General features: G+C 50.5%; 106 protein-coding genes, 5 tRNA genes and 1 pseudogene (2 of these 112 cut by a window edge). 62 read left to right on the forward strand and 50 right to left on the reverse strand.

Annotation, left to right across the window (positions count from 1 at the left end; all coding sequences use genetic code 11):
• From BUB30_RS31585 to BUB30_RS31595, 3 genes are all read right to left on the reverse strand, one after another.
• On the reverse strand, positions 1–3 hold the start of the coding sequence (locus BUB30_RS31585) for an FtsX-like permease family protein (protein ID WP_073142588.1). Its footprint begins 2,403 nt before the window's first position; the window shows 3 of its 2,406 coding nt (coding positions 1–3); it begins with the start codon at positions 1–3; its stop codon lies beyond the left edge, outside the window.
• Positions 4–314: 311 nt separating this feature from the next.
• Entirely contained in the window at positions 315–1,421 is a 1,107-nt protein-coding gene (locus BUB30_RS31590) for an AAA family ATPase (RefSeq protein WP_073142590.1), read from the reverse strand.
• 12 nt (positions 1,422–1,433) lie between these two features.
• Positions 1,434–2,126: an RNA ligase family protein gene (locus BUB30_RS31595; protein ID WP_073142591.1), complete on the reverse strand. Its 693-nt coding sequence runs from the start codon at positions 2,124–2,126 to the stop codon at positions 1,434–1,436.
• A gap of 545 nt (positions 2,127–2,671) precedes the next feature.
• Between BUB30_RS31595 and BUB30_RS31600 the strand changes: the two genes are divergently transcribed.
• Positions 2,672–5,266 carry an ABC transporter permease gene (locus BUB30_RS31600; protein ID WP_221408832.1) on the forward strand — a complete coding sequence of 865 codons (2,595 nt, stop codon included), beginning with the start codon at positions 2,672–2,674 and terminating at the stop codon, positions 5,264–5,266.
• Positions 5,267–5,314: 48 nt separating this feature from the next.
• Here the strand turns inward: BUB30_RS31600 and BUB30_RS31605 are convergent, their stop codons facing one another.
• The gene (locus tag BUB30_RS31605) at positions 5,315–6,574 is read right to left on the reverse strand and encodes a flavin monoamine oxidase family protein (RefSeq protein ID WP_073142593.1); all 1,260 of its coding nucleotides are present in this window, start codon (positions 6,572–6,574) and stop codon (positions 5,315–5,317) included.
• 136 nt (positions 6,575–6,710) lie between these two features.
• Between BUB30_RS31605 and BUB30_RS31610 the strand changes: the two genes are divergently transcribed.
• Both BUB30_RS31610 and BUB30_RS31615 read left to right on the forward strand, forming a co-directional pair.
• Positions 6,711–7,136: a hypothetical protein gene (locus BUB30_RS31610; protein ID WP_073142595.1), complete on the forward strand. Its 426-nt coding sequence runs from the start codon at positions 6,711–6,713 to the stop codon at positions 7,134–7,136.
• Between the two features lie 12 nt (positions 7,137–7,148).
• A complete protein-coding gene (locus BUB30_RS31615) occupies positions 7,149–7,724 on the forward strand; it encodes an NADAR family protein (protein WP_073142596.1) in 576 nt (191 codons plus the stop codon).
• Position 7,725: 1 nt separating this feature from the next.
• On the opposite strand, the gene BUB30_RS31620 is transcribed toward BUB30_RS31615, so the two are convergent.
• Genes BUB30_RS31620 through BUB30_RS31630 form a run of 3 tightly spaced genes read right to left on the reverse strand, consistent with a single transcriptional unit; the run spans position 7,726 to position 10,720 of the window.
• A complete protein-coding gene (locus tag BUB30_RS31620; RefSeq protein WP_073142598.1) occupies positions 7,726–8,694 on the reverse strand; it encodes a hypothetical protein in 969 nt (322 codons plus the stop codon).
• 13 nt (positions 8,695–8,707) lie between these two features.
• Complete coding sequence (locus BUB30_RS31625; protein ID WP_221408833.1) at positions 8,708–9,526, reverse strand: fatty acid desaturase family protein; 819 nt, start codon at positions 9,524–9,526, stop codon at positions 8,708–8,710.
• 33 nt (positions 9,527–9,559) lie between these two features.
• Positions 9,560–10,720 (reverse strand): MFS transporter, encoded by a 1,161-nt coding sequence (locus BUB30_RS31630; protein ID WP_073143436.1) that lies wholly within the window; start codon positions 10,718–10,720, stop codon positions 9,560–9,562.
• A gap of 218 nt (positions 10,721–10,938) precedes the next feature.
• On the opposite strand from BUB30_RS31630, the gene BUB30_RS31640 reads away from it, so the two are divergent.
• From BUB30_RS31640 to BUB30_RS31650, 3 genes are all read left to right on the forward strand, one after another.
• The gene (locus BUB30_RS31640; RefSeq protein ID WP_073142603.1) at positions 10,939–12,060 is read left to right on the forward strand and encodes an AraC family transcriptional regulator; all 1,122 of its coding nucleotides are present in this window, start codon (positions 10,939–10,941) and stop codon (positions 12,058–12,060) included.
• A gap of 68 nt (positions 12,061–12,128) precedes the next feature.
• Positions 12,129–12,833, forward strand: coding sequence for an ABC transporter ATP-binding protein (locus tag BUB30_RS31645; protein WP_073142605.1), 705 nt, complete (start codon positions 12,129–12,131; stop codon positions 12,831–12,833).
• Positions 12,834–12,843: 10 nt separating this feature from the next.
• The gene (locus BUB30_RS31650; protein ID WP_073142607.1) at positions 12,844–15,243 is read left to right on the forward strand and encodes an ABC transporter permease; all 2,400 of its coding nucleotides are present in this window, start codon (positions 12,844–12,846) and stop codon (positions 15,241–15,243) included.
• A gap of 211 nt (positions 15,244–15,454) precedes the next feature.
• Here the strand turns inward: BUB30_RS31650 and BUB30_RS31655 are convergent, their stop codons facing one another.
• Genes BUB30_RS31655 through BUB30_RS31675 form a run of 5 tightly spaced genes read right to left on the reverse strand, consistent with a single transcriptional unit; the run spans position 15,455 to position 17,804 of the window.
• Positions 15,455–15,913 carry a luciferase domain-containing protein gene (locus tag BUB30_RS31655; protein WP_073142608.1) on the reverse strand — a complete coding sequence of 153 codons (459 nt, stop codon included), beginning with the start codon at positions 15,911–15,913 and terminating at the stop codon, positions 15,455–15,457.
• Position 15,914: 1 nt separating this feature from the next.
• Positions 15,915–16,298 (reverse strand): DoxX family protein, encoded by a 384-nt coding sequence (locus BUB30_RS31660; RefSeq protein ID WP_073142610.1) that lies wholly within the window; start codon positions 16,296–16,298, stop codon positions 15,915–15,917.
• A gap of 11 nt (positions 16,299–16,309) precedes the next feature.
• The gene (locus BUB30_RS31665; protein WP_073142614.1) at positions 16,310–16,660 is read right to left on the reverse strand and encodes a c-type cytochrome; all 351 of its coding nucleotides are present in this window, start codon (positions 16,658–16,660) and stop codon (positions 16,310–16,312) included.
• Positions 16,661–16,676: 16 nt separating this feature from the next.
• Positions 16,677–17,153: a hypothetical protein gene (locus BUB30_RS31670; RefSeq protein ID WP_073142615.1), complete on the reverse strand. Its 477-nt coding sequence runs from the start codon at positions 17,151–17,153 to the stop codon at positions 16,677–16,679.
• A 12-nt stretch (positions 17,154–17,165) separates the two neighbouring features.
• Entirely contained in the window at positions 17,166–17,804 is a 639-nt protein-coding gene (locus BUB30_RS31675) for an NAD(P)-dependent oxidoreductase (protein ID WP_073142620.1), read from the reverse strand.
• Between the two features lie 120 nt (positions 17,805–17,924).
• On the opposite strand from BUB30_RS31675, the gene BUB30_RS31680 reads away from it, so the two are divergent.
• A complete protein-coding gene (locus BUB30_RS31680) occupies positions 17,925–18,593 on the forward strand; it encodes a MarR family winged helix-turn-helix transcriptional regulator (RefSeq protein ID WP_073142622.1) in 669 nt (222 codons plus the stop codon).
• A gap of 28 nt (positions 18,594–18,621) precedes the next feature.
• Here BUB30_RS31680 and BUB30_RS31685 read toward each other — a convergent pair whose 3' ends face one another.
• From BUB30_RS31685 to BUB30_RS31695, 3 genes are all read right to left on the reverse strand, one after another.
• On the reverse strand, positions 18,622–21,576 hold the full coding sequence (locus tag BUB30_RS31685; protein WP_073142624.1) for a DUF6493 family protein: 2,955 nt from the start codon (positions 21,574–21,576) through the stop codon (positions 18,622–18,624).
• 10 nt (positions 21,577–21,586) lie between these two features.
• The gene (locus tag BUB30_RS31690; RefSeq protein WP_073142626.1) at positions 21,587–22,927 is read right to left on the reverse strand and encodes an SWIM zinc finger family protein; all 1,341 of its coding nucleotides are present in this window, start codon (positions 22,925–22,927) and stop codon (positions 21,587–21,589) included.
• A gap of 96 nt (positions 22,928–23,023) precedes the next feature.
• The gene (locus tag BUB30_RS31695; protein ID WP_073142628.1) at positions 23,024–23,611 is read right to left on the reverse strand and encodes a TetR/AcrR family transcriptional regulator; all 588 of its coding nucleotides are present in this window, start codon (positions 23,609–23,611) and stop codon (positions 23,024–23,026) included.
• Between the two features lie 145 nt (positions 23,612–23,756).
• Between BUB30_RS31695 and BUB30_RS31700 the strand changes: the two genes are divergently transcribed.
• From BUB30_RS31700 to BUB30_RS31710, 3 genes are all read left to right on the forward strand, one after another.
• Positions 23,757–24,575 (forward strand): SDR family oxidoreductase, encoded by an 819-nt coding sequence (locus tag BUB30_RS31700; protein ID WP_073143438.1) that lies wholly within the window; start codon positions 23,757–23,759, stop codon positions 24,573–24,575.
• A 188-nt stretch (positions 24,576–24,763) separates the two neighbouring features.
• Positions 24,764–25,951 (forward strand): hypothetical protein, encoded by a 1,188-nt coding sequence (locus BUB30_RS31705; protein ID WP_143165165.1) that lies wholly within the window; start codon positions 24,764–24,766, stop codon positions 25,949–25,951.
• A gap of 50 nt (positions 25,952–26,001) precedes the next feature.
• Positions 26,002–27,297 carry a PDZ domain-containing protein gene (locus BUB30_RS31710; protein WP_073142632.1) on the forward strand — a complete coding sequence of 432 codons (1,296 nt, stop codon included), beginning with the start codon at positions 26,002–26,004 and terminating at the stop codon, positions 27,295–27,297.
• Here BUB30_RS31710 and BUB30_RS34720 read toward each other — a convergent pair.
• On the reverse strand, positions 27,294–27,851 hold the full coding sequence (locus BUB30_RS34720; protein ID WP_084138510.1) for a HigA family addiction module antitoxin: 558 nt from the start codon (positions 27,849–27,851) through the stop codon (positions 27,294–27,296). The genes BUB30_RS31710 and BUB30_RS34720 overlap by 4 nt on opposite strands.
• 5 nt (positions 27,852–27,856) lie before the next feature.
• A complete protein-coding gene (locus BUB30_RS31725; RefSeq protein ID WP_143165166.1) occupies positions 27,857–28,129 on the reverse strand; it encodes a hypothetical protein in 273 nt (90 codons plus the stop codon).
• A 287-nt stretch (positions 28,130–28,416) separates the two neighbouring features.
• Between BUB30_RS31725 and BUB30_RS31730 the strand changes: the two genes are divergently transcribed.
• The 7 genes from BUB30_RS31730 to BUB30_RS35370 all read left to right on the forward strand — a co-directional run bounded on the left by BUB30_RS31730 (position 28,417) and on the right by BUB30_RS35370 (position 31,069).
• Positions 28,417–28,489: transfer RNA gene (locus tag BUB30_RS31730), tRNA-Asn, on the forward strand.
• A gap of 280 nt (positions 28,490–28,769) precedes the next feature.
• The gene (locus BUB30_RS31735; protein WP_221408834.1) at positions 28,770–29,408 is read left to right on the forward strand and encodes an RNA ligase family protein; all 639 of its coding nucleotides are present in this window, start codon (positions 28,770–28,772) and stop codon (positions 29,406–29,408) included.
• Positions 29,409–29,694: 286 nt separating this feature from the next.
• Entirely contained in the window at positions 29,695–30,045 is a 351-nt protein-coding gene (locus BUB30_RS31740) for a DUF4180 domain-containing protein (RefSeq protein ID WP_073142636.1), read from the forward strand.
• Positions 30,046–30,265: 220 nt separating this feature from the next.
• Positions 30,266–30,340 (forward strand) — tRNA-Pro (locus BUB30_RS31745).
• A 103-nt stretch (positions 30,341–30,443) separates the two neighbouring features.
• Positions 30,444–30,527 (forward strand) — tRNA-Tyr (locus tag BUB30_RS35365).
• Between the two features lie 213 nt (positions 30,528–30,740).
• Positions 30,741–30,813, forward strand: a tRNA-Arg gene (locus BUB30_RS31750).
• Between the two features lie 173 nt (positions 30,814–30,986).
• Positions 30,987–31,069 (forward strand) — tRNA-Ser (locus BUB30_RS35370).
• Between the two features lie 87 nt (positions 31,070–31,156).
• Here the strand turns inward: BUB30_RS35370 and BUB30_RS31755 are convergent.
• The 3 genes and pseudogenes from BUB30_RS31755 to BUB30_RS31760 all read right to left on the reverse strand — a co-directional run bounded on the left by BUB30_RS31755 (position 31,157) and on the right by BUB30_RS31760 (position 34,107).
• A complete protein-coding gene (locus tag BUB30_RS31755) occupies positions 31,157–33,538 on the reverse strand; it encodes an ABC transporter permease (protein WP_073143443.1) in 2,382 nt (793 codons plus the stop codon).
• Positions 33,539–33,580: 42 nt separating this feature from the next.
• Positions 33,581–33,769 (reverse strand): annotated as a pseudogene (locus BUB30_RS36050) (permease prefix domain 2-containing transporter); the annotation flags it as partial.
• A 5-nt stretch (positions 33,770–33,774) separates the two neighbouring features.
• Complete coding sequence (locus BUB30_RS31760) at positions 33,775–34,107, reverse strand: PadR family transcriptional regulator (protein ID WP_073142638.1); 333 nt, start codon at positions 34,105–34,107, stop codon at positions 33,775–33,777.
• Between the two features lie 213 nt (positions 34,108–34,320).
• Here BUB30_RS31760 and BUB30_RS31765 point away from each other — a divergent pair, with 213 nt between their 5' ends.
• Genes BUB30_RS31765 through BUB30_RS31775 form a run of 3 tightly spaced genes read left to right on the forward strand, consistent with a single transcriptional unit; the run spans position 34,321 to position 36,739 of the window.
• Positions 34,321–35,073 (forward strand): hypothetical protein, encoded by a 753-nt coding sequence (locus BUB30_RS31765; RefSeq protein ID WP_143165167.1) that lies wholly within the window; start codon positions 34,321–34,323, stop codon positions 35,071–35,073.
• Between the two features lie 36 nt (positions 35,074–35,109).
• The gene (locus BUB30_RS31770) at positions 35,110–35,463 is read left to right on the forward strand and encodes a YciI family protein (RefSeq protein WP_073142642.1); all 354 of its coding nucleotides are present in this window, start codon (positions 35,110–35,112) and stop codon (positions 35,461–35,463) included.
• Positions 35,464–35,500: 37 nt separating this feature from the next.
• Positions 35,501–36,739, forward strand: a complete 1,239-nt coding sequence (locus BUB30_RS31775; RefSeq protein ID WP_073142643.1) for an RNA polymerase sigma factor — start codon at positions 35,501–35,503, stop codon at positions 36,737–36,739.
• A gap of 31 nt (positions 36,740–36,770) precedes the next feature.
• Here the strand turns inward: BUB30_RS31775 and BUB30_RS31780 are convergent, their stop codons facing one another.
• From BUB30_RS31780 to BUB30_RS31790, 3 genes are all read right to left on the reverse strand, one after another.
• Complete coding sequence (locus tag BUB30_RS31780; RefSeq protein ID WP_073142645.1) at positions 36,771–37,832, reverse strand: DNA polymerase beta superfamily protein; 1,062 nt, start codon at positions 37,830–37,832, stop codon at positions 36,771–36,773.
• Positions 37,829–38,575, reverse strand: coding sequence for a nucleotidyltransferase domain-containing protein (locus tag BUB30_RS31785; protein WP_073142647.1), 747 nt, complete (start codon positions 38,573–38,575; stop codon positions 37,829–37,831). The genes BUB30_RS31780 and BUB30_RS31785 overlap by 4 nt, the downstream gene beginning before the upstream one ends.
• 143 nt (positions 38,576–38,718) lie before the next feature.
• Positions 38,719–39,291 carry a pentapeptide repeat-containing protein gene (locus BUB30_RS31790; RefSeq protein WP_073142648.1) on the reverse strand — a complete coding sequence of 191 codons (573 nt, stop codon included), beginning with the start codon at positions 39,289–39,291 and terminating at the stop codon, positions 38,719–38,721.
• 761 nt (positions 39,292–40,052) lie between these two features.
• Between BUB30_RS31790 and BUB30_RS31795 the strand changes: the two genes are divergently transcribed.
• Genes BUB30_RS31795 through BUB30_RS31815 form a run of 5 tightly spaced genes read left to right on the forward strand, consistent with a single transcriptional unit; the run spans position 40,053 to position 45,065 of the window.
• The gene (locus tag BUB30_RS31795; RefSeq protein ID WP_143165168.1) at positions 40,053–40,700 is read left to right on the forward strand and encodes a DUF4047 domain-containing protein; all 648 of its coding nucleotides are present in this window, start codon (positions 40,053–40,055) and stop codon (positions 40,698–40,700) included.
• 3 nt (positions 40,701–40,703) lie between these two features.
• Positions 40,704–41,666, forward strand: coding sequence for a PspA/IM30 family protein (locus BUB30_RS31800; RefSeq protein ID WP_073142652.1), 963 nt, complete (start codon positions 40,704–40,706; stop codon positions 41,664–41,666).
• A 41-nt stretch (positions 41,667–41,707) separates the two neighbouring features.
• A complete protein-coding gene (locus BUB30_RS31805; protein WP_073142654.1) occupies positions 41,708–43,477 on the forward strand; it encodes an OmpA family protein in 1,770 nt (589 codons plus the stop codon).
• An 11-nt stretch (positions 43,478–43,488) separates the two neighbouring features.
• Positions 43,489–44,277, forward strand: coding sequence for an ABC transporter permease (locus tag BUB30_RS31810; protein WP_178377247.1), 789 nt, complete (start codon positions 43,489–43,491; stop codon positions 44,275–44,277).
• The gene (locus BUB30_RS31815; RefSeq protein ID WP_073142657.1) at positions 44,274–45,065 is read left to right on the forward strand and encodes an ABC transporter ATP-binding protein; all 792 of its coding nucleotides are present in this window, start codon (positions 44,274–44,276) and stop codon (positions 45,063–45,065) included. The genes BUB30_RS31810 and BUB30_RS31815 overlap by 4 nt, the downstream gene beginning before the upstream one ends.
• A 53-nt stretch (positions 45,066–45,118) precedes the next feature.
• Here BUB30_RS31815 and BUB30_RS31820 read toward each other — a convergent pair whose 3' ends face one another.
• Complete coding sequence (locus BUB30_RS31820) at positions 45,119–45,904, reverse strand: C1 family peptidase (protein WP_073142659.1); 786 nt, start codon at positions 45,902–45,904, stop codon at positions 45,119–45,121.
• A gap of 418 nt (positions 45,905–46,322) precedes the next feature.
• On the opposite strand from BUB30_RS31820, the gene BUB30_RS31825 reads away from it, so the two are divergent.
• The 4 genes from BUB30_RS31825 (at position 46,323) to BUB30_RS31840 (ending at position 49,460) form a co-directional block, all read left to right on the forward strand.
• Positions 46,323–47,240, forward strand: a complete 918-nt coding sequence (locus BUB30_RS31825; protein WP_073142661.1) for a YihY/virulence factor BrkB family protein — start codon at positions 46,323–46,325, stop codon at positions 47,238–47,240.
• Positions 47,241–47,315: 75 nt separating this feature from the next.
• Entirely contained in the window at positions 47,316–48,293 is a 978-nt protein-coding gene (locus BUB30_RS31830; protein WP_143165169.1) for a hypothetical protein, read from the forward strand.
• A 228-nt stretch (positions 48,294–48,521) separates the two neighbouring features.
• Positions 48,522–48,992, forward strand: a complete 471-nt coding sequence (locus tag BUB30_RS31835) for a YbhB/YbcL family Raf kinase inhibitor-like protein (protein WP_073142665.1) — start codon at positions 48,522–48,524, stop codon at positions 48,990–48,992.
• Between the two features lie 24 nt (positions 48,993–49,016).
• Positions 49,017–49,460, forward strand: coding sequence for a DUF2188 domain-containing protein (locus BUB30_RS31840; protein WP_073142667.1), 444 nt, complete (start codon positions 49,017–49,019; stop codon positions 49,458–49,460).
• A gap of 57 nt (positions 49,461–49,517) precedes the next feature.
• On the opposite strand, the gene BUB30_RS31845 is transcribed toward BUB30_RS31840, so the two are convergent.
• The 5 genes from BUB30_RS31845 to BUB30_RS31865 all read right to left on the reverse strand — a co-directional run bounded on the left by BUB30_RS31845 (position 49,518) and on the right by BUB30_RS31865 (position 52,530).
• Positions 49,518–49,823, reverse strand: a complete 306-nt coding sequence (locus BUB30_RS31845; RefSeq protein ID WP_073142669.1) for an RNA polymerase alpha subunit C-terminal domain-containing protein — start codon at positions 49,821–49,823, stop codon at positions 49,518–49,520.
• A gap of 2 nt (positions 49,824–49,825) precedes the next feature.
• Positions 49,826–50,254 (reverse strand): SRPBCC family protein, encoded by a 429-nt coding sequence (locus BUB30_RS31850; RefSeq protein ID WP_073143445.1) that lies wholly within the window; start codon positions 50,252–50,254, stop codon positions 49,826–49,828.
• Between the two features lie 132 nt (positions 50,255–50,386).
• Positions 50,387–51,187, reverse strand: coding sequence for a helix-turn-helix domain-containing protein (locus BUB30_RS31855; RefSeq protein ID WP_073142671.1), 801 nt, complete (start codon positions 51,185–51,187; stop codon positions 50,387–50,389).
• Positions 51,188–51,201: 14 nt separating this feature from the next.
• Positions 51,202–52,014 (reverse strand): oxidoreductase, encoded by an 813-nt coding sequence (locus BUB30_RS31860; protein WP_073142673.1) that lies wholly within the window; start codon positions 52,012–52,014, stop codon positions 51,202–51,204.
• Between the two features lie 18 nt (positions 52,015–52,032).
• Positions 52,033–52,530 (reverse strand): hypothetical protein, encoded by a 498-nt coding sequence (locus BUB30_RS31865; protein ID WP_143165170.1) that lies wholly within the window; start codon positions 52,528–52,530, stop codon positions 52,033–52,035.
• Positions 52,531–53,119: 589 nt separating this feature from the next.
• Here BUB30_RS31865 and fusA point away from each other — a divergent pair.
• The 7 genes from fusA to BUB30_RS31905 all read left to right on the forward strand — a co-directional run bounded on the left by fusA (position 53,120) and on the right by BUB30_RS31905 (position 59,041).
• The gene (fusA, locus tag BUB30_RS31870) at positions 53,120–55,198 is read left to right on the forward strand and encodes an elongation factor G (protein WP_073142677.1); all 2,079 of its coding nucleotides are present in this window, start codon (positions 53,120–53,122) and stop codon (positions 55,196–55,198) included.
• A gap of 235 nt (positions 55,199–55,433) precedes the next feature.
• Positions 55,434–55,748, forward strand: a complete 315-nt coding sequence (locus tag BUB30_RS31875; protein ID WP_073142678.1) for an antibiotic biosynthesis monooxygenase family protein — start codon at positions 55,434–55,436, stop codon at positions 55,746–55,748.
• Between the two features lie 212 nt (positions 55,749–55,960).
• Entirely contained in the window at positions 55,961–56,299 is a 339-nt protein-coding gene (locus BUB30_RS31880; RefSeq protein WP_073142680.1) for an ArsR/SmtB family transcription factor, read from the forward strand.
• A 60-nt stretch (positions 56,300–56,359) separates the two neighbouring features.
• Positions 56,360–57,271: an SRPBCC family protein gene (locus tag BUB30_RS35730; protein WP_084138512.1), complete on the forward strand. Its 912-nt coding sequence runs from the start codon at positions 56,360–56,362 to the stop codon at positions 57,269–57,271.
• A 48-nt stretch (positions 57,272–57,319) separates the two neighbouring features.
• A complete protein-coding gene (locus BUB30_RS31895) occupies positions 57,320–57,556 on the forward strand; it encodes a hypothetical protein (protein WP_221408836.1) in 237 nt (78 codons plus the stop codon).
• Between the two features lie 173 nt (positions 57,557–57,729).
• Entirely contained in the window at positions 57,730–58,284 is a 555-nt protein-coding gene (locus tag BUB30_RS31900; RefSeq protein WP_143165171.1) for a hypothetical protein, read from the forward strand.
• Between the two features lie 16 nt (positions 58,285–58,300).
• Positions 58,301–59,041 (forward strand): CPBP family intramembrane glutamic endopeptidase, encoded by a 741-nt coding sequence (locus BUB30_RS31905; RefSeq protein ID WP_073142686.1) that lies wholly within the window; start codon positions 58,301–58,303, stop codon positions 59,039–59,041.
• A gap of 21 nt (positions 59,042–59,062) precedes the next feature.
• Here BUB30_RS31905 and BUB30_RS31910 read toward each other — a convergent pair whose 3' ends face one another.
• Positions 59,063–59,458, reverse strand: a complete 396-nt coding sequence (locus BUB30_RS31910; protein WP_073142688.1) for a hypothetical protein — start codon at positions 59,456–59,458, stop codon at positions 59,063–59,065.
• Between the two features lie 368 nt (positions 59,459–59,826).
• On the opposite strand from BUB30_RS31910, the gene BUB30_RS31915 reads away from it, so the two are divergent.
• Genes BUB30_RS31915 through trxA form a run of 3 tightly spaced genes read left to right on the forward strand, consistent with a single transcriptional unit; the run spans position 59,827 to position 63,211 of the window.
• Positions 59,827–60,171, forward strand: a complete 345-nt coding sequence (locus BUB30_RS31915) for a PadR family transcriptional regulator (RefSeq protein ID WP_073142689.1) — start codon at positions 59,827–59,829, stop codon at positions 60,169–60,171.
• Complete coding sequence (locus BUB30_RS31920; RefSeq protein ID WP_084138513.1) at positions 60,168–62,852, forward strand: ABC transporter permease; 2,685 nt, start codon at positions 60,168–60,170, stop codon at positions 62,850–62,852. The genes BUB30_RS31915 and BUB30_RS31920 overlap by 4 nt, the downstream gene beginning before the upstream one ends.
• A 56-nt stretch (positions 62,853–62,908) precedes the next feature.
• Positions 62,909–63,211: a thioredoxin gene (gene trxA / locus BUB30_RS31925; RefSeq protein ID WP_073142691.1), complete on the forward strand. Its 303-nt coding sequence runs from the start codon at positions 62,909–62,911 to the stop codon at positions 63,209–63,211.
• Positions 63,212–63,217: 6 nt separating this feature from the next.
• Here the strand turns inward: trxA and nhaA are convergent, their stop codons facing one another.
• Together nhaA and BUB30_RS31935 are read right to left on the reverse strand one after the other, a co-directional pair.
• Entirely contained in the window at positions 63,218–64,396 is a 1,179-nt protein-coding gene (nhaA, locus tag BUB30_RS31930) for a Na+/H+ antiporter NhaA (protein WP_245804211.1), read from the reverse strand.
• 14 nt (positions 64,397–64,410) lie between these two features.
• Positions 64,411–65,343, reverse strand: a complete 933-nt coding sequence (locus BUB30_RS31935) for a rhomboid family intramembrane serine protease (protein ID WP_221408837.1) — start codon at positions 65,341–65,343, stop codon at positions 64,411–64,413.
• 81 nt (positions 65,344–65,424) lie between these two features.
• Here BUB30_RS31935 and BUB30_RS31940 point away from each other — a divergent pair, with 81 nt between their 5' ends.
• The 3 genes from BUB30_RS31940 to BUB30_RS31950 all read left to right on the forward strand — a co-directional run bounded on the left by BUB30_RS31940 (position 65,425) and on the right by BUB30_RS31950 (position 68,956).
• Positions 65,425–66,636, forward strand: coding sequence for a patatin-like phospholipase family protein (locus BUB30_RS31940; RefSeq protein ID WP_073142694.1), 1,212 nt, complete (start codon positions 65,425–65,427; stop codon positions 66,634–66,636).
• A gap of 128 nt (positions 66,637–66,764) precedes the next feature.
• Entirely contained in the window at positions 66,765–67,496 is a 732-nt protein-coding gene (locus BUB30_RS31945; protein ID WP_084138514.1) for an ATP-binding cassette domain-containing protein, read from the forward strand.
• The gene (locus BUB30_RS31950; protein ID WP_073142698.1) at positions 67,493–68,956 is read left to right on the forward strand and encodes a glycine betaine ABC transporter substrate-binding protein; all 1,464 of its coding nucleotides are present in this window, start codon (positions 67,493–67,495) and stop codon (positions 68,954–68,956) included. The genes BUB30_RS31945 and BUB30_RS31950 overlap by 4 nt, the downstream gene beginning before the upstream one ends.
• Positions 68,957–68,997: 41 nt before the next feature.
• On the opposite strand, the gene BUB30_RS31955 is transcribed toward BUB30_RS31950, so the two are convergent.
• From BUB30_RS31955 to BUB30_RS31995, 9 genes are all read right to left on the reverse strand, one after another.
• Positions 68,998–69,288, reverse strand: a complete 291-nt coding sequence (locus BUB30_RS31955; RefSeq protein ID WP_073142699.1) for a UBP-type zinc finger domain-containing protein — start codon at positions 69,286–69,288, stop codon at positions 68,998–69,000.
• A gap of 11 nt (positions 69,289–69,299) precedes the next feature.
• Positions 69,300–70,961 (reverse strand): response regulator, encoded by a 1,662-nt coding sequence (locus BUB30_RS31960; protein ID WP_073142701.1) that lies wholly within the window; start codon positions 70,959–70,961, stop codon positions 69,300–69,302.
• A 42-nt stretch (positions 70,962–71,003) separates the two neighbouring features.
• Entirely contained in the window at positions 71,004–72,401 is a 1,398-nt protein-coding gene (locus tag BUB30_RS31965) for an ATP-binding protein (protein ID WP_073142703.1), read from the reverse strand.
• Between the two features lie 112 nt (positions 72,402–72,513).
• Positions 72,514–73,797 carry a Gfo/Idh/MocA family protein gene (locus BUB30_RS31970; RefSeq protein WP_073143452.1) on the reverse strand — a complete coding sequence of 428 codons (1,284 nt, stop codon included), beginning with the start codon at positions 73,795–73,797 and terminating at the stop codon, positions 72,514–72,516.
• A 156-nt stretch (positions 73,798–73,953) separates the two neighbouring features.
• Positions 73,954–76,869 carry an FAD-binding and (Fe-S)-binding domain-containing protein gene (locus BUB30_RS31975; RefSeq protein WP_073142704.1) on the reverse strand — a complete coding sequence of 972 codons (2,916 nt, stop codon included), beginning with the start codon at positions 76,867–76,869 and terminating at the stop codon, positions 73,954–73,956.
• A 120-nt stretch (positions 76,870–76,989) separates the two neighbouring features.
• On the reverse strand, positions 76,990–78,405 hold the full coding sequence (locus BUB30_RS31980; protein ID WP_084138515.1) for a nicotinate phosphoribosyltransferase: 1,416 nt from the start codon (positions 78,403–78,405) through the stop codon (positions 76,990–76,992).
• Between the two features lie 7 nt (positions 78,406–78,412).
• A complete protein-coding gene (locus BUB30_RS31985) occupies positions 78,413–79,309 on the reverse strand; it encodes an NUDIX domain-containing protein (protein WP_073142708.1) in 897 nt (298 codons plus the stop codon).
• Positions 79,310–79,443: 134 nt separating this feature from the next.
• Positions 79,444–80,130 carry an NUDIX hydrolase gene (locus tag BUB30_RS31990; RefSeq protein ID WP_073142709.1) on the reverse strand — a complete coding sequence of 229 codons (687 nt, stop codon included), beginning with the start codon at positions 80,128–80,130 and terminating at the stop codon, positions 79,444–79,446.
• Between the two features lie 58 nt (positions 80,131–80,188).
• Positions 80,189–81,898: an amidohydrolase gene (locus BUB30_RS31995; RefSeq protein WP_073142711.1), complete on the reverse strand. Its 1,710-nt coding sequence runs from the start codon at positions 81,896–81,898 to the stop codon at positions 80,189–80,191.
• 878 nt (positions 81,899–82,776) lie between these two features.
• Between BUB30_RS31995 and BUB30_RS32010 the strand changes: the two genes are divergently transcribed.
• On the forward strand, positions 82,777–82,971 hold the full coding sequence (locus BUB30_RS32010) for a hypothetical protein (protein ID WP_073142716.1): 195 nt from the start codon (positions 82,777–82,779) through the stop codon (positions 82,969–82,971).
• Between the two features lie 25 nt (positions 82,972–82,996).
• Here the strand turns inward: BUB30_RS32010 and BUB30_RS32015 are convergent, their stop codons facing one another.
• The 3 genes from BUB30_RS32015 to BUB30_RS32025 all read right to left on the reverse strand — a co-directional run bounded on the left by BUB30_RS32015 (position 82,997) and on the right by BUB30_RS32025 (position 85,867).
• A complete protein-coding gene (locus tag BUB30_RS32015) occupies positions 82,997–84,559 on the reverse strand; it encodes a vWA domain-containing protein (RefSeq protein ID WP_084138516.1) in 1,563 nt (520 codons plus the stop codon).
• Positions 84,560–84,626: 67 nt separating this feature from the next.
• The gene (locus BUB30_RS32020; protein WP_073142718.1) at positions 84,627–85,490 is read right to left on the reverse strand and encodes a DUF4349 domain-containing protein; all 864 of its coding nucleotides are present in this window, start codon (positions 85,488–85,490) and stop codon (positions 84,627–84,629) included.
• Between the two features lie 197 nt (positions 85,491–85,687).
• Entirely contained in the window at positions 85,688–85,867 is a 180-nt protein-coding gene (locus tag BUB30_RS32025; RefSeq protein WP_143165172.1) for a hypothetical protein, read from the reverse strand.
• A gap of 120 nt (positions 85,868–85,987) precedes the next feature.
• Here BUB30_RS32025 and BUB30_RS32030 point away from each other — a divergent pair, with 120 nt between their 5' ends.
• The 4 genes from BUB30_RS32030 (at position 85,988) to BUB30_RS32045 (ending at position 90,165) form a co-directional block, all read left to right on the forward strand.
• Complete coding sequence (locus BUB30_RS32030; protein WP_073142722.1) at positions 85,988–86,548, forward strand: RNA polymerase sigma factor; 561 nt, start codon at positions 85,988–85,990, stop codon at positions 86,546–86,548.
• A gap of 4 nt (positions 86,549–86,552) precedes the next feature.
• Complete coding sequence (locus BUB30_RS32035) at positions 86,553–87,623, forward strand: trypsin-like peptidase domain-containing protein (protein ID WP_073142724.1); 1,071 nt, start codon at positions 86,553–86,555, stop codon at positions 87,621–87,623.
• 173 nt (positions 87,624–87,796) lie between these two features.
• Positions 87,797–88,420, forward strand: coding sequence for a hypothetical protein (locus BUB30_RS32040; protein WP_073142726.1), 624 nt, complete (start codon positions 87,797–87,799; stop codon positions 88,418–88,420).
• Between the two features lie 365 nt (positions 88,421–88,785).
• Complete coding sequence (locus BUB30_RS32045; protein ID WP_245804212.1) at positions 88,786–90,165, forward strand: RtcB family protein; 1,380 nt, start codon at positions 88,786–88,788, stop codon at positions 90,163–90,165.
• Positions 90,166–90,199: 34 nt separating this feature from the next.
• Here BUB30_RS32045 and BUB30_RS32050 read toward each other — a convergent pair whose 3' ends face one another.
• Positions 90,200–92,293 (reverse strand): PrsW family intramembrane metalloprotease, encoded by a 2,094-nt coding sequence (locus tag BUB30_RS32050; RefSeq protein WP_073142729.1) that lies wholly within the window; start codon positions 92,291–92,293, stop codon positions 90,200–90,202.
• Positions 92,294–92,587: 294 nt separating this feature from the next.
• Between BUB30_RS32050 and BUB30_RS32055 the strand changes: the two genes are divergently transcribed.
• The 8 genes from BUB30_RS32055 to BUB30_RS32090 are packed head-to-tail and all read left to right on the forward strand — an operon-like array spanning position 92,588 to position 99,466.
• Positions 92,588–92,980, forward strand: coding sequence for an S-adenosylmethionine decarboxylase family protein (locus tag BUB30_RS32055; protein WP_245804213.1), 393 nt, complete (start codon positions 92,588–92,590; stop codon positions 92,978–92,980).
• A 3-nt stretch (positions 92,981–92,983) separates the two neighbouring features.
• Complete coding sequence (locus BUB30_RS32060) at positions 92,984–93,622, forward strand: hypothetical protein (protein ID WP_073142733.1); 639 nt, start codon at positions 92,984–92,986, stop codon at positions 93,620–93,622.
• Entirely contained in the window at positions 93,609–94,865 is a 1,257-nt protein-coding gene (locus BUB30_RS32065; protein ID WP_073142735.1) for a DUF4178 domain-containing protein, read from the forward strand. Before BUB30_RS32060 ends, BUB30_RS32065 begins: the two co-directional genes overlap by 14 nt.
• 12 nt (positions 94,866–94,877) lie before the next feature.
• Positions 94,878–95,057: a hypothetical protein gene (locus BUB30_RS32070; protein ID WP_073142737.1), complete on the forward strand. Its 180-nt coding sequence runs from the start codon at positions 94,878–94,880 to the stop codon at positions 95,055–95,057.
• A 15-nt stretch (positions 95,058–95,072) separates the two neighbouring features.
• Positions 95,073–95,279, forward strand: a complete 207-nt coding sequence (locus BUB30_RS32075) for a DUF350 domain-containing protein (protein ID WP_073142739.1) — start codon at positions 95,073–95,075, stop codon at positions 95,277–95,279.
• Between the two features lie 10 nt (positions 95,280–95,289).
• Positions 95,290–96,816, forward strand: a complete 1,527-nt coding sequence (locus BUB30_RS32080; RefSeq protein WP_073142741.1) for a polyamine aminopropyltransferase — start codon at positions 95,290–95,292, stop codon at positions 96,814–96,816.
• Complete coding sequence (locus tag BUB30_RS32085) at positions 96,813–98,414, forward strand: FAD-dependent oxidoreductase (RefSeq protein WP_084138517.1); 1,602 nt, start codon at positions 96,813–96,815, stop codon at positions 98,412–98,414. Before BUB30_RS32080 ends, BUB30_RS32085 begins: the two co-directional genes overlap by 4 nt.
• Positions 98,411–99,466 (forward strand): hypothetical protein, encoded by a 1,056-nt coding sequence (locus BUB30_RS32090; RefSeq protein WP_073142743.1) that lies wholly within the window; start codon positions 98,411–98,413, stop codon positions 99,464–99,466. The genes BUB30_RS32085 and BUB30_RS32090 overlap by 4 nt, the downstream gene beginning before the upstream one ends.
• A 3-nt stretch (positions 99,467–99,469) precedes the next feature.
• Here BUB30_RS32090 and BUB30_RS32095 read toward each other — a convergent pair whose 3' ends face one another.
• Positions 99,470–101,200 (reverse strand): phytanoyl-CoA dioxygenase family protein, encoded by a 1,731-nt coding sequence (locus tag BUB30_RS32095; RefSeq protein ID WP_073142745.1) that lies wholly within the window; start codon positions 101,198–101,200, stop codon positions 99,470–99,472.
• Between the two features lie 145 nt (positions 101,201–101,345).
• Entirely contained in the window at positions 101,346–102,500 is a 1,155-nt protein-coding gene (locus BUB30_RS32100; protein WP_178377248.1) for a LamG domain-containing protein, read from the reverse strand.
• A gap of 1,134 nt (positions 102,501–103,634) precedes the next feature.
• Here BUB30_RS32100 and BUB30_RS32110 point away from each other — a divergent pair.
• The 4 genes from BUB30_RS32110 to BUB30_RS32125 all read left to right on the forward strand — a co-directional run bounded on the left by BUB30_RS32110 (position 103,635) and on the right by BUB30_RS32125 (position 107,488).
• The gene (locus tag BUB30_RS32110; RefSeq protein ID WP_073142751.1) at positions 103,635–104,735 is read left to right on the forward strand and encodes a slipin family protein; all 1,101 of its coding nucleotides are present in this window, start codon (positions 103,635–103,637) and stop codon (positions 104,733–104,735) included.
• Positions 104,736–104,868: 133 nt separating this feature from the next.
• Positions 104,869–106,275: an RtcB family protein gene (locus BUB30_RS32115; RefSeq protein WP_073142753.1), complete on the forward strand. Its 1,407-nt coding sequence runs from the start codon at positions 104,869–104,871 to the stop codon at positions 106,273–106,275.
• A gap of 247 nt (positions 106,276–106,522) precedes the next feature.
• Positions 106,523–107,089, forward strand: a complete 567-nt coding sequence (locus tag BUB30_RS32120) for a DinB family protein (RefSeq protein ID WP_073142754.1) — start codon at positions 106,523–106,525, stop codon at positions 107,087–107,089.
• Between the two features lie 6 nt (positions 107,090–107,095).
• Complete coding sequence (locus BUB30_RS32125; RefSeq protein ID WP_073142756.1) at positions 107,096–107,488, forward strand: hypothetical protein; 393 nt, start codon at positions 107,096–107,098, stop codon at positions 107,486–107,488.
• Between the two features lie 70 nt (positions 107,489–107,558).
• On the opposite strand, the gene BUB30_RS32130 is transcribed toward BUB30_RS32125, so the two are convergent.
• A complete protein-coding gene (locus BUB30_RS32130) occupies positions 107,559–107,807 on the reverse strand; it encodes a DUF3253 domain-containing protein (RefSeq protein ID WP_073142762.1) in 249 nt (82 codons plus the stop codon).
• 98 nt (positions 107,808–107,905) lie between these two features.
• Between BUB30_RS32130 and BUB30_RS32135 the strand changes: the two genes are divergently transcribed.
• On the forward strand, positions 107,906–108,286 hold the full coding sequence (locus BUB30_RS32135; RefSeq protein WP_073142764.1) for a DUF1801 domain-containing protein: 381 nt from the start codon (positions 107,906–107,908) through the stop codon (positions 108,284–108,286).
• Positions 108,283–109,308: an RluA family pseudouridine synthase gene (locus BUB30_RS32140; RefSeq protein ID WP_073142766.1), complete on the forward strand. Its 1,026-nt coding sequence runs from the start codon at positions 108,283–108,285 to the stop codon at positions 109,306–109,308. The genes BUB30_RS32135 and BUB30_RS32140 overlap by 4 nt, the downstream gene beginning before the upstream one ends.
• Positions 109,309–109,413: 105 nt before the next feature.
• Here the strand turns inward: BUB30_RS32140 and BUB30_RS32145 are convergent, their stop codons facing one another.
• On the reverse strand, positions 109,414–109,617 hold the full coding sequence (locus tag BUB30_RS32145) for a hypothetical protein (RefSeq protein WP_073142767.1): 204 nt from the start codon (positions 109,615–109,617) through the stop codon (positions 109,414–109,416).
• Between the two features lie 252 nt (positions 109,618–109,869).
• Here BUB30_RS32145 and BUB30_RS32150 point away from each other — a divergent pair, with 252 nt between their 5' ends.
• A complete protein-coding gene (locus BUB30_RS32150) occupies positions 109,870–112,899 on the forward strand; it encodes a PVC-type heme-binding CxxCH protein (protein ID WP_073142768.1) in 3,030 nt (1,009 codons plus the stop codon).
• A gap of 74 nt (positions 112,900–112,973) precedes the next feature.
• On the opposite strand, the gene BUB30_RS32155 is transcribed toward BUB30_RS32150, so the two are convergent.
• On the reverse strand, positions 112,974–115,343 hold the 3' portion of the coding sequence (locus tag BUB30_RS32155; RefSeq protein WP_073142769.1) for an AsmA family protein. 636 nt of this gene lie beyond the right edge of the window; the window shows 2,370 of its 3,006 coding nt (coding positions 637–3,006); its start codon lies beyond the right edge, outside the window — the gene reads right to left on this strand; it ends in the stop codon at positions 112,974–112,976.

Below are 115,343 nucleotides of genomic sequence, written 5' to 3' on the forward strand. Positions count from 1 at the left end.
CATGAAAGGATGACTAGGGTTGACAATGTTAGTAGTTTGACGTGGGGGAGTGGGTTTTGGTTGCAGTAATATTGCGGGTTTTTGGGATCCCGATGCCTGTTTTTTTTAAAAAAAGCCTTTTTTCGACTGTGCACTCCACCCGGTCTAACGACTTTCAAAAAGGAGGACTTTCGTTATCCTTCCGCAAAATAGTTTGCGAAAACGAAAGTCCCGCTTGATAAAAAGCAAGAAATTGACCGGTAGCCCAAGGGTAGTGGCGCAAGAACCTACGGATCGTCGAAGCAAAATCATGTTTTGCTCAAAACGGACTGCTCCTAAACAATGTATTCAACCCGGTGTGCTTCTTGCGGCAAGGGAACCTCCAGCTTGCTCAACAGACGCGAAAGAACCTGATTCGGGACCGGATACTCCCGGTTGCTGTTTTGGTTTATCCATTCTTTATACGACGTCTCGATATATACCAGCTTCACACGGGCTTTGTAGGAGACAAACAAATCGATCCACTGGCCGCGCAGTTGCCGGGTGATATTGGTCGCGTTCCAGGCAAAAGGTTCTCCTTTTCTTAAAAAGACCTTGGCTTGCTCTTTGGCTTCCTGCACCGCCCAGCCCGTGGCGGAAGGATCATCTGGTTTCAGTTTATTTTTCCGCCGGATGTCATCAAGGCTTATTACCGGCAAGCCCGGATAGTTCTTTTTCAAGTATGTATCCTTCCCCATGCCAGGAAGACCCGACAGCATGATCACTTCTCCTTTCAGATCGTCAAACGGCACATAATCAGGAGAAGAATCTTCTTTGTGGAAATAAACAAACCGTGCCAGGTCCGTCGGGAAAACCCGTGGTGCATGCCAGCATTGTTGTTCTTCGCAAAAGGCTTTGAACAATTCGATGCGGTCCAGCAAGTCTTGTTGATCCAGACATCGCCGTCCGAGCGCATCGGCTTTTGCCAGCATGGCCAGCAACGGCATGTCCAAACGAAGCGATGCCTCCAAAACAACTTTCTTTGGATTCGGTCTTTCCAGGATCCACAGCGGCAATCCATGATATCGCACCAGCGCGGCCACTTGTTCGCGAATGGCGAAAGGTGTGGGAATCGTTTTGTACAAAACTTGTCGTGCTGTGTACTCTCCTTGCCGCGCATGGCCCCGCGATGTTATGCGGCCGTCTTCTTCTGTTATGGTGGTGGAGCGCTTCTCAACATCGTGCAACAACGCTGCTGCCCACATCACTTCTTGCTGCTGCTCATCCAGCCTTTTGAATTCATCGAGCGACTGAAGGGCGTCCAGCACCATGCGGGTGTGGATAGCCACGTCGCCTTCCGCGTGGTGGAAGGGACTCTGCGGCACGTTCCGCATGTCGGCCACCCAGTCGAAAGTTTGTTCGAGCTGATCCCACGTTTTATTATTTGTTATTGACCATTTCATAATTTGTTCTTTTTAAACGGGAAACTCTCCCCTTAGTCTTGCTCTTTTCCAGTGGCGGGTCCAATGTTCATCGGTTTTCACATGGCCCTTGCGCACATATTTAAACACGTGATGGGCAAACTCGTCCACCGCGTAGGCTTTGGCATTCCTGCTCACCACACCTTCCCGTGTGCACGGCGCTTTCGAAGCGACATCATACGAATCGAAGATACTGTTCTCTGAAACCAGCGCCATGACTTCTCGCCGGAATGTAGCTTCGTCGACAGGGTGAACCACTTTCAGCTCGGGCACGGTCGGGAAATCGAACAGCGCCGCATAGAACTTCACCTCATCCCAACCCAGCCAGGTATCGCCCTGGCGGATGGCGAAGACATAGTAGTGATGGTCGAGGCTTTTATATTCCATAGAGTGAATGGCATATACGTTCTCGCCGAAGATCTCGAGATCTCCCAAATCGTTTTTTATCAGTTCCCATTGCTCGCGGATCTTTTGCGTCCACGATGATGTAGTGGGCGCGGCATGCGAGCGGGCAAACACACCGTAGCGACTGAGGCAATTGTTCTCGCCATCCAGTTTTTCGGTGTGAACCATGAGGTCGATATTTTTTACATCCTGCCAATAGTCGTGATTGATCCGGTCGTCGCTGCTCGTCCCCGGAGAAAAGGGATAGTGATACGTTCTTCCATATTTTCTTGAAATACTCATAAATGATCTAAGTTAAAATAATGATCGGTAAAGACATGGCTCCGCCCTGTTGATGCATGCGTCAGTTTAAAAGCATAAAAACAACCGTATCCTGCCAGATGGATCTGAGATACTTCTTTGTTATTCGGAAACTTTAAGGCAAAACACCATCAAGACCCCTGATGGAAGGAGCGTTTGGAGATTGGATATGGTGTCACATGACAGGCATTCTTGAAATTCCCTCGTTTTGAAGGGTTGAACATTATTTGTGATGCAAAGATAATTGCTAACGCGATAGAACGGAAAAAACGAAGAGAAGTCCCCATATAATGGCGTGAATTTATCGGCAGTTGAATTTAAATAAACCATGAGGCCTGACCAACGCTTTGTTCGGATGCGGACGAATGCCGGACGGTTTTTCATTTTGTTTACCGCCGTTACTTGTCCATCCCAGTCGTTAGGGCATCCTTTCATCCTGGCACAATTATTATTACTACATTTAGGAATTAATTATTACCGGCCGGTTCTCCCGCACCTGGCTCAACCTAACCTAGCGCAACACCGATTTGAAAACCCGCACACCACCCCGCCTCTTTCTCCGCTTCTTCCGGTGGTATTGCCACCCGGACCTGGTTAACCCCATCGAAGGCGATCTCATGGAACTCTATCACGAGCGCCTGAAAGCTTCGGGGAAGCGAACAGCGGATTTGAAATTCGTGTGGGATGTCCTGTTGCTCTTCCGCCCGGGAATTATCCGCTCCCTAAAAGAATCCGACAACACAAACAACTTCGATATGTTCAAAAACTACTTCAAGACCGCGTGGCGAAACCTCGTGAGCAGCAAATATTACAGCGCGCTCAACCTCCTGGGCCTCACCCTGGGGCTAACGGTTGGGTTGCTCATTCTCTTGTGGGTGAATGATGAGTTGCATTACGACGGCTTCCACAGCAAGGCCGACCAGATCTACCGGATCAATGTGAACCTGGAGTCGAGCGGCAACAAATTCTCGGTGTCGGTCGTGCAGCCCACGGTGGCGTTCTATGGGTTGAAGGAAATTGCGGACATCGAGCAGGCCGTGCGCATCACGCAGACCCAGGACTATTCGGTTTTCCGGTACAAGGATGTGGCGCTCAGCAAAAATGTGATGGTTTACACTGATCCCTCCTTCTTCAAAGTGTTTGACTATCCTTTGTTGGAGGGCAATGTGAAGAATCTTTTTCCCACGCCCGAGTCAGTGGTACTCTCGCAGACAACAGCAAAGCGCTTCTTTGGCGACGAGGATCCCTTGGGAAAAATTCTGCTGGCGGATAATAAAGACAACTTCGTCGTGAGCGGCGTCATGGCTGATTTTCCGGATAACTCCGGAATAAAATGCGACATCCTGTTCTCTACATCGCTGGCGGAGAAACAAAGCAAGGATCGTGGATGGCAACCGTTGGAAGAACAATGGGGCAACTATGGATGGGTCACGTTTCTTCAATTGCGCTCTGGCGCTGATCTTAAAGCGGTGGAAGCGAAGCTCACCAAGATCAACATCGATCATCAGCCCGCACTAAAGCCTGTGGACGTGGGGTTCTACACGCTCCAGTCGCTAAAAGACCTCCACCTCTACGACACCGATGGCAAACCGAGCGGCATGCAGACCGTGGAGATCTTTGCCATTGTGGCGGCATTGATCCTGCTCATCGCTTCGATCAACTACGTGAACCTTTTCACAGCCCGTGCCACACTGCGCTCGAAGGAAGTGAGCGTGCGAAAAATTATCGGCGCGTCGCGGAAACAACTCTTTAATCAGTTCCTGGTCCAGACCCTTCTGTTTTTCTTTATCGCACTGCTCTTGGCCCTGGGACTGATCTCGTTTCTCATGCCTTACTACAACATGCTTGCCGGCAAACACATGGTCCTCGATCCGTTTAGCCCGATGGTGTGGAAAGTGATTGGTGCCACCTTGCTGGTAACACTTTTGGCTTCCAGCATTTACCCGGCCATGCTGCTATCTTCTTTTCACCCGATCCATGCCTTGCGTCAAAAATTGTCGTGGGGCATTCGAAATGCGGCGTTCCGAAAAATTCTGGTGGTCTGTCAGTTTGCATTTTCGGTCGGCCTGATCATTGCCACGTTGATGATCGGCCGACAACTTAGTTTTCTGAAAGAAAAAGAATTGGGCTACGACAAATCGTTTGTGATCTCGCTGGACATGAACCACATGAAAGACCATTTCGAAGATGTGAAGACCCAATTGCTCTCCCAGGCCAGCATCACGGGTGTGACCAGCGCCACCAACAACATCACCAACGTCGGCGGCGCCACGCTCGACGTTGACTGGGACGGCAAAGATCCCAACGGCAGTTTCTTTGTCCACGACATGGGCATCGATAAAGATTTCATCTCGCTTTTCAAGATCGACATGTTCGAAGGAAAAAATTTCAGCGGCGCCGCGTCCGATTCATCTCATTTTATTTTGAACGAAACCGCCGTGCGCGAAAGTGGCATCAAAGACCCGATTGGGAAACGGTTCCGGCTGCATCGCGTCGAGGGGACCATCGTCGGCGTAGTGAAAGATTTTCATTTTGTTTCGCTGCGGCAGAAAATAGAGCCCTTTGTGTTTCACTATGAACCCGTGAGCTCGGGATTGTTTGTGAAGGCCAATGCCCGCGGGGCGAAAGAAGCGCTACTTTGCATCGAGAAGGTGTGGAACCTATACAATGAAGGATTTCCCTTTGACTATACGTTTATGGACGAGACGTATAGAAGACATTACGAATCGGAGCAACGCATCAGTACGCTTTTCAATCTCTTTACGGGGATTGCCATTGTGATCTCGTGCCTGGGATTATTGGGACTTTCTACGTACACGGCGCAGACGCGCGTGAAAGAGATTGGCATTCGGAAAGTGATGGGTGCGAGTGTGGGCAGTATTGTGGTGATGCTTTCGAAGAATTTCTTGTTGTTGATTGGGATTGCTATCGCCATTGCAACACCGGTGTCGCTGTGGCTGATGCAGGGTTGGTTGGAGAACTTTGCCTACCAGGTGAGTGTGCAGTGGTGGGTGATTGGGTTGGCTGCAGGGGCTGCTGTGTTGATTGCTTTCTTTACGGTTAGCTTTCAGTCGATAAGGGTGGCGTTGGAGAATCCGGTGAAGAGTCTTCGGTCGGAGTGAGGCTCCGGCCCTCTAAAGACTCCAAATTAGTTTGGCAAAATTGCGATCCTAATTCATATTCTCTGCTGTTTCTTTTCCGCTGGTCAGGGCCGCTTCCACGGTGCCCATGGAAGGACCTTCATACATCGCTTCGCCCGCAAAATAGAGGGTATCCTGAACAGGCTTTGTTACCAAGGCCAGGGCGTCGGTTGTTTCAACCGTCGTGTAGCCATAGGCTCCGTGCGTGTAAGGATCCTGTGTCCAATCGGCAATGTGCCAGTGACGGATTCGGGATTCTATTTCGGCGGGAGTGAGTTTGAAAATGTATTGCAGGGAAGCGATGGCTTGTGCAAACAGGTCACCCGTTCGATGATGGGCATTGAATGTGCGCGGGCCGCCAAACCAGCCGGTGAGGAGTGGCGTCTTGTCGGGAAGTTGTGTCCACCACGTGGGGATGTCGGCGTCGGAAAATAGAAAGGCGAGGTTCTTCAGGTTTCTGCTCGCGTGGTCTTCCCAAAAAGGCTCGTTGAACTCAAAGAGAAATTTAATGACTCCTCCAAAACCCATCGCCTGGAACGCCGTGCGGTGTTGAGGCAGATCGGGTGTGAAATGTATCGTTCCTTTTTGCAACACACCCAACGGAACGGTGACGATTACCTTTTCGCCTTCAATGCATCCGCCAGCATCGGTCGTCACTTTCACGTAGCCTTTGCGCCATGCTATTTCCCGAACGGGTGAGGAAAGCATGATGGTGCCACCGGCGTCTTTCACTTTTGCGGCCAGGTATTGCATCAGTGAGCTGTAGCCGTCGCGGATATGGTATTGGTGATCCTCATCCGTTTCTGACCATTCTTCTCTGAGGGCCAATGCGCTTACGCGGCGGATGTCGGCTGTGTCAAACCCTTCGGCGAAACGTTGCACGCGGTTACGCAGGTCTTGGTAGGTCGCTCCTTTGAAATGTTTGTCGAGAAAGGAGGCCATGTCGGTGTCGGTCGTCAGGGTGTTGAGGGCTTGGGTCAATTCGTCCCATTGGTCGTCCATGAGATCGCCTCGCTCCAGTTCACCTTTGCTTAGTGTGTAATGTTTGCCATTCAGCTGCATCGCCTCGCCCTTGGCCTCATGGAGTAGGCCGAGCGTGAGGGATTGGCTGCCGTGGATAAATTCGGCACCGGCTTCTACGGGGCGGGAAAATTTTCCATTCAGTTCCTGGATGCGCCCCCCGATTCGATCCCGGGCTTCTATTACGGTTACTTTATGGTTTTTCTCTGCTAGCATCCTGGCGCTCATTAATCCCGAGGCTCCGCAACCGATTATGACAATGTTTGACATCGTGATGAAATTTAGAAGTTATTCAGCTTAACAACTTGCGTATGGGATGGTTTTTTTATTGACCAGCGACACTTCACAAGTATAAAGAATTATCTTCGCCTCGAACGCCTGCTAAATTGGCGATTCAAATTATCGAATGACCGTTAAGAAAATTGTACTTCGAACGCTCCTCGGCCTTCTTATCGCTTTTTTCCTTTTCATTGGACTCTTCGTCATCCCCTATTTCGCAAACATTGTTATGCCCTGGGACAGGTCCGAGGCCATTGAAGCTGCGATAACCTGGGGAGGGCTGGCAGATCTACCTGATGCCGCGGAAGATGTTTCGGTGGGCACGGAAGGAAGCATGTTCACCAGGACATTTATCGTTCGGTTCGAGCTTGACAATGATGCGATCGATGCTTGGATAAAAAAAAGCGCCCGCATGAAGAATATGGTACCGGTCGTTGAGGCGGATGGTACTCTTTTATATGAAATTCATCCTGGTGAAGAACGCTCGATCGGAGGAACGGTTCGGGTCAATCGGTTGGATCACTGGGTTGTCATTAAGATGTCGTGGAGTTAAACATTGCAAAAAATGAATTACGATCTGAATTGGTTGAAAAATAAGTTTGACAAAGGAGAGTCACTCAAGTACATTTTCTTTTGGGGACACTCCAATAAAACCCCGGATGAAATTGGAAAATTTGTCTTCAGTCAATGGTATCCATCATCTTTTACGGTGGACGGCATCGAATACAAAACGGCCGAACATTGGATGATGGCCCGGAAAGCAAATTTATTTGGAGACGACGAAATTTCCGGGCTCATCTTAAAAGCAACAAAACCCGGAGAGGTGAAGGAGCTTGGCCGAAAGATCAGGGGATTTGATGAAGTCAAATGGAACAACGAAAAATTTGAAATTGTGAAAACCGGAAATATTCACAAGTTCAGTCAAAACAAAAGGTTGGCGGAATACTTGTTCAGCACAGCGGACCGAATCATTGTAGAAGCAAGTCCAACAGACTCCATCTGGGGAATAGGACTGGCTCAGGATTCCAAAATGATCGAAGATCCACATACCTGGAAAGGGGAGAACTTGTTGGGATTTGCCATCATGGCCGCGAGAGATTTTTTACGCGAGGAGAACATCCCGAATTTCAAAAACACTTAAGTCAGACTAAGCTTCCTTCCTGAAACTTCGGCGCCTTCATCTCAGAATACGTCAATATAAGTCCAACGATGCTCGTTGCAATTCCAAAGTAAGCGGGGAGCAAGTGCGACGTTGTGGTGTAGCCAATAAGAAAGTGAACACCAATAGCGGTAGAAAAACCAACCGCCATCGACAGCGCCAGGATCTGCCAAAGATTGATGGAAGGTGCCGATCGCCGGATAATGAAAAGGTAGAGCAACCCGATGGTGGCCAGTCCTCCTCCAAATGCCGCACGGTCATGCGCGATCAACGGTTTGAGATTGCTGTTTATTTTTTCGATGCCGCACACGGTGATGTTCATGTACTCCAGATCCTGGGGAACAAAAATGGTGGTCATCCCCACGATCATGATCGTGACCCCTGCCAGGAACATGCCCGCGGCCGAAAACAGCAAAAAGATCTTCCCCACGCCGTATGCCGACTTGAGATCCACCCGCTCTCTTGCTAAAAAGACATCACCGATCGTGCCGCCCTGCTTAATGATCGTATAGGAACGGATCATTCCAGCAATAAAAAATGGCAGCAGGAGCAACGTGGCAACACCATGCCAGGTGTCGAGGTATCCATAGCCCAGATAAGTGAGGAAGCTTCCAAAACCAATGAGACCGGAGAACAAAAACAAGTACCACGCCCAGGCTTCTTTGTTTTTAAGCGGAAATTCCGCCAGCCACATGTAGAGCAAACCTACCGCGATGATGGAGCCACCAAACGATACGCGATCGTGAAACATGAAGCGTGTCATGGTGCCGTTGTTGAAGGCTGACAATTGATTGGCATCCATTCCGAGATACGAGATGTCGTGAGGAAGAAAATGCCCGGTAATGGATTGGACAATCACAAACAATCCGGACAGCACGAGGATGAGGGCGGTAAAGACCAGCAGGAATCTGCCGTCACCTAAAAGCGCTTCCAACAACGTTCGTCTGTCCATATAAATCGATGGGTTAAAATTTAACTTCCAGCGGTTCAATCCCCTCTTTCCTGAAATAGGCATCTAACCTCTTGGCCAGCCTGGGCCAATTTTTATGCGGCACCATGGGGTAAAGATGATGCTCTAGGTGAAATAAGTGATTGAAAGCAATGGCCGAAAAAAAAGCGCCGCGAAATAATCGCGTTTGTCTTAACTCATTCGCGCCGTGTGGCGTGTGAACCAAATACGACGTCACCAAAGGAATGATCCAACTACCGGCGATCATCAAAAACATGTAAACCAAAAATAGGCTCGTATACTGAGCACTGTAGATGCAGAACGCAATGAATGCCAACACAGAAACACCTTCTGCAATGATCAGCGTGTGAAATTTCCTGCCCCTGGATTGCGAAAGGGCCCAGAAATATATTTTGAATTGAAAGACAACGCCTTCCACCAATGTCCGCCCCAGCGACATCCGCGATGCCGCACCCTCGACATCGTCCTCGTGGGGAAACCGCTTGTGGTGATAGAGATGGCTCAGTTTATAGGCATGACCACTTCTGAAACAAAGCAATTCAAGAATGGAAAGAAATGCCGCGTTCAGCGTCTTATTTAATTTAAGATTTTCATGAACGAGATCGTGCGACGTCGAGCCATACGTCGTAAAACTCAGGGCCATTGTGCTCAGCACGGCCGGTATCCAATAATTATTCGCAGCCAATAGGAAATAGAGAACGAAAAAAGCGAACGGCAGGAATAGCGTGACCCATAATTGAAAACCCGACAAGGTCATCAGGTCGAGACCGAGTTCTTTAATGGAGGGCTTGGGAGATGGGGTTAACGGTTCCAAGGCGGAATAATAGTTAATTTTTTGTTGTTGATCTCAATCTTGAACGACACTCATTTTTTCACCACGGGAATATTTAAAAAACGCTTGCGACACTGGCGCCAACATCAACCCGGCAAGGCCAAAGGTGATAAATGCGTGCTTCAGTCCAAACGCCTGTGCCAAGTAGCCAATGAGTGGCGGGCCTAAAAATGCACCCGTAATGCCATAGGTGGCAAGAATGGAAATAGCCATCCCGGGCGAATACTTTTTCGAACCTGCCGCCAACGAATAGGTTACCGGAATGACCGACGCGGTGCCAAACCCCACCAAACAAAAACCGACCATCGAGGGCCAGAACGTGGGAAACACCACCGCAAGCGCAATACCGACTACTATAAAACCTGCACTAACCATAAACATGCGATCCATCCCAATCCGCGTAACAATACCATCGGAAGCAAAACGCGACAGCGACATGAAGATCATGAAGTTGAGATAGCCGAGGGTGAAGATTTCTTCATTGACCACTTCCTTAAAAAAATTTCCACTCCAGTCGAACATGCCGCCTTCGCAGATCGATGCCAGGAAGACCAGGATGCCGAGGTAAACCATATAGGGATCGGGCTTGGCCAGGATGAGCTTGTTCCCGGATGGTGCCCGGTCGTTGTCCAGGAGAAAGCGATAGCACGTTAACGTCGCCACCAAAATAATACTCGTCACAATGAGAAGGTGCGTAGCGATAGACACATGAAAATAGAGGAGCAGCGAAGTGAACCCTACGCCGGCAATACCTCCCGTGCTCCACAAACCATGAAAAGAGCCGTTGATGTGTCGGTTGAAGATTTTCTGAAGGTGAAGGGCCTGTGTATTCACAGCGATGTTGATGATGCGCGTGCTAAAGGCCAGCAAACATAAAGAGGCAATAAGCCCCAGTTTGGTAGTGGAAAAACCCAGGCATGACAGGGCAACCGCCACCGAACAGAACGCCACCGCCAGCGGAACCCGGCTATTGTAGCGCGACACCAGCCAGCCGGAAATCGGCAACCCTATGAGCGAGCTGAAGGGCATGCACATCAAAATGGTCCCCAGCTCCGCATAATTAAAGCCAAAGAATTCCTTGATCGTGGGGATGCGCGAAGTCCAAGTGGTGAAGCAAACGCCTGAAAGAAAGAAAAAGAGGTTCAGAAAGGCCCGCTGCCTGTTTTTTAAGTCCATGCCCATGAATTCGGATAGCTATCTATCCAGGACAAAGATGAAAAGCGTTCGGGATAAATTCAGCATATTTTATATGGGATTTCTCACATGGGCACGCTCCCGATACTTTCAGCGGGCCAGACCGTTTACGATCACGTCCGGCGAAATCCCTATGGACGTCCATTCGGATCGTCAAACCCTGTTTTTCGTTAGATTTGGACAATTGAGGGACCGTCAGCTTGAAAACATTTTTTAGTCTTCTTTTCCAGGTGCTCATCTACGGAGGCATCATCCAGAGTGTGTTCATCGTGTTGCTGCTCAATAATAAAGGCGTGCGAAAGGGGCGGGCAAACATCTTCCTATCGGTTTTGTTGCTGGCGCTGGCCTTTAGCATTTCGCACATCCTGTTTGCCGGGGTGGTACTCGATCATCTTTCGGCGCGGGTCTATTCCATTGGCGACCCCACCTTCTACCTGATCGCGCCCTTGTTGTGGTTCTATGCTTGCGAGCTTACGGGGCTGCGGATTCGATTTTCGTGGACCTCGCCGTTTCACTTTGCGCCATTTTTTATCATCATATTTTTATCGCTATCGCTACACGAGCTTCCGGACGGCCACCTCAGCCAATTCCTGGCGGGGAACCATCGGTTGGTAACGATCTTCTTTTGGATAACGGTGGTTACGCAGTTTTCATGGTACCTGGCGTTGGTCAGAAAGCGATGGCTGGCCTATCAGCAGTTTATGGAACAGGAAGTCTCCAACACCGAGAACGTGAGCATTTCGTGGCTGCGTTTTTTTATGGCGGTGTTCCTCGCGATCAACCTGCTCTTTCTTTTCAGCCTGTTTGCGGCCATCCATTTCCAACCCAACGTGTGGCTTCAAAAGGCCACGGCCCTGACCTTTTCACTTTCCATTTTTGCTTTGGGATATAAGGGCATCCTGCAAAAAGAGATCTTTCAACCCGAAGGAAGAACAGACGACAAAAGCCGGACAATCATTCCTCCTGCAAAAGAGAAACCCGACCAAGCGCTCATCGATCAAGTGACAACCTACATGGAGGAACAGAAACCCTATCTCGATCCGGAATTGACCCTGACCAGCCTGGCGAAAGGTTTGAACATGACCCGGAGCCAACTCTCACAATTAATCAACGTGGGCTTCGGCGATAATTTTTATGACTTCGTCAATAAATATAGAGTGGAGCAGGTGAAGAGGCTGATGACCGATCCGCACGTAAAGAATTTCAACATGCTCGGCATTGCGCTCGAAGCAGGGTTCAAATCAAAGTCGACCTTCAACCTCATCTTCAAACGGTTCACGGGATTGACACCTACCGAATACCGGAAAAATCTTCTGGACTAAGACGTCCACCAGGATGTCTGTAGACGCTTGGGTTCTTGTGCTTCCCTATTGTTGTGTAAAAAAACAATATGAACACGGAACAGTCCAAGCCACTCATCGAATTGAGTCATGTCACAAAATCATTTCCCTCAATGTCCGGAAATTTTCAGGCGTTGAAAAATGTGAGTCTGAAAATTGGAAAAGGTCAGTTGGTGGCCGTCACCGGAAAATCGGGGAGCGGAAAATCTACGCTCCTCAACATCATTGCCGGCATCGATAAGCCCACGGAAGGCCAGGTGGCCATCAATGGCATCCGCGTAGACAAACTTTCGGAAAGTGAACTCGCCACCTGGCGGGGGAAAAACATCGGCGTCGTTTTTCAATTCTTTCAACTGCTGCCAACCCTCACGGTCATCGAGAACATTATGTTGCCGATGGATTTCTGCAACCGGTATCCCAAGAATGAAAGAAGAGAACGCGCACTGGTGTTGCTGGAACAAGTGAACATCCGGGAGCAGGCCGACAAACTTCCGTCTGCTTTGTCGGGCGGGCAGCAGCAGCGCGCGGCCATTGCGCGAGCGTTGGCCAATGATCCACCCGTCATCATCGCCGATGAACCCACCGGCAACCTGGACTCACAGACCTCGGCCGCCATCTTTGAATTGTTTGCCGCGCTGGCCCGCTCGGAAAAAACGGTGATCGTGGTCACGCACGAAAAGGATTTTGCCGACTACTTCAAAGATGTCATCGTCATCGCCGACGGTGCGATTGTCAACGAATTTGTCCCCGCCTGAAAAATTCCCTATGAAAACAAGATACATCAAAGTCATCCGCGACCTCACCTCCGACTACCCCAAGAACATCATGCTCATCGTCGCCATCGCCCTCGGCGTTTTTGGCATCGGCGCTATCCTGGGCGGCTACAGCGTCATTAAACGCGAAATGACCGACAATTACTTAAGCACCGTTCCGGCATCGGCAACCCTGGAACTCGAAAAAGAAATCTCAAAAAGCCTGGTCGACAGCGTGAAAAAAATTCCTGGCATCCAGGAAGCCGAGCGACACGCCACCGTTACAGCGCGGATGAGGGTTGGCGACAAATGGTTTCCTTTGCTGCTCTTTGTAATTGATGACTTCAAAGAAAAACGAACGAACAAACCCCATCACCTCAGCGGCGAAGCGGAACCTTCCCCCGGATCCATGCTGGTGGAACGGACAGCATTGATCGTGATGAACGCCAAAGAGGGCGATGACCTGTTGATCAAAACACCACACGGCGAACCTCAGAAAGTAAAATTGTCCGGCACAGTACACGACCCCGGTCTGGCCCCCGCATGGCAAGAGCAAGCCGGCTATGGATACATCACAATCGAAACGCTCCACGCCTTAGGAGAAACACAGGGCTTTGATCAGTTAAGGATCCTGGTCAGCGAGCAGCCTTACTCAAGAGATCATATTATGGAGACCGCACAATCGGTGGCTCGTCAAGTTGAACGCGCCGGATATCCTGTCCACGAGATCCAAGTGCCGTCGCCCGGCAAGCATCCTCACCAGAGCCAGATGAATGCCGTCATGTCGATTTTTATTGTATTCAGTTTTATGATCCTCGTGCTGGGTTCGATACTGGTGGCCACTTCGATGGCGACGCTCATGGTAAAGCAGGTGCGCCAGATCGGAGTCATGAAAACGATTGGTGCGAATTCTATTCAGGTCATGGGGTTGTACGCCCTGATGATGGTGCTGCTTTGCGTGTTGGCGTTGATGGTTGCCATTCCGCTAAGTCGGTTAGCGGCCGCTGGATTTTATCGTCAGCTTGCTGTTCTCCTCAATCTCGAGATCAATGATGACTCCATTCCATATTGGGTGGCGATAATTCAAGTAGGTTCGGGCCTCATCATTCCTCTTGTCGCGGCGGCGCTGCCGGTGATTCGTGGCAGCCGCATCAGCGTAAAAAATGCGCTGGATAATTATGGTGTCACGCAAACGTATAGCGCCAACACATCGTGGATCGTGCGTTTCTCGCAATTGAATTTCTTTAGCGAAACCTTCCGTCTGGCCATTCGAAATGTTTTCCGCCAGCGCTCGCGCCTGGTGATGACGCTTGGACTACTCGCGGCCGGCGGAGCGATGTTCATGACAGCACTCAATGTGTCGGAAGCCTGGGATTCCAATTTGAAAAGAATATACGTCCAACGCCTCTACGACCTGGAAGTACACTTGAATAATTTTACGACAACCGATTCGATCGTCAAAAAAATTGATGCCGTTCAAGGTGTTCGCGCGGTGGAAGCCTGGAGTAGTTCGCCCACATCCGTCAGCAAAGACAACGCCTTAAACATCACGAGCACCTATCCCGACAAAGGTCACGCAAGCTTCACCATGCTGGCGCTCCCCGTGCCCACGCAGTTGTTGAACCCGACGATCACCGAAGGAAAATGGCTGCACGATCCAACAGCCCACCATGTGGTGTTGAACCAGTCCGCAAGGAGTTCCCTAAAGATCGGCGACGAGGTGTCGCTCGCCATCGAAGAGAAAGTCTCCACCTGGAAAGTGATCGGTTTTGTAGAGGACGTTGGCTCACACTCCACCGCCTATGTTTCGCTGCAAACTTTTTCGGCGATCACAAACACCACCGGCCAGGCCGAGCTGTTGCGGATTTCCTACCGGGATCGGTCAAAGGAAAATGCCATGCGCAAGAACCTCGAAATAGAAAAGCTCCTCGAAAAAGAAAACATGGCCGTCAGCAAAACCATCCCGGTGTGGCTGCTGCGCAATGCGATTGCTGCTCACATGAAGGTGCTCGTCAATTCGTTGTTGGCGATGGCGCTGCTCATGGCTCTCGTCGGCACGATCGGATTGGTATCTACCGTGAGCATGAGTGTGCTGGAACGGACCCGCGAGATCGGGGTGATGCGCGCCATCGGCGCAACGCCCGCGAAGATCAGAAGCCTGATCGTGTGGGAAGGTTTGTTGATCGGCACGATCAGTATTTTCGTGGCCTTCGTTCTATCCGTCGTGTTGTCCACGTATATGGGAAGAGTGATCGGCGACATGGCGTTCAGGACACCCCTGTCGCTGACCATCTCCGCTTTTGCCTTGATGACCTGGATAGTAACCATCTTTGCAGTCGCCTATGTTGCTGTGCTGTTACCCGCAAGAAGAGCAAACCGGATCAGTACCCGCGAAGCATTGGCTTACGAATAGATAATCAACCTTTGAAATGGATTAACCCGGAACAGAATGCAACAGCATCCCTTCCGGGTTATTCTTTACAGATTATGCATCGCCCGGGATCTATGCCTGATCCTAAGCATCAGCATAAAAAGATAGAAATAGGCAATTAAAGGGATTCGATACATTTTACCATCGGCAAGATTTCTCGTCAAGCGTCCAGCACATTCTAACTACCCACGCTTCAATTCACTGGGTAGGCTAAGATCTTTTTCAGATCACCAGGAAGCTTCACCATCTCATTGTCCATATAGGTTTCCATCATCAGCACGTCATCATACGTGTGCCTCAACTTGAGGAGATATGAAAATCGCAGCAGGGAGATCGCAAAGAAAATGTCTTGTTCTTTCAGGATCGGAAACGTGATGGCCCGGTCGGGCACAAACCGGTGCTGTTGGATCCGGTCGAGTGTCAACAATTCGGACGTCAGTTCACGGCCAAACACGATGTCGAGATGTCCATTCCAATGAATGTGTCCTATTTCAGTTTCGTGAAAGAAGAACGCCTTTCCACCCATCGGATGAGGGAACGCACCCAGGCCGTGCCAGGTAGTGACCTGGTCCTCTATCCGGCCGATCAATTTTTGAATCGCCGGCCGCGTGATCCGAAAGAACAAATGATAATAGAAAGCGGGATGCATCATTTCACATGTTGATACTGAATTTGCGATGACTCACCTTGTAGTAATACAGGTAGGAAACCACGAGGGTAACAAAGAAAAATGTGTGAAACACTTCCAGCAACACACTGTCGCCGCTGGACAGGTGCGCTACCGGCGTGGAAAGTAAAACAATCGCAAAACCGAAATAAGCAAACTCCCTGATCTTATGGGGAACACCCGGCACGACGAGGGCCAACACGCCCAAAAGTTTTGCCGTGGTCAGCTCCAACCTAAACCAATTGGGCAACCCCAAATGGACAAACGCTTCTTTCATCTCCGGATTGAACGCAAAGTTGATCGCACTCCACAACATGACGGCCACGATAATGCCCGTGGAACTCCAATACATGATCTTATCCTTCTTCATATAGTCGTTATTTATTTTTTTAAAGTCATTATATACCCCGCGAGATCCCGTATTTCTGTTTCGGAAAGGCTGGTCTTAAATGCGGGCATCGCATTCCTGCCGTCAGCGATGACACGCTCAAGCGCGACGCTGTCCAGGGGAGTCAGCTGCAGATTGGCCGCTCCGGCAATTCCCGCCGTGCCGTCACTTCCGTGGCACATCGAACACTTGCTTTCGTAAAGCGCCTGGCCACCATCCGCCAATTCTTGCGCGACGACCTTGTCCGATGCGGAAGATTGTTCACGATCTCCTTCCTTCTTTGCACAGCTCCACGCAAGACACAAAGAAATCGCGACGGTTACTCCGATGATGATGCGTGACATAAGCACTCGTTCTCTTTTAATTGAACTTAAAGACACTCAACAGGAGGATGGCAAAAAACATGACCAACTGCACGGCGTGGAAGATCGACAGGTTCCGTTTTATCTTCATGATCTGCTGGGAAATGCCCGACCCTGTCTGTTGCATGATTTTCGAAAGCTTCGATCCCTGTCCTCTCCGGATCAGCAAGCCATTCAATATGGTGATCAAGACGATCGGAACTTTCACTCTCAGCCACACCTGCTCACCAAACACGCCGTGCGTAAACGCCATCATCCCCACGGCCGGGATGATGATGAGCAACATGCCCACGCCCATGAGCACAGGGAATTTGGACACGGCCTGCCATATGGCCAACCCCTTGGGCGGATCCAGTTCATACTGTCGCCAAAATTGATTGACCGCTAAATAGTCGGCCACCGTGGTGCCGATAAAAAGAATGATCCCCATGATGTGAAACAGGAGGAAAGCGTGATAAAGGGTTTGTGTTGTCATGGATGTATGATTTTAATAGGCTATGTCGATGATCGATCGAAACGTGCGCACGTCGTTGACAATGCGGAGCATGTAGTGTGCAAGGTCTGCGCGGTTGATGCTAAAGGGTTTCGCGAGATGTGTGCCAACGGCCACCCTATACTTTCCGGTAAGCGGTTTGTCTTTTAACATGGGCGGTCTGATAATAGACCAATCCACAGCACTGGCCAGCACCGTTTTCTCCATGATGCGCAAGTCGGCAAACGGTTTTTTTAAAATTCGCTGCACAACCTGTTTTGCCAGGAGCCGGATAAAAAATCCCATCTCCTTATAAGTATAGAGCGCGCTCGCCGAAAGACAAATGAGACGCGTCACGTTCGCCTGGTGCATCGCGGTCAGGATGTTCTCCATCCCTTTCGAATAAACCGTCGTCGGCTTGAAGTCCCGCCCAACGCCGAGACAGGAAACGACCGCCACTTTCCCCACCATCTCTTTTTCGAAACTGGAAAGCTGCAGCACATCCCCTTTCACAATCGTTAAGGCATCATGCCGGAGCGTGAACCCCGCCGGGTTGCGCACCACGGCGGTGACGGCAAAACCGCCTTCGAGCGCCTGGATCACCGCTTCCCTGCCTGTACCGCCCGTGGCGCCGAAAATCAAAATGCTGTCCATAATGGCTGTTTTTTATTACGTTTTCGTCGTAAAACGCCTAAATGTACAACGGTTTCGTATGTTTACAACAGGTTCGTATAAATTATTTTACATTTGCTACGAAACCGTATCAATTTTTTAATGGAGAAAACGATTGAATTGGTCAACCTGTGGGGGGCCTTTGCCACACAACACCCGGATGCCAGCATCGAAGATTTTTGCCGCCACCTCTTGATCCACAAACGGGAAAGCGAAAATAAAGGGCCGTTGCTCGGAGGCGTGGTGCCCATGCACACCGATGGGCTGCTCATGAAACTGATCGGCCGCATCCACAAGCTCCATGTTTTCTATGCCTCCGCTGCGTTCGATGGAACGCCGCTAGGCCAACTGGAAGAGTTCGGTCTCCTGGCAACGATCCAGCAACGCGGCAATCCAAAAAAATCGGAACTGATCTACAGCAACCTCCTGGAACTTTCGAGCGGGACCGACATGGTGAACCGCTTGAAGAACAAAGGCCTCATAAAAGAATTTGACGACAAAGACGACAAGCGCTCAAAACGTTTGTCGCTCACACCGCTAGGGGAGAAGACCATGTCGATCTGCATCCATCGCGTGTTGAAGCTGGCCCGGATGATGTTGTATGAAATGACGGAAGATGATAAGCAGTTGTGTATTCAGCTATTGAAGCATATCGAGATCAAGTTCTCGGGGTTGGTGCAGAAACATAAAGGCGAAACGTTCGACGACATCTACAAAGAGTTGGTGATCGAAAGTGCTGAAGCCAGTCCTTCAAAAAAATCGCAGAAGTGATCCCAGTGTAGCGAGGCGGATCATCGATTTAAAAATCTTTCATGCTAAAAATTGACGTCAACACTTTCTTCAAGCCAGGCGACGTGTTCCAGGCCTCCATATGCCGCAAAAGATCTGGAGGAACCGCCGATTTATTTACCGATATCAATTCGTAATAGTGTTCGAGCAGTTTCTTCAGATTGGTGAGCGGTTCGGCGGGGAGCTTTATGAGGATCTTTGCCACAAGACGTTCGAGGTCTTGATTGTGTTGAACAGAAATATTCATCAGGTTGGAGGCCACCAGGTCGGTAAATCGCTTTAACGGCGCAAACTCGATCGACTCGTGTTTGCCGATGATCTCACCCAACAAAGCTCCATTCACCGTTTTTGTCGTTACGCCTTTCGACCACAGTTCGGCAGCAAAGGATTGAATGGTTTTATCGGGGCTCAGCATGCAGGTGCCAATAAACAAGTGTCCCGTTTCTCCATAGGCAACGTCGAGCGGCACCAGGGCTTCCAGGGCGGCGACCACCATGCGCTGGTGAGCGGTCTCGGCATAGTTGGGGTAGGCCATGGCCACCGAGATCACTTCGGCCAGAAGGGGTTCCGGGTTGTTGGGTATCAGATATAAAAGCCTGGCGATGTCGTCGAACTCGGACAACAGGTTTGACTTCGTTATCGTCATGAATTGATATAACGTCGCGGACTCATCCTTTGAAGCAGATCGGCCAAGAAGTTTTGAAAAGAAACCTTTCAGGGTATTCATCCGCGTCTCATCCTTTTTTCTGTCGACGTCTATGCGCAACGCTTTACGTTGTTCGATTCGCGTAACGAATTTGGAAGTCCTGTAATCGTAGGTTTTGACGGTGTGGGCTTCGGTGAACGACTGCCAGGGAAATTGCCCGATAAAACAATTTTTTGGGAGGGTGATAACGAAAAAATCTCTTAGCACACCAGCAAAATCCTTGTTCACCTTCGACACACTGGCCGCCATCCAAACCTCGGGCCAGGCCTGCGGCCTCACCGGCTGTGCATCGGGCTTTAACAGAAACCGAAGAATGTTCCGTACCTCTCCACCGAGCGACTGTTCAAGCAAGGGCAAACATTCTTCGCCCTTGGAAAGATCACAACGCGAAACGGCGATTTGAAAATCGAAAGCGTCCAGGGTGCTGGCGGTTTCCTCATATTGCTTCAACCTTTCGATCAGCACCGCTGGGGAAACATAAGCCGGCGCGTGCGTGGGTGTTGACAACAGCGGCAAGGTGTTGTTGGATTGAATCCTGTCCAGGGCCAGCATCAACATCCGCTTGTGCGATTCATACACCTTGTTACCCCGTTGGGCCGACCATGTCCTCAATGGAAAAATCCGTAACCGGTAATACTTCCACTTGGCCCGGTTCGCGCGGTCTAGTTCCAAAAATTGGTTGTATAACACCGACAGCGGCTTTGCATCTGCGCCCTGGTGTTGGATGAGGTGTGTGCAATAGCCGATGAAGAACGTTGCCAGGAGATGATCGAGGTGGCCGGTAGTACTGGTTCCTCCTTCCATCACAAATTTAAGAGCCCGCTGCAAGGCCGGCTCCAGCTTTCCAATTTCGGCGCCACGGATATGACCATTCCACTTTATCAACGCGGCGGGCAACAGATCGATGTGATCGGTGGCGTTGTTGTCGAACGCCTGGCTGGCCAGGAAGATCAATTCGTCGACCGTTCCGATTTCACCGATCGAAACACGCGCTGCAACATGTGGCGCGGTATTGACAACGGTAGCGGTAGCTGCGCCTGGTGCTTCTGGGCTTGCCTGGATCATGAATGCCGCAAGAGTATTCCGGGCATCGGCCATCATCGAATCTTTGTACGCCGCTACGGCCTGTCGAATTCCGTCCGAATCGGTCCCGAATTTCTGGATCAGCTTCGACGCCTTGGTTTGAATGTCGCTTTCGCCGTGCAGGAAGGCCTGGCAGGTTGCCACACAAATTTCTTCGCGCAAGCGGGGATGCTTCTTGGCCAGTTTCTCGAGGGTCGCTAATGTTGGACTGAGAACGGTTTTTGTTTCGGATGATAACAGCAGCGGCACGGTTTCTAAAAAGGCTGCCGTGTCGAATTCATTTTCATCGGCGATCTTCTTCACGGCACTCAACGCGACAGTGATCGGCTTGCTGTGTTGTGCATTGATCGAGTTGAACAGGGGTTGTTGCAGGGCCAGCAACTCGGCCGGGGTGGCATTGAGTTTCATGAACAATTCGGCAAACCAGCCTGCCAGGTTCTTGTTGAAGTTTCGCGAGGATGCCGAAAGGGAAGCACTCAACAAACGCTGGCGGTCTATTTTACCTTCGGCCGAAAACCGACACAGACACCGTATCCATTGGCTTTCATCCGGATTCGAGTCGTCGGCAAACTTCCCGTACTTATCAACGTTGTGAACGTCGCTGTCCCGCTCAAACAGATACCAAATGTGTTCCTGGAGCGTGATGGCATGCTTGAGTAGATTTTCGGGCTTGGTGAGCATTTTACGATCATGCGTGTTGCCGAAAAGATGCTGCGGTAATGTTTTCGCCACAAGATCGGGCGAGAGTGTAATCCATCCTTTTGTAAACAGCGTCATCACCCAATCGTAGGTGATAAATCGCGGCACGAAATCCAGCGCCCCCACAGCATTGACATATTCATCAAACCACTTAGGGCGATACCAAGGCAAGATTCCGTCGAGTTGCGCGCTCGTAAGCGTCCACAGGGAAGCCGTTTTTTCAAAGTCCTTTCTCGGAAAACAAATAAATGCCGCGAGCGTAAGTATGGTCGATTGCTTTTCCGACGCTTTACGAGCGATGGTAATGCCCCCGAGCAGGGAATTTTGCTCTTTGTAGTCCAGATAATCCTTGGTGAGGGTCTTGAGGTAAACGGCAAATTCCCGTTTCGCGGCGTCGTCCAGTGATCTGAAAAACGGTATGAGTTCGGTCTCGCGTTCCTTTTCGAGAATCCGTAAGAATTGCTCCTGGTGAGTCATCCAAAAATAGTTAGCTGATCAACTTCTTTTTCACGGCCAGTATGTGCTTGCATAGCCCACGCTCGCCCTGGTGGCGACTGTACCAGGTGCAGGTGCACCGTTCGTTTTCTCCTTCCAAGATCACGAGATGTTTTACGCCGGTGCCTTCCACCCGGGCTTCGATCTTGCTGTCGCTCTTCAGCGTGATCTCTACTTTGTTCTCGGCCAGCAATTTCTCTGCGTCCTTTAAACGCGGATTCAAACTGATGATGCGGTGGAGTTTGAAAGGCAGGCGCCGGTAAAAGAAATGGTTTTCGTCAAGGTCAAAACCCAATAGCCCCATGGCCGAAAGGCGACCGGTGAGGTTGTCTACTTTCTTGAAGTCCATGCCTTCTTCGATGGCCAGCAGCGTGGGGTTGAACTCCTGGTTGGCGTAGCTGTACTTGTCAACGGCGTCAATCCAGGTGTCGGGCACATCTTCGATGAGCGATTCCAACGCTGCCCCCTCGCCCGAAAAGCCGCGCCAGAAATCGCGCGACAACGACAGGCTGAAACGCACAGCCCCAAAATACAACTGCCAGGTAGTCGACTGCATCTGCGGGTGAGCAAATACGCGCAACTCGTCGGCCAATGGCAACAACGGTTCCAGCAATCGAAGCCGATGTATGCCACCGATACAAATCGCAGCGTTTGATTTTATCGGTGAGAAGGCTGGCTTGTTGCCGCGCATAACCAGGTAGTAGTCGGCCTTGGGCTTACCGTTGGGCAGGCTTTGAAAAAGCTGGAGCGTCTGGATCTTATTGAACGAGAAATTTTTCTCGGCTTCGGCCAAAAACAATTGGACCGTGGTAAGGCCTTTTATCCATTTGGTGGGCAACGGCACTTTGCGTTCAACAACTTTTTCATTTCCCCTGGCAAGGGCCACTTCCTTTTTCCCGACAGACAACACCACATTTTCGGTTTTGCCGATACTGCTCAACGCGGCAATCATCGCTTGATTGAAATCGACATTGGTGGTACCGTTTTCCGGGAACTCTCCATCGTGCCCTCCCGGGAGCACGTCCACCCGCGCATACACGCCAGCACAATGTGAAAAACCCTCGAACCGTATCTTTTCGTTGCCCGCCGTGACGATCGGATCCTTCAACAGCTTCCATTCAAAGGGCGACAAATTAAAACTGGATTGCACCACATTCGACAACGTGATGAGACACCGCGCCGTGATGTAGGGATCTTTCAGCCTGCCCCAAAAGAAACACGGCGCATCTTTTTTCTGCACCTCGCTATACTTGGCCAAAAAAAGCTCGTCGGCAGTGGCTTCGCGAATCAGGGTTGACGGCTTGGCGTAATGGTAGGTTATGGTTTCTGACATCTTTTGGAAACGCTTACCGGTACAAAATACGGAAGTTTCTTATTCCAAAATATGATCGAACAACCGGAGGAAAAATATTTTCAGGAAGGGTTTACCTCAATCACTTTTCAGTGTCGATAGCAGGATTTTGATGATGTCATCAAATACTTTCTTATCGGCAGCGCCCCGCCCATAAGCGCTAAGTCCCCAGGAGTTGGTCAGGACGAAGCGTGCCAAGGCGCGGGGATTGTGGCTTTTGGAGATCTGTCCTTTTTCTTGTCCTCTTTTGATGGCTCGTTGATAGGCATCTTCCAGGGCTTGCCAATTTTCCTGCACCACGTCGGAAATCCCGCTGTCGTGCGGGGCCAATTCGATGCGCGAGTTCACCATGAAACATCCCTTGGGGCCGGTGGCTTGCAGGGCACTATTCTGACTCCAGATGAAGATCTCCTTAATCGCTTCAGGAATATTCTCGGCATGGTCGAGGTGGGCAATCACATCGCCCGTGATCTTTTCACGGTATCGTTTCAGCGCTTGCTTGAAGAGCGAATGCTTATCGCCAAATGTATCGTAGAGACTGGAACGGCTCAGCCCAAGGCCTTGCACCAGCTCTTCGGCTGAAATGCCATTGTAGCCTTTGCTCCAAAACAGGTTCACGGCCTTGTCCAACACCTCGTCGATCTGAAATTCTTTTGTGCGCGCCATGCTTTACTCTTTGATATATCGGATACAAAAGTACAATTCCGGAACATTTATTCCAAAAAATGATCGGCAAATTTGGAACACTCATTCCGTTTTCAATACCTTTACGGAATAAATGTTCCAGAAAGGACAAAAACGCCAAAAAAACATGAATAAAACGATTTTTATTACCGGCACGAGCTCCGGCTTAGGCAAACGCACCGCCCTGCATTTCGCTAAACTGGGATGGAATGTAGCCGCCACCCTGCGCACCCCCGAAAAGGAAACTGAATTGACGCAGCACAAAAACATCAAGCTCTTCAAACTGGACGTGACCAACCTGGACCAGGTGCAGGAGTCTATCGCGCAAGCCATCGCCCACTTTGGCAAGATCGACGTGGTGGTTAACAACGCAGGCATGGGGAGTTATGGTCCTTTGGAATTTGCCAAAGAAGAAACCATCGATTGGCAGTACCAGGTGAACGTGCGGGGACCCATCAACATCATCCGCGGCTTTCTCCCGCACTTCCGCGAAAACGGCGGGGGCATGTTCATCAACATCAGCTCCTTTATGGGTGTGACCACGGCCGTGCCGTTGGGGTCGCTCTACAACATGTCGAAGTTTGCGTTGGAGGGTCTTATTGAAGGATTGTACTATGAGTTGAAACCGTTGAACATCGAGCTGCGCTTGATCGAACAGGGTGGATCCACGGAAAATAATTTCAGAGAAAGCGTGATCTGGAACAAAAGCGACGAGGTCGACGCCTACGATCACCTCATTCAAAAATTGACCGCCCTAATGGCCAATCCGAATCCCGAAATGCTGGACGATCCGCAGGTCATTGTCGATGCGATTGACAACCTGGCCACGGGAAAAAGCAGGCAGTTCAGAACGCTGGTCGGCGCAACGGCAAACAACCTGCTGCAACTCCGGGGCTCGATTCCAATTGACGAATACCTAAAAACGATGGCGGCATACTATAATTAATAAAACATACTGGCTTCAACTAACGGCAGGTGCCCTCCCGGACCTGCCGTTTTCTTTTTGACAGAAATGCGCAAACACATTTCCTTTGAAGAATTGGATTTCTGCAGGCAACGCGCTATTTTGATGAGGTGGTCAATAAGATTCTAAAAGTTGTGTTCAGTTTGCCGGCTATTGTTGTTCTGCTTTTCATGCTATTTTTAAATTTCAAGGTCTATTATACTCCAGAGACAACGGTTGCCGCTTCCGATACCATTCGTGTCGATTTGTTGAAGCAACTCCGCGGCCTGAAAGGCGCACTGCAAGACAACGCCGACGTAAAAATGCAGCGCCTCTATCCCGAGGGCTACCTCTTCATAAATGCTCTCTACGGACTAGCGTGGTGCAACTTCATGACGGACTTGAGCAGCGACTCCGATTATTTTAAAGAAGGCACGGCCGAACTTCAAAAGACATGGAATAAAATCGATTCCGATCTGGGCCGGTCTCCCTTCAATGAAGAGCTCCCCCTGCACTATGGCGCGTTCTATACTGGGTGGAGTACCTACTTCCTGGGCCGGAAACTATCCCTTGAACATCCCTCCAAAAGAAAGGAGACTGAGGTCGCTCATTTTAAACAACAGTGCAATAGCATTGCAGCTTCTGTAAAAGAAAGGATCTATCCCGCGAGCTACTACGGACGGGCATGGCCCGCCGATGCCATACTATGCCTGGCCGCGCTATCATGGCACGACAAACTTTTCGAACCCCGCTATGCCGATGTACGCAAAGACTGGCTGGACAAAGTGAAAAACAGCCTCGATGCCCGCGGCCTGATCCCTCACGCAGTCAATCCATCAACTGGAAAATCGGTGGAGAGTGCCCGGGGTTCCTCTCAAGCATTGATGCTCATTTTTCTAAGAGAAATCGATGAACCCTTTGCGCGGCAACAATTCTCCATCTTCCAGGCAAACTTTGTAGACAGCAAACTTGGCCTTATCGGAATTCGGGAATATCCGAAAGGCGATATGGGCATCGGTGATGTGGATTCGGGGCCCGTCATTCTTCAGATAGGGGCTGCGGCCAGCTTTGTCGGTATGCAAACCATGTACGCATTCGGAGATCGCGAACACGGCATCGCTCTACGAAATGGCGTCGAAGCTTTTGCCCTGCCGTGGGAAGGTGAAGATCAGAAAGTCTACCTTTTCGGATGGTTGCCTGTGGCCGATGCCTTTATCGCCTGGGGTCACAGTGCCGAGCATGGTCTTCATGAACCAACACCATCCTTTATGGTCTTTCACATGATCAGCGTTCCGATATGCATTGCCCTGGCAGCATTCATCTGGATCATGTTAAAACCAAAAAAACCTACCTCACACGTGCTCCACATCCCTTGGTAGCATTCAAATTTTTCCAGATGTTCGCACTTTGCTTCAAACTTGATTAAAGTATGTTTTACGGATTGCTCTCGGTTGCCCTGTTGAATGTTATCTATGTTATAGGTTTCTTTTTCTTTTCAATTTTATTGAACGTCCGCGAAACGCATTACTTTCTGGGCTTCGGTCCAAAGTTGATCACCTTCCAGGTGCGTGGCGTGAGGTTTTCCATGGGAGTCTACATACCGATCATTGGATTCGCGAAAATATACGTGATGGAGAATGGCGAGAAACAACGCATGAAATATCCATGGGAGTTTTATGATCAATCGCTTGCCAGGCGATTGGGCGCGACGCTCGGAGGTGCGCTTACACTCCTGATTACCGGCGTGCTTGTTTTCATCGGATGGGCTTATGTTGAGCCGAAATCCGTTATCACGAAGGAGGAAGTGAACCGGTATGGCATATATCCATCCGACTGGGCTACCGAATTAGGCTTTCGGCGCGGCGACAAGATTATTTCTATCAATGGAAATGACTACGACGAGTATAGCGACCTGATCGATCCGTCCCTATTTCAAGACCCGAAAAGCTATTATACCGTTCTGCGGAATGGCGAAACGCTTCAGATAAATGTCAGAAAAACTCCAGACGATTTTCAAGAAAGCAAGCCGTTCTTTCTCACGGTGAACGCGCCCTTTGAAATCGCTGAGGTGGTCCCTAATTCTTCAGCCGCAACCGCTGGAATACTGGTCGGCGACAGAATTACCAAAGTGAACGGTCATCCCATCCTAAAATTCCATGACTTCACAGACGAATGCAAAATAGATGAGGACGGCGACATCAAGCTGGAAATAAAACGGAAAGGAGCCGACAGCCTCCGAACCCTGAACGTCAATCTCGTGCTTGGACCCGACAAAAGGATAGGTACCCGGCCGACGGAGTTAATAAACTATACCACGGAGAGAAATTCTCTCCTCACCGCCGTGGGTTATGGAACGTACGCCGCGTTCAACGGCCTGGCGAAAAGTATCTCGGCAGTTTTTAGACTAGCGATTCATGATCGTCTACCCAGAGAAATGAAAGGACCGATCAAAATTGCTTCGGTTTTCGAGACATCATTTTGGGCCGTTACTGCATCTTATGCCACATGGTATGCCTTTTGCAACCTGCTGCCCCTTCCTTTTTCGGCGTTTTGGGAAATTGTTGCCCTAGTCTTCGGGTGGATCACGAAAAAAAAATATCCCTACAAGGCCTTCAGTCGTTCCAGAAAAGTAGCGTGGTTCATTTTGGGCGCATTTTTCATCTCGATATTGGTGATGGATGTTTTGCAAAAATTCGAAACCCTTGACCGAATGCGCGTCCACTAACCCAACTCGCAAAAAATCTTCTTCATCGCGGAGTCACGCTTTTTATAATTCGGGCCAGCAGCTTCAAAATGCTCGTCGAGTACGACAAGGTTTGTTATTTTGGATAGATCAAAGAGTTTCTCCACACGCGGATCGTTCACCTGGTACGCTCTCAGCAACTCCGTTCCTTTTGTTCCCGTGCCATAGCACTGCGGCTCAGCGGTCCTTACCTTGCCATTGTATTCAAATTGAATCAGCTGTCTCTTTTTTATAGCCTTACAAATCAGAATCCCGGTCAACGACTCGCCCCTCATCTCTTCCATCATTTCATACCCCTTTGCCAAATCATAATTCATTTGTGCCTGCAACCAAAAGTCGGGAGTGGTGCCCAGCAGCTTGCTGAGTTTGAAGGCCATCTCTACCGAAACGGCATACTCTCCTTTTATAACAGCGTATAGATTCTTTCGCGCTATGCCCAGGGCGCCCGCCACCTCGGTGATCGTGAGTCGATGAGGCTTGATGTAGAGCTCTTCGAGGATCTGACCGGGGTGACGGGGGCTGTGCATGCGTGGCATAGAGATTACTTTTGGTCCTGGCGATAGTTTAGCTCCTGTATCTCTCCTTTAACAAACCGGAACGAAAATGTTCCTACGCCGTGGACCGTCAGACGATAGCTGTCGCTACTTTCTTCCAGCACACTGACCTGTGCAATAGAAAGGTCGCGCGGTTCTTTGGCGGCATGGATAACGGAGAGCCATAGCAATAGAGAGTCCTTCAGCTCGCGCGATAGGCCGCGGGCCGTTCCTTTCTCGAAGAGACTTTTTAGTTCGCTATGACGGATGGATACGATCATCAACAACCCAAAACGTATTTTTCACGTTAGGGGTGACAAAAGTAAAAAAATATTTGTTACCCGGCGGGTAACATAAAGAGAACTTGTTATCTTTGCATCACATTAAGAAAACGAAAATGAAACCGAGTATCAATCTCCATAGCCGCCACACCAGCTCACAAAACATATGTTTTGCGAGAAAAGGATATTGTGCATACCCGGGTCGAAGTATCTAGCATTAGATTTATTCTAAATACGAAGCCCCGGGTGTACAGCCCGGGGCTTTTTCTTTGATCAAAATCCTAACCGGACGCATAGCTCAGCCGGTAGAGCAGGGCGCTGTTAACGCCCAGGTCGATGGATCGTGCCCATCTGCGTCCTCATGTATAAAAAAGACGAGGTGTATCGGCTCACGCTTATACCGTGTCGGAACCGTAGTTTGGTTACACGTTGGTTCAAATCCAGCCACCTCGACAAGAAGAAATAAAGTAAGACTATAAAACAAAAAATATGGAAACCGATAAGACGACCGGAGACAAAACATTCCCGGTCAAAGCATTAAGGTGATGCTCCTGCCTTTTAAGCAGGAGAACACGGATCGTTACCGTGTGGCCGGACAAGACATAACAATGAATGAAAGATTTTTTAACACGTTTTAATTATGAAAGAATACCACAAGATCCAGACCGTATTTTTGCGGACGCCGGAAAGCAAGTTCAAGACCCTCATGGAAGGTCACTGGGCCTTGCCTGAGTTTGAAGTTCTAAAGGACATTCCCTGGATCTGGACCGAAAAAATTGACGGCACGAATATTCGTATCCAATGGAATGGCCAGGAAGTCAGATTTGGTGGAAAAACCGATGACGCTCATATTCCCACCTTTCTGCTGAATGTTTTGCAAACCAAATTCACAACAGAGCGGATGAAAACAGTCTTTCCCGACGCCACCGAAGTGTGTTTGTACGGAGAAGGCTATGGCGCCAAAATTCAAAAAGGCAGCCACTATCTGCCGGATCGAACGGATTTCATTTTGTTCGACTGCAAAATTGACAGCTGGTGGTTAGCCCGTCCAAACCTGGAAGATATCGCGAACAAACTTTCCATCGGTGTTGTTCCGATTATGGGTATGGGCACATTATTGCAAGCTGTTGAATTTGTGAAACAAGGTTATAAATCCACGATCGCTCATAATAAAAACTATGATGCCGAAGGATTGATCATGAAACCTGCAGTCGAATTGTTCAACAGACAAGGTCAACGGATAGTCTCTAAAATTAAATTCAGAGATTTTATCCGTTGAGAAGTCGATGGGCACAGGCATACGCTGTTTGTGCTCTATGCCCATCGATCTTTGGAGATTAAGCTAACTAAGTAGAAGCATCCCGCTGAAAACGGGAGGGACTGGAGCGTTACCAGTAATCTCCACATAGGGCAAGTCGGAAAGATGGGAGATCAATTCTCTCATCCCACGTCAGTGCCGGTGGCGCGATAGCATAGTCGCCGAAAAATGCGTTCCGGTTCATCCGGAAAGATCGAGGTTAAAGCCCTCCGCGCCACAACACATTGGAAACAACTAAAAAACAGGAATGAATCACAGTCTACACAACATCAACGGCCAGGTCATCGCGGAACTCCATGCCAACGGCACCATCATTCGCGACGCACAACAGTTTCTGGAAATCATGATGAATCTACCCGCCGACAAGATGGTCATCCACCAGGCGTGCATCGATGAATCATTTTTCGATCTCCGAAGCGGCCTTGCCGGCGAAATCCTGCAAAAGGTAGTGAACTACTCCCGTCAACTGGGAATTGTCGGCGATTTCTCCAGCTATGAAAGCAAGAGTCTGCGCGACTTCATTCGGGAGAGCAACAAATCAAACACCGTTGTATTTGTGAGCACACTCGGTGATGCGTTGAAAAGATTGAGTGCCTGAAATAAAAAAAGCAATTTAAAAATTGTTACCTAATAGGTAACAAACAAAAAATAGCATCGTATATTTGAATCATGAACAAGAGCCACGTCCATAGTTCCTATCGTCGACCCCAACCGCTAACAAACCGGGAGGCCGGACTATGTATGCCCGATCAATGATGTAACATCGCGTTGTGCAAGACCATACAAGCCTCCCTGATCAGGAGGCTTTTTGTTTTTATAGGGTAATAGAGGAGTTGGTCGTCCTCGCTTGCTTTGGGCGCAAGAGATCCCTGGTTCGAATCCAGGTTACCCTACAGCGCCCGCCGAAGCTTTAGCGAAGGCGGGCCTAGCTCACAAAACCCTCAACGAAGGCGAGCATCGCTCACCGCGCGTATGGACGTCGAGCAAAACATATTTCGGAGAGTAGTCCGTAAGTGGAAGCGGGCCGCTCTGTAAAAGCGGTGCTAACTAGCCTTGGGTGTTCGATTCGCCCCTCTCCGACAGCGCTCGCCGAAGCTTTAGCGAAGGCGAGCCGCGCTCACCCCAACGCTAGCGCTGGCAAGCACTCACCTTCGCCAAAGTTAGGAGGGTGATACATGGTGATGCAACGCAAACTGGCTTCGCGGCAAGATTGTGCCCGCCTTCGCTAAAGGGTATGGCGGGTGATAGATCTTGTGTTTATGAGTTCGAGCTCATGCATCACCCTTTTTAAATTGCCCTGTCGTCTAACGGATCAGGACACGAGGCTACGAACCTCGAAGTGCAAGTTCGACTCTTGCCAGGGCAGCGCTTCACCAACATCTCGGTGAGTGAAAGATTTTGGAGAGCTCGCCTTCGCTGAAGCTCCGGCGAGCGAAGCAGGCAGACACTGGTTCGCTGCACTGTCCTGCTAAGATAGGTCCCGCATTTGGGATGAAGGTTCGATTCCTTCGCTCTCCGCACAAGTTTTGAATGTCATATAAGGAGTGTACCCGGCTGGATCAGGAGCTTGTCTTGAAAACAAGTAGCGGTTAATTCCGTTGTGAGTTCGAGTCTCACACTTCGCCCGCCGTAGCTTTAGCGAAGGCGGCTCATCCACCGAAGCCTTAGCGAACGGCAAGTCCACCCCTCGAAACTTTCCCGAAGGTAAATTATTCGTACTTCAAACTATCCGAAGGATTCGCACGACTCGCCCGCAGCGATTGCCAACCCACCGGCATCACCGCCATAATAAAGGTTATCGCACCGGCGACGGCGAACGCGCTCCACGGCATTTCAATATGATTGGTATACTGCTCCAAAAACTGTTGCATGACATACCACGCGATGGGAGCGGCCACAGCAAACGCCACCGTTACCAACACCAGAAAATTTCCGGAGAGCAACAGCAGAATACTCGAAATGCTTGCTCCCAATACCTTTCGTATTCCAATCTCTTTTGTGCGACGGGTACATACGAACGACACCAACCCATACAATCCCAGGCAACCGATAAAGATCCCCACGCCTGCAAAAGTGGTGAGCATATTGGAGAACTTGTTCTCGTCTTCGTAGAATGTGCGCAGGTCGCTGTCCAGAAATGCATATTTAAAATAGTTGTCCGGAAATTCCTGTGTCCAGTATTTTCCGATGAGGGCGATGGCCTCTTTTGCCGACAACGGATCGATGCGGAAGCTGGCGAGATAAAAATTGCTTTTGCGAAAAGAATATAAATGGGGAACAATGTCTGCTTTCAGGCTTTGCGAGTGATAGTTCTTTACCACACCAATCACTGTCCGGAGCTCAACATTGTCGCCCTCCCCGAGCTTGGTCCCGATGGCCTCCTCGGGCGTCGCAAATCCCAACGCGGCGACTGCTTGTTCATTGATCATGACCACCGGGTTAGTTTTTGAAGTATCGTTTGCCTGAAACATACGGCCGGCCACTACCGGGATCTTGTAAAAACGAAAATAGCTCGTGTCTACAAATTGCAAGCGGAAGGTAGCGGCCCCATTGGCCAGGTTGGGATGCTTGATGGTCCACCACCACCAATTGCGGGTGCTCGAGGGTGAAGTTAATCCGAAAGTCACGTCTTTGATCGCGGAGTGTTTCAACAGTTGCTGCCGCAGGTGTTCACGTTTCATTTCGTCGCCGCTATCGGGCATGTCGATAGTTATTACCGATTTCGAATCGAAACCAAGGTTTTGCGTATGGAAATATTGCATTTGTTTCAATGCAATCAGCATACAGATCACCATCACCTGGGCAATGCCAAATTGAAAGACCACCAGCGCCTGGCGCAGGGAAATGCCCCGGGCGGAAAGGGCAGCCAGCTTGTTGCGCATAACACTCATCGGCTGGAAGCCCGACAAAATAAGCGCTGGATAAAAACCGGAAGCAAAGGTCACGGCAAGACCGGTGAGCAACAGGAAACCAAACGTATTGCCGTTCCACACGGGCGCACTGGCGACATGCGTGCTTAAAAGATAATCCATGTGCCCCACCAGCAAAGTCGCCATTCCCCCGGCAATGATCTCGGCCATCAGCACAATGACAGCGGTCTCGACAAAGAACTGACACACCAAAGCCCCGCGACTGCTCCCCAGAATCTTGCGAACGGCGATCTCGCGACTACGCTGAACAGACTGCACCGTGGCAAGGTTCACAAAATTGATACAGGCAATGACCAACACGAAAAGTCCGATATAGAAAAGTGTGTCGGGCAGCCAGTGGGGTGTGATGTAGTTATAGGTGTCATTATCTTCCGTGAAATGGATCTCCGAAAACGGCAAGAGTTTGAAATATGCATATTGACCGTGTTCTTTATGCAACTCCGCTTGCTTTCTTAATTGTGCTTCAAGGTCGGCAGCTTCCACGCCTTCCTTCAACATGACATAACCGTGATGGCTGGAATCGCCGCCACCCCAATTGTTTTCGTTCGACTGCCAGGAGGCGTAGCGGTCCACGGTTTTGTAGGATATGATAAACTCAAATTGAAATTCAGAATTAACCGGGACTTTTTGAATGATACCCGTGACTGTGACGTCGTATGCGTTGTCGACTCGTATTGTTTTTCCCATGGCCCCTTCGGGAAATAGCCGGTGCGCCGTGGGCTCATCCAAAACCACCTGGTACGGCGCTGACAAGGACTTGTCCGGCGATCCGGCAATCCATTTTATGTCCAGCGTCTTCATGAATTCCGGCGTGACATAGAAGGCATGCTCCTGCTGCAGGTTCTCGTTTCGAACTTTTATCACATTCGGAGGCCAGGCCAACGCTGCCGAGGCACTTTCCACCCCGCTATTTTCTCTCAGAAACTTGATCACCGCGCCAGGCACGTGCGACGTGGGCTCGTTGAATTTATCATAGCTTATGACCTGGTACATGCGGTCAGCATCTTTATGATACCGGTCGAAGCTGTTTTCGAAACGGACCACCAAATACATCATCAGAAAAGTAGCAAGCCCCAGGGCGAGGCCCGCGATGTTCAGGGCGGCGTAGGTGCGGTTGCGCACTGTGTTCCGCCAGGCAACGACAATGAAGTTCTTGAGCATAGCACGTTGGATAAAAGGTGACGCGAAAGTATTTCGTAAAATAATGCCCGGTCTAAAAAACCGAACGGCTTGGTACGCAAATCGACGCCGCGCTTTGTACAGACCAACCTGCTCAACATCGACGTCGAATGCTTCCAGTAAGTCGCCTTCGATGCCTTCGTATAAGTGCGAAGGGCAGAACCACTTCAAAAACCGAAGGGCCAGGCGGGGCGGGTCTTTTTGTCGGGACATAAACTTTACCGCCCTGCGATTTTTAGTTGAGGAATAAGTTTCCAGAGATCGGTGCGCATCTCTTTTATGGCGCGCAGCATGGCCAAGCCAGCGTTGGTGATGGTGAAGATCCGCTTGCGTCTTCCTCCACGAGCGTTGGTGGCGCCTCCCATTTTCGATTTGATCAGACCTTTGTCTTCCAGCCGATAGAGCGTGACATGCACGGCACTCAACAGCACATCGCGGCCGGCGCGTTCTTTTATCTCGCTGACAATCGCGTTACCGTAGGCGTCCTCCTGCAGAATGCCCACCATTGTTAGCACCAATTCTTCAAATTCGCCCAGGTATTCTTTTCCCATTTGTATGTATTTTGCTAAACTAATATACGGTTTGTTTCTCAATTTGTTAGCATTTTGTTAAAGATATTGGGAGAAGGATAAGAAAATTGCAGGCCAGAGGTGGCAAATCATACCGATTTACATAATAATAGTAGTGTCCTTGTTTTACGGTTCGATAGGGCATTTTATTTAAATAAGGTGTCCGGATTTCAGGGTCTCCGTTGTCTTTAGGGCATGATTCGATTTTATCGACTGCTGGCTTGTTTTGTTTTTTGCCTTGCTGCGTTCCGTCCCGTCGACATGACCGGACAAGTGCCGGACAGTACAGACCAAAAGAGCAATGTCAGTGCCAGTGGTCGGGTCATGCTGGCCAATGCAGGGTTTGCTCCCGTGCCTGCCTTTTCATTTAATAGTCCCCTGATGATGGGATTTCTGTCTCTAAAGAAAAAACGCTTCAGCTTCGAGCCCGATCTTGCCCTGGGGCTAAACGGGAAGCCTTGGCTGGTAAACAATTGGTTTAGGTTGGCCTTTATTGACCGGAAAAAACTGAAGGCGACTGTGGGGTTGAATCCTTCGCTTTACTTTGGAGAGGTGGTTATGTTATCAGGGGAATCGATCATCCGCGCACACCGGAATCTGACCTTCGAATTTGCCGGCGAGCAGACGTTGACGTCGCCGTGGGCGCTGCGGTGGACTTACCTGCTGGTCCATGCCTTTGATACCGGCGCGTTGTCGGGACAATTTTTTGATGTCAGCAACATCATCACCGCTCTCCGTCTTCCGAAAATATTGATCGCAAAAGTGAAGCCCGAAGTATTCTATTTCAATTTCGATGGCAACATCGATGGCTTTTATGGTTCGGGAAGTGTCACCGCCGACCTGCAGTGCATTCCGTTGTCGGTCTACTTCCAGGGCGTGCAACCTTTTTGGGCCGGTTTCCCAGGAACCCATTACAAATGGAACGCTGGGCTTGTTTATGGATTTTGAATTACTTTATAACTTACACAACTCAAATTTATCACTATGGAAAAATTCATGTTGATCATTCGCGAAGACCTGAAACGCATCGGTGCGCTGACCGACGAGGAGCGCTTCTCCAATTTGCCCGAACAAATGGAGTGGATCAAGTCCATCGCCGAATCGGGCAACTACATCGCGGGAGAGCCGCTGGCGGTTCGGGGCCGCTACGTGAGCAAGAATGAAGTGCTGTCCGACGGGCCCTTCATTGAAGCAAAGGAAGGGATTGCCGGGTATGACCTGATCATGGCCGAGAACATTGAGCAGGCCGTTGCCATCGCACAGATGTGTCCCCTGGTGATGAAGGGTGTTGCCGTCATCGAAGTGAGGCCCGTGAGCATGGTCGATACGCTTTCTTAGCCGCTGCAGACGTGGTCCATAACAAACAACATTAGCGATGGTCAGCATAGAGCAAGCCGTAGATAAACTTTACAAGGATCATTTTGGAAAAATGGTCAGTGTGCTGCTCTATGCTTCGCGCGACATCGACCCCGAAACGGCAGAAGATCTCGTCCAGGACTCCTTCTCTGCAGCGCTCACCGATTGGAAGACCAATGGCATACCGCTTAACCCCGCCGGCTGGATTTACAAAGTGTGTCGGAACAAAGCGTTGAACAAGATCAAGAAAGAAAAACGAATCGAAGGCCTTAACGAAAATACATTCCAGGAGTCCGTAGAGATGCGTTTCTCCGAATCGGTATTGGACGATCAACAGCTGAAACTGCTCTTTGCCTGTGCGCACCCTGACCTGTCTCCCAAAGTGCAGGTGGTGATCACCCTAAAATATGTTGTCAACCTGAAAGTAGACGTCATCGCCGGCGTGTTGGGGATGACCGTGGACGGCGTGGATAAATTATTACTCCGCGCCCGGCAAAAGATCAAAGACGAAAAGATCCTTTTGGAAGAGCCACCTTCCGCTGCCCTGCGACCGCGCCTGCCGACCGTGCACAAGATCATCTATCTCATCTTTAATGAAGGGTACAAATCTTTCCGCGGCACCGAAATCCTGCGCGAAGAATTATGCGAAGAGGCCTTGTTGCTGAACAAAGCCCTCATGGACGCCCACCTGGGCAACAAACACACCGCGGCCCTCCACGCCCTTATGTTGTTTAATAGCGCCCGCTTCAAATCCCGATTCGGCACCTCGGGAGAGTTGCTGAATCTCGAAAAACAGGATCGCTCACTTTGGAATAAAGCGTTGATCCAACTGGGCAATGACTTTCTTCACGCATCAAAAGGCGAAGAGATCACGTCCTACCACCTGGAAGCCTCTATTGCCTACCTGCACTGTGTGGCCCATTCGTTTGCAGACACCGATTGGGGCACGATCACGCAATTGTATGCGCGATTGCTCAATGAGCATCCCAATCCATTCGTGGAACTGAATTATGCCATCGCTCTCTTTTATTCCGGGCAACGGCTTCAGGCCTTTCAAATCTTGCATGCACTGGAGCGGCATCCCATTCTAAATCAATACTACTTATTGAACTCAGCGCTGGGAAAGCTTCATCACCTGGAAGGCAACGACATCTTGGCGAGGCAATATTTAATAAAGGCCTACGACCAAACCGGGTTTGCTAAGGAGCAGGAATTTATTCAGAAAATGATGCTCGAAATGGAAACCGGTAATTCATAAGACCGCCCCCTTGAAAGGTACTTCGGAGGTTCTATGCTGCGAAACTGCTTCTAATTTTGACCAGCAATTCTTCACACAGACCGCTGTCGGGGGTCTCGGGTAAATCCGAGCGCTTAAATAACTCTTCTACTATCTGTATTTTTTCATCAGCCCGCGCTAGAAGATCTTCATACGTAAACTCTCCCGCGCGGACGCGCAATAGCCATTCCCGTTCGGGTCGCCTCACATTCACCTTCTTAAAACGGGCAATTTCTTCCGCCATGTTCAACAAGCGAAAAACGTGCATCATATTTTTTGCGTCATAGTTCTTCCCATGCTCAACCGTATTTTCATAGCGCGCTTCGTTTCTCTGGTCCACCCATTCCCAATATTGCTTATATTCTTTGCAGTACACCGTGTAACCATCCTTATTAAAGTATAGCGTCGCAGCAGGAGCAAGGCCCTCGGGAATTGAGCTAAGAGAAACGTCATCGGCCTTTTCGTTGGAGCATATTCCACGGAATTGTCGCAATGCTTGTGAAGGTGCGAACAAGGCGTATACATCACGCATATGGTTTATGCTTACGAGGCCACACTCCTCCTGTCGATACTGCATTCTGTTCAACCATTCAGTCGCAGGGACCGAGCCTTGTCCCTGAACAATATAACAGAAATCCAAAATCGCCTTCCGTTTCTTATCCAGCGGGTTCAATATCTTTTTATTTAAACCGCGCGCTTTCTTGATTTGCGCATAGGCATATTGCCCAAAAGTTTGATTGCAAAGCCGGGACAAAAAGAATTCCGGCCGGATCAGATCCATGCCGGAGTGGCGATAAAGAATGCAATCCTCCGGGGTGTTCAAAAGCTCCAGAATATTGGGATTATTCTTTAGCAAAAGGTCGACGAATTTCCAGATCTCATAATACATCTCATCGTTTGTCGCGTTATTGATCTGATCGGTATAGGTCAATCCATAGAATTCCTTCTTGGGCAGAACAAACACGCCCTTTATATCTGTATCAGAATGTGGCAATGCCAGGCCATAGGCCTGGCTGCCACTAATACACTTCAGCAAAATGCTGGGTGAATCCTTCTGTAGTTCCTGCAACGTCATACCATGTACTTTCTGAATATTCGATTTAGCGGTTCGTCACCCCCAGCGATACTTGATTCGGGGATCGCTTTTTTGCAGATCCCAATTTGTTCACGTATATAATCATTCACCGATTCAACAGGTAAGATCGTGCTTTTCTCGTCTCCAACCGCTTTTTGGCCCAGAAGACCGTCGACCGTTTCATTCAAATCTTCTCTCATGATCGCCCGGAGTTTGTCAAATTCCATCGGCGGCACCTCCGATCGGCTGGCGATCCATTGACAAGCCAACAGCGTACGCAGCGCGTAGAAATATTTCTTCAGCCTAACCCGATTTTCCGAAAGATCATTTTCAAAAATACCATTCGTCATGCTAAGATAGTGGTGCATCGCCGCGCGGGGAGAGAAATAGAGCGGCATAAGTGCCGTCAACTCGTCAACAAAGCCAGGAACAGCTTCATACACCAGGGGTGACTGCAGCCATTCGTAAAGCGGGGCGTTTGATTTCCGGAAAAGACGAAGCGCTTTTCGCAGTTCCCATCCACTAATGTCCAGCACATCATTTACCGGAAGTTCAACGACATCACGTTGATCGCTTAGCGACAAGTAGAATTCGGCTTTATGAACATATATAAAACGCACGTCAAAGTCACTGTCGACCGACGCAAAGCCCCAGGCCCGACTTCCGGATTCGCACGCAAAGAGAATCCGAATATCGAATTCCCGCTCCAGGGCTCGCAGTTTTTCTTGGATAATAGCTTTCATGGCTCGTTTTTCGTTTGTCCTTGCAAAGCTATACTACTGGTGCGCAGCCTTTTTGCGCAGTTAATTACTTCGCGTTTATTTCTTAATGAACCAGTCTTTTTCCTGCTGAAGAGATTTTCCGCAGCGATTCGTGATTGCAAAACCTATTCGATCTCAATATCATATTTCGCCAACAACCCCACCAGTCCTTCCCTGCTGAACTTAGCTTTCTTGATCTTATTCTTCTCCGGGTCAAAAGCAAAATTGTAGGCCGTCCGAAAGTCTGCCTTCTCCAAAATTGTATTTTCAAACGTGGCGCCCGTCAGGTCGCAATTTTCAAACGTGGTGCCGCTCAAGTCCGCATTGGCAAAGTCAACCTCTTGGAGGCTGCAATTCTTTACGATCTTCTTTTTGAGCGACAGTTTATAGAACGTTGACAGGTTAAGAATGCAGTCCTCAAAATCGACGGCGAACAGGAAGGCATTACAGTTGTCAAAATGCAGCCCCAGCAACTTGCATTGTTTGAAGCGGACGTCTTGCATGGAGGTCTGATGGAGCTTGGTGTTGCTAAGGTTGCAATCCACGAACTCGCAGTCGGAGAATTTTATGTTCGAGAGATCGGCATTTACAAAAGTACATTGCTTGAACTGGCAATTTTCATACTCGTTGTTGGGTAGTTTCGTTCCGCTGAAATCTTTCTTATCGATTACTTCTTCCCAGGTGCGTTTCTTTTCCATAGCGTTGTCAAAAAAAGGGTTTTATCGGTGTTGTCAAAGGTAGTTCTTACATGCTTGCGGTACGTAGTTTTCGTTTGCGGTTCTGCAATAGCGTTGCGTGTGCGCCACTACCGCAATACCGCAACAACGCAACGTAGATGCAAGAAACGCCATTGCGACGAAATTTCAATATCTGTAGATACAATTATGAAAAAGGCCAAACGCATCGGCCTGTACCGTTTGCGTTGCATGCGGTGTTTGCGATAATATTCGATATGTATTTCACGAATATCTTACAAGAAGTGAACTAAATATTTATTTGATTGAAACACCCCAACATTCCCAAAAGCGCCTCGTTAATTCTCTCACAAAACAACACAACATAAAATGACAAGCGCTCCCCCTGCTAAGTCTTAAAGCCTGCACCAGGCATCTCTCTCCTGCTGCAGCACTCCAGACTGCGGCACACATTCACCCGACAATAGTACTACACGATCCGAGAGTTACCCAGCCATGACGTGGCGACGTGCTCCCGTGATCAAAAAGAAAATTAAAAAACAAAACCATGACAAGCGCACCTCCTGCCAAGTCTTAAGCCTGCATCGGGCATCTTCAAACCCGCTGCAGCGATTTCCGACTGTGGCATAGAACCATCCTCCTCTAATTCAGAATTTTCCAGTGGCCTCCCACACTGCAATGGCGTTGCAGTGCACGCCTCTATCTTTTCGAATTAGAGTTGTTCAAAGTCGTTTTCGATTCTCTTTTCACTTAACCAAACAACTATGGCTAATCTTTTAAAGAAAGCTATGGGCCTCTTCGTGGAATTCGATGAAGGTCCTGATGATCAACGCGCGCCGCGCAACGATTCTTCGCCAACGCCACCCCCACGCGCCACCGCACGGGCCGTGTTGAACGCGGAAGAACTCGACAAGTTCGGGAAGCACTTCGAGAAGTTGTTCGACCAGCAAAACTTGCCGGGACCGGACTACTACGAATTCATGAAGATGATGGAAACGCTCGAAGCACACATCCGCGATGAGAAGGCGCGGATCTCAGCCACGTTCGCAGCCCTGGCCATTCAAGGTTTGACAAAAGAAAAACTTGTCGAGACCGCGAAGACCTACCAGGAGATCATCCGTCACGACCAGGCGCAGTTTGAAAAAACAGCGGCGGAAAAACGTGACAAGGAGATCGGTCAGAAAATAAAAGATGTGCAAGGCCTGGAGGAAAACATTACCCGCCATGCCGAGACCATCCAAAAGCTGACCAAAGAGATCGCGGACTCCCAGCAAGCCATGGAAAAATTAAAGCAAACCATTGCCGAAGAGGAAGGCAAACTGAACAAGAACAAGCAAGGCTACCTGACGGCCTGCGAAGCCATGTTCGGAAAGATTGCAGACGACATAACCAAAATTCAAACAAACCTATAAACTATGGAAACACAAATTTTTCCCGCAGATGCACAACAATTGAAATCGTACTGGAAGCGACCCGGTGGAAAATTCGGCACGGTGGCCGGCCTGGGTATCCTCACCGCGATAGGATACTACGTGTTGCCGGTACTCACCGCGGTGGTATGGAACACTTTCAACTTCGGTGTAGCGCTGGCCTGTCTGGGTGTATTTCTCTACTGCATCACGCACCGAAAATTTCGCATGAGTCTCTTTTATCTCTATGAGATCCTCATGAAGAAACTGGTGGGCGTGGTGATCGAACTCGACCCGTTCATCATCGCGGAAGACTACATCAGCGACATGCAAGAAGAGCGTGAAAAACTCTACAAGCAAGCCACCGATGTGGACGCACAAAAGGAGAAGATCCATGCCAAGATGCGTGAAAAGGAAGGTGAGATCAATAAGCTGATGACCAAGGCGCAGGTGGCCAAAGAAAAGGGCATGATGCCCGAACTGGGCAACGCCACGCGACAGATCGGCCGCTTGAAGGAATACGTCCAACAGCTCTCGCCCATCTTCGAGAACCTGTCGCGCATCGGCGACTACCTCACCAAGGTGCACAAGAACAGCGCCTACCTCATCGAGGATGCGAAGAACGAGCTGGAGGTGAAGAAGGACCTGTACAAATCCGTGACCTCCGGCAATCGTGCACTGACCTCGGCGCTGAAGATCTTCAAAGGCGATCCGGAGAAGAAAATGATGGTGGAGCAGTCGATGGAATTTTTGAAGGAAGACATTGCCGGCAAACTGGCCAACATGAAAAAGGCCATCAGCTACTCGTCGGACTTCATGAAGTCGATCGACCTCGACAACGCTACCTACGAAAAGGAGGGCTTGAAGATGCTGGACAAATTCAATCCCGACAGCGAGTTCAAACTCACCGTGTCGTCGCGACAGTCGACCGGTACGAGTGGTAGCGACTATGGTGACCTTTTAAAATAAACAATGCAAAACAATTTTCTTAAACCAAAACAACAACTCATATGGCAGTAAAAATTAAAACATCCGGAAAAGTAGTCATGATCCTCGTCGTGCTGGCCACGATATTCGCCGCCAAAGTAGGGTGGTGGGATAAACGCCCACGCGAGGCCAAGCAATCACAAGAAATCGGCCGCGTGGCCTTGCCCGACGCGCCCGAAGCCTCGCTGGCCGGTCAGGCCATGATGTTGCCCTTGCCCGCACCGAAGGAATCCGTGAACGGCGGTACCAAGATCGTGTGGAAGATCATGGCGTGGAACTCGCAGTTCCCGCTCATGTATGCCAACGGTGGCGCGGTGACCACGCAAGGTTCCTTGCTGGACAAGGCGAAACTTCAAGTCGATATCTCGCGCCAGGACGACTGTTTCAAGTCGCTGGCCGACATCGTGAAGTTCGCGCAGGACTATAAAGACCATCCTAACTCCACCCCCGGTGTGTTCGCGTCCTTCATGGGCGACGGTATGCCGGCCTTCTTCGCCTCGTTGTCGAAGGAGTTGGAGCCGCTGGGTCCCGAGTATCAGCCCATCGCTTTCTATGCCATGGGTAAATCATACGGTGAAGACCAGTTGATGGGTCCCGCCGATTGGAAGAAGAATCCTTCCTCGGCCCTGGGTAAAACAGTAGCCTGCGTGCTGCGCGACGGTGACATGAACATCCTGTTGAAATGGGCTGGTGACAACAACCTGCGGGTGAACCCCGACGAGACGACGTTCGACAAGAACGCCATCAACCTGATCGCTGCCGCCGACTTCCTGGACGCTGGTAACAAATATATCTCCGGCTACAAAGAGAAGCGCAAGATCGTGGAGAATGGCAAGAAGCTCAGTGAAGAAGTCACGGTAGGTGTAGATGCCGTCGCCACCTGGACGCCTTGCGACGTGAACATCGCACAAAAGAAAGGTGGTCTGGTGACCATTGCCAACACCAAGCAGTATGCTTCGCAGATGCCAAACATCACGATCACCATCAAGAAGTTTGCGTATGATCACCGCACCGACATCGAGAACCTCATCATGGCCCTTAGCCAGGCGGGCGACCAGGTGAGATCGTTCAAAGAAGCCAAGGCGTTTGCCGCCAATGTATCGGCAAAAGTATATAACGAGCAAAGCGGCGACTACTGGTTGAAGTATTACAACGGTGTAACCGAAAACGACATGCAAGGTGTGCCGGTAACGCTCGGTGGTTCGATGGCTTTCAACCTGCAGGATGCTGCCAACATGTTCGGTCTTGGCAAGGATGGTATCGACCGCTACAAGATCGTCTACACTACCTTCGGTGACATTTTGTCGAAGATGTACCCGGAGTATATGGCAACTTACCCCCAGTATAGCGTGGTGGTAGATAAATCGTTCCTCGTATCGGTGATTGCCAACCACGGCGAGCTGATGGAAGGTAAGGCCTTGCAAGTGGCGTATTCGAACGAGATCACGAGCGAAGTTTCTTCGAAGTCGTACCAGATCCAGTTTGAGACGGGTAGCGCGTCGATCAAACCCGAGTCGTATAGGTTGCTGGACGAGATCCTGCAAAGCTCGGTGGTCGCCGAAGGTCTGAAGGTGGGTGTGTATGGTCACACCGACAACGTGGGTGGCGCACAATCGAACCAGGCGCTTTCGGAAGCGCGCGCCAATTCGGTGAAGAGCTACTTGTTGAGCAAAGGTTTGTCGTCTCAGCGTATTGAAGCAAAAGGTTTTGGTCCATCCAATCCCATCGCTGATAATGCCACGGCTGCGGGCCGCGCTCAGAACCGTCGTGTACAAATTGTTTTAGGTGAATAAAAAAAATGTCAATGGATATCATCAAAAGTGTGTTTCGTCCATTGACCCAGATCAAGGGCCGCACTTCCATAACGCTTGTCGTTGTGGAAGCGCTGGCGGCCCTGCTGGCCTGGGAGATCTTCGGACAACATGGACTGATCCCCACGCCCTCCAAAATTATGGTGGCCGTCGGGCGGATCGTTACCTCGGCCTATTTCACCGACAACCTGTTCAGCAGTCTCTCGCTCACCTTGTCGGGCATGGGAATTTCAATTGTCCTGGCGCTGGTGGTGAGCTATCTCTCGCTGATCCCGGTGTTCGCACCGGTGACGCGCTTCATCGTGAAGTGCCGCTACCTGACCTTGACAGGATTGATCTTTCTGTTCACTCTGTTGACGCAGGATGGTCACCAATTGAAGCTCAGCCTGCTCATCTTTGGGATCGTTCCTTTCTTCGTGACCTCCTTGTTGTCGATCATCGACAGCATCAACACACAGGAATACGATCTCTGCAAGACGCTGCGGATGAACCATTGGCAGACCCTGCTGGAGGTGGTGATCGTGGGCCGGCTGGACCAGGTATTTGAAGTGATGCGCCAGAACTTTGCCATCGCCTGGATGATGATCACCATGGTGGAAGGACTCAGCATGTCGGAGGGCGGCTTGGGCACGATGCTCATCAAGTCGAACAAGTATATCGACCTGAGCACGGTGTTTGCCATCCTGGTCATCATTTTCGGGTTGGGTATTTTCTTTGACTACTTGTTGAAGCAAATGCGCTACTGGCTTTTTCCGTATACTAAAATCGAAAAACGATCATGAACTACACAAAAAATGAGGTGCTGCTCGACGTGAAGGATGTGAGCTTAAGCTATGACAAACCCATTCTTCGCGATATCAACCTCACCATCCGCAACATTGTGCGGCCGGGTCTGGACCAGGGCCAGGTGGTGTCGCTCATCGGGCGAAGCGGAGTGGGCAAGACACAGTTGTTCAAAATTCTTGCCGGCCTGATCCAACCCGACACGGGGACGATCATGATCGGCGTCGAGCAACAAGCCGTGGAGGCCGGGCAGGTGGGGATTGTGCCGCAAAATTACTTGCTGTTCAACCATCGCTCTATCCACGACAACCTGCGCCTCGCCATGAAACATGTGACGCTGGAGAGCAAGGAGAAAGATGCCCTCATTCAAGACTATGCCGTGAAGTTTGATTTGACGGAGCATCTGAAAAAATATCCGCAGCAACTTTCCGGCGGGCAGCGTCAGCGTGTCAGCATCATTCAGCAAGTGCTCACGGGCAACCGTTTTATCCTGCTGGACGAACCGTTCTCGGGATTGGATGCGCTCATGATCGACAAGGTGATGGACCTGTTGGGCCGGGTGGCCACGTTGCACGAATGGAACACGTTGGTTATTGTGAGTCACGATGTGGAGAACTCATTGGCGATCTCGGATACGGCATTCATTTTGGCACGCGAGAAGGACAAAGAGGGCGCCACTATCACCGAGACCCTTGATCTCATCGAAATGGGGTTGGCGTGGACCCCGGGCATTCGCGAGAACCGGCAGTTCCAACAAGTGGTGTCGCAGATCAAACACAAGATCTAAGGTAACAGGTGTCCGGAAAAAAACCGGACACCTTTTTTTGTTCTTGATTTTTATTAGCCTTCAACGATGCGAATCGTCCAGAAGTCATCGGAAAGATTTTCGTTCAGCAGGTAATCGTAGGGCATGCTGTAGTAACCGGCCTTACCCCAACCCTTTCCCCAACTATTGCGCACCCAAAACCGTTTTGACGCATCGCTGTAGCCGACGGCCAGCACCGCGTGGCCACCCACTTCTTTTTCTGCGGGGGCGGGCATGTTTAGTTTACCGGTTTCGGCAACCTCATCGCTTTCAAACGATTCGTACACCGTGAAGCCGAACACGAAAGGATAGCCATCGGCGAGACAGCTTTTCATTTGCTTAAGGTCGCGGCGCACGCGGTGATAGGACAGCACCTGGTGTTTCTGTGCTTCGATGTAACACGGATCGGGGGGCAGCTTCACAAATTTCCGGATGTCATAGGGCCACATTCTTTCGGGACACACGCCGTCTTTGTTCACCGTTTTCATGCCGTCGCGGATCATGGCGCCGGCGTCGGTGTTCACCGTGCCCTCGATCACGCGTTCGTTGTAGTAGATGAAGAGCCGCGAGGGTGTGAACGCCCGCATCTTGTTTGCCTTTCGGCGAAGCTCAAATTCATAGGCGGCACCAATGGCGTTGGCCGTACAACTTCCCAGCGCTCCCTGGTCATACACGGGTGGGCAGGAATTGCGCAGATCTTTTGATGAAGGCAACTTGCGCAGCAACCGGCTCGGTGCCGAATACATCAGGTCGCGCTGATCGGGAAGATCGGGAACCCAGCCAAATTGTTTTACATGTCTTTTTTTGGTTTGAGGTTTCATACGTTTTTGGGTTTTTTTTTGGGATTAGTCCTTATGGTATCGATGTCGTTCTAGGAATTGCCGTGTAAGCGAAAAGGTTGACATATCCGGGATGGGTTGTGTTTGCCTGTGGATCAAAACAAAGCCCATCTCTCTACCACTATTCATGAAGTGCTAGACAAGATGGGCTCCCTAAACTAATGTAGAAAAGCACGCACACTTTTCCTATCGGGCGCCGGTTAATTTCAGTCCAATTGCTGTAAAATCCCTGAGTGCATGGACCTGAAAACGATTAAAAATCAGGTCACTCCCGGAAAAGCCATGCGCTTTGTATTTCCAGTTTCCCCTTGAACAAAGCCCTGCAGCCGTTGTTGTTATCACGCGACAAATCACCAACCCCTTGCCGAACATGGTCAATGGCATCTGATGCGACGATCTTATGACACAGCAGGCCCGCCAACGTTTTACCATCCTTAAAAAGTCATTCCGGCTTATCGGCAATTCCAATCCCTTGTTGTTATCGGCCGCTACGGCCTTCTTCACCACGTTTGCCCTTGCGCCCATTCTGATCAATCTTAGCCATTTGCTAAATATTTTCTTCAACGAAGACATCATCCTTCCCAAGTTGTTTGCCAAGCTGACCACGGCTTTTGGGAAAAGGGCCACGCACAGTATTGAGCGCATCGTCGAAAATTTCTTGTCGTTGGAAACCAGTACCTGGGTGACGGTGGCTTTAGCGGTGTTTTTTTATTTTGTCGCCACCACCTGGCTCAGCGCCATCCGGCAATCGATTCACCAGTTGTGGAACATCCGGGAGAAACCCCATCAAAAACTTCGGTATCACATCAAAGAGCGCCTGATCGAAATTGGATTGATCCTACTCATCGGTGCGTTGTTCCTGATCACGGTAGGGATAGACTACGGACTCGTGGCCATTCGGGAAGCGTTCACCGGCGGTGTGCTACGCGTCTTGTTTTCCATCATAAATATTTTGTTATCCGTACTCATCATTTCCACGTGGCTCGCCTGTGTGTACCGGTTCATGCCCGAGGCTCACGTGGGTTGGCGGGTAGCGCTGGCGGGAGGGCTGTGCACGGGTGTCCTTTTTGTTTTAGGGCGTTATGGCATCACTAAAATCCTGGTAGAAGGAAAATTGGGTGAGCTCTTCGGACCGTCCAGCTCCATTGCCACGATATTGCTGTTCATCTTCTATTGTTCGTTCATTTTGTATTTCGGGGCTTCGTTCACCTATGAGTACGGCAATGCTACCGGTCACCCTATCCGCCCGGCGAAATTAGGGGAGAAATACAAAGAGGAAGTGGTAGAGACGGGTACTAAAAAGGCGCCTGTGCACTGATCTTTCAGGTCAAACAAAAAAATACAAAAACAAACCGGGCGGTGCCGGGTTAAAAGAAAACTCCCGTCAATCCCCATGCAGGTCAGATCTATATTCTTTGTTGTTGTCATGCTTTGCAGCGGCCGTTTGCTAGCCCAGGAGCGGGACACCCTTGAAAATTCAGTTGAACATCAAAAGTTTCTCACCCTGGTGAATGCCAACCGCGAGCAGAGTTATGTCACCTTTGGCAGTGGCATTGGCAACCTTGAACCCCTCATCTTTGAAGCACGGCTTTCGCCCAGCTATTTCTTTACGGGTCAAAAACGCAGTTGGGCCCTCATGCTAAACCCCCAGGTTCAAATTCGCATGCTCGATAAGAAGTCGCTGCCCATCCGAAACCCGAGCTACAAGGTGTACATCACCTATTATCACGACATCAGATTCTGGCAGACCAGTTTTCTGAAAAAAATCCTCTATACCAACGCTTTGTGGTATGCGGCCGTGGCCCATCACTCTAACGGGCAGGATGGCGCGTTCTACAGTTCCGACTCCACGCACACGCCAAACCTGGAGGATGGGAACTTTGCCACAAATTTTTTAGAGTTCGGAGTGTCGTCATATCACCTGGAAAAGTTGGGCAAGAAAAATTTCTCCATTCGCGAAATAAAATTGTGGGCGGAAATCCATCCACCAAAATGGTCGATCGAAGAAATGAACAGCAGTTACGGATTCTACCGGCTCTATGCCAAGGCCGGCTTTCTCGGTCCCATGCACAAGCGAAAAGACGACGCCGTGAACCGGTGGCTGCAACAATCGAGTGTTGAACTAAAGGTTGGGTGGATCATGGGAGAAATGAATGGCGCCAGCCCGCTTCAGGCTTCCCAGCGGCTTATCGTCGATATAACCTACAAATATTATCCAACGTGGTTTGACGAGATCGCCTTCTTCCTGCGATTTTACCGTGGCCAGGACTACTACAATATTTACTACATGAACGGCGAGCTCACGCAATTGAGTGTGGGGATCACATCCAACATTATGAACTTTCAGAAGGCGGTGAAATATTTGAAATAACGAATGTAGCCATCCCTGGGCAAGTGTGGATTTCTTACCCACTTGAAAATTGCCAATGGTCGTCGTGCGGCGAGCAAGTTGGCATTATCGTCCTGGCACGGATTTTTGGTTTACAACCGTGAATTTGAAAAGATCGGTCATGGCTTTGCTGTCCAAAGCTTCCGCGGAGGAGGACAATGCGATGATTGTCATTAAAAGTCACTTCTGTTCACCTTAAACCCTGCAGTCATGAGTCCTTTCACTTTATTTCACATCAACACGACAACGCTCAACATTCACAGCGCCGCTTTCACTCATAATGGATACATACCCGCAAAATACACATGCGATGGCGCTGGGATCAATCCGCCACTGACACTCGGCGACATACCCGAGAATGTACAAACCCTGGCGCTCATCGTCGAAGACCCCGATGCACCCCACGGTACGTTCGATCACTGGCTGTTGTGGAACATTGCGCCCACGAACACGATCGAAGAGAACAGCGTCCCCGGCGAAGAAGGATTGAACAGTAAACAGAAAATCGGCTACACTGGACCCTGTCCGCCGCAGGGTGCGCACCACTATCACTTCAGGCTATTTGCCCTCGACACCATCCTCGATCTGCCCGGCGGCGTGGATAAGCATACGCTGCTAAAAGCTATGGACGGCCACGTGATCGGCACGGGCGAATTGATTGGTTTGTATAAACGACAATAATGTAAAATCAAAACTTTTAAAATTATGCCTTGGACAAAATCAGATTATCCCGATTCGATGAAGAACCTCCCGGAAGCCGTGCGCGACAAAGCGATCGACATCGCCAACGCCCTGCTGGAGGAGAAACACATGGACGACGGCATCGCCATTGCCACGGCCATTAGCCGTGCGAAAGACTGGGCTGCCAATCGCGACCAGGAGACCGAACGTCCCGAAGCGTCAAAGATCACCGACGTGAAGCAACACGGTGAAGACCGCTACGTGGTGCCCCACGAAAAAGAATGGGCCATCAAAGTGGAAGGTGAAGGAAAAGTGGAGAAGGTGTTCCACACCAAAAAAGATGCCGTGCGCCAGGCACGTCGTGAGGCGCGTTCCGTGAACGGTTCGCTCACCATTCAACAAAAGAATGGCAGGGTGGAAAAACGGATCTCGTATAATCCCCGGAAAACGGCCGTGAAGCAAAGTTGACTTATCAGACCGAATGCAAATCGCTAAGAGGCTGGCTCATAGGAGCCGCCTCTTTTTTTAGCGTTCAACGTCCTTGCGAAACGACAGTCCTTCAGTCGCGAGCGCTGTGCGTAACTTGGGCAGACTGCTGGGACCCATGCCATGCAGCATCAGTATTTCCCGCTCGCTTTGCAACGAGAGTTGTTTGAGTGTGCTTATACCCGCGTTTTCAAGAGCACGACGCGCCGGGGCACCGAGCAGGGCAAGAAAGCCGCTGTCCGGTTTGCGTTCTTGTTCGCAAACCGGACAGGTTGGACAATCGCTGCTTTTGTAGTAGGTGTGACCTTGTTTACAAACCCGCAGGTTCTTCTTCGAAGGCGACATTATTAGGCGTTGGCTTCGGAATATTTTTTAAAGTTGTCGAGAATGGCCTGCCAGCCGCCACGTTGCATCTCAACAGGGTTGACACTTTCGGGTTCGAAGGTTTCTGTGATCAGCGTCTCGGCGCCTCTTGATCCAAAGATTATTTTCACTTTGCGGCCATCGGCAATGGTATACTCTACTACTTTATGGGGAACCACGTTGGTGTAGGTGCCTTCGAAATCGAAACTGAAGCTGCCGTCTTTGGCGGCCATGGTGGTTAAGAATTTACCACCGGTGCGCAGATCATTTTCGGCTTTGGGTGCGTGCCAGTCGTCGGATGCCGCGCACCATTTTGTGATGTGTTTCGGTTCGAACCAATGCTCCCACACTTTTTCTACAGGTACTTTTACCAATGCTTCTACGGTGATCTGGGTTTTTGTTGCAGTTTCCATGATTATGTTTTGTTTTTGGTTTTGTTTGCGTTTTATGATACAAACATAACGCACAGAAACTGCCCCGGGGTTGGCAAAAAGCGACTTTTTAGCGGGCCGATTGCGACAATACGATTCCTTTTGCTTGGCCGTTTATAACAAGCTCGACGGACTATAGCCATACAAATTCTTAAACGCAGTAGAGAAGTGTGATATATTTTCAAAACCCACTTCATGATAAACATCCGTCGGTCGCTGATTTTTTTGAGCGATCAGAAAATGGGCTTGTTCCAATCTTTTTTTCAGCAGCCACTTTTCGGGAGAGGAACCAAATATCTTTTGGAAGTCGCGCTTGAAGGTGGCCAAACTCCGGCCGGTGAGCGTGGCGAATTGCTTTAGCGAAACATGATAGGTGAAATTCTGGTTCATGAACGCCTCCAGGTCTATTTTGAATGGTTCGGTGAAATCGAATAAAAAATTCTTCAGTTTCGGGTCCCGTCGCAGCAGGAGTTCGATCGCCTCCTTGGTTTTCAACTCGGCCAATGCAGGCGAAAGTTGGTCGGGTTGGTCGAAGTAAGGCAACAAGGAATCGAAATAACTTTTCAGGAATGGGTCGTGCGACAAGTTGATCATCGTTTCTCCGGTGTAGCGGCCGGGGGCATGAAGATTGTGTTCGGCGCTGTAGCGTTTGAGCGCGTGCTGATCCAAAAAAATGTTGATCGACTTGAACGGCGCACCGTCCGCACCCGGAGCCTTAACGGTTTTGGTGAGCTGATTTTTGCGGATGAGACCGATCGTGCCCTCTCCGAAAATCTGCATGCCTTGATTGGTATAGAAGTGCGATTCACCCGTCACCACATAGCCCAGCGCATGCTCGACCACCAACTGCTCGTTGCTTCTTTTTTTGTGCTCGACGCACGAATAGAGAATATTTTGCTGAAGCCGATGTATCATAGACCTTCGCCAAGTTACTTAATTTGACTCATGATCATTTTATCCATCATGCGATCGGACAGCAGTTTCCGCGCAATGACCGCCGGCTTGGCCAGGTAGCCACCCACATAACGCGCCTTGGGCCGTTTGGCTTCGATCGCCTTTCGGATCAGTTCGGCAATGACGATGGGCTCGGGGTTTTTCTCTTCCGTGGCTTTGAAAGCATCGGCAAATTTATCGGCGAGCGGTTTGTAGGCCGTGTGCCCTGAAACTTTCACAAGACTGTCGAACGCAATCCGGCCCCATTCCGATTTCACACCACCGGGTTCGATGAGGATCACATCGATGCCGAACGGTTTCACCTCGTTACGCAAGGTGTCGCTGAGTCCTTCGAGGGCAAACTTGCTGGCATGATACCACCCTCCCAGCGGGGTGGCGATCTTGCCGCCGATGGAAGAAATGTTCACGATCTTGCCGCTCTGCTGCTCGCGCATGTGGGGCAATACCAACTGGATGAGGCGTGCGGCGCCAAACAAGTTCACATCGAGTTGATACCGCGCGTCTTTTAGCGACACATCCTCCACGGCGCCATAGGATCCAAAGCCCGCGTTGTTGATGAGCACATCGATGCGTCCTTCGCTGGCGATGACCTGGCGCACGCCGTCGGACATGGACGCGTCGTCGGTCACATCCATGGCGAGAAGCTTCACGCCGTAGGCCCGGAGGTCGCTCATTTTGTCTACACGTCGGGCCGCGCCGTATACCGTGTAGCTGTGTTGCGCTAAAAATTTGGCGGTCTCTTTGCCCATTCCGGCAGACGCACCCGTGATGATGACTATTTTCTTCATGATCTTTTTATTTTATTTCTAAAATTTGAGTTGTCTTATTTCTTCGAGGTACTGGCGGTTGCGCTTCATCGAGAACAGTTCTGCGCCTATACCGATGAGGCCAAACAAGAACAGTCCAAGCCCTACGCCCCTCAGCAATTGCTTTTGCGCCAATGTGAATAAAGCTATACCCGTGGCGGTCGCCATCGAGAATATTACCAATCCCCCGATATAGGCCGTGGCCATTACTTTTTCCATGCGGCTCACTTCAGACCGCTGCAGGTCGGTGTTGCTCACGACGGGCATTTCTTTTGTTTGGATGATCCGGCGGTTGTTATGGACCACGGTGACGATGGTGGCCACAACGATGAGCGCACCCGTGCTCAACAGTGCATGTCCCAGTCCCCTTTGCAAACTCGCGCTGCCGGCAGCGTGCCATAACCATACTGCAGCAGCAATAAAGACAACGCCCAGGACGATACCCCAGATAGCCCCCTGTTTTTCGCTTGCATAATATTGAAGGATATATTCTTTCATGACCATCCGATTTGATACTTCAAAAGTCGGCGGCCATGGATTATTATTGTTTTGCCACCAGCTCAAAGTATTTTTCCCACCGGCTCATGCGTTGTGTCACCCCGTGGGTAGGGTCATTCCGAAATTTTAAATCCAGTTTTGCAGCTTTCACGCATCTTATTACCTTTGCCACCGTTAAAGTTGAATACTTAACACCATGATCACGAATCGCACATATCAAAACGAAACTGTAGGCAAGGCTTTTATCAAAGCCGTTCTTGCCAGCAGCCACATCGTCTTTATAGTAGACGGGGAGGCCAGCATGTTTCCGGATGAAAGAGGATAGTGATATGGGTTATACCTATATATAAAAAGAGCCTCTCCCATCCGGAGGGGCTTTTTTATTGTCTCCCCGCTTATTTTTCCTTAAACACACATCATTAAAAAGCTTTATGACGCTGTCATTGAAATTATTAATCATCGAAATATCACCCTGTCAGAGACATAGGTAGCGGCCACGTCATGTGCATGCGAAGCCTCTCATCTCTGATGGGAGGCTTTTTTTATGATGTGAAATCAACGCATTAATTATTCTTTACTGTACTACAAAATGAAAACGAACAGACAAATACGAAATATAGGTATCATGGCCCACGTCGATGCGGGCAAGACCACGGTCACCGAGCGCATGCTTTATTATACCGGCATGATCCACAAAATGGGAAGCGTCGATGACGGAAACACAACGATGGACACCGATCCACAGGAAGCAAAACGCGGCATCACCATTTCCTCGGCGGCCATCACCACCTATTGGGAAAGGAACAACAATTCGTACCAGGTCAACCTGATCGATACGCCCGGCCACGTTGACTTCACGGCGGAAGTAGAACGCTCGCTGCGCGTACTCGACGGCGCCGTGGCGGTGTTCTGCGCCCGGTCGGGTGTTCAACCCCAATCGGAAACTGTGTGGCACCAGGCCGACAAGTATGGCGTGCCGCGCATTGTCATGGTAAACAAGATGGACCGGCAAGGTGCGGACTTCATCCGGGTCGTAAACGAGATCCGTGAGAAGTTCCACGCGGTGGCGGTACCGATACAACTGCCCCTGGGTGCGGAGGATTCTTTTAGCGGTGTGATCGATCTCATCGGTTGGAGAGCCTTGCAATGGAACAATGCCGATGGGAAATCTTTTGAAGTGACCGACATTCCCGCAACGATGCTGGACTTGGCTGGCCATTGGAGGCAAAATATGCTGGAGCAATTAGCCCTCGTGGATGAAACGATCTTCTCAAAGTTCACCGCTTCATTGCCCGTGAGCGAAGACGAGATCAAGACAGCTTTGCGAAACGCTACCCTGTCGTTGCAGGTGACGCCGGTGTTGTGTGGTGCGGCCTTCCGCAACAAGGGTGTGCAACCTTTGCTGGACGCTATCGTGGATTATCTTCCTGCTCCGGCGGACGTTGCCACGATAACCGGAACGGATCCTGAAAATGGTCTTGCCATGGAACGGAAGACGGGCCTGGACGCACCCTTGACAGCCCTTGTGTTCAAGGTCATTGCCGACGACTATGTAGGAAAACTCGTGTTGGTGCGGGTGTATTCCGGTCATTTGGAAAGCGGACAACAAGTTCTTAACAGCCGCACCGGCAAAAAGATGCGCATGAGCCGTTTGCTGAGAGTTCTTTCCGACAGGTTCGAACCCGTAGAAACCCTTCAGGCCGGCGACATCGGCGCATTGGTGGGGTTGAAGGACGCCCGTACAGGCGATACGCTGTCTGATCCTTTACATCCCATGCAACTGGAGCGCATGGATTTTCCTGCCCCGGTGATTGGCTTTGCCATTGAAGCAAAGTCGACGGCCGATTCGGGTAAACTGGGTGAAGCGTTGTCGAAGGTGGTGGAAGAAGATCCGACGTTGAGCGTCGAGGTTGATCCGCAATCGGGACAAACCGTGTTGAAGGGCATGGGCGAACTCCACCTGGAAGTCGTGCTGGAGAAGCTGGCGTCGCGCTATGATGTGATGGTGAACAAAGGTGAACCGCGCATTGCCTATCGCGAAATGCTGACACAACCCGTTGTGCATCGCGAAGTGTTCAAGAAACAAAATGGCGGCAGTGGCAACTTTGCCGAAATCCATTTTGAATTGATCCCTACCGCAGACGGTGCGTCGGGCTTGGAGTTTGTGAACGATGTGAAAGGCGGGGCCATTCCACGCGAATTTATTTCTTCGGTGAAGAAAGGTTTCGAAGAGGGCATGCGCAACGGCGTGTTGGCCGGCTACCCGGTCGAGGCCATGAAGGTGCGACTGTTCGACGGCGCGATCCACCAGAAGGATTCGCACGCGCAGGACTTTGAAATGGCCGCGTTGCTGGGTTTTCGGGAAGCCGCCAGAAAAGCGTCTCCCCAACTGCTTGAGCCGCTCATGCGCGTGGACGTGCTGACACCGGAAGCCTACACCGGCGCGGTAACGGGCGACCTGAACCGGCGACGGGCGATCATCCGTGGAATCCATGCCAAGGCAAGTGTTCAATGGATCGATGCGGAAGTCCCGCTGTCTGACCTGTTCGGCTACGTCACGGCGCTGCGAACCCTTTCCTCCGGAAGGGCATCCGCCTCCCTGACGCTGAGCCGGTATCAACCGGTGCCGGGCAACATCGCCGGGAAGATCCTGGCAAAGGAAATGTGATCCTGAATTAACAGGCCTTCGAGAGAGGGCCTGTTTTTTTATTGCGTCGCCATTCAAGACGCTTTTCAAATCAATGATTTTTTACAATTTCTCGCATCGCGTCAGGAATAATTTTACAATAAAAAAAATGAAAACGATTCGAATCGCCGCGATCGCGATGGCCTTGTTCACCTGCCTTCCCGTTTTCGCGCAACAACCTTCATCCACTGCCACTAAGACTTCAAAAACAAAAACTATGAAACAGATCTTCATCGACAAATTCGTAATTCCTGAAAATGCAAAAGCAGAATTCTTTCAACGCATGACCTATAACCGCACCTTCCTGAAAAAGCAACCTGGGTTTATCAGCGACGCGGCCTATGAACGCAACGATGAGCACGGAAACCTGGTTGTGGTCACAGTTGCCATTTGGGAAAGTGAGGACGCCATCGCCAAGGCGAAAGCCGCGGTGCAGGAAGAGTACAAGCGCATCGGGTTTAATATGCCCGCCATGCTAGAGCGCCTAAAGATCACGATCGAACGGGCCACGTACCACGAAATGGGAGAGTAAATAAAAATGGAATACCCCGGACATGCGCACGCAGCCCGGGGTATTCACTATAATATTGTTGTGTTAGATTTTAAATTGAAAGTATGAATCCCCCTGTCCTGCGAAAGCGGGACTTTCTTTTTTAGACCTGTCGCCAAAAAATCCACTAAAATATTTGCGTAACCGAAAGGTTTCATTATGTTTGTAACCGATCGGTTACAAATAAAAAAATCATGCGCAGAGACGTATTTCAGGCCATTGCGGACCCCACGCGGCGGCAGATCATCAACATGATCGCCCACAAGCATTTGAACATCGATGCGGTGGCCGAAAATTTTGATGTGAGCCGCCCGGCGATTTCAAAGCACATCAAGATCCTTACGGAGTGCGGGCTGGTGGTGATCCGTCAGCAGGGACGCGAACGCTTCTGTGAAGCGCGCCTGGAAAAACTGAACGAGGTGTCGGATTGGGTAGAGCAGTACCGGAAATTCTGGAACACGAGACTGGATGCACTGGAAAGCTATCTCACCGAACTACAAGCCAAAAAAACGAAGCGAACGCGAAAGAAATGACGGGTCGCCGCGGTTTAAAAAAGATACAGGACTCATAATCTTCATTCAAATAAAAAACTCATGGCACAAAAAAATGAACTCATCCACGAGCCTGTGAAGAACGAGCTCGTGATCACGCGGCTCATTGCTGCCCCGCGTGCATTGACCTTCAAAGCGTGGACCGACCCCAAACATCTCGCACAATGGTGGGGCCCCAAAGGCTTTAGTGCTCCAGTTTGCCGGATGGACCCGCGCCCTGGTGGCGCCATTTATATTGAGATGCGCGGCCCCGATGGCGTGCAGTTTCCCATTCAGGGCACCGTGCGCGAAGTGGTGGTACCCGAAAAGTTTGTGTTCGTCACCACCGGCTTCGAAGATGCGCAAGGCATTCCACAAATAGAGATCCTCAACATCGTGACCTTTGCCGAAGAGCAGGGCAAAACCCGGCTCACCCTTCGTTCGTCCGTGATCCGCGCCACGCCAGAAATGGCCGAATCTGTCGCCGGCATGGAACAAGGCTGGACACAAAGCCTCGAACGTTTCGTCAACCTTGTCCCAGGTCTGCTGGCACCCGTGGTTTGCGAGCGCACTTTCAATGCTCCGATCGCCACGGTGTGGAAGGCCATCACGAATGTGAACGACATGAAGCAATGGTATTTCGATATCACCGAGTTCAAACCCGAGGTTGGCTTCACGTTTGAATTTGCGGCCGGTCCCCCCGAAAAAACTTACCTGCACCGTTGCAAAGTTGTGGAAGTCGTGCCCGGCAAAAAGCTGTGCTATAGCTGGGAGTATCCCGGCAACGAAGGCTTGTCGTACGTGACGTTCGAGTTGTTTGACGAGAGCGGTAAGACCAAACTGAAGCTCACACACGAAGGCGTGGAGACGTTCCCGTCAAACGAAAATCCGGACTTCGCCAGATCGAGCTTTGCGGGAGGATGGAACGAGATCATCAATACCCTGTTGAAAAACTTTTTGGAACCCGCATCCTGATGTCATGACCCGGACGCACGTCGGTGATGCAAGCAAAAAAATAGAACCATGCATACGATAATGTCACTACAGAAAAGCGTTGAGGTTTTCAAAACCAACGTAAACGAGAGCGCACACGCGCGGCAGCTGGTAGCCTTGCTGCAACAACACTTCCCCGGCAGCCGCATCAATTTCGATCTCGACGACTGCGATAAAGTGTTGCGGGTGGAGGGGCACAACCTGCTGGCGGGGAAGGTGATGGCCCTTATGCAGGAAAAAGGATTTCATTGCCGGATCCTCGAATAATCACTCTTCCTTTAGATTTATAGGGGCTGCTCAAGTTTTTGAGCAGCCCTTTTGCTTTATGTTGCTGTTCTTCACCGGGGGATTATTTTACAGGTCGCCGTTGTACTCCAATGGTATTTCCAAATAAAATAAATTTTGCTATTTTTAATTTCCACCCTAAACCAATCCCCGTTTTGGAAACCTCATCCGTTGACTCGTCTGCTGAAACGTTGGCTTGCGAAAATTGTCAAGCCGTTAATTCAGCCACCCAGAAATTTTGTTCACAATGCAGTTTCCCCATCGGGGGAACGAAAAACGAACAGATCGCATTCAGGAGCAACATCGCCGTCAGGACACGCATGTTGAAAGAGTCTGAGCGACATGTTAGCATCTGCAAAAAATTGCTGTATTTCCTGGCGGGGATAAACCTCCTCCTGGGGCTTTATTTCGGTTTTGCTGCGGACGATTTTCCTTCGATGATCTCCAGCATTTGTGTGGCGCTGCTCTTTCTCATTCTGACGGCGTGGGCCGATCGCAATCCTTTTGGCGCGATCCTGACGGCCTTCATTGTTTACCTTACGCTTAATGTGGTGAACATTATTGACAATCCGGCTTTGTTGTCTCGCGGGATACCCTCCAAAATAATCTGCACTGTTTTGTTTGTCGGCGGCATCCGATCGGCCCGGCAGGTCACATTGCAACGCGAAGCGCTGGAGAAACTAAAGGCCCCCGGCATTGGAAACCGCTGAACCTCTTCCAGGGTCTATGCCGGCTTGCCCAAAATGCCAAGGCCTCATTCAAGAAACGGACGCCTTCTGCGGACACTGCGGCAATCCGCTGGCCGCCACCGACCCGGATCGACGAGAAGACGTGTTCGACGTTCTCACACCCACGCTGGCCTACTACTTTATTACCCTCTTGCTGCTGGGCATCTACAAGCTCACCTCTGTTTTCCCCGAGGGATTCGAGGGTATCATCGTCATCACGGCGATTGACGTGGCCATCGTGATCGCCTTCTGGGGAAACTATTTTCAATCGCTACGGCCGCTGTTTTCTTTGCGGGGTTTGAGTTTGAAAGTGATGGCGTTCACCATCGTGGGTGCGATGGTGGGAAGTGTTGTAGTATCGGTCGTGGCTAAGTGGATCAATCTTTCTATTCAGGATGACGTGTTCTACAGCACGTACATGTTCCAGGATACCGCATATCCTTTCTTATTCTCCACACTGTTTATCGCCGTGCAACCCGCCATTTTTGAGGAGGTCGCTTTCCGGGGATTTTTGTTTGACAATCTTCTCAAGGTTACGCCCGGGAAAAGCACCGTCTATGTCACCGGTTTTGTTTTTGCCATCATCCACCTGAACATCATCAGCCTGCTGTGGCTTGTGCCACTGGGATTGGCACTGGGTTTTTTAAGAGGCAGGTATAATACACTTTGGTACGGCATGGTCGCACATTTCACCTATAATTTTTCGCTCACGGTCTTTGAGTTTCTCAGCTGGTTTTGATCCGTTGGGCTATAAACTTTACTAACCGCCGTTTTTCTTTTCTCCATTTTGTAGCACTCTAATTTTCGTGTATCTAAACACATTTCCCGGGTCGGCACCTTTTGTTGGCTTAAAACCCTTTGGATAACCCTTTGTCCGGACAACCCGTCCGGTTACTTCAACTATAACGGGAAGATGCTCCCCATCAAATAGGGTGTCTACTCTCATTAAGTTGTCGTTGGACGGCTCCAAATAATAATAATCTTTGTTCTCTTTTTCCGCGTCTTCACTCCACTGTGCACACGTGCAGGAAATGACATTGTAATACAGTGTCAACGTTTTCTCCGGTTGTTTTTGGGTAATCCTTTTGTCAACATCACGTTTTGAGTGTGCCAAACAAAACGTAAAAATTAGCAGTATAAAAAACAGGGATTTCATTTTTATAGTGTTTATATAAATGGCTACTAAACGCTTGACTTCAATCACTACTTCATGAGCGCATTGGAAGATGCCTTTCTATTCGTGATTCCCGGTTTAAGTTCCGGTGTACTTGGAAAGATCAAGTCACCCTAAAATAAGGAATCCCAAAACAATTGCAAAGCTCCCTAACGCTCAAGATCGTTGACCTTGAGCGTCCCCGGCTCAATTATTTTACTACAAAGCAGCATGAATACACCCTAATTCGTTCGCCTATTGTACGAATGCGAACAACCCACCATAAAAAAACCGCCTCCCCACAAGCGCAAAGCCCATTTACAATCCTGGCACACATTTTAATACTACGGATAGGAATTAATTATTGCCGCATGAAAAAATTCCAGCTGGGCGAGTTCGAAGAAGTGGTATTGCTCACCGTAGGCGTGTTGTACCCCGATGCCTATGGAGTATCTGTCAAAAAAGAAATCGAAGAACGCCTTTCGCGGAAGGTGAGTGTGGGCGCGCTGCAATCGGCGCTCAAGCGTTTGGAAGACAAAGGCTACCTGAAGTCGTCGGAAGGGGAGGCCACGCAGGAGCGCGCCGGCCGGCCGAAACGCTACTTCACCATCACGGCCCTGGGGCGCAAAGCCATGGAATACACCAAGCGCACGCGTGACGAACTGTGGGCCGACATTCCCAAGATCGCCTTGCATCCGAAAATGACCGGCATATGAAGGCGCAAGAGCCTCATCCCCCGCGTTTCTTGCTGAAGTTCTTCCGATGGTTCTGCCACCCGGAATTGCAAAAATATATAGAGGGCGATCTGCTTGAACTTTACAGTGAACGGCTAACAAAGGGCAGCAAACGCAAGGCCGACTGGGGCATGGCGGGAGATGTGCTATTGTTGTTGCGCCCGTCCATGATTCGTCCTGTACAAAGTGTTGACTACATAAACCCGCATGATATGTTTAGAAATTATTTCAAAGTAGGGATACGGAATATTCTCAAGTACAAAGTATTCTCGTTCATCAACGTGTTTGGACTTGCCGTGGCCATGTCGCTTTGCATGCTCATCATTCTCATGCTGGCCGATCAGCATCGCTACGATGCCTTTCATGAAAAGAAAGCCCGCATCTATCGCATTCTCACCGACTATGAAGGTTCACGCCAGGCCTATGCTACGTCGCCTTACCCGCTAGCCGCGGCATTGAAGACAGAGTATACCGTCGCCGAAGATGCCGTGACGCTCATGCCGGGTGTTGGCGGCGACGCCTCCTATCAACAGCGCGTCGCTACCATGCGCGGCTATTTTGCCGATCCCTCCTTCTTTCATGTGTTCAGCTTCGACCTGGTGCAAGGCGACAAGAAGACGGCCTTGACAGCTCCCTATTCGGTGATCATCAGCAAGACACTCGCCAACCAACTTTTTGAACATGAGAATCCATTGGGCAAAGTGATCGACTTTTCCGACCGGCAACTTCCTTTTCCGCTGGAATATGATGGCCTCGGCGCACCTCCTGTGAACTGGGGAAGTTTTACGGTGACCGGTGTGATGGATGAAGGAGCCTACAAATCACACCTCGCGTTCGATGCGCTGGTGTCCACTTCCACGCGCCAGGCGTTGATCAATGAAAAGAAAGCCGAAGACCTCAGCAACAACTGGGAATGGTTTTATCGCGCGTACACCTACGCCTTAGTCCGACCGGATAAAAACGAGTACGATCTGAATACGGCCCTTGCCGATCTGGTGGCCCATAAATATGCCAACCTGAAATTCGACCAGGTGAAAGGATTCAACTTAACCGGTCAGGCGTTGACCGATATCCAGACCAACCTCCAGGGCAACGACGTCAACAACCGGTTACCGCGCATCGGCTATTATTTTCTTTCCATCCTTGCCGCCATTGTGATGGTACTGGCTTGTCTGAACTACACCAACCTGTCGACCGCGCGGGCGTTGACGCGGGCCAAGGAAATTGGCGTGCGCAAAGTGACGGGAGCGAATCGCACGGCGCTTGTTTTTCAATTTGTCAGTGAATCGATCATCACGTCGTTGCTGGCGCTGGGCATGGCCGTGATGCTGCTCCTTTTTATTGCACCGGCGTTCAAAGGACTTTGGGTGAACCAATATTTGAATTTTGAGTTGCCTTCCTCCTTCGAAGTGTATGGGATCTTTATTGGGTTTGCGATGGTCATAGGCATCGTGGCGGGTCTGTATCCGGCGTTTCACTTATCGTTGTATCAACCCATCAAGGCGTTGAAGAACCTCGGTCGTTCGGGTACAGGGAAATTGGGGTTGAGAAAGGCGTTGAGTGTATCTCAGTTTGTGACCTCGTTGTTTTTTATCACCACCGCCATCCTCATCTATCAACAATTCAAACATTATCTTGAATTCGACTACGGGTTTACGTCAAAAAATATTGTCAACGTCCAACTTCAGGGACACGACTACCGGAAAATCGCGAACGCGATGAGCACGGTGCCCGGCGTGTCGACCATCTCTGCCACCGATCTCATCCCCGCCGGAAACACCAACAACAATTGTGATCTCCGGAAGGTGAACACCACCGGCGACTATTTCACGATGGGCAAGCTGACGACCGATGAAAATTTCATCACCAACCTGGATCTGAAGATCATTGCCGGAAAAAATCTGCCAGTGGTCAGCGATTCTTCTTCGCGTTTTATTGTGGTGAATGACGCAGCCGTAAAAAAACTGGGTTATGCACACCCGGCCGACATTCTCGGCGAGGTGTTTGAGGCCAAGGGCGGCGGCGAGCTTTTGGAAGTGGTGGGGGTTGTAAAAGATTTCCGGTACAAGCTTTTGATCAACCAGGACGAGATCGAGCCGCTGGTCATTCAAAACATTCCTTCGAGCTTTGCTTTCCTGAATATCAAGATCGAATCGCCTAACCTGATGGCTACTGTGGGAAAGATGGAACAAACGTGGAAACGCGTCGACGCTGTGCATCCGTTCCGTTATCAATTTTATGATCAACAACTGGCATCCATGCACCAGGGGGTCTTTGACCTGGTGTCGATATTGGGTTTCATTGCCTTCCTGGCCATCACTATTGCGTGCCTGGGATTGCTGGGCATGGCCACCTATGCTTCGGAACGGCGCACGAAAGAGGTGGGTATTCGCAAGGTGTTGGGCGCCGAAGATGCCAGCATCGCCCTGCTGCTGTCGAAGGAATTTATGTGGATGATCGGGCTCTCCATCGCGATTGGCGCACCGCTCAGTTACTTTGTGAACAACCTGTGGCTGCAAAGCCTGCCCAACCGGGTCGAGTTTGGGATGGGTATTTTGACGCTGGGGGTCGCCATTTTGCTGGCCTTGGGCCTGGTCACCATTGGGTCACAAACCTGGCGCGCGTCCCGTGCCAAACCAGTAGATGCCTTGAAGGTGGAATGATGGGAACCACCAGGCACCGGGCGTTGTTAAAAGGGCATCACTGAATAATAGGTGTTATGGCAAAAGGTAGCTTTGCAGATTTGATTGGCAGCGAAAAACCCACGGTGGTGGATTTTTCGGCCGAATGGTGTGGCCCCTGTAAAATGATGGCGCCCATCCTGGAAGATTTGAAATCCAAGATCGGCGACACGGCCCGCATCATCAAGATCGACATCGACAAAAATCCTCAAGCCGCTGCGGCCTACCACGTGCAAAGTGTGCCCACCCTGATCGTCTTCAAAAACGGAAATCCCGTATGGCGTCAGTCGGGCGTTGTGCCTACCGAGTACCTGAAGCGTGTGATTGACCAGCATTTATAAATCGACCTAATTCAGCGTTTCCTCGCTCCCGCCCGTTGTGCCCGGCAGGCATAGGCTGAGCCAGAAGTAGCCACCCAATCCCGCCATCACCGACGCGATCATGATGGCGATTTTTGAAGGATCGATGAAGGCCGGATCATTGAAAGCAAGCAACGTAACAAAAATGGACATCGTAAAACCGATGCCCCCGAGCAGGCCCACTCCAAAAATATGGTTCCACCTCAGATCGCCCGGCAGATTCGAGAGTTTCAATTTAGTGGCCAGGAAAGAAAACAGGAAAATGCCGATGGGCTTGCCCAGCACCAGTCCCAACAAAATGCCCGTGCTATTGGGAATCAACAATCCTTGAAACCAATCAGTTGGAATGACCACACAGGTGTTGGCCAACGCGAACAGGGGAAGGATCATGAAAGCAACCGGGCGGTGCAGCCATTGCTGCAGAATGTAGGACGTGGATTTTTCGTCGCCATTGCCAAAGGGGATGGCAAACGCCAGCAACACGCCCGATATGGTGGCGTGAATTCCGGAGTGCAGCATGAAGTACCACATCACCACGCCGCCCACCAGGTAGGGAATGAGATTCCTTACCTTGATGCGGTTCAATATCAGAAGCACTCCGAACGCCGACAGCGCGATGAGCAAGTTGGTCCACGCCAATGAATCGGTATAAAAAAAAGCGATCACCAAAATAGCGCCGAGGTCATCGATAACGGCAAGGGCTGTAAGAAAAACCTTGAGCGAAGCCGGCACGCGATTTCCCAGCAGCGAGAGTGCCGCCAGGGCAAAAGCAATGTCGGTGGCCATGGGAATTCCGGCGCCGCCTTGTGTGGTGGTTCCTCCATTGAATAGAAAATGGATACCGGCGGGCACAAGCATCCCACCTAAAGCTGCAATAACCGGCAACAAAGCGAGCTTCACGTTGGAGAGTTCGCCGATGTACACCTCACGCTCGAGTTCAAGTCCTACCAGCAAGAAAAAAATCGTCATCAGGCCGTCGTTGATCCAGTATTCCACCGGGTGACCACCGAGCGTATATTCCCAGATCTGCAGATAAGACCCGTGCAAAAAAGAATTGGTGAGCAGCAGTGATACAATTGTGCAACCCATCAGCACCATGCCACTGGCTTTTTCGCTGTGGAAGAAATCGTTGAACAGTTTTGTGATCTTCAGATCCTGTACGGCCATGTTGCGTTGAACGGTTAGGTTTCTGTTCTGTCGTTATGATAATGTTCAGGCACGTTGGTTTTGTCTCTCCAATACCACATCAACAAAAATCCGATGATGGCTCCGCCGACGTGAGCAAAGTGGGCGACTCCTCCTCCAAAAATGGAGACTCCGGTAACACCTGAAAATAAATCCAGCAGGATCAACGCCGGAATGAAAAACTTGGCGGCTATGGGCACGGGGAAAAAGATAAGGGCAAGCTTGGCATTGGGATAGGTCATTCCAAAGGCAACCAGCACACCGTAAATAGCACCGGAAGCACCCACGGCAGGCGTGTTGAACAAATGGACCAAAGTCTCCAATTTTTCTTTCGGGAATGCCGACATCGCTTCGATGACACGGCCCGTTCTTAACAAATTCTGAATATCCGCTACAGAAATCCCCGCGGCAAGCAGCTCATCATAGATTGTATTGAATTGGTAGTAGTTCACAAAAGTGTAAATCAATGCAGCCCCGATACCAGAAACAAAATAAAAGAACAGGAAACGTTTCCCTCCCCACAATTCGAGCAGCGGTGTGCCAAAGGCCCACAGGCCATACATATTAAAGAGTATATGCGTCACCCCCCCATGCATAAACATGTTGGTCACCAGCTGCCAATAGCGGAAGTGCTCATTCTTCGGATAATACAAACCCAATGTTTCAACCATCAGGTCGGCCATGCCCGGGCCGAAAGCGGTGATCGCAAAGACGATCACGTTTGCGACAATCAATCCAACAATGACATTAAAAGATCTATTCGCGGGTTCCATAAGGCGTAAATGTCCAAAAGATACCAAAAATTCAATGGATATTCGTTGATGTCCCGGGGGTTGCCATGATGCCATCACAACGTCATGGGTATTGGCGCTGTACGCTAAGCTCGTGTAGAAAAATTTAAGCCAGCCACCATTGTAAAATTGCAACACACTTTTCTACCTTCGAAACCGAACGCGTCGTCTCGTCAGCCACAACGTTTCGACTGCCGGTTTCAAACAAAAACAACTCTCATGACATCAGAAGAAAAAAAGAAAGCATTCCAACAACTGAACATCAAAGAAGGCAACCGGATTATTTTAACGATCGATGGTGGCGGAATGCGGGGGATCTTTACCCTTCAGCTTCTCAAAAAACTCGAAGAACTCGCCGGCGGACCCATTTATGAATGGTGCGACATGGTCGCGGGCACGTCTACGGGTGCCATCATTGCCGGTCTCATCGCTACGAGGCGAACGGCTGCGCAAATTGAAGAGCTTTACAAACAACTGGTGGGGCGCGTATTTACAAAACGCGGAACGCTCGCCAATCGATTCTACAACCCACCCGCCTTTGACAAGAAAAACTATCGGCGACTTTTAAAAGAGACCGTAGGCGATGTGACACTGGCCGACCTAAGCCGGACCACAGGGTTGGACATGCTCTTCACTTCAAAGGATATGGCTGCCGGCGAAGAAACCTTTTTCACTTGCTTTGACAACGACGGCATAAAAGGCACCTACAAAGACGCGTTGCTGCGGGGCGTGCTGGAAGCTACCATGTCGGCGCCTACGTACTTTGCGCCGTTCGAACGTTTTGTGGATGGCGGCACCACCACTTTCAACAATCCCTCCGGAGCAGCTGTGCTGGAGGCCTTGTATTACAGCGGCGTGGGAAAATACAAACCCGACGCGCTCACCGTCTTTAGCTTTGGCACGGCCAGTGTCTACCGGTTTTTCGAACCTAAAGAAATACAAAACCCAAAAGGACTGGATGCTTTGTTCTGGTTGAATTATGTGATGGGCGAATCATCGAAAGATGCCAGTGAAATGCAGGTCGATATGCTGCGCAGCGGTCTGATCAACAACATCGACTACCGGCGCTACCAGCTATCACTCGACACGCATGCTGTGCGCCAGATCCCCGACAAATCGATCGACCACGTGCTGGACGTGGACGCCGACAATCTCCATTCGCTTACAGATGAAGACCTGGGCAACATCGACATGGCCGATGTGTCCAAGTTTCCACTCATGCAGGTGATCGGCCAGGCCGTGGCCGAATACATTTGTCCCCCAGCCGAAGCCAACCTTCCGCCTGCACAACGGCAGGGCAACTGGTTCCGTGGCGACCTGCTTTCCAAAACGTCGGCCCGCGATGCGCTGGTCACCGCGCGCGGCGACATCGAGACGATCAAAAAGCAACTCTCCAGCGCGGCTTGGATCGACGGACAGCCCACAGAATAATTTTACACCGGCGCAACCGGATCGGCTTTCGCTTGCGCGTCATCCCAAACCAACCCGCCAGGGGAAAGCCCGGAAAAAAGGATCGTTCCTAAACGGATTTTTCCTAATTTGAACGCAGCAAACTGCCTATGGACCCACTGGTTCTCGAACACGTTTATCACACCTACAACGGTCAGCCCGCGCTGAGCGATGTGAGCTTGCGTTTTCACGAAAAGAAGATCACGGCCGTGGTAGGTCGAAGCGGCAGTGGAAAGTCGACATTGCTCCAGGTGCTCAACGGCATGCTTCGCCCGGGACAAGGAAAAGTTTTTTTTCAGGGCCAACCTTTCGACTATTCCCGCGCCGCTGCCCTGCGGCTGCAAATGGGCTATGTGATCCAAGGCATCGGGTTGTTCCCGCATTTGACGGTAGCGCAGAATATCCTCATCAACACACGCCTGCAACGATCGACGAGCGGAGCCGATTCCCTGGCACGCATGCATTTGCTCATGCAACTGATGAACCTGCCGGAGGCTTACGGCAAAAAATATCCCCATGAACTCTCCGGTGGCGAGCAACAACGGGTCGGCATTTGCCGTGCGCTCCTACCCAATCCAACGGTGCTACTGATGGACGAACCCCTTGGCGCGCTGGACTCCATTACCCGCGAGGACATTCAACGCGAGATTCTGCAACTCCAACAATCGGAACAACGCACGGTGGTCATCATCACCCACAACCCACAAGAAGCGTTGGCTCTGGGCGACTACATCGTGGTGTTGGAGGCGGGTAAAGTATTGCAGTATGACACGAAGGAAAATGTGTTAAAAAGTCCGGCGAATGCGCTGGTGGAAAGGCTAACCACAACCCGGTCTGTTTGAAAAAGCTGCTCGTCATATTGCTCGCTATTTCTTCGGTCGCGGCCACGGCGCAAAAGATCACTGTGGGTGCCAAGCATTTTAATGAAGGCTATATTCTCAGCGAGATCATCGCGCAACTGCTGGAGGAAAATGGCTTCACGGTGGACCGGAAATATAATTTAGGAGGGACGATGGTGTGCTTCAAGGCTTTGAAGCAAGGCGAGATCGATGTGTATCCCGAGTATACCGGAACGATCTCGTTCGAGATCTTATCGTCGGGAAAAAATCTTTCGGTGGAAGAGATTCGCGCACAACTCCAGGACATGGGTCTTGCGGTCGCGCCGCCGTATGGATTTAACAACACCTATGCGTTGGTCATGACGGAGGCACTGTCAAAGGAAAAAAACATTCACAACATTTCTGAATTAGCGCAACATCCCCAGCTGTCCATCGGCGTCAGCTATGAATTCCTGAAGCGGCAAGACGGCTGGGACAATCTTTCAAAGGCCTATGCCCTTCCCCAGGCGGCCGTAGGGCTGGAGCACGGCCTGGCGTATTCGGCTCTAACAGAAAATAAGATACAGATCACAGACGCCTACTCCACCGACGGCGAGATCATCCAAAACCATTTGACGGTGCTGGAAGACAACCAAAAATTCTTTCCCGATTATCTCGCCACATCTTTCTATCGCCCCTCCATTGGCGAAAAGGCCGAATCGATCCTGAAAAAATTAACGGGACAAATCTCTGAACGTGAAATGCAGGCCATGAACGCCGCCGTGCTTTACGAAAAGAAATCCTTTCAACAGGTGGCTTCGGATTTTCTCCGGGAAAAAGGGTTTGTCGCCGGGGCAACAACCGAAACCTCAACATCGATTGTTCCCGATCTGCTGAGCAAGACCGGCGTGCACTTGAAGTTGACATTTCTGGCTTTGTTGCTGGCCATCGGCTTTGCCGTGCCCTTGGGTGTGGTGCTGTACTGGCATCCTAAACCCGCGCGCTATGTTTTGTATCTCGTGGGTCTGCTCCAAACCATTCCATCTATTGCGTTGCTGGCCATCTTCATTCCCTTCACGGGCATTGGTCAGTTGCCCGCCGTGTTGGCGCTATTTTTATACGGGCTGCTCCCCATCCTGAGAAATACATACACCGGCCTTCAAGGCATCGATCCCGTGCTCAAAAAAGTTGCCATCGGCATGGGGATGAATCGCGCACAACGCATGCGGCTCCTGGAGTTTCCCCTGGCCATTCCCTTTATATTGTCCGGCGTCCGCACCGCCGCGGTGATCAGCGTGGGCACCGCTACGTTAGCTGCATTTATCGGCGCGGGCGGATTGGGAGAATACATCGTCACCGGGCTGGCGCTAAACAACTCGTCGCTCATTTTGCGTGGTGCCATTCCAGCAGCCGCACTGGCGATCCTCATCGAGATCGCTTTTGAAATTCTCGAGCGCATCTTCCGTCCAGCCTATTTACGGTAGCGCACAACCGATCGGAAGATATTCTTTCTTAATGCTAAAGACTAATACTCCAGCATCTGCTCATCCTCATAACACCATGCCCACCGTTCGCCGGGCTCTGCCGAGATAGCCACTGGGTGGCCCGCTGTTCTTGCGTGATGAGAAGCATGCCTGGCGGGCGATGAATCACAGCACAGCGTAGCGCCACATGTTTGACAGGTGCGCAGGTGCAGCCATCGGCCGCCGATCTTCACACACTCTTCGCAGACCCGCGCTTTAGGATGTTTGATCTCGTTCCAATTGTCGAGGTGAACGCAAAGCCCGGAGTCATTCGATTCAGGTTTCGTACTCATAGGGGGATGGGTTAATTTTCAGCCAGGTATTCGTGAACAAACTTTATCGCCATGGCGCCTTCACCCACAGCCGAAGCCACGCGATTCATAGCGCCCGATCGCACATCGCCCGCGGCAAACACACCCGGGCAACACGTCTCCAGCAAGAAAGGCTCGCGGGCGAGCTTCCAGGTTTTGCGGAAGGATTCGTACTTCAACAACTCTCGCCCGGTTTCCAGAAATCCTTTTTCGTCTTTGATGATGTTGAGTTTGATCCAGTCTGTTACCGGTCTGGCACCAATGAAAATGAAGAGCGCGCTGGCCTCCACTTTCTTTGTCTCGCCCGTCACCACATTCCGGAGATCGATCGCGTCGAGGTTGCCGTCGCCATACGTGCGCGTCACCACGGTCTCGGGAATGATGGCGATGTTGGGCGTGGCCTTGATCTGATCGATGAGATATTGCGACATGCTGGACGACAAATCGTTCTTGCGAATCACGATGTACACCTGGCATGCATAGTGCGAGAGATACATGGCACTCTGTCCTGCAGAGTTTCCTCCACCCACCACGTAAACATCTTTGTCCCTGCAAGCATGCGCCTCCGTTGTGGCCGCTCCATAGTAAACGCCTGCACCGGTGAAACGCTCTACGTCGACCGCGTCCAACGTCCGATAGTCAACGCCCGTGGTGATGATGATGCTCCGCGAGTTCATGGTGGTGCCATCGTGAAGGGTGATGATCTTGTAGTCATCTTTGATATCGATGTCCACCACCTCTTGGGGCGACAGGAATTCCACACCAAAGCGGGCGGCTTGTGTGATCGCTCTTCGCGATAACTCGGATCCGCTCAGTCCATTGGGGAAGCCCAGATAATTTTCGATCCGGGAACTCGTGCCCGCTTGCCCGCCGGGAGCGCGCTTTTCCACCAACACGGTGTTCAATCCTTCGGACCCGCCATACACGGACGCCGCGAGGCCGGAGGGGCCAGCGCCAATAATGGTAACGTCGTACATCGGTTTCGAGGCCTTGGAACGCATCCCCGTTCGCTCACCCACTTCGCGCAGGTCGGGATTGACCAAAAATGTGCCGTCTTCAAAAAACACGGCAGGAAGATTTTTCACGCTGATGCCATTAGACACCACCAACTCATTCGCGCGATCGCTCGACTCGATGTCGAGCCATTGATAGGGAATGAGATTGCCGCTCAAGAAATCTTTCACGTCGTGCGAGCGCGGCGACCATTGATAGCCCACGATGCGAATGCCCTGGAACTCGGGTTTGTGATTGCTCTGCCATTCCTCCAGCTGGTCGTTCAAAATCGGGAAGAGCTTTTCTTCCGGCGGATCCCAGGGTTTCATGAGGTAATAGTCCAGTTGCACATCATTGATGGCGCGGATGGCGGCTTCGGTGTCGGAGTAGGCCGTGAGCAAGATGCGGCGTGCTTCGGGGAAGATCTCTTTGGCTTGTTTCAGAAAATCGACGCCCAGCATATCGGGCATGCGTTGGTCGGCCAGGAAAAGCGCGATGGTCTCGCTTTTGTTCTTTAGCTCAGCCAGCGAATGCAGTGCGTCGTTGGCCGACCCAGTGCTCATGATGCGATAGTCTTTTCCATACACACTCCGCAGATCGCGCACCACGGCGCGAAGCACCTGTTGATCGTCGTCGATAACAAATAGTATAGGTTTCTTCATGGACATATTCAAAGGCAGAAAGATAGGAATTTACAGTATGCGTTACAGCGGAAAGCAAACCTCGAAAGAAGTTTGGCCGGGCACAGATCTCACCTTCACTTCGCCGTCGTGGCGGCGAATGATTTGGCGTACGATCTCCAAACCTAACCCGGTTCCTTTCCCTACAGGCTTGGTCGTGTAAAAGGCGTCAAATATTTTATCCTGAATTTCTCTTGGGATGCCGGGACCATTGTCGGTGATGGTCACCAGGATGAATTCGCGGTCTCTTTCCGTGGTGATGTCCAACCGGGCATCGTCCTTGCCTTCCAGCGCGTCCAGTGCATTGTCGATGATGTTCATCCACACCTGGTTCATGGAGCTTACGTAGATCTTTGGCTTTGGCAGGTTTTCGGCGAAGTGCAGGGTGACCTGCACGCGATTGCGTTTGATCTTGTGGTTGAGCAGGGTTAGGGTGCTCTGCAAGCCCTCGCGGATATCGATTGGTTCTTTGGCCGGCGCCTGGTCCATGTGGGTGTAGCTCTTGATGGAGCTCACCAGTGTGTTGATCCGGCGCGCCGCTTCCTCGATGTCATGAACCAGCCGCTCGGTGGTCAGCACCTGGAAGAGCCAGTCTACCACGGCATTCTTGTCTTGAGGGCGGAGCATTTTTGCCAGGCCCTCCATGTCGTCGCGATTGAAACCGAAATCGGAAAAGGTCTCGGCCATCATATAGCCTTCCTGGATTTCGTTGTCGTCCAGCCATTGCAACATCACGTCTTCTTTCTTTGTCTTCTCCATCAGCGAAAGCGCCGGTTGTGTTGCATTTATTTTGGAGAACAGCAGATCATTGACGCCGTCGACGATCACTTCGGTGGATTGAATGCGGATCACACCCTTGAAATGTTCGGGCAGGTTGGCCAAATGTTTTTTTAGTTCCTGCGCCCCCCGCACCACGGCGGCCGACGGGTTGTTCAACTCATGCGCCAGACCGGCGGAAAGTTTTCCCAACGCCATCATCTTGTCGTTTTGCTGCTGGAACTTGGTGAACTCGCGCACGCGATCGGTCATGGCGTGCACCAGCACCTCGGCCAGCTCATAGTTGGTGGTGATCAATTCATGAAAATAATCCGAATGGAGCCTGTAGGAGATCGCTTCTTCGACGGCCACGCCAATGGCGCCGGCACCTTTCATGCGGCTGTAGGGCAGGCGACCGGAGATCTCGAAGGGTTCCACCACGTCGAAATAATACAGGTTTCCCCCTTGCTCCATGTAAAGGTTGATGCGGCCCTTGAACAAAATGCGCAATTCGTTCATGGGGTCGCCTAATTTAAAAAGCTGTTCGCCATCGGGGTGAATGCTGATGGTCCCCTTGGTGGCCATCCATTCGATCTGGGACGGTGGCAGGTTTTTGAATTCCGGCACCTTCATCAAATTTGTATAGATCTCTTCTTTGGTCAGCATGCGCGAAAATTTTCAGAAAGCTATAAAACTCGGGATTCATAAACCACCCAGGCCAACGGCATTGTTTCATCCGGGATCATGGTTCGTACAACAAAATGCTACAACGTTTCCTCTATAGCAAATCCCACGCTTTCCGGTATTTCCTCGAAAGCAGGGCATCGGCTTCCTTGTCGTCGACGAATTTTTCTTTTTCGACGCTCCAGTTCAGCTTCCGGCCCAATCGCCACGAGATCACCGCCAGGTGCATGGGCATGGTCATGTCTTTCACATACGCCAGGTTGGATTCGGGTGAGGTCCGGGCCTTCACGGCATCTACAAAGTTCTGTTGATGGCCCGGCGAACGCGGTAGCTTTTGGGCCACTTCGGGCAAGTCCGAAACGGTTTCGCCGTTGATGGTGATGGAACGGGTCTCGTAGTCGCAGATCAGCGTTCCCTTGTCGCCTTCAAAGTATGCGCCGATGCCGCGCTCTGCCGCGCCGGGTACGTTGGGGGGCAGCGTGGTCCAATATAATTTCAGGTTTTCAAATTCAAAATCTGCATCCAGCCACTTTGGCGCATCGGCCACACCATCGGTTTTCTCACCGCGTGCCGTCACGCTTTTCAAACCGCGAGGTTGAACAGCCCACCAGGCCACATCGGCGATATGGCACCAGAAATCGGCGAACACGCCCCCGGAATAATCCAGGAAATAGCGATAGTTCAAATGAACGCGCTCCGGGTAATAATCCACTAAAGGTGCGGGACCGAGCCACATATCCCAGTTCAGCGTTTTGGGTGGTGTTTGAGGTTTAGGATGGCCCATCCCCGGCGAGAAGCCGTTTTTCCAAAGCCGCACGGTGTGCACTTTGCCGATGGCTCCCGACTGAATGATCTCCACCACACGATGATAGTTGTCGGTGGCATGGATCTGCGTACCCAATTGAAAGATGCGATTGTGTTTTGTCAAATTCTTCAGCATCACCCCCGCCTCCTTCACGTCGTAGGAAAGCGGTTTTTCTCCATACACATCTTTGCCCGCCTGAAATGCCAGCGACGCGATTTGCGCATGCCAGTGATCGGGCGTGGCGATGGTGACGGCGTCGATATCCTTGCGGTCGAGTATGTGGCGGAAATCGCCATAGGTTTTGGCTTGTGTATCGGGGTGAAGTTTTTTCAACGACTCCAGCGTGCCATTCAAATGATTTTCATCCACATCGCAGAGAGCAACAATCTCGACATCCGGCAAAGCGGCGAACCACTGCATGTGCTGGTTACCCATGCCGCCCAAACCGATGTGGGCGATGCGCAGCCGGTCGCTGGGCGCGTAACGGGAAATAAAAGAAGGAAGGATGGCGAAGCCCAATGCCGCGGCACCGCTCTTTTTGATAAAATCACGTCTGTTCAATGATTGATCCATGATAGCGTTAGGGATTTGGTTGCTCCCTAAGCTATTAAAAATGCCTTGATAATCCTTGCCCAAAAATGATGGACGGCCGGGGGAAGAGCAGGCCCGCTGCGAATGGATTGCTGTGCTCGACAAACGTGCACCGGGCCTTGCCGGAAAGCATTTGTCCTAGTCCTTCATGGCATTCCAAAGGATCTCCACCGGGTGTAACGCACGCCGCCCTGTGCCATCTTTGATCTGGTGCCGGCAACTGGTGCCCGGAGCCGCGATGACAACTTCTTCGGGTTGCTTGCGCACAGTAGGGAAAAGTACCAGCTCGCCAATTTGCATGGAGAGATCATAATGTTCTTTCTCATACCCAAACGACCCGGCCATGCCGCAACACCCCGAGGGGATGAGGTGCACTTCGTTCTTGCCCAGCACCGTAAGAATTTTTTTCATCGGTGTCAGCGTAGAAAGCGCCTTCTGCTGACAGTGGCCATGCATCTTGATGAGCAGGCGTTGTTCCTTGAACGCGTTCGCATCGATGCGGCCGGCATCAAGTTCCTTTGCCAGGAACTCCTCGATCATGAAGGTGTGCGCACCAATGGCGTAGGCACTGGTCTTCTCATCGCCCCGGAGCAGGTCGGGGTACTCGTCGCGGAAGGTGAGGATGGCCGACGGCTCAACGCCAATGAGCGGCGTCTCGGCCGTGATCAAGTCCTTAAAGAGCGCCACATTTTTCCGCGCAAGGTCTCGCGCTTCCTCCAACATTCCCTTCGACAAAAAGCTGCGCCCTGAATCGTGATGTTCCACGAACTTGATGGCGTAACCCAGTTTGTCCAACAGCCTCACCGTGGTGATGCCGATCTCGGCTTCGTTGTAATTTAAAAGTTCATCGATGAACAGATAAACAGTTTTGGTTGGTTGCTTAACGGTGGGTTTGAATTTTTGGGTAAACCATTTCTTCCAGCTGATCGGCGAAAGGTGCGGCATACTCCGGTCCGCCGCGAACCCGATGACCGACTTCGCCACGTTGCCCAAAGCTTTGTTGCCAAAAACAAAACGATAACCCCAAGGCATCAGTGAAGCGAGCTTCATGCCCAACGAAAAATTTCCGATCAGGCGTGTGCGGAAGGGGATACCCTTGGTCTTATAATATTGATACTGCCACTCCTGCTTCAACTTACCCATGTCCACGTTGGACGGACATTCCGACTTGCAGCCCTTGCAACTCAAACAGAGGTCCATCACTTCCTTGATCTCTTCCTGCGCAAAGGGATTCGCCTTGTCGGTGCGGGTGATCATTTCGCGAAGGATGTTCGCCCGGGCGCGCGTGGTATCTTTTTCTTTGCGCGTAGCCATATAGCTGGGACACATCGTGCCACCACTGATCTCGGTCTTACGACAGTCGCCCGAACCATTGCATTGCTCCGCCGTACGCAAAATGCCCATCGTCGACGAAAAGTCGAGCACAGTATCAAATTCTTTTGTAGCCTGACCTTTTTCGTAACGCAGGAAAGTATCCATCGGTGGCGTGTCCACGATCTTGCCCGGGTTGAACAAATTGTCGGGGTCCCACGTGCGTTTCAGGTCTTTGATGAGTGCATAGTTGTGGGGGCCGATCATTTGGGGGATGAACTCGCCACGCAACCTTCCATCGCCGTGCTCGCCCGATAGGGAGCCGTCATATTTTTTTACCAGCGTGGCAATATCTTCCGCGATGGTCCTGAACAACTGAACACCTTCGGTTTTTTTCAGATCGATGATGGGCCGCAAATGCAATTCGCCCGAACCAGCGTGCGCATAGTGAACACTGTACAAACCATGCTTCTTCAAAATATCGCCAACCTCCGCGATATACGATGGGAGGTCCTCCACGTCAACTGCGGTATCTTCAATGACCGGCACCGGCTTGTCGTCGCCCGGAACATTAGAGAGCAACCCAAGTCCTGCTTTGCGCAGGTTCCAAACTTTCTTGATATCGTCGCCACCCACTACGGGATAAGAATATCCAAGCCCCTTGCTCTTGAGGTCTTCGATCAGCGCCTGCGCATCGGCATCTACCTGTGCGGCGGTGTTACGTGTGATTTCTGCCACCAGGATGGCTTGCGGATCGCCTTCGATGAAGAAACGGTTTTCCGCTTGTCCGCGATTTCGTTTTGTCGCTTCGAACACATAGTGATCCATCAGCTCCACAGCCGAGGGCTTGTGGTGCAGGGCCACCAGGTTTGCCCGCAGCGATTCGTCGATGCTGTGACAGTGAATGCATACCAGTTTTTTATGCGGCGGATCGATTGGCGTGAGTTTGATCTTGGCCGACGTCACAAACGCCAATGTTCCTTCCGAGCCGGCAATGAGGCTGCAAAAATTGAAAAGATCACCCCCGTCCTGGAAGGGCTCCATGCGCGCCAACATGTCGATCGCGTAGCCGGTATTCCTTCTTTGGATGGAGCGCTTGGGAAATTCTTTTTCTATCTCCTTTCGGTTGTCGGCGTTGGAAAGCATCGTCTCGATGTGACGGTATACTTTATTTTCCAACGCATCGCCTTCCGTACGCGACAAAAATTCGGTCTTGTTCAAAGGTCCGAACCACGCTTTGTTGCCATCGGAAAGGATGGCGTTCACTTCAAGCAAGTGTTCGCGTGTGCTGCCATAGACCACGGAGTTGGAACCGCACGAATTGTTGCCGATCATACCACCGATCATGGCGCGGTTGGCCGTCGAGGTTTCGGGGGCAAAGAAATAGCCGTACGCTTTCAGATGCTGGTTCAGATCGTCGCGCACAATACCGGGTTCCACCAGCGCCCAGCCTTCTTCTTTATTAACTTCGATGATGCGATTGAAATGTTTGGAAACATCCACCACAATACCTGCGCCCACCACCTGCCCGGCCAGGGACGTGCCGGCTGTGCGGGGAATGACGGAGGTTTTGTTCTCGCGTGCAAAGCGAATAAGCTTCACGAGATCATCTTCTGTCTTTGGGATGGCTACCGCCTGGGGGATTTCGCGGTATGCGGAAGCATCGGTGGCATATAGTTTTCGGGTCGTTTCATCGGTAAAGAATTCTCCTTCCAGCGTTTGCTTCAGACTATTGAGGTTCATGTCTCAAAACTAATTTATTTGATACGAAGTACCAACGTGCCATCATCCGAAGGAGTGTTAGGCTGGACATGACGTAATCTTTGCGGGCTCGCCCGCCGAAGCTTTAGCGAAGGCGGGGGTTCAATTTTTCTGAGCCCGCTCACGCACCCCTTCGAATGTGTGCGATTTCCTGATCTCACCATTCTCGAATACAACCTCCATCACATCCTCCAAATCCAAGCGTTCGTCCTGCGCAATCGTTTTATATTTCCCTGCCTCCTTCACGAGTTTCAACCGGCCCGCCTTCGACGTCTTAAAGGATGCCACCAGTTTCCCTTCCGCATTCATTTCCGTTGGCTGCTTCCTCACATCCATTCCCTTCCCTGCCACTTCGGCATAAGAACATTTCAACGCAAATTTCTGCGTGTCGCGATTCACTTTCTGCAGCAAGGCGCCTCCCATGCCCAGCACGAGGTTTTCCGCAGAGATGCCTTTTTCTTTCAAGGCGTCGTATAGCAACGGAATCGACTCATGATCCACCCCGTCGCCCTGGATCACGCGGACCTGGGGCGGGAGCACGCGAAAGCCCTTGGTGTTTGTGGTGAATCCGAATTTGGCAAACAGGATGTCGAACACACTGAGCAGCGTCATCACCGGGTCGCCGGAGTCAGGACGGATCACCAGGGTGCCCTGGCGTTTTAATATTTCGTCTTTAAACGCTCCTCCCCAATATTCCTCCACGGCCCGGAAGATATTATACGAATCCGAAACGCAAGCCACCAGGCCTTCCGGATAAGCATCCAGCACATGCCTGAAGATCTGCTTCTCTCCTTCCGGCCCTAGTAACGTCATGATGGAGTGTTCGGTTGCCGGGATAGACTTGCCATACACCGCTTTCGCCCCATAATACCGCTGCGCAAAACGCGAAGCCAACACCGTGTCACTCCCGTTGAAGCTCAGCAAATGGGCCGACCCACCTAACCCAGCACTTTCCACAGAACTGACACCCCGGAAACCAAAATCGTTCAACACAAAATCAATGGCCCCGCGGGAGCTGTCATCGGCCGTGGCTTCAAAATATTTTGTTACCGTTTTCCGGACCTCCCGCGAAAGCGTGGCCACCGTGTTGGGATACCACACCTGCATGAGCAGGGTTTCCAGAAAATTGGTGAGCCAGAAGCAGGCGGGATCGGTGTTCTCGATCGTCATCAGCACATTGTGCACGGGAATGGCCAATCCCTCCGGCACGGCCTTGATCCGGACAGGCAACCGGCCGCCGTATTTCTCTAAAATGTAATCGAAGTTCTCGCGGCGAAAGACATCCTTTCTACCAAATACACCCTTCATCACAGCTTCTGCTTCGTCGACATCCTGGCGGGTGAAGGCCTGGCCTTCCAGGTATTCCTTCAGGTAATATTGCAATCCATAAAATACGGTTTCCGGGAATAAACCACCACGGCTTTCCAAGTAGGAGTAGATTTTCGACGTGCCCGGGGTGTAGAGTTTGTAGTGCGAATATTTATAGGCATCCGCCAGCAACAACAGGTTTTCTTTCATAACTGTATTATTTAGCATACTTCTTCAAGAGAAATTGTAAAAGAGGAAAGTGTGTGTCCAATACCTCGTGGGCATCCATCATATTTTGAATCTTGTCCATCGGGAACCATTCCACGGAAGCAATGTCGTCGCTGCCTTTGGGATCGCCCGAAATGAAATCGGTCGAGAAGAGCGTGGTAACGATCTTGTCGCCTTCGGTTCTATAGCGCCAGTCATCCAGGCGCTGGGAAGTTTCATATTGCATCGTGGTGATCTCGATCGGACCACACTCTTCGCGCAATTCGCGTTGGGCGGCCATTTCGAAACTGTCGTCGGTGGGATCACTAAATCCTCCCAGCAAGCGCCACTGGTTGTCGATGTCTTTTTTGCCAAGCAATATTTCTTTTCTGTTATCGCGGAATACGGCAATATCGACGGTGGGATAAACCTTGAGATAGGTATTGGCATAAGCGTAAATGATCCCGGAGCGAAATGCTTCGGCGTCCATCACCCGGTCGCTGAACTTCTCGCGGAGGGCGGTCGAATTGTGCTTGCCTTGTTCCGGAAGTGCTACCACCTTTTTGTTTCCGGAATAGCTGGTCATGAAACTGTCGCGACTGCCATAGAGGGTGAAGGTGGATCCGGGAAACGTTGAGGTGAGCAGGTGGTCGAGGGTCTGCGTCCATCGCGTGTCCAGGGGATGATCGGATAGCGGGAGCACCACCATGTCGGGATATTCCTTCTTGATCATCTTCTCGCGCGTCGGAAAATCCAAAGGGTTGCGGCGACTGCCCAACACGGGCGAAACGCCGAGCACGATCACGGTTTTATTGTGGTTCTGCTGCACCGTCTCAATGATCGACTTATGACCTTCGTGCAGGTAAGGAGTTTGAAAGCGGGCGACAATGACACCAATGTTGTTCATGATTACGAAAGCGTTAGTCCAATGGATTTTGTTACTGTGTTCATTTGTGTAATATATACGCAAATATAAAAATGAAGTTGAATTTCCAATGATCTAATTTGTGTATTTTTTACGCTAATTAGACAATCGCTTGACTATGAGTAGAAAAGATCGGAGTGATAGCCCCGTTCTTTCAGCTCGAAATACTTCTTTTTGTTGAAGCGATAGAGTTTTGCGGGTCGGCCGGCCTTGCGTTGCAGGGTTTTGTTTACTTCTTCCAGGAAACCGAGGGCCATGATGCGTTTTTTGAAATTGCGCCGGTCCAGGTCGTTGTCGAGCAGCACCTGGTAGAGTTTTTCCAGGTCGGAAAAGGGAAACTCCTTGTCCAGCAACTCGAACCCGATGGGCTCGTACACGATCTTGCCCCTCAATCGCTTGATGGCGGAGTCGATGATGTGCTTGTGGTCGAATGCCAGCCGGGGAATGCGCTTGATGTTGAACCAAGCCACATCTTCGGCGTCGGTTTGCGCGGAGAGCTGGTAGTCGCCGGGGCGTACCAGGCCGAAGTGGGCTATGGAGATCACGCGGTTGCGCGGGTCGCGGCCAGGCTGACCAAAAGAATAGAGTTGTTCCAGGTAATTTAGATCGATTCCCGCCTCCTCTTGCAACTCGCGGCGCACGGCTTCTTCCAGCGACTCCTCGTTCAGCACGAGTCCTCCGGGCAACGCCCACGACTTCTGGAACGGTTCGTATTTCCGTTTGATCAGCAGCACCTGTATGCCCTCTTCCGGGCTATAACCGAAAACGACAGCGTCGACCGAGACTTTTATATCTTGCTTCATGACGTGGGGGCCTATTTGCGTACAAATAACACAAAAATCGTCATGCGAAAAAGGAGGGTTACTTCTTATACACAATTTCGCCGCCAAACATCGTCCACAACACTTGCGTGGTCTTTACGTCTTCGGCAGAAACTGCGAGCACGTCCCGGTCAACCAAAACCAAGTCGGCTTGTTTTCCAGGTTCAATGGAGCCGATGGTGGTGTTCCACAACACTTTGGCTGCGTTGATGGTGTAGGCTTTCAGCATCTCCGCCCGGGGCATGCTTTCGCGAATGTTTAGAACACCTAGTTTTCCCTGGCGCGTTTCGGCAACGTATATCGCTTCGAACGGATTCGCCGAGCTCACCGGCCAATCGCTGGCGCCCGCTATAACGGCACCCTGGTCGTGCATGGATTTGGCGGGATAGTGAACGTTGAATAGCGCAGAATCGATGTAGGGCTTTACCAATTCGACTGTATACGTATCGGCCGTTGCCCAAAGGAGTTGATAGCTCGCGAGGACATTGAGCGCAGCGAAACGTTTGAAATCAGAAGGCACCACCAATTGAAGGTGTGTGATGGAATGTGCAAGCTTGCTGTTCCCATTGGTGGCGCGGGCATACGCGAAGGCGTTCAGGGCTTCGGTCACTGCCCGGTCCCCAATGGCGTGCACATGCACCAGCAATTGTTGGTGATCTGCTTTCGCCACAAAGTTTTTGAACTTGACCGGATCGAACATGAGCGATCCATATAGACCGGAATTTTTATAGGGTTTAGAAATCGCTGCCGTTTGTGTGGGATATTCCAACACACCGTCGGCAAAGATCTTAAAGCCCAGCACCGATAAATCCTTTACGCTATTGAAATGTTTTTGAAGAGCTTTCACTACGTCGATCTGTTTTTGAACATCGTCGTTGCCTTCAGCGACTACCACAGCGGCCACGTGTGCCGTGAGCTTTTTTTGCAGGGAAAGTTTTTCATAGAGTTGCAAATCGCTGTTCTGCGCGCTGCTGGTGGAGCCCGTGGCCGGATCGAGCCAGGCCGTGATGCCCAGACTGTTCAGGTGTTGAACGCCTGCAATCGCTGCTTCATAGGGATCGACCGGACTGACGGATAAAACTTTTCGAATAGTATTGAAGCCGTCCTCGGAGATGCGCCCATTGGGTTCGCCTTTTTCATCGACACCAAAATAAGGTTGCTCATCTTTGGTTAGGGCTGCGATGAAAGCACGGTTCACACCGGCACGTTGCAGCATCACCCGATTCACCCACGCGGTGTGTCCATCCGAGCCCCGAAGCACAACCGGTTGTGTGCGATAGGCATCGGCGTTGAATAGTGCATCCAGCTCATTTGCATGTGCCCACGTGGCGCTATGCATGCCCTCTATTAGTATGACGTCGCCCCGCATGCCTTTGCGCGTCTTCAAAATGTTTTCTGCATAGGTGGCCAGTTGGGTTGTCTGCAACCAAACGTCGCCGAGGTTGGCTGCGCTGAGACTTTTGCCGCCGCTGAGGGCGTGGTTGTGGCTGTCGATCAACCCGGGCAACAGAAATTTTCCTTGCAAGTCAATTTTCTCCGTCTTGCCTTTCAAGCTTTTTTGAACGTCCGCCAGCGATCCCACGGCGATGATCTTGTCGCCCGAAAGGGCCACGGCTTCGGCAAAGGGTTGGTTCGGGTTGGCTGTAAAGATCTTTCCGTTGAACAGGATTTTTTGTGATGGAATATCTTGTGATGCGAGCGGTCCGCTCAGAAAAATAGCCAGGAATAGGAATGGCAAATGTCTATACATGCATCAGGTTTAGGTTCCCGAAGATAGGGAAAACACCATTATCTCCACCCATGCGGTCCGCTGCCGATTTCCTTCTTAAGTCTTCTGAAGAAATATCGCAGCGCTAGAAATCCGAGAAATGCAAAAGGTATCAGGATGAGGCCCAACCAGGCAAATTCTTCGTACCGTAAGGTCTTATGAGGAGGTTCGGTAATCTTGCCAAACAATTCGGACAGATATAAAATAATCACTACGGAAACAAAAAGGGTGAATATCAACAGAGCACAGTTTACCAGGAACGAAAAAAAACCTTTCATCTTCTAATTTTAATAATTGGAACCGCCGCTCCAAAGCTGGAACAATTTATCGCGAGGGAACCATACCTATTTTTTAAAGGCACGCGTAGGCTGAATCATTCGACGAAGCGCTTATTGCCCTCTCTTCTTTAAACTTCTGATAAAACGCCTGAGGATAAAAAAGTCAGCCGCAGCGAAGGTCAGCATCACCAGCCCCACCCAGGTGTAGCCTTCATAAGACAAATTCTTATATCCCGGATGGGCAATTTTATTGCTTAAGGCCCAAATGTAAAGGGTTATCAACAGCCCCGTAAAACAAAAAAAAATCACCAGGCCCAATTTAGCTAGTCCTCGAAGTGGCTCATTCATAACGTAAGATCTCCAAAAAATTCGTTAGTCCAAGAACTGCAATTTTTCTAATCCCAAATTCCTCATTTCATGAAATTACCTTCAGGCTACTGTTCATTTTTGATCAGCCCGATGTACAGATTTGACTATTCAAGAACATAAAAAAGCGAAAGCAGGCCGTCCAGGAGCTCGCTTTCGCGGTTGTTAAATTTGGTAAGCCATTTGATTTACGGTTGGCGAAACACTATTTCACACATGAGAACGCTGATCGCCCTTATTCTTTGGTGCATGTTGTTTGTCCTTTGCTGGCCCATCGCCTTGGTGGTGCTTTTTCTCTTTCCTTTGTTTTGGCTTCTGCTGCTTCCCTTCCGCATCCTGGGATTCACGCTGGAGCTGGGCTTCAAACTGGTCGGTGCCATTCTGCTTTTTCCGTTTCGCGTGTTCCAGTGAATGAGTGGCAATGGTGGTGCTTTTTCTAATGCCCGTCTGCGCTTGCCGTTGATCCAAAGGCTTTCACCATGTTGATAAACTCGATGCGGTGCCCTTCCGTGTCATCGCCTTTGGCACCCTGAGCCATTTGTATCACTTTGCCGTATGCGAAATCGTTCACATATTCCGACTCCCTGAGCAGCATGCCGAACGAGGCCACAGAAGCTGACCAGCGGAAATTGTCGGTAGTATTTGCCAGTGGTATGTTGTCGTCCACCAGAGGGTGCACAATGAGCTTGCTCACATCTTCGTCGGGTTTTTTATAGCGCAGTTTGATGGTCAGCAATTCTATGGAAGTATTGGCCGACGGATTCACCTGCGTGGTCTGGTATTTCAGGTCGTCTATTTTATAGAACTCGCTCTCCACACCCACGGGGATGATCTCATATAAAGCCGTGACAGTATGGCCCGAGCCCAGTTCGCCGGCATCTTCTTTATCGTTGTTGAAGTCCTCGCTTTTCAGCATCCGGTTTTCATAGCCGATGAGACGGTAGGCTTTTACTTTTGCGGGGTTGAACTCCACTTGCAGCTTCACGTCTTTGGCGATGGTGAACAACGTACCGCCGAATTCATTCACGAGCACCTTGCGCGCTTCAGTGATGTTGTCGATGTAGGCATAGTTGCCGTTGCCTTTGTCGGACAAGGTCTCCATTTTGGAGTCTTTGTAGTTGCCCATGCCAAAACCCAGCACGGTGAGGAACACACCGTTTTTTCTTTTCTCTTCGATCAAAAGCTCCATAGAAGCATTGCTGGATTCGCCGATATTGAAATCACCGTCGGTGGCCAGGATCACGCGATTGTTGCCGCCGGCCTTGAAATGTTTCTTAGCAATGTCATAGGCCAATTGGATGCCGGCACCGCCAGCGGTTGAACCACCAGCCTCGAGATCATCAAGGGCTTCGATGATCGCTTTCTTGTTAGCACCCGAGGTGGGTTCCAATACCAATCCAGCCGCGCCGGCATAGACGACAATGGCCACGTGATCTTCTTCCCTTAATTGCTCCACCAACATTTTGAAAGACGTCTTCAGCAAGGGAAGCTTGTTGGGTTCGTCCATGGAACCCGACACGTCGATGAGGAACACGAGGTTGGAGGGCGGCAGATTGTCGGTCGCGATTTTCTTTCCTTGCAGACCGATGTGTACCAGTTTGTGTTTGGCGTTCCAGGGAGCGGTCGATATTTCGGTGATCACAGCAAAGGGATCGTCGCCTTTTGGTTGATCATAATCGTAGTCAAAATAATTGATCATCTCCTCGATGCGCACGGCGTCCTTTGGAGGGCGCTGGCCATTGTTGATGAAGCGGCGCACGTTGCTATAGGAAGCCGCATCCACATCGATCGAAAACGTGGACAGGGGATTCTTCAACGCATCTTGAAATTTATTTTCGGTTATGGCATCGTATTCTTCGGTGTTCGATGGCGTTTGTTGTTCTTCAAGTTCCGCCGAATCCCTGCTCAATTCCAGGGTTGCAGACCCTTGCCTTGTTTCACATGAGAACATCCACATGACGATAATGATCACATAAAAAGACACAATGAAGCGTTTCATAAAATTTTGAGTTTAAGATTATTAAAAGCTAAAAAATATAGACGTCGTCTTCGGGTGTTGTGGTGAACTAGCGGGATGATGTGCGCGCCAGACGTAGTTTTCTAAATCGTATATCGTACAGTACGGCCGCGATCAGCAAATACAAAGGCCAAAGGTAGGTGAGCGCTATCAGTACTCTCCCTGTGGCGTGCCACCCGGTGGCAAGTCCTTTTAACAATTCGTCACCCAGCGTTAATTCTTCCTTTGCTTTGAGCGGTGTGGTCAGCGTTTGATAGAACTCCAGCTCGATGGTGCTATAGCTCACCTGGTCGCGCAGAAAGTTGATGCGGCTCACGGTGGCCTCGATGTCTTCGTGCAACTCCTCGATTTTCTTTTCGGCGTCGAAGAGTTCCTCTAGCGTGCCCGCCTTTTTGCGGAGGATCTCGGCATAACGTCCCTCCACTTCGCGCTTGGTCTTGAGACGCGACTCCAGGTCTACAAATTGTTTTGAAACATCATCGGAAGTGACGTCGCGAAAGTTTGTGTAGAGCGCTTGCTGATCGATATCTTTCAACAGGGCCGTAAAATATTCGCTTCGCACGCGGATGGAGAGTTTATTTTCCAACAACGGATTCTCAAGATGCAGGCTCGACGAAGCAATGTAGGCCGGATATTTTCGAATGGCCATTTCAATCGCCTCCGTACTTTTCTTCACACTCTCTACCTCGAAACGATACTTAACGGATTTAACAAGTTTGGTGTAGCCATCAGAATACAGATCCACATCATCGACTTCATTCATCGCCAGCTGATTGGCCGCTTTGTCCGCCGCAGCCATTTCGGAAGATGCGGTATCCACGTCTCCGGTTGTTGATTCTTGCCTTTTTGGCTCACAGGAAAACATCGACATAATCGTTAGGATCACATAAAAAGACACACTGAAGCGTTTCATAAAATTTTAGTTTTAAGATTATTAAAAGCAAAAAAATATAGACGTCGTCAGCCAGGCCTGCAGGACACTTGCGGACAGAGAACTCAGAAAAGAAGAATCAGAAAATTAAAACCGTGCGGCGAAGAATGCCGTCGGGTGGAAGAGAACAGAGCCTCCCGGAATCGGGAAGCTCTGAAAGTTTACAGGTAGGTGTGTGCTTATTGTTTTGCGGTAGAATCGCCAGCCACAGGGGCTTGAGCAGTAGTATCGGCGGGAGCAACCGTTTCAGTAGCGGTAGTGTCCGTCGTTTCAGTAGCCGTTTCAGTTTTAGGCTTGCATGCTCCTATCGTAACCGCAATGGCCAGAACAGCAAAAATTGTTTTCATTGCATTCTTCATAGTTTCTAGTTTAAATTTTCCCTTCATACCGCGATTTCCGGAAGGTCACCCACGCAGAAAGATCTTTTTCTTTGGGTTACCTTCGGGGCGACTTTGTATAAAACCAACCTTACGTAAAACGTGGCCTATTATTTCGACGAGCTGATTGTTTCAGAGATCCGGAAGAAGAACGAGGGGGTGCTCCGGGAGCTTTATAAGACCCATTACGCGATGATCGTGAACCTGGTCTGCACCAACAGCGGCACCGAACAAGAAGCCAAGGACATTTACCAGGAGGCCGTACTCGCCTTTTATGAGCGGGTGCAGCAAGCGGATTTTATCCTGACCTGCAAGATCAAGACCTACCTCTATGCTGTTTGCAGAAGGCTGTGGCTCAAGCGATTGCAAGCCAAAAAGCGCTTCCAGGGCAGCCTCGAGGAAACGGAATCGTTCCTGGGCGCCGATGAGGAGGCACTCAACGCAGAGGAAAAGGAAAAACAGTTTGCGGACATGAAAACTGCGCTGGAGGGTCTTGGAGAGCCCTGCCGCAGCATTATCGAGGATTTCTACATACACGACCTTTCCATGGAAACCATCCGCGAAAAGTTCGGGTATACCAATGCCGACAATGCTAAAAATCAGAAGTACAAGTGCCTCCAACGCTTGAAGAAATTGTTTTTTGACGCCCATAAAGACCACTGAAAATATGAACACCGAACAAGATCTGCTGGACCGTTACGCCAAAGGCGCCCTTTCCGCCCAGGAAACGGCCGCCCTGGAAGAGCGGATGAAGCAGGACCCCACCTTCCGGGAACAGGTGGAAAAGCACCTTTCCCTGATCCATGCCCTCCAATTTTATGGCGAACGCTCCCGCCTTCTCAAAACCCTGGATGACGCCCACCAGGAAATAGAAACGCCCGAAAAAGTCGTTCCCCTGGCCCGACCCGCCGGTTGGAAACGCTATTGGATGACCGCCGTGGCTGCCTCCGTGGCCCTGATCAGTATTTTAGGAACACTGTTCATGACCCGCTCGCTGGATACCAAACAAACCGCCATCTATAAAGAATTGCGCCGGACCGTGGAACAAATCAAAAAGTCGCAAAAACTGATGATGGAAGACATGGCCGAAGTGAAGGAGAAACCCAATCCCTCGCCAGAGGCCTATGCCGGCACAGGTTTCCTTATTTCCTCGAATGGCTATGTGGCCACGAGCTACCATGTGATCAAGGAATCGGACTCTGTTATAATAGAGAACGCCAGATTTGGACGCCTCAAGGCCACCATCGTTCACAGCGACCCGGCCAATGACGTTTCCATTCTAAAGATCGAACAAAAGCTCGATGACCTCGCGCAACCACTTCCCTACACGCTGTCGATGAACGAAGCCAATCTGGCCGAAGATGTCTACACGCTCGGATACCCCCGCGAGGACATCGTGTTTGGCGAAGGCTCGGTTAGCGCGCTGACCGGCTTCAAACAAAATCCCAATGCCTATCAGGTGTCGGTACCCGTAAACCCCGGCAACAGTGGCGGTCCGTTGTTGAACACAAAGGGCGACCTCGTAGGTGTGATCAGCGGCACGCAAACCGAAACCATGGGTGCTGCGTTTGCCATCAAATCCACCGTGCTCATGGACGTGATCGGCCAGGTGAACGTGGACAGCGCGGCGTTGCCGTTAACACTGCCCAAGCAGAACACCATGAAGAACAGCACACGCGTGCAGCAGGTGAAACGTTGGAAGGATTTTGTGTTCATGGTGCGCGTGTATAAGAATTAGATCTTTTTTTGAAAGAATACCACGATACGGCTACCGGCAGACTTTTCCGGTGGTCGTATTGCATTTAGGGTGAGTGTGTTAGCTGAAGAGAAGGCGTGATCCCTGAAAGCATGGATTGTAGATGCCCACGTGTTGTTCTAATTTGGTCGCCCTGAACATCGAAACCTATCGTTATGATACCGCGCGCCAGAACTTACCGGCTTGTTGACTCCAGAATCGTTTTCATTATCACCCTGCTGGTGATCGCGCTAACGATCGTGGGCGTTTACTTGTGGGGACTGGGAAGTCACCATACGTTTTTTGAGAATTCATTTTTATCTACCACCATTTTGTCGGCGGCTTTTTGCTCTTTCATCACGGTAGGGCTATTCCATGGCATAAAATTAAAAGATAACGTCGGCCGGATCACCGACAAGATCAAATCCGAAGAGCTTCCCGAAATGCCGGATATTTCCCCAACGGAACCGGTCGTAGACATAGACGATGATTTTGGTGGAATGATCCTGGGCATTGTCATCAACATCTTGCTTTGGATTGTTACTGCGGTGTTGCTGGCCGTGGTGTTGTGGGTGTTCGGTCAATTGCTTGTCATTTCATTGCTCGCCTTTGCCGCCATGCTATATTGGATCTTCTTTCGCGCGTTGCGACTGGTCTTCAAAAATTCCAGACACACCAAGGGCGATCTACCCATGAGCGTGATCTACGGCGTCTTCTATACGTTCTTGTATAATTTCTGGATCTATGGCCTACTCTTTTTAGTTGCCTTTTTTAAAGGGACTTCAAAAATGCCTTTTTAGAATTCAGATAAATAAGGCAAAATTCCTTTCCATTCCTTCCGGCATCGGAAAAGTGCTTTTATATTTGCAAAGCATTTCACCTGATCGCATTCATTTAAACCGCGGGAGAAATTTTATGCTGGTGCTCACTTTACATATCACCCTCTAGCCGCCACGGTAGTTCTTACCGGACCTGGACAGCTATATCTCAATCAAAAAAAATTTTTAGTTCAATTTAAATCGCGGACGTACGTCTGAAGAAAGGCGCTATTCATGCCCGTTTCATTGCAAAACTTTGTGATGATTCGCTGGCGTTAAAGCACCATGTCTTCTATTGGCGTCCGCTCAAAATCCCTATGGGCAAACACAAACTTATCCTTCAAGATATGAAGGGCATACATTTTCCTTCGGATGTGATCAGAAGCCTGGCGCTAAACATCATGAACCGTCACTTCAAACACACGCCGATCGAAGAAAAATTAAATCAGATTACCGATGTGCTGGAGCATCCAGAAAACTATCGTGATCACGAGTTGCTCGGCATCATCGCATTAAAACTCTTGTCGAAAGAATCTACCGAAGCCTTGTATGAAGCTTACGATCTGGACGAATTGCCAAAACCTTTCGAGGTTTTCGGTCACAAACACATCGAACGCAATGCGCTGCAACAAATGGAGGTTGCCATGCGCTTGCCTGTGGCGGTGAAAGGCGCGGTCATGCCCGATGCACACCACGGCTTTGGTCTCCCCATCGGCGGGGTGCTGGCCACCGAAAACGCGGTGATCCCCTATGGTGTGGGCATGGACATCGGATGCCGTATGGCGCTGACCATCCTCGACCTGCCAGGAAGCCACGTGCTGCACCACGACTATGTTTTGAAAAAAGCCTTGGGCGACTACACGCATTTCGGCAACGACGGCGGACTGGATTTCCGGCAAGAGCACGAAATCCTTGATCACCCCGGTTTTCAAAACACCGAGCTGCTGCGAAAGCTGCATGGCAAAGCAGTACGCCAGTTGGGAACATCGGGTTCCGGGAATCATTTTGTGGAATTCGGCACGGTCGAGCTCAACCTGGAAAATACGCTGGGTATTCCCGGTGGCGTGTATGCCGCGTTGCTTTCGCATTCGGGCTCGCGAAGTCTGGGCGCCAACATCGCGCAACACTACACCCACGTGGCCATGGCCAAATGCAAGTTGCCCGGAGCCGCCAAAAGCCTGGCATGGCTCACGCTGGACAGCGACGAAGGACAAGCCTACTGGCACGCCATGCAGCTGGCAGGCGAATATGCCAAGGCCTGTCACGACCAGATCCATCGCAACCTGTGTCGCGCACTGGGTTTTCAGACGCTCGTCACCGTGGAGAATCATCACAACTTTGCGTGGAAAGAGTTGGATGAGGATGGGCGTGAACTGGTCGTGCATCGAAAGGGCGCGACGCCGGCACAGGAGGGTGTGTATGGCATCCTTCCTGGGAGCATGCTCTCACCAGGATACATTGTTCGTGGCCGCGGCAATGCGCTGTCCATAAATTCAGCAGCCCATGGCGCCGGTCGCAAGATGTCGCGTCAAAAGGCAAAAGATTCCATCACCATGAGCAGTGTGAAAAAAATGCTGCAGGCGGAAAAGGTCACCCTCATCGGCGGCAGTCCGGAAGAAGCGCCGGGTGCGTACAAAGACATCGACACGATCATGAAGAGTCAGGGCACCTTGGTTTCGATTGAAGGAAAATTTTATCCACGCGTCGTGCGAATGGCAAAAGATTAAATAAAAAAATCCCGGACCTATCCGGGATTTTTTTTTATGCAACGCATAACGCCATATACGCCCACCCATGAAAAGGAAATTGCTCTTTACGCGGATAGTTCATTTTCAATTTACTGAGGTCGGGGATGGATTTAAAAAAGATCTGCACGTCGTCTTCGTATAGTAACGAGTCGTTTTGGTTGCGCAGTTTAACCAGGGCATAGTAGGGGTGATGGTCTTCGAATGGCAATTGCCTTGAGAATTTCACGACAAACCAATGCGGATCAAGATCGCCTTGATCTTTCAAAACAATGCGGCTCACAATTTCGCCCTCATATTCGCCGTCGAGCACTTCGGCGAGGCGATGATTGTAAGGATCGTTGCTGAGACGGATCTTCCGTCCGACGTAGTTGTGGGCCCGTATGGAATTAACAAAATACCAGCTTGTCGCCAACGTGCGGCGTTGCAATGTGCCATAGCCGCGTTTTTCGCGGCTGCTGAAATAAATGTCGCGCCAGTAGCCTCTCACCACATTGAAGCTGCTGAGATTTGAAGCAAAGAAAGCGATAATGGTTGCCGCAAAGGGCAGGCTGGAATAAAATTCAAAGTTCGCTTTTTCGGGACCGCGCATAAATCCCACCAGCACATATTCAAAAGCGAAGATAAACGTGAGACCCAACGCCACGTATTTCGATTTCTCCAAAAGTTTCACCTTATCATAGGAGAAGAAGGGAGAATTGTTCAGGCAATTGTTAAGAATGATGATCCACACCTGCACCATGAAGATGAAGAACACCACGAAAAGGAGGAAGTGATCATGCATGATCAGGAAATCGTACAGCCCATGTACCGTTGCGCCCAACATGAAACTGATGGGTACGGAAATCCATGCGCTGATGTGTTTAAACTGGAACCGGCTCACCACAAATCCATACACGACGATGGATGCCGCAATCATGTGACCGATAACCGACAAGTAGGCCCTTCCATGAATAATGCCCGCCGACAAGTTCTGGAAGTAGAGCACGTTCTCCACGAAGGCAAATCCCAACGCGCTGGCCGACGCATAGACAACAAAGTCGATCGGTTCTTTTATGCGTGACGACAACATCATGACCAACAGAAAAGGAAGAAACTTTACGAGTTCTTCCGGTACGCCGATCATAAAAATGGTATAGCACAGGTCGTTCCAAAAGGTGTGGTCCATTTCCCATGGAAAATATAACTCCCGAAAATCACCAAAGGAAAGTACCAGCGGCGTGGCGATCATCCCTCCGCAAAAGAGGCATAGCAGGAGTACCAGGTCTCTTCGCGGACGGAACACGCGCAGATAGCGAATGTAGCTCAGCCACATCGCCGAAATAAGCAAGGCCGCAACAAAGCCCGGCACGTTCACCACGTGGCCAATGGATTGCAGAAGCGAAGTGACATACCCCGTAAAATCGCCCGTCTCCCAGTGCAAACGCCGACGCAATTCGTCCGGGAATAGTTCGGGGGAAGGATCGTATTTGAGCAGTTCCTTTAGCATGGAGAAATTTTTATGCTTCTCATACTGCGTCAAGAGATAGGAAAAAGCCCCCTGGAAATTGCCACCCTTTACATGGAGCTCGCGTTCAAATTGTGCTTCCGCCAACCGTGGCTCTCCACCATCCATGTAGAGCACGCCCCTGCAATAGTGAACATAAGGAAAATCATCACGCTGAACATGATCCAAATGAAAGGTCGCTTTCTTTCGGTCTTCCTTCTTCAAATAGATCGCCCCTAAACCGAAATGGCCGATGGCAGAAGCGATGGTGTCGTTGCTCCGGGCAAGTTGTTCGTATTTCTTTTGCAGCGCATCCAAATCCTCGCTGTATTGCGAGAGGTAGTGAATACGGCGATAATGAAACTCAGGCGATTGTTGTACCAGCCCATGCCAGGTTGTGTCGCCCAATGTTGAACGCGCAACAACGTCGTCTGCAAGGGAAACTTCCGTGGGGGGATTTTTGAAGAAAATATTTACGACTGCGGCCGCACACACCAGGAGCGTCGCGCTGCTCATCAACGCAATGAACAAGGGCGATCGAAAAAAAAGGTTTTTGTTTGAGAGCGCATTGAAACGCCACCCCAGGTATGCACCGCCGATCAACACGATAAAAAAGTAAATCATACCAACACACTTAGCAAAGACGGGACCGTATCAAAAAAAGCTGACTCTGAGAGGCGTATTTTTCTTGAATTAAGTAAAATCCTCTCAAGTCTGCAAATGCTGCTTTTTCCATGCGAGTGGCTTGTTTGTTCCTGAATAATTTATTCACGAGCCAGCAGCCTAAAATCGGCAATTCATTGCTGCTGCGAACAAACGGTATTCGCGAAATGCTTGCGCAAATGCGGAGCCGGTTGTTGCGGGATAAAGTTTGAACGTTAACCAAAAATTTATTATCCTTACCAAAACGTTGTTCCTTTGAACCTCACCTACCCGGAGCCAGTACCTGTACAGATGCAATCGCACATTGGCGGTTTGCATATTATTGCCAATTTTTCCTGCGAAAACCAAGCAAAGATTCGCGAATATCAATCCTTCCGAGATTTTATGGAAGAGCAGATCACCTTGCTCGGTCTTCGCAAGATCGGCGAAGTGTATCACAATTTCCCTGGCGGTGGCTTCACCGGGGTGGTGTGCCTCACGGAATCACACCTTTCCATCCATACCTGGCCGGAGCGAAACTATGTGACCTTCGACGTCTTCCTGTCCAACTATTTGAAAGATAACCGCCCGGTTACACGCTCGGTATACAAAGCCACACAGGAATTCTTCCAGGCAAACGTACTCTTCGAACAAATCATAGATCGCTGAATCGTGCAACGCAACGAAGTCTATAGCTGCCCCCAGTGCCAGGCACTCAACAAGGCCACCTTATCGCAGACGTCTATCCTGATTTGCAAAAGTTGCAAATCACTCATTCCCGATCCGCAGGGTCACCAGGCACTCCCTGACGCTTCGCCGATGCCGGAAGATTGGAGTTTTCTAAAACTGGGTTCCGTTTGCGATTTGCCCCAACAGTCGTTCACGATCGTGGGACGGTGCCGGCTTCAGTTGCGAAACGAGTATAAAAATTTCTGGTGCGCGGAATACGCCAGCGGCAAGGCATTATATGTAGTAGAGTCGTTTGGGAGTTTCGCCATTTTTCTTTCACCGTGGGCTGACTACACAAAGAACGCGTCCAAACTAAGGGCTGGAAAGTCCATTGAAATTTCCTCCGATGTCACATTAACCGGGGAGTATGTCGAAAAATGCGAAGGCCTTTCGTTCGAGGGAGAGTTGGGGCCGTGGGCATTCATCAAGCCAGGTTTCTTTGTGGTGCAAGCCAGCACGGGACCGAAGACAGCCATTTTCTTTATCGACCCCAAAAAAAATATCGACTATCTCTTAGGCGAGAAAATAACATCCGACAGGCTCAACTTCAAGAATACCATCGAGTGGAATGAGTGGAAGTAACTACACCCTAAAGTGCCCCAAATGCCAGGCCGTAAACACGGTCCGCGGCAAGGCGATGACGTTGGCCATGACCTGCTCATCGTGCAGCGTCTATTTTCGCGTGGGTAATTGGGACAAGACCATTACGCCCTTCCACTCGGCGTACGAACCCGCTCTTCCCCTGGGCACCAAGGGAAAAATAGACGGCGTCGTGTATGAGGTGATGGGATTCACGGTAAAAAAAGAGCAGAAGTATAAATATCAATGGCGCGAATACCTGCTTTTCAATCCCTTCCAGGGATATGCGTTTCTATCGGAATACGACGGACATTGGAACATCATCTGGCCCATTGAAAACGAACCGACAAAGGGAACGACAAAGTCGGACTTTTATGAAGGAGGAGTGTCTTACCAGCTATTCCAAAAATATGAAGCCAAGGTGGTCTACGCCCGCGGAGAGTTTTTCTTCGACGTCGTGGACCTCACGAACTCTACTTTAAACCGGGAGTACATTGCACCGCCCTTCATGTATGCCGTGGAGGAGAGCGACGACAGCGTGCTCTGGTGTAAAGGCGAACACATTACCAAACAGGAAGTTGCTTCAGCCTTTAATGTTCAGGCCAAGAGTCTCCCCACACAGAAAGGAATTGGCTACACGCAACCCGTGATGGGCAGCATTCAGTCCAGCACCCTGATCAATTTTACGATCTTTGTTTTTGTTGCATTGTTGATCTCCCAGTTCTATTTCAGCAGCAATGCGGAAGAAACCATTGTTTATCAAGGCACTTTCTATCAATCTGCTCTGGGGGATCAGAAATTCTTTGTGACGCCTTCATTTGTGTTGGAAGGCTCTTCAAAAAGCCTGACCATAGACATTGAGGCTCCGTTGCAGAACGATTGGTTTTTTGGGGAATTTTCACTCATCAATGAAGACAATGGCACGGAGCTTATCTTCACCAAAGACATCGAATATTATGAGGGCTATGACGATGAAGGCCGTTGGACGGAAGGTTCCTCTCATGGGGAAGCGTTCTTGTCAAAGATCCCGGCGGGAAAATACCACATCAACGTTTACCCGGAGTTCAGCACGTCGAGCCACCAGTTTTCATTGTTGGTGAAACGCGATGTGGCAACGATGTCCAATTTTTTCCTTGCCTTTGTGGTCCTTGCGCTTTTTCCAGCAGGATATTTCATCCGCAAAAATCTGATGGAAAGAAAACGCTGGTCTGAAAGCGATTACTCACCGTATGATTCTTATGAATAACCATCTTGCATTATGAATTGGGATGATTTTAAAGGACTGAAGTATTACATCGCCTATGCCGCGGTCGTCATCGGCTTCTTTGTCTATTCCGGCGCGACCGGCTGGAAGTGGTTCAACCCCACACACACAGAGACCGAACACAACTCGGGCACGGGGCATCATGTCGGAAGAAGTTATATCTATCACAAATAAAAAAACTCCAATACTATGGAATGGAAATATGTTTTGGCTTCCGCGGTCTTCTCGCTGGTGGGCATCTTTATCCTCGGCGTCTGTTTTTGGTTCTTTGAAAAGATCACTCCCGAAAATCTCTGGAAAGAGATCATTGAAAAGAACAACGTAGCGCTCGCCATCGTAGCGGGTGCATTCATGATCGCCATGGGCATCATCATCGGCTCGGCCATTCACAGTTAGTCGGCGCGCAATGACCTTTGCACGAGATAAGGCAACAAGCTTTCAATGGCTGTTGCTTATTTCCGTTTTTGTGGTGGCCACCTGCGGGCTCATCTACGAGTTGGTGGCCGGAACCCTGGCCAGCTACTTGTTGGGTGATTCTGTGACGCAATTTTCCACCATCATCGGCACCTACCTGTTTGCCATGGGCATCGGGTCGTATCTTTCCAGGTTCCTGAAAAACAATCTGCTGTCGTGGTTCATCACCATCGAATTGATGGTGGGCATGGTAGGTGGCTTCAGCGCCGGTGTGCTCTTTATTCTTTTTGAACAAGTGATCTATTTCCGGGTGATCCTCTATTCACTGGTGATCCTAACCGGAACGTTGGTGGGACTGGAGTTGCCGTTGCTCATGCGGATCTTGAAAGATCGGATCGAATTTAGCGACCTCGTCTCCCGGATCTTTACATTCGACTACATTGGGGCGTTGTTTGCTTCCCTGTTGTTCCCATTGATACTCATTCCCTATCTCGGCCTGCTGCGCACTTCTTTCTTCTTTGGATTTCTCAACGTGAGCGTGGCCTGGGTGGTGGCTCATCGCTTCCAGCATGATATCAAAGGATATAAAAAGCTAAAATGGAGTGCCGTGGTATGCCTCGCGTTGCTGGGTACAGGTTTTGCACTCTCCGAGAAACTTACGGCACTTTCCGAAACACTCACCTACCCCGACAAGATCGTATACGCCAAGTCAAGTCCCTATCAACGCATCGTGCTCACCCGTGGCACCAACGACTGGCGGCTGTTCCTGAATGGCAACTTGCAATTCAGCTCCCTGGATGAATATCGATACCACGAGGCCCTTATCCATCCCGGCCTTGGGCGTCTGGACCATCCCGAAAATGTGCTGGTGCTCGGAGGAGGCGATGGCATGGCCGTGCGGGAAATCCTAAAATATCCATCGATAAAAAAAATAACGCTCGTCGATCTCGACAATGCCGTGACCGATTTGTTCCGGTCCAACGCATCGTTGCGAAACCTTAATCAGCAATCCCTTCTGTCGCCGAAGATCCAAGTCATCAATCAGGATGCATTTGTCTGGATTCGCGATCAGCAAGAGACTTTCGATTTCATTACGGTCGATTTTCCCGATCCATCCAATTATTCCCTCGGCAAATTATACACCACCACTTTCTATCGCGAGCTTTATCGCATTCTGTCGCCGGCTGGGTGTCTTGTCATTCAATCCACATCGCCGTTTGTAGCACGCAAGTCCTTTTGGATCGTCGATGCCACGTTAAAGAAATCCGGATTTCTAACCCAGGCCTACCATTGCTATGTGCCTTCCTTTGGGGAATGGGGATTTGTGTTGGGGTTTAAACAAAAATTGGATGTGCCTTACCACTTTCCTGCAGGATTAAAATTCATCAGCGAGAGCACCGTTCAACCGCTTTACTCCTTTCCGCCAGACATGACGGTGACGGAAAGTGCTTATAACACATTGAACAACCAGGTTTTGGTGAATACCTTTGAGAAAGAATGGGCTGACTACACGCGATGATAACCCGCCGAAATTTCGTGACCCGCATGGCGCAAGGCATGGCCGCATCACTGGCCTGGCCTGCGCTGCAAAGCTGCAAAGCTCCCTTCCATCCAGTGGCTCATCTCTCGGGACCTAATTTCAAATTGGGTCACCGTCTGCGCGCGATGAACTTCAAAGCGCCCACCGCGGAAGAACAAACTGACGTAGTGATCATCGGCGGCGGCGTGGCCGGGCTCTCGGCTGCGCGCTATTTGAAAAAATCTACTAGCACGTTTGTGCTTCTGGAATTGGGAGAAGAAACCGGGGGAAATGCCATGGGTGGCAGCAACTCCATTTCCGCATATCCCTGGGGTGCACACTACCTCCCCTTGCCAAACGACCACGATGCAGAACTGATCACCTTTCTTCGGGAGGCCAATGCTATCACGGGCTACGAGAACAACTTGCCCGTCTATAATGAATATTTTCTCTGCTTCGATCCGAAAGAGCGACTCTTCATTAACCAATATTGGCAAGACGGACTTGTTCCCCACGAGGGCGTACCCGAAAAGGACCGCGGCGAAATTGAAAGCTTCCTGGCCTTGATGCACGACTTCAAAACTAAAAAGGGAAGCGACGGTCGCGAAGCCTTCACCATTCCCGTGGAGGAGAGTTCACAAGATCCCGAACTGCTGAAGTGGGATGCGATCACCATGGAGGAGTTCCTTCGGCAACATCACTTCAGTTCCCCCTACCTCTTGTGGTATGTGGCCTATTGCTGTGCGGATGACTTCGGATCGTCCCTGAACGATACCTCCGCCTGGGCGGGCATCCACTACTTTGCCTCGCGCAAAGGCAAATCCGCCAACGCCGCATCCGACGCTGTGCTGACCTGGCCCGAAGGAAATTTCTGGCTTGTAAAACAACTCCGTCAGAACCTGGAACCCAACATACGAACGGGTGCGCTGGCCTACGATGTAATTGAAAACGCCGGCGGTGTAGAGATCCTTTATTTCGACGACAAGTCACAAACCTCGCGCAAGATCAAGGCCCGGGCCGTCATTATGGCCACACCACAATTTGTGTCACAGCGCCTCCTGAAAGCAGATCGCGGGTTTGACTACAAGACTTTTCAATATGCTCCCTGGATGGTGGCCAACATCACAACAACGGCTGGACTTGTCGAAAGAAAAGGAGAGCCACTGAGCTGGGACAATGTATTTTATGGAAGCCAATCGCTCGGCTACGTAAATGCTCTAAATCAACGCGTGGGCATGTCGAGCCCGGAAAAAGTGATCACCTACTACCAACCCCTGCTGGGTGCCGATCCGGTGACGTTAAGAACCCGGGCCTACAAAACCACGGCCGAAGAGTGGACGACCGCGATTCTCAACGACTTAACCAAGCCACATCCCGAAATAGAAGAAACCATAAAAGATGTCAACATTTGGATCTGGGGTCACGGCATGATCAAACCCGTGCCCAACTTTATCTGGGGTGACCACAGGTCGCGCGCCGCGAACCCCGTCGACAACCGGATTTTCTTTGCACACTCCGACCTCAGTGGTATTTCCATTTTTGAAGAAGCATTTTATCAGGGACATAAGGCGGCGCGAGCCGTTTTAAATATCGTATGAGGCCCGCCCATACCGCATCCCAACCCTGGCTGGCCGATCCGCCAAAAGAGGTGTGGTTTATTCTTGCTCCCGCTTTTGTTCCGGTCGTCATCGTTTTCCTTTTTCAAAATTATTTTCTTCAACACCAGGAAGTCACCAGCCTGTGGTGGGTGGTGCTGGTGCTCTGCATCGACGTCAGTCACGTCTACAGCACTTTGTTCAGACTCTACTGGGACAAACCGACCTTCACTAAATACAGGAGCTTGTTGCTCACCATTCCGCTCATTTCATTTATCGTGGGATTCCTGCTCCATCAATTCGATGCTCACATCTTCTGGCGCGTACTCGCCTACGTTGCCGTATTTCATTTTGTGCGACAGCAGTATGGCTTTATGCGCTTGTATTCGCGGAAAGATAATTCTCCCCGCATCTCCCGCACATGGGATACAGTCTCCATCTACGCGGCCACACTCTATCCCTTGTTGTACTGGCATCTCCATCTCACTAATAACCTGAGCTGGTTTGTGGCCGGCGATTTTATTTCGATACCCTTATCGGGATGGGACCAGGTTCTTTTGGGATTATATGTTTTCGTCATCGCATCCTATGTCATCAAGGAACTTTGGTATGGCTATCAACGACGATACATCAATATCCCCAAGAACATGATCATGCTGGGCACTTACTTGTCCTGGTATGTGGGCATTGTCATGTTCAAGGGAGACCTGATCTTTACTTTGCTCAACGTGGTGGCACATGGCATTCCCTACATGGGCTTGATCTGGATCTATGGCGAAAAGAAAGCCGACCGTGCATTCTCCTTCACCTGGAAAGGGGTGGCCATTTTTGCAGGCGCGCTGTTGCTCCTGGCGTATTTGGAAGAATCCTTTTGGGATGTGCTGGTGTGGAAAGATCACCCGGATATCTTTCCATTCCTCACCCACGCTGCCCCCTTGGAAAATCCAACATGGTTGTCGATCGTGGTCCCCTTGCTGGTGCTGCCCCAGATAACGCACTATGTTTTGGATGGGTTTATCTGGCGTTTCCGCAAAGACAGCACGGTGAGATTGTAGCCGTTATGAAAAAATCTCCAAACGCTCAGCCCACGCCAACCCATTCGGCAATTCCTGCGCATTGAATTCCAGATGGATCACCCTCCGGTGCTTCGGACTGGTGGCTCTGGAAGAGGCGTGCAACACCAACGGCTTCATCAAATGAATGCTACAGGCCTTCACTTCGCAAACATGCGGAATGCTGTTTTGGGTGATCAACGCGATGTCGTTGTCGGATAATTTTTTCTGGTGCGATCCGGGCACGATCTTCAGTGCGCCGTTCGTTTCGTCGGCATCGTCCAAATGGATTCTTATGGTGATCGTGTCTTTCAACACCTGTTCCGGTGGGCAAACGCCGTGGTCGCCGGCTTTTTTTGTCCAGGCTGTGAAGCCTTCGGTTTCTATTTTTTCTTTTACGTGAATAACAATGTCCTGGTGCCAGGTGACATACCAATTCGATTCCGGCGTCTTGTCAAAAAAAATGGCTTTGGTGAGAAACAGGTTTGGGTTTATTTCCTTTAAGATAGCCGTCAGATTCGTGTTGAAGAGCAAGGGTTTCAGTTCGGGCAACTCGCGCAAAAGATTTCGAATGGCGTGCGCATCCTCCGCTGGACGGCTTTTCAGATACATGTGAAGTTTCGAGCCAATGGCATTCACCTCCCGTTTGCTGAACACATGATGCATCACCGACGATCCTTTGTAAATGACCTTGTTGATCTGATTTTGCAACGACCCCCGGTTGAATTCGAATTGATACTGATCCAACGCCTCTCCCAGGATGTCGCGAATGCGTCGCTTCAGTTTTTCGGGTGCCAGAATTTTTATGCGGTTGCCAAAGCCGAGGATCTCGCGCTCCAATTCAAAATTGATCTGGACCTGCAGCGAAAACACTACGCCCGTGGAAAGCTTCTCCTCCACTTTTTGCGAATGATGAATGGGCTTGGTCACAATGTAGGGAGCCGTTTCGTGGTCGGCGTGCAGCAGCACTTTTTCGGTCCTTCCATCCGGGTTCACCGAAACGCCTACCACGTGGTGGAAGAAACTGGAAATGTTGAAGTCTGTTGCCGGCACATATTTCACCGGGCTCTCATCGATGCTCACGATGCGATCCAGGGCCAGGTTTAGGATCGGCGTGTTCCGCTTCTTAACACCGAGCACAAACCAACGGTTGCGGTATTCTTTCAGGCAATAGGGATGAAAAACAAAAGTGTTCGCACTCCGTGCTTTAAAGGACTGGTAACAAATCTCGACCGCGCGTTTCTTGAGGATCGTATGATACAACGCGTCGATGTGCTCTAATCCTTTCAGGTTGTCATTCTTCTCAAAATCGATCACCGGCTCCTGGTTGGTCTTTGCCGCGTCGATCTTGTTTTCCAGCCGCTGCACCATGCCGCTCAATTCCTGGAAATGACTGAAGCCTTTGAACTGCCGCAGAATCTCTACCACTTCAGTCAATTTGCCCAGGTCCTGGTCGGTCAGTGGAATGTTGGTGATGGAGTATTCGGGGTCTTCATAGGTATAGAATTTCTTTTCCAGCACCACAATCGGCGCGTTATATCCCAGCTTGTCGCTGCGCATCAGCTGGATATCCATTTGCACGGTCCGCCGGCTGACGCCCTTGTCGATGCCCTCATATTCATAGAGTGTTTCGGAGCAGGCATCAATCAAATCCTCCAGCGTCCAACGCCGCTGGCGGTTTTTGAGACAGGCATCGATGGTGCGAAAACGAATGAGGGCGTTGCGGTTGACCGGCATATCGGAACATATTTTCCGAAAAGATGGCAAAAATTATCATCTACGCAAAGAGATTGCGTAGATGAGCCTCCAATAGAAATGGTCTAAAATCAAAGAAGCTGTCCCGGGTGAGACAGTTTCTTTGTCTATATCAAAACTTCGGCGATCACTTCACGGGAACTTCAGACGCCACCCTGGAGGGGCTGTTTTTCAAAGTACCGTTAAATTTGCTTGCCGACTTATCGATCACGGCATCGCCGGTGGATTCGTTAAAATCCCAATAGCCAATCAAGCCCGGTGCAGAATGGTCGAGCTTTGTGATCATGAATTTTTGAATTTCAGCTTCAGCGAGCGCCCTGTTCCAGATCCTTAGTTCGTCAAGTTTTCCCTGGAAGTGAAGGGTACGTCCATTGTTGAATAGTATTCCGACCTTTGCATTTTCCTGGGGAGAATTTGATTTTAATGGCAGATCAGAAGAGCCAGCATAGGTACCTCCCATGTCTATTCCATTGAGATAACAACTCATGTCGGTTGCGCTTCGCATCACGCCGGTCATGTTTACCCAACGGCCGGCTACCGGATTGAACAAAGCCGATTTGGCCCTTCTGTAATGCTCGCTATTCTCTCCCTGGCCGTCACCGTATTGCACACCAACGTGTGAAATGTTGCTGGTGATGAGACTAAAGCCATTGTAATAGGGTAAACCATCCTGACTGTCGATGATGGGCAGTGAACCCTTTGGCACGTTAGGATCAACCCATACCCAAACGGAAATAGTCACCGGCAAAGTCACATTGTCGTAGATGTTCCCTAAATCAATATAGTCGTCTACCCCGTCAAACGATATGGCGCGGTTTTCATCCGGATAGTTCTCCACATCAACAATCGTGACAGTCAGCGTTTTCTGATCGCCCGCCAATAAGCCATCCGAAGTCCGGTTAATGGTGAAGGTGATTTTCTCGTCGCTTTCCTGTTCAAAGTCGGGAAGGGCATGGAGCGCAACAGAAGCGCCCGTGGAGTCTTTGGGTATCAAAACTGAAAACTCTTCCTCTAAAAAGAGAAGGTCATCAATTCCGTAGTCCGTGCCAAAACCGGCAGTCGATGAGCTGACGGACAACGTAACATACTCATCTTTCTTTGCGGACTTGGCGAGCGTCAACCGGATAACAACTTCCGAGCCCTCATTCACTTGGGCAGCGGCGCCTTTCAAATTGATCGGGATCCTCTCATCTTCTTTGTCGTTCCTACACGATGTGAAGCAAAGGGTGATGAGCAAAACCATGCCCATCCACAGGGGGGTAAATTTTGTAATTGGTTTCATTTCCATTAACGTTTTAGTTATGACAAATAACTGCGTTCCCACTGCAAATTTCTTTCAGTTCAGCCCAGCGGCTAAAACTTGGTAACGATTGGGCTGTCGGCCAAAATCATAAAAAGCCAATCCAACGGATCCGCACGAGTCAATCGGCGGCTCCGAAAAGACTTTTCTAAAAAAAATTGAATTGTTTTTTACTACGCAAAAAGACTGCGCAGATGGCCCTCACCTTTGATTCATCATTTACGCGGAGTGATAGCGGCTTCAAAGCGGCCCTCTTCCACAACAGTGGAAGGGGTTTATTGGGTCTTGTAGCTTAAAAGGAAAAGCCTGCGGTAAAAGTAGATCGCACCGCAGTGTGCCGGGATGATTCCGTTATGGCTGCGCGCTATAACGGATAGAATTTGTCCCGATAGCTATCGGGACACCGAAATACCACTCGGAGAAGTAAAGTAGGGAAGCGCATTTAGAGCCCGGCTGCCCGCAAGGGAATCCCGGTTCGAATCCGGGGGAGGCCACAAAATGTTCATTGAATTAAAAATTGACGTCCGCCTGGGCGGATAAAAGATCTTCTCTCCGGCCGAAAGTCTGGAGGAAGCGCGGAAAAAACTAAGCAGAAGACCAGATGAGAGTTTCTGTATAGCTCCATAGTACTGTGGCCCGGCCACAGCATGCTGCTTCGCTGATGTTGTTTTCCACCTTGCGTGTCGAAGGTTCGAATCCTTCTCCGCCCCGGCGGATAGCTCAGTCGGTAGAGCAGCAATCCATGGACTAAAAATCCATACTTGTTGAAAGAAGCCGGTCACTTCTTTAAAAAAAACGACCGCCATACAGAAAGCAACGACTGGCAAACCGGTTCACCCTTCTTCGGAAGGATTGAACAATCGGCCAGAAGCTTGTGAGGGCGAGGATACCGCACAGGATCGTTCGCGTACTTTTTTGCAAAGATTCTTTCCGAGTCCTTCTCTTTTGCGGGATAGGTCAAGAAATCTCTTCAAAAAACTATCCGCCCGAAAATGTTTGCTCGCCGAGCTTCGGTTACGGCGAGCGCTCAATCGCTCTTCCGCTTCTGGAAGATGGTTTGCGGGTCGCGGCTTTCTTTTTAAATGAATTTTTTATTTTTTATTAATTTCTATTGTTATGAAAAGGATCAGGATCAACACCGGCTACATCGGCCTGGTGTTCAAAAATGGCAACTACAAAAACGTGTTGACCGAGGGTGCATATTGGCTGTCGTTCAGCGAAACCGTCATGTTCTACGACATGACCAAGCCCTTCCATCCTTCCCTGGAACTGAACATCCTGTTGCGCGATCAGGCGTTGGCCGATTTGCTAACCGTTGTGGAAGTGATGGATGCAGAGATCGCCCTGCACTATGAAAACGGAAACTTCAAAAGCGTGCTGATACCCGGACGCTACGCCTTCTGGAAAGGTGTGGTCGACTACACTTTCGTGAAAGCCGATTTGAGCAAAATCGAGATCACAGAAGATATCAACATCAACACCTTGATGCGAAAAGAAGTACAGCCCTACATCCGCGTGTTTGCCGTGGAGTCGTATGAGAAGGGTATCCTGCTCATCGACGGAAAGCTGACAAAGGTGTTGGAAACCGGCGTATACTTCTTCTGGAAAAATGCCGTGGTCGTCACCGTATTGAAAGCCGACTTGCGTCAATTGCAAATGGAGGTTTCCGGTCAGGAGATCCTGACCCGCGACAAGGCCGGGCTGCGTTTGAGCTTCTTTGCGCAATACAAAGTGGTAGACATCCTCAAGGCGCTGATCGAGAACAAAGATTTCGAAAAGCAATTGTACGTGATCATCCAACTTTGCTTGCGTGAATTTGTAGGAACGCTTTCGCTGGATGAGTTGCTGGAAAAAAAGGAATCCATCGGCGCCTACATGCTGGAGTCGTTGAAAGACAAGGCGGCTGCATTGGGTATCGAAGTGCGCGACTGCGGCGTGAAAGACATCATTTTGCCCGGCGAAATGAAAGAAATCATGAACCAGGTGCTGGTGGCCCAGAAAAAAGCCGAAGCCAACGTCATCATGCGTCGTGAAGAGACCGCCTCGACACGCAGCTTGCTGAACACGGCCAAGTTGATGGAGGAGAACAGCATGCTGTTCAAGTTAAAAGAAATGGAGTACGTCGAAAAGATCGCCGACAAGATCAACACCATCTCGTTGTCAGGTGGCAACCAGGTCATCGATCAGTTGAAAGACATCTTCGTGCCCCGCAAATAAAAACGTTGTGCGATAGCAGGGCTGTATTCCGGAATACAGCCCATTTTATTGCGATCGCCAAAAACGTCAATCAAACAAAAAGCGGCGTGACAAACATTTTAAGTCCGCTCGTCTTCTTAAATTCACATTGAAAATGATACTCAAAGGAAACGATCTTAAAAAAATAGGATACACAGAGGGCAAAGTGCTTGGCCTTGCGTTGACCATTATTGAAAAAGAATATGCCACATTGCTACCGGCCGATCAGCTTGCCTTGCTGCAACACGTGAAGGACGATCCCGCAGGCTATGTCCATCATGAAAAGCTCTCGCCCCTGGCAACAGAAATGCTGAAACCCGCCGATGCAACGCTCGCGCTGGAACCCCACGGCAAGCCCTATAAAATATACGGCGCCGAAGCCATCGAAGAATGCGCTATACAGCAAATGGACATTGCGTCCAGGTTGCCCATCACCGTTGCCGGTGCCCTCATGCCCGATGCGCATCAAGGTTATGGACTTCCCATCGGCGGCGTGCTGGCCACCAAAAATGCGGTGATCCCCTATGGTGTTGGGGTGGACATTGGTTGCCGGATGTGCCTGACCCTGTATGACCTGCCGGTGACGATGCTGGAGGACGATAAAGAAGCTTTGAAAAAAATGCTGGTCAATAACACCATGTTCGGGCAAGCCACTTTTAAACGGCCAAAGGATCACGCCATCTTCGAGCGTGACGAGTTCAGTGACATCGCGGTGGTGAAAGGCTTGAAAGACAAAGCGTGGAGACAGATCGGTTCGTCCGGTGGCGGAAATCACTTCGTGGAATTCGGCATCGTAGACATTCCATCCGTTGCCGATGCGTTGGGCCTGCAACCCGGAAAATATCTGGCGTTGCTTTCGCACTCCGGCTCCCGTGGTTTGGGGGCCACCCTGGCCGGTCATTATACAAAGATCGCCATGGATGTTTGCAAACTTCCCCAGGAAGCCAAACACCTCGCGTGGCTTGACCTCGACACGGAGGCTGGCCAGGAATACTGGCTCGCGATGAACCTGGCGGGCGACTATGCTTCGGCATGTCATCACCAGATCCATGAACGGATGGCCGTGGGGCTGCGTTCGAATCCGCTGGTGATGGTGGAGAACCACCACAACTTTGCCTGGAAGGAACAAGATGCCTCTGGCGAGGAAGTTATCGTTCACCGTAAGGGCGCCACTCCCGCAGGCAAGGGAGTGCTCGGCATTATTCCCGGATCCATGGCCACACCAGGATTTATTGTGAGGGGAAAAGGTGTATCGACATCAATCAATTCGGCATCGCATGGTGCGGGCAGACTGATGTCGCGGACCAAGGCAAAACAAACGATCTTGCCAGGCCATGTCAACAAAGTGCTGAAGGCAGCCGGTGTGGAATTGATCGGTTCGGGTCTTGATGAAGCACCCATGGCCTATAAGAATATCCACGAGGTGATGGCCTCCCAGCACGAATTGGTAGACGTTTTAGGGACGTTCATGCCAAAAATCGTGAGGATGTGCGGCGATGAAAGATTCAAAGAAGTGGACTAACTCCCGACTCGCTGAAATTTTTCTCCAGCTCCGATAAAGAAGTTTTAAAAACTTCTTTATACTTTTACATCATGATGTCAATGCTACACCAAATTAACCAAGCACAGAAGTCGTCGGCGCAAGTCCGCGACCCTAAGTGCTATTATGTCCGGAGTAGTATGTTGAGATGATTCAAAAAGATCAAAGCCATACAGAAAGCCCGGACGCTAAAATGTCTGGGCTTTTTTATTTTAAACCACTCTCTATCATGACTGTCGATAGCATACTGAAAACCGTTGAGAAGGAAGCGATCAGCACCTTCTCCCTGCTGGATGGCTGGTTCGATGAGGAACAGGCTGTGCTGAACTACCGCCCGCAAGCGGAGGCGTGGAATGCCCATGAAATATTGGTGCATGCCATGTTGACCTGCACCAATTTGATGGAGGAAGTCGAAAAGGGAAGCGCGTGCGCATTGGAGTGCACCGACGAGAACGAGGCCTTCGACTGGAATCAATATACCCTGTTGCCAAAGGAAGTGACCGAGGCGCGCGACCTCCCGTACTATTACGCGGCGCCGCTACCGGACGCAAAGGTGGAAGACGTCTTCCCTATCGACAACGTTCGGGTTTCGTTGCGCGCGCAGTTGCTAAAATGTCTGGAACAGCTCGATAAGCTGCAGAACGGCGAGGGTGTGCGCTACAAGATCTTCCATGGGGATTTTGGAATTGGCGACCTTGACCTCTACCAGAATTTATATTTCCTGACGCAATACGGAAAGTGGCAACTTGACCAGTTGCGTCATAACAAAAGAGAATATCTATCGCTCAATGCTTAATGTTTTATGTGGAGGACCTTATACCGGCCAACAGGACCTAACGAACTGGCCCTGATCGTCGATTCGGGGATGAAAAGATTTCCGCCCCGTCTTTTCTGGCAACCTATCTTTTACCCCGTACTGAATGTTGAATATGCTTCAGAGATCGCAGAACGTTGGAACAGGGGCGAGGAAGATTCGGATGACGCCGGCTTTGTGATGGCCTTTGAAATTCCTGAAAAATATTTTCAGCAGTTTCAGGTGCAAACTGTTGGTCTGGATCACCACCAGGAGTTGTGGGTGCCCGATCATCAATTATCTGAATTCAACGACCAGATCGTCGACGGAATTCGTGTGGAGAAGACGTTTCTGGGAAGAAAATTTGTCGTGCCCGACAACATCAAAAGCGTTCTTTCATGAAGTATAAAAGCCCCTGGGTTGGTCCCGGGGGCTTTTTTCTTCTATCGAATAGTGTGTATTAAATCAGGTTTTATTGGGCTTTTTTGATCCCCATTGGTGCCTTAGCAAACTGTTCATGCACCGTTTTTTCAGACTTTTTTGGGATGATCTTGCCTTCGTTGATGAGCACGTGAGCAACGAGATTTACCTGCTCCAGCAACTGCTGCCAGTTCTTGGCATCGATGGCGCGTGCAACCTCTGGAGGACCAAAGGTCCCGTCGGAACCACATTCGTCAGCCAATTTTAGAATCGTTCTACGGATGTCCTCAGCAAATATCATAGTGGCGAAGATAAAGGAGGGTCTGGGAGGTTAACACGGTTCCCGCGAATTCAGTTCTCCCGGTTTCGATATAATTAACCGTTGTTTACTTTTGTACCATGACTGTGCGGACCTTTATTGCCGATCAACCCTCGCCCCAGCGGGAGATCATGACCATTCTCCGCTCGTGGATTCTGGATCTGGGCCAACACATACAAGAAAAAATCAGCGCCAAGATCCCCTATTTTTATTTCTATGGTCCCCTTTGTTACCTTCACGCGCAGCGCGATGGAGTAGACCTGGGGTTTACGAAGGGCTACGAACTCACGGACGAAGAGAAGCTATTGGAGTCGCGTGGGCGCAAACATGTGAAGACCATCACCTTTTTTAGCGTCACCCAGCTGGAGGAGCAAGAAGAATCACTCCGCCATATTTTAAACGAAGCCGCCATCCTGAACGAATACCGCTTCAGACAACAACAGAAGAAGAAAGCCAAATGAACGAACCCGATATCCTCGAGCAGGACGATGAGCTCTTCGAACACCATCGCATCACCGCCGACGCCAAACAAAGCCTGGTGCGCATCGACAAATTTTTGATGGCCCGTTTGCCCAACGTTACCCGTACCAAGATACAGGCCGGCATCCACGAGGGGTTTGTCCGCGTGAACGAAAAAAGCATCAAGCCCAATTATAAAGTACACCCCAACGATGTGATCACCGTCTCCATGCCCGAGCCACCCCGCGACAACACGGTGGTGCCCGAAAATATCGCGCTGGACATTGTGTATGAAGATGCACACCTCATGGTGATCAACAAACCTCCCGGCATGGTCGTGCACCCGGCCTACCAAAACTGGACCGGCACCGTGGTGAACGCGCTGGCCTACCACTTTCAGAACCTCCCCGAAATGCCGGGCAACGACGGCCGCCCCGGATTGGTGCACCGCATCGACAAGGACACGTCCGGGCTACTGGTCATCGCGAAAGACGAACCGACACTCACGGCGCTGGCCAAGCAATTCTTCGACCACACCATCGAGCGTCGCTACCACGCCATCGTGTGGGGTGTGCCGGAGCCTCCACAGGGCACCATCAACGTGAACGTGGGGCGAAGCCTGAGAGACCGTCGCGTCACTACCGCGTTTCCCGAAGGCGACATGGGACGGCATGCCATAACCCACTATACCCTTCTGCAAGATTTACGCTATGTCTCGGTGGTCGAATGCAAATTAGAGACCGGGCGCACGCACCAGATCCGCGCCCACATGAAATACCTAGGCCACCCGTTGTTTAACGATGCGCTGTATGGAGGCGACCAGGTGCTGAAGGGAACGGTGTTCACCAAGTACAAACAGTTTGTGGAAAATTGTTTCGAGATCATTCCCCGCCAGGCGCTGCATGCCAAAACACTGGGCTTTGTACATCCCGTGACCAAGCAATTCATGCAATTCGATTCCGAGCTGCCGGCTGATTTTAAAGCGGCGATCGAGAAGTGGGAACATTACGTGAAGTATAACTGATGATTACCGTTCTGGACAGAACCGGTTAAAAAAAGAGGAAAAAGATCTGATTCAGTGCGTGATAACGCACAGGCTATACAACGTGAAGAAGATCAAAAGTTTTTCTTAAAACGCGGTGCCGAACTTGCGTCCTTTACCCAGCGCCTGACGGATCTCCTTCAGGGCTTCCCGTTTAAGCTTCTGGTGCGAAGCATCGTCTTGCGACGAATACAGAAGACTTTTGATGTAGGCCAAAACTTTTTCAGTTTGGGTCTGATCCAGCGAGTCAAGAGATTCGAGGATCGCGTGTTTTTGATGGATGGTTGTCATAGCAAGTAGTGGTTGCTATTACAAAGAACGTAAATAAGGGTGCTGAGGTTCAAGCCCTTAGTTCGCTATTCATCATAATACAACACAGAAGTAATATTCTCCTTATAATCTCCACAATTTGGCCCTGTCCCCGCCCGTTGCGCGACCGGGTTCTAACGTTTGAAACCACTTGATTTGGCCTTAAAACAGGATATAGTAGGATTGACAATAAGGAGATTCTGCGTACCTTACCCCTTCCTAGCCAACAATCTTATGTTAACATTCCATTTCCGCCCCGCCGCGCTGCTGGGCATGGTAGCCCTGGCCGCCTTCAGCTGTAACCAGAAACCCTCGGGCGCGGCCGCTGAACACTCTACGGAAAGCTCCCTGGCCGATCTCAAGGTGCACGATGGCCTGGAGGTGACCCTCTTCGCCTCCGAACCCATGTTTTCGAACCCTACCAACATTGCCATCGACGAACGCGGCCGCGTTTGGGTCTGCGAAGCCTATAACTATCGCAGCGAATACAACATCAAAAACCCGGTAAAGAAAGAAGGCGATCGCATCATGATCCTGGAAGATACCGATGGCGATGGCAAAGCCGATAAAAGCAAAGTATTCTACCAAGGCACCGACGTGAATTCAGCACTGGGCATTGCCCTGTTGGGAAATAAGGTGATCATTTCCTGCAGCCCGAATGTGTTTGTCTTCACCGACGACAACGGCGACGATGTCCCCGATAAAAAAGAGATCTTCTTCAAAGGCATTCAGGGTCTGCAACACGATCACGGCATGCACTCTTTTGTGTTCGGTCCCGATGGAAGATTGTATTTTAACTTTGGAAACGCAGGCGTGTCCCTGCTCAATCCTGCCGGCGACACGGTCGTGGATGTTCACGGTCACAAAGTGGTCACCAACGGCAAGCCCTTCCGCGAAGGCATGGTGATGCGGTGCGATGTGGATGGAAGTCACGTGGAAGTTTTGGGAAATAACTTCCGGAACAATTTTGAAGTGACCCTCGATCCCTATGGCACAATGTGGCAATCCGACAACGACGACGACGGCAATAAGGGCACGCGCATCAATTACGTGATGGAATACGGTAACTATGGCTACCGCGACGAGATGACGGGCGCCAGCTGGGGTTCGCGCCGCACCAACATGGAGAAAGAGATTCCCTTTCGTCATTGGCATCTGAACGATCCGGGTGTGGTACCAAACGTTTTGCAAACGGGCTCAGGCTCTCCTGCCGGCATCACGGTATATGAGGGCGATCTGTTGCCCGAAGTATTCCGGGGGCAGATGATCCACGCCGAACCCGGCCACAATGTGGTGCGGTCTTATCCCGTGGAAAATGATGGTGCTGGCTATAAAGCTACGATCGTGAATATCCTGGAAGGCCAAAAAGATCAATGGTTCCGTCCCGCCGACGTTGCCATCGCACCGGATGGTTCGTTGTTTGTTGCCGATTGGTACGATCCGGGCGTAGGCGGTCACCAGGTGGGCGATTTGGATCGTGGACGAATCTACCGCGTAGCTCCAAAAGGTTCTAAATACACCACGCCCAAAACCGATATCAGCACCATCGACGGTGCCGTTGCCGCCCTGACAAACCCCAACGCTGCCGTGCGTTATCTCGGATGGAATGCGCTGGCCGCCGCCGGCGATAAAGCAGAGCCTGCGTTAGAAAATCTTTGGAAAGGAAACAACGCCCGGCAGAAAGCCCAGGCGCTCTGGCTACTCACCCGGCTTCCCAAGAGCGACGACTACCTTGCCCAGGCCTTGGGAGATACCGACGCAAACATTCGCATCACCGGCATCCGGGTAGCGCGTATGCTAAAGAAAGACATTCTGCCCATAGCCCTGAAGTTGCAAAACGACGGGTCCCCCCAGGTGCGCCGTGAAGTGGCGTTAGCGATCCGGGGCAATTCATCCGCGGAGGCTGCAGAAGTGTGGACCGCATTGGCCCAGCAATACGATGGCAAAGACCGCTGGTACCTGGAGGCGCTCGGCATCAGTGCAGAAGGAAACTCGGATGCCTATTTCAGCGCGTGGAAAAAGAAAGTGGGTGCCGATTGGAACACCCCTGCCAATCGCGACATCGTGTGGCGAAGCCGCAGTAAATATGCCATGCCGCTGCTTGCCGAACTTATCAAGAAATCCAACGACCAGGAAATGCTGCGCTACTTCCGTGCCTTCGATTTCCAAACCGATGCCTCCAAACAACAGGTGCTGACTCAACTGGTTCAGCAAAGCCAGGGTGACCGGTTGCTGTATGCCTTGAAACACATGGACGCCTCGAAACTGAAAATGACCCCGGCCATCACTACCGCGCTAAACAAAGTGCTCGAGCAAAAGAAGGGAAAGATCGAATTTGTGGAGCTGGTCACTTTATTCAAGCTGCAAAATCGCTCCAGTGATCTTCTTCAACTGGCGATCCAGTATCCCGACAGCGCGGTGGGAAAAGAATCGGCCAAAGTGCTTTTGAATTGGAACAAAATGGACCTGATGCAAAAGACAATCAATGGCAACAACAAAGACAACGCTCAGGCGATGGTGAAAGCCCTGTGGCCGTTGATGTATAATTTGAAGACCATCGCCATCATGGAATCGATCATGATGGACAGCACAAAGGACATCGAACTCCGAAAGCTGGCGGTGAAAACCTTTGGCGGGCCATGGGAAGCCGAAGATCATTTGCTGGAACTGGCCAAGGAGAACAAGATACCCGCCGATCTTCAAACTGCTGCGGGTGGTGTATTCCAAACTGCATGGCGCGGCACCTTGCGAGCGGAAGCGGCCAAATATCTGAAGCTCCCCGGCAGCAAGACGGGTACGGCCCTTCCTGCCATCGCAGTCATGGTGGAGAAGCACGGCGATGTTGCAAAGGGACAACAAGTCTTCAAAACGCTTTGCGTCACTTGTCACAAGGTGAAGGGCGAAGGCGTGAACTTCGGGCCGGAGCTCAGCGAGATTGGCGACAAGCTTCCCAAGGAAGCGCTCTACACATCCATTCTCTTTCCCGACCAAGGAATCAGCTTTGGCTTTGAGGGCTACCGGTTCAAGCTCAACGACGGCTCCTCTGCATTTGGGCGCATCGTTTCTGAAACGGAAGATAAGGTTGAGGTACAGTATATGGGCAATCAACAAACCGTGGCAAAGGAAAACATCACGTCGCGCACCAAGCTGGAAACTTCGCTGATGCCTTCCAACCTGCAATCGTCTATGACCGAAGAGGAGTTGGTTGATCTGGTCGAATACCTCAGCACGCTTAAGAAGGACGAGCGCGTTAGTAAGAACTAAGCCATACTCTCAGACACAAAAAAGAGGCTGCCCGGTTAGGGACAGCCTCTTTCTTTTTTATTCGCGCTACGCGTTTAGTTTTTCTTCTTCTTCAAGAAATTCTGGATCTTTTGTTTGGCTTCGTCCTCTACTTTTTTCTGAACATCTTCGGTAGTGACGGGCTTGGCCTTCGCTGTATCCGCGGCGGCGGTCTTGGTGGTATCCTTTTTCTTGTTGGTACCTAAAATGTCGCCGACAATTTTCTCAGCATCGGTACCTTTCACGGCTTTCTCCAGGGCTTTCGTTCCTTCTTCTTTGGCCACGTTGGTTACGGCTTCTTTCACCTGTGCCTTTTGTTCTTCAGACACCAAGGATGCTTTGGGGCTGTTGTAGTTTCCGCCCAGGGCGATCGTCACGGGAACATTGCCATTGGGATCGGCTTTGGCTCCGCCTGCGGTGTTTTTCGCAATGAAGGCATTGTACTCTGCACCGAGTTTTCCAGCGGGCACGTCCATCTTCAGGAGGTAGGCGAGCGAGCCGTCGAGGCCCGTGCTGCCGGCGACGTTGGTCTTATAGTTTCCAAACTTCACGTCGAAGGGCTTCACATTCAAACGGCCGTCTTTGATGCTGGTGGACATCAACACATCTTTCAGCGTCACCTCGTCAGAGTTTTCCAGTTTGGTGAGCGAGGTAATGCCGGAGATCAGTTTGGATTGCGTCAAGGCTGCCTGGGCGATCTTGATGAGACCGTCGCCGCTCACCGTCGCCATGTTCGGCATCATGGTGGGTAGCAGTTCGCCGCTGAGCTTGAAGTCGGTAGAGAATTTGCCATTGATCAAACCGGCGATGGGTGCATAGCTTTGCACGATCGACGACTTGTTGGCGGCTTCCTTCATCGACACGCCATCGATCTTCAGACCGAGATCATATTTGGGGTGTTTGATGTCTTTCGTATTGTAGGTCCCGTTCACCACAAAGCCTCCACCCAGCATGTTGAATTTCAATCCGCTGAGGTTAGCCACGCCGTCTTTCACGATCACATCGCCCGAGGCGTTGGTCATGTTGTAGTCCATGAACACCACTTTCTGAATATTCGATTTCAGCACGAAGTCGATATTGTCCGGCACCGGAAGCACGCCGAGGCTGGCAGTGTCGGTGGTGGTGGTCGTCTCGGTGTCGGTCATGAATTCGTTCAGGTCGAGCAGGCCGGAGCTGAAGTTCACATTTCCCTTGATCGTTTGATTCTTACCAAACACATAGCCGAGGTAGTTCAGCACAGAGCCGTTCACACTGATGTCGCTGCGTCCGATTTTACCTTCCAGTTTCTGCAGATCTATCTTCTTCGGATCGAAGACCATGGTCGCCTGTGAAAGGGTTACGGCATAGGGCAGGTCTTTTGCCGTGTATTTGAAATCCGTGAGCGACGCCGTTCCGCTGGTGGGCAGGCGATCGTATTTCTCGGCTTGCAGGTCGGAGTATTTTCCTTTGGTTTCCAGGTCGGCCTTCACCTTGCCGGCCAGGTTCATGCCTTCCACGGGGAAGATCTTGGTGATCTTTTCAATATCAATACCCCCCTTTGCTTTCAAATCCCAGGTGTAGTCGTCAAGATTTTGCAAGGCCAGGTTGGCGTTGAAGCGTTCGCCGTCCATAAGCATGGACAGGTCTTTTACGGTGATGAACGTCTCTGCCATTTTACCAGAGGCATTCTTTATGGTGGAATTAAATTTCAGGTCTTCGATCGGAATGGGGAACTGTGAAGACTTCACATAACCATTGGCCAGTGACATGGACGCATCGATGGCCGGAATAACTTTCTTCAAGCTGTCATAAACGCCTTTTGCGCTGAGATTAAGGGCATAGTTACCTTTCATGTCCAAACCTTCCATGGGGAACATCTTGCTCAACTCCGCCAGGTTTAGCTTAGCCATCACGTTGGCATCGATATTGGTCGGATACATTTTGGTGATGAGCGCCTTGGCATCCACAGGGTTGGTGCCAAAATCGAGGTGAAGCTTCTTCAAGTCGATCACGGTGTTGTCGATCACTCCGTCTTTGTTGTCGACCAGCAGGTCTACGTTGATGTTGTTGATGGGGGTGGGCAGGTCGGGATATTTGAACATGGCGTCTTTCACCAACAGGTTCACGTTAAAGGCGGGCATCTGCTTATCGCTGTAGGTGCCTTTCACAAAACCGTTGAAGGCCAGCTCTCCCTTGGTCTCGATGTTGTCGAAGCTTTTGGTGTACATACCGGGTACGAGCGAGAGAAGGCTCTTGAATGAGTTCTCGGGGCTCTTGAACGAGATGTCCATGCCAAAGTCTTTTTCATTCATCTTGAACCAGCCGTCGAAGCTCATGGCAAAGTCATTGACCTTGGCAGTGTTTTCTTTGAAGGTGTATTTGGTATACTGTTCGGCAATAGAGATCACGGCGTCAATTTCCACATGTTTGTCCGTCAGGTACATCGT

Source organism: Chryseolinea serpens, from assembly GCF_900129725.1.
In the GTDB taxonomy this organism is placed as follows: Bacteria; Bacteroidota; Bacteroidia; order Cytophagales; family Cyclobacteriaceae; genus Chryseolinea; species Chryseolinea serpens.

Excerpts from the sequence above, each read along its gene's own strand:
- BUB30_RS31590 (WP_073142590.1), bottom strand. The coding sequence starts at position 1,421 with ATGAAATGGTCAATAACAAATAATAAAACGTGGGATCAGCTCGAACAA.
- BUB30_RS31595 (WP_073142591.1), bottom strand. The coding sequence starts at position 2,126 with ATGAGTATTTCAAGAAAATATGGAAGAACGTATCACTATCCCTTTTCT.
- BUB30_RS31605 (WP_073142593.1), bottom strand. The coding sequence starts at position 6,574 with ATGTCAAACATTGTCATAATCGGTTGCGGAGCCTCGGGATTAATGAGC.
- BUB30_RS31610 (WP_073142595.1), top strand. The coding sequence starts at position 6,711 with ATGACCGTTAAGAAAATTGTACTTCGAACGCTCCTCGGCCTTCTTATC.
- BUB30_RS31615 (WP_073142596.1), top strand. The coding sequence starts at position 7,149 with ATGAATTACGATCTGAATTGGTTGAAAAATAAGTTTGACAAAGGAGAG.
- BUB30_RS31620 (WP_073142598.1), bottom strand. The coding sequence starts at position 8,694 with ATGGACAGACGAACGTTGTTGGAAGCGCTTTTAGGTGACGGCAGATTC.
- BUB30_RS31630 (WP_073143436.1), bottom strand. The coding sequence starts at position 10,720 with ATGGACTTAAAAAACAGGCAGCGGGCCTTTCTGAACCTCTTTTTCTTT.
- BUB30_RS31645 (WP_073142605.1), top strand. The coding sequence starts at position 12,129 with ATGAACACGGAACAGTCCAAGCCACTCATCGAATTGAGTCATGTCACA.
- BUB30_RS31650 (WP_073142607.1), top strand. The coding sequence starts at position 12,844 with ATGAAAACAAGATACATCAAAGTCATCCGCGACCTCACCTCCGACTAC.
- BUB30_RS31655 (WP_073142608.1), bottom strand. The coding sequence starts at position 15,913 with ATGATGCATCCCGCTTTCTATTATCATTTGTTCTTTCGGATCACGCGG.
- BUB30_RS31660 (WP_073142610.1), bottom strand. The coding sequence starts at position 16,298 with ATGAAGAAGGATAAGATCATGTATTGGAGTTCCACGGGCATTATCGTG.
- BUB30_RS31665 (WP_073142614.1), bottom strand. The coding sequence starts at position 16,660 with ATGTCACGCATCATCATCGGAGTAACCGTCGCGATTTCTTTGTGTCTT.
- BUB30_RS31670 (WP_073142615.1), bottom strand. The coding sequence starts at position 17,153 with ATGACAACACAAACCCTTTATCACGCTTTCCTCCTGTTTCACATCATG.
- BUB30_RS31675 (WP_073142620.1), bottom strand. The coding sequence starts at position 17,804 with ATGGACAGCATTTTGATTTTCGGCGCCACGGGCGGTACAGGCAGGGAA.
- BUB30_RS31680 (WP_073142622.1), top strand. The coding sequence starts at position 17,925 with ATGGAGAAAACGATTGAATTGGTCAACCTGTGGGGGGCCTTTGCCACA.
- BUB30_RS31685 (WP_073142624.1), bottom strand. The coding sequence starts at position 21,576 with ATGACTCACCAGGAGCAATTCTTACGGATTCTCGAAAAGGAACGCGAG.
- BUB30_RS31690 (WP_073142626.1), bottom strand. The coding sequence starts at position 22,927 with ATGTCAGAAACCATAACCTACCATTACGCCAAGCCGTCAACCCTGATT.
- BUB30_RS31695 (WP_073142628.1), bottom strand. The coding sequence starts at position 23,611 with ATGGCGCGCACAAAAGAATTTCAGATCGACGAGGTGTTGGACAAGGCC.
- BUB30_RS31700 (WP_073143438.1), top strand. The coding sequence starts at position 23,757 with ATGAATAAAACGATTTTTATTACCGGCACGAGCTCCGGCTTAGGCAAA.
- BUB30_RS31705 (WP_143165165.1), top strand. The coding sequence starts at position 24,764 with ATGCTATTTTTAAATTTCAAGGTCTATTATACTCCAGAGACAACGGTT.
- BUB30_RS31710 (WP_073142632.1), top strand. The coding sequence starts at position 26,002 with ATGTTTTACGGATTGCTCTCGGTTGCCCTGTTGAATGTTATCTATGTT.
- BUB30_RS34720 (WP_084138510.1), bottom strand. The coding sequence starts at position 27,851 with ATGCCACGCATGCACAGCCCCCGTCACCCCGGTCAGATCCTCGAAGAG.
- BUB30_RS31725 (WP_143165166.1), bottom strand. The coding sequence starts at position 28,129 with ATGATCGTATCCATCCGTCATAGCGAACTAAAAAGTCTCTTCGAGAAA.
- BUB30_RS31735 (WP_221408834.1), top strand. The coding sequence starts at position 28,770 with ATGAAAGAATACCACAAGATCCAGACCGTATTTTTGCGGACGCCGGAA.
- BUB30_RS31740 (WP_073142636.1), top strand. The coding sequence starts at position 29,695 with ATGAATCACAGTCTACACAACATCAACGGCCAGGTCATCGCGGAACTC.
- BUB30_RS31755 (WP_073143443.1), bottom strand. The coding sequence starts at position 33,538 with ATGCTCAAGAACTTCATTGTCGTTGCCTGGCGGAACACAGTGCGCAAC.
- BUB30_RS31760 (WP_073142638.1), bottom strand. The coding sequence starts at position 34,107 with ATGGGAAAAGAATACCTGGGCGAATTTGAAGAATTGGTGCTAACAATG.
- BUB30_RS31765 (WP_143165167.1), top strand. The coding sequence starts at position 34,321 with ATGATTCGATTTTATCGACTGCTGGCTTGTTTTGTTTTTTGCCTTGCT.
- BUB30_RS31770 (WP_073142642.1), top strand. The coding sequence starts at position 35,110 with ATGGAAAAATTCATGTTGATCATTCGCGAAGACCTGAAACGCATCGGT.
- BUB30_RS31775 (WP_073142643.1), top strand. The coding sequence starts at position 35,501 with ATGGTCAGCATAGAGCAAGCCGTAGATAAACTTTACAAGGATCATTTT.
- BUB30_RS31780 (WP_073142645.1), bottom strand. The coding sequence starts at position 37,832 with ATGACGTTGCAGGAACTACAGAAGGATTCACCCAGCATTTTGCTGAAG.
- BUB30_RS31785 (WP_073142647.1), bottom strand. The coding sequence starts at position 38,575 with ATGAAAGCTATTATCCAAGAAAAACTGCGAGCCCTGGAGCGGGAATTC.
- BUB30_RS31790 (WP_073142648.1), bottom strand. The coding sequence starts at position 39,291 with ATGGAAAAGAAACGCACCTGGGAAGAAGTAATCGATAAGAAAGATTTC.
- BUB30_RS31795 (WP_143165168.1), top strand. The coding sequence starts at position 40,053 with ATGGCTAATCTTTTAAAGAAAGCTATGGGCCTCTTCGTGGAATTCGAT.
- BUB30_RS31800 (WP_073142652.1), top strand. The coding sequence starts at position 40,704 with ATGGAAACACAAATTTTTCCCGCAGATGCACAACAATTGAAATCGTAC.
- BUB30_RS31805 (WP_073142654.1), top strand. The coding sequence starts at position 41,708 with ATGGCAGTAAAAATTAAAACATCCGGAAAAGTAGTCATGATCCTCGTC.
- BUB30_RS31810 (WP_178377247.1), top strand. The coding sequence starts at position 43,489 with ATGGATATCATCAAAAGTGTGTTTCGTCCATTGACCCAGATCAAGGGC.
- BUB30_RS31815 (WP_073142657.1), top strand. The coding sequence starts at position 44,274 with ATGAACTACACAAAAAATGAGGTGCTGCTCGACGTGAAGGATGTGAGC.
- BUB30_RS31820 (WP_073142659.1), bottom strand. The coding sequence starts at position 45,904 with ATGAAACCTCAAACCAAAAAAAGACATGTAAAACAATTTGGCTGGGTT.
- BUB30_RS31825 (WP_073142661.1), top strand. The coding sequence starts at position 46,323 with ATGACACAGCAGGCCCGCCAACGTTTTACCATCCTTAAAAAGTCATTC.
- BUB30_RS31830 (WP_143165169.1), top strand. The coding sequence starts at position 47,316 with ATGCAGGTCAGATCTATATTCTTTGTTGTTGTCATGCTTTGCAGCGGC.
- BUB30_RS31835 (WP_073142665.1), top strand. The coding sequence starts at position 48,522 with ATGAGTCCTTTCACTTTATTTCACATCAACACGACAACGCTCAACATT.
- BUB30_RS31840 (WP_073142667.1), top strand. The coding sequence starts at position 49,017 with ATGCCTTGGACAAAATCAGATTATCCCGATTCGATGAAGAACCTCCCG.
- BUB30_RS31845 (WP_073142669.1), bottom strand. The coding sequence starts at position 49,823 with ATGTCGCCTTCGAAGAAGAACCTGCGGGTTTGTAAACAAGGTCACACC.
- BUB30_RS31850 (WP_073143445.1), bottom strand. The coding sequence starts at position 50,254 with ATGGAAACTGCAACAAAAACCCAGATCACCGTAGAAGCATTGGTAAAA.
- BUB30_RS31855 (WP_073142671.1), bottom strand. The coding sequence starts at position 51,187 with ATGATACATCGGCTTCAGCAAAATATTCTCTATTCGTGCGTCGAGCAC.
- BUB30_RS31860 (WP_073142673.1), bottom strand. The coding sequence starts at position 52,014 with ATGAAGAAAATAGTCATCATCACGGGTGCGTCTGCCGGAATGGGCAAA.
- BUB30_RS31865 (WP_143165170.1), bottom strand. The coding sequence starts at position 52,530 with ATGAAAGAATATATCCTTCAATATTATGCAAGCGAAAAACAGGGGGCT.
- fusA (WP_073142677.1), top strand. The coding sequence starts at position 53,120 with ATGAAAACGAACAGACAAATACGAAATATAGGTATCATGGCCCACGTC.
- BUB30_RS31875 (WP_073142678.1), top strand. The coding sequence starts at position 55,434 with ATGAAACAGATCTTCATCGACAAATTCGTAATTCCTGAAAATGCAAAA.
- BUB30_RS31880 (WP_073142680.1), top strand. The coding sequence starts at position 55,961 with ATGCGCAGAGACGTATTTCAGGCCATTGCGGACCCCACGCGGCGGCAG.
- BUB30_RS35730 (WP_084138512.1), top strand. The coding sequence starts at position 56,360 with ATGGCACAAAAAAATGAACTCATCCACGAGCCTGTGAAGAACGAGCTC.
- BUB30_RS31895 (WP_221408836.1), top strand. The coding sequence starts at position 57,320 with ATGCATACGATAATGTCACTACAGAAAAGCGTTGAGGTTTTCAAAACC.
- BUB30_RS31905 (WP_073142686.1), top strand. The coding sequence starts at position 58,301 with ATGCCGGCTTGCCCAAAATGCCAAGGCCTCATTCAAGAAACGGACGCC.
- BUB30_RS31910 (WP_073142688.1), bottom strand. The coding sequence starts at position 59,458 with ATGAAATCCCTGTTTTTTATACTGCTAATTTTTACGTTTTGTTTGGCA.
- BUB30_RS31915 (WP_073142689.1), top strand. The coding sequence starts at position 59,827 with ATGAAAAAATTCCAGCTGGGCGAGTTCGAAGAAGTGGTATTGCTCACC.
- BUB30_RS31920 (WP_084138513.1), top strand. The coding sequence starts at position 60,168 with ATGAAGGCGCAAGAGCCTCATCCCCCGCGTTTCTTGCTGAAGTTCTTC.
- trxA (WP_073142691.1), top strand. The coding sequence starts at position 62,909 with ATGGCAAAAGGTAGCTTTGCAGATTTGATTGGCAGCGAAAAACCCACG.
- nhaA (WP_245804211.1), bottom strand. The coding sequence starts at position 64,396 with ATGGCCGTACAGGATCTGAAGATCACAAAACTGTTCAACGATTTCTTC.
- BUB30_RS31940 (WP_073142694.1), top strand. The coding sequence starts at position 65,425 with ATGACATCAGAAGAAAAAAAGAAAGCATTCCAACAACTGAACATCAAA.
- BUB30_RS31945 (WP_084138514.1), top strand. The coding sequence starts at position 66,765 with ATGGACCCACTGGTTCTCGAACACGTTTATCACACCTACAACGGTCAG.
- BUB30_RS31955 (WP_073142699.1), bottom strand. The coding sequence starts at position 69,288 with ATGAGTACGAAACCTGAATCGAATGACTCCGGGCTTTGCGTTCACCTC.
- BUB30_RS31960 (WP_073142701.1), bottom strand. The coding sequence starts at position 70,961 with ATGAAGAAACCTATACTATTTGTTATCGACGACGATCAACAGGTGCTT.
- BUB30_RS31965 (WP_073142703.1), bottom strand. The coding sequence starts at position 72,401 with ATGCTGACCAAAGAAGAGATCTATACAAATTTGATGAAGGTGCCGGAA.
- BUB30_RS31970 (WP_073143452.1), bottom strand. The coding sequence starts at position 73,797 with ATGGATCAATCATTGAACAGACGTGATTTTATCAAAAAGAGCGGTGCC.
- BUB30_RS31975 (WP_073142704.1), bottom strand. The coding sequence starts at position 76,869 with ATGAACCTCAATAGTCTGAAGCAAACGCTGGAAGGAGAATTCTTTACC.
- BUB30_RS31980 (WP_084138515.1), bottom strand. The coding sequence starts at position 78,405 with ATGAAAGAAAACCTGTTGTTGCTGGCGGATGCCTATAAATATTCGCAC.
- BUB30_RS31985 (WP_073142708.1), bottom strand. The coding sequence starts at position 79,309 with ATGAACAACATTGGTGTCATTGTCGCCCGCTTTCAAACTCCTTACCTG.
- BUB30_RS31990 (WP_073142709.1), bottom strand. The coding sequence starts at position 80,130 with ATGAAGCAAGATATAAAAGTCTCGGTCGACGCTGTCGTTTTCGGTTAT.
- BUB30_RS31995 (WP_073142711.1), bottom strand. The coding sequence starts at position 81,898 with ATGTATAGACATTTGCCATTCCTATTCCTGGCTATTTTTCTGAGCGGA.
- BUB30_RS32010 (WP_073142716.1), top strand. The coding sequence starts at position 82,777 with ATGAGAACGCTGATCGCCCTTATTCTTTGGTGCATGTTGTTTGTCCTT.
- BUB30_RS32015 (WP_084138516.1), bottom strand. The coding sequence starts at position 84,559 with ATGAAACGCTTCATTGTGTCTTTTTATGTGATCATTATCGTCATGTGG.
- BUB30_RS32020 (WP_073142718.1), bottom strand. The coding sequence starts at position 85,490 with ATGAAACGCTTCAGTGTGTCTTTTTATGTGATCCTAACGATTATGTCG.
- BUB30_RS32025 (WP_143165172.1), bottom strand. The coding sequence starts at position 85,867 with ATGAAGAATGCAATGAAAACAATTTTTGCTGTTCTGGCCATTGCGGTT.
- BUB30_RS32035 (WP_073142724.1), top strand. The coding sequence starts at position 86,553 with ATGAACACCGAACAAGATCTGCTGGACCGTTACGCCAAAGGCGCCCTT.
- BUB30_RS32040 (WP_073142726.1), top strand. The coding sequence starts at position 87,797 with ATGATACCGCGCGCCAGAACTTACCGGCTTGTTGACTCCAGAATCGTT.
- BUB30_RS32045 (WP_245804212.1), top strand. The coding sequence starts at position 88,786 with ATGAAGGGCATACATTTTCCTTCGGATGTGATCAGAAGCCTGGCGCTA.
- BUB30_RS32050 (WP_073142729.1), bottom strand. The coding sequence starts at position 92,293 with ATGATTTACTTTTTTATCGTGTTGATCGGCGGTGCATACCTGGGGTGG.
- BUB30_RS32065 (WP_073142735.1), top strand. The coding sequence starts at position 93,609 with ATGAGTGGAAGTAACTACACCCTAAAGTGCCCCAAATGCCAGGCCGTA.
- BUB30_RS32070 (WP_073142737.1), top strand. The coding sequence starts at position 94,878 with ATGAATTGGGATGATTTTAAAGGACTGAAGTATTACATCGCCTATGCC.
- BUB30_RS32075 (WP_073142739.1), top strand. The coding sequence starts at position 95,073 with ATGGAATGGAAATATGTTTTGGCTTCCGCGGTCTTCTCGCTGGTGGGC.
- BUB30_RS32080 (WP_073142741.1), top strand. The coding sequence starts at position 95,290 with ATGACCTTTGCACGAGATAAGGCAACAAGCTTTCAATGGCTGTTGCTT.
- BUB30_RS32085 (WP_084138517.1), top strand. The coding sequence starts at position 96,813 with ATGATAACCCGCCGAAATTTCGTGACCCGCATGGCGCAAGGCATGGCC.
- BUB30_RS32090 (WP_073142743.1), top strand. The coding sequence starts at position 98,411 with ATGAGGCCCGCCCATACCGCATCCCAACCCTGGCTGGCCGATCCGCCA.
- BUB30_RS32095 (WP_073142745.1), bottom strand. The coding sequence starts at position 101,200 with ATGCCGGTCAACCGCAACGCCCTCATTCGTTTTCGCACCATCGATGCC.
- BUB30_RS32100 (WP_178377248.1), bottom strand. The coding sequence starts at position 102,500 with ATGAAACCAATTACAAAATTTACCCCCCTGTGGATGGGCATGGTTTTG.
- BUB30_RS32110 (WP_073142751.1), top strand. The coding sequence starts at position 103,635 with ATGAAAAGGATCAGGATCAACACCGGCTACATCGGCCTGGTGTTCAAA.
- BUB30_RS32115 (WP_073142753.1), top strand. The coding sequence starts at position 104,869 with ATGATACTCAAAGGAAACGATCTTAAAAAAATAGGATACACAGAGGGC.
- BUB30_RS32120 (WP_073142754.1), top strand. The coding sequence starts at position 106,523 with ATGACTGTCGATAGCATACTGAAAACCGTTGAGAAGGAAGCGATCAGC.
- BUB30_RS32125 (WP_073142756.1), top strand. The coding sequence starts at position 107,096 with ATGTGGAGGACCTTATACCGGCCAACAGGACCTAACGAACTGGCCCTG.
- BUB30_RS32130 (WP_073142762.1), bottom strand. The coding sequence starts at position 107,807 with ATGATATTTGCTGAGGACATCCGTAGAACGATTCTAAAATTGGCTGAC.
- BUB30_RS32135 (WP_073142764.1), top strand. The coding sequence starts at position 107,906 with ATGACTGTGCGGACCTTTATTGCCGATCAACCCTCGCCCCAGCGGGAG.
- BUB30_RS32140 (WP_073142766.1), top strand. The coding sequence starts at position 108,283 with ATGAACGAACCCGATATCCTCGAGCAGGACGATGAGCTCTTCGAACAC.
- BUB30_RS32145 (WP_073142767.1), bottom strand. The coding sequence starts at position 109,617 with ATGACAACCATCCATCAAAAACACGCGATCCTCGAATCTCTTGACTCG.
- BUB30_RS32150 (WP_073142768.1), top strand. The coding sequence starts at position 109,870 with ATGTTAACATTCCATTTCCGCCCCGCCGCGCTGCTGGGCATGGTAGCC.